This window comes from Brucella thiophenivorans, assembly GCF_002252445.1.
Lineage (GTDB): Bacteria > Pseudomonadota > Alphaproteobacteria > Rhizobiales > Rhizobiaceae > Brucella > Brucella thiophenivorans.
In genome coordinates this window covers 403,526-518,868 of record NZ_NNRJ01000051.1, presented here as the reverse complement: position 1 = coordinate 518,868, position 115,343 = coordinate 403,526, and the positions used below count along the sequence as shown (strand labels likewise).

Below are 115,343 nucleotides of genomic sequence, written 5' to 3'. Positions count from 1 at the left end.
TTCGTTGAGCGACAGGTGATTGATTGAAACGCCTGCTGTCACCCTGGTGCCGAGGTCTTTTGCACGGCGAAGCGCATCGGCTGACATGGCGCAGGAAAGCTGTGCTGCGTGATATTTGCTGCGGGTGAGGGCGGCCAAACGCAGATCACGTTCGAGCGGGATAACTTCCGCTTCGCGGGGGCTTCCCGATAATCCGAGCCAGCTTGCAAACAGGCCTTCATTCATCACGCCATTGGCACCGAGATAAGGGTCACGGGTTTCACAGGCAATTACCGCATCAAAGTCGCGCGCATAAGTCAGCGCACGGCGCATCAATTGCGTATTGGCAATCGTATGGCGACCTTCGGTGAAGGCGACTGCTCCTGCATCACGCAACAGACCAATTTCAGTCATTTCCTCGCCATGCAGGCCCTTGGTAATGGCTGCAGCCGGATGCACGTTGACGATAGCCGTATCACGTGCCGTGCGTTTGACGAACTCGACCAATGCCACGTCATCGATCACCGGATCGGTATCAGGCATCATGATGATAGATGTCACGCCACCTGCCGCTGCGGCCTGACTGGCCGATGCGATGGTTTCGCGGTGTTCCGCACCCGGTTCACCAATAAATACGCGCGAATCGACCAGACCCGGCAGAATAGCCATGCCATTCAGGTTGAGGATTTCAGCGCCTTCCGGCGCACCCTGATTACGGGCATCGGCACCGCTGGCAACGATCTTGTCATCTTTGATCAGCAGGCTTCCGACTTCATCAAGGCCGCGAGACGGATCGATAATGCGGGCATTTTCAAAAAGGATCGCACTCATGCCCGTTCTCCTGCGGCTTCTGCACGACGCGGATCGAGCAAGGCTTCCATAACCGCCATACGCACGGCGACACCCATTTCCACCTGTTGCTGGATCATACTCTGCGGACCGTCCGCGACATCGGATGCAATCTCGACACCGCGATTCATCGGGCCGGGATGCATGACCAGTGCATCAGGTCGGGCAAGCTTCAGCTTTTCCTTGTCGAGACCGTAGAAGCGAAAATATTCACGCACCGATGGCACGAAGGAGCCAGCCATACGCTCACGCTGAAGGCGCAGCATCATCACGACATCGGCGTCTTTCAGACCTTCTTCCATGGTGTTGTAAACTTCAACACTCATATCAGCGATGCCAGAGGGCAGCAGGGTTGAAGGAGCAACAACGCGAACGCGTGCGCCAAGTGCGTTGAGAAGCAGAATGTTGGAGCGCGCAACGCGCGAGTGGAGCACATCGCCGCAAATGGCAACTATCAGGTTGCCGATGTCGCCTTTGGCTCGGCGGATGGTCAGCGCGTCGAGCAGCGCCTGTGTTGGGTGTTCGTGTGCACCATCGCCAGCATTGACGACTGCACAACCGACTTTTTGCGCAAGGAGTGCGGCTGCACCGGCAGACGCATGGCGTATAACCAGAATGTCGGGCTGCATAGCGTTCAGCGTCATCGCGGTGTCGATGAGCGTTTCGCCTTTTTTGACCGACGAATTGCCGACCGACATGTTCATCACGTCCGCGCCGAGCCGTTTTCCGGCGAGTTCGAACGATGATTGCGTTCGCGTCGATGCTTCAAAGAACAGGTTGATCTGGGTGCGACCGCGCAGCACGGACTTTTTCTTCTCGGACTGTCTGGAGACAGCCACTTCCTGATCTGCAAGATCGAGAAGACAATTAATGTCCAGGGGCGATAGCCCCTTGATGCCAAGCAGGTGGCGATGAGGGAAAATCGGAGAGACCGTTTGATTTGTCATGACAAGTCACCCGTATAGAGCCGCAAGAACTGGACCGCAACCGCCCTTATAATGGCTTTGGCCGATTCACAAAGAAAAACCTGCATTCTTTGGGCATAAAGCAGTGGGACGTTGGAAAATGTTAGTAAATTACAATGCAAGAACGCATAGAATAGACATTGAATTGAACCAAACCAAACGGATGAGCCTGTGAAAACGCACGAAGTAACCAACCAGACCCCGTCGATGGCGGGTACCAATGCATATCTGGGCGATCCGCTTCTGATACAGATCGCAGCGCGTTTCCCGAAAGAACTGCATTCCGATCTGGAAAACACCGGGCGTTTCGTCATGTCGGCAGAAGCGCAGGATCTTGCGCGCCTTGCCAATACGGAACTGCCAAAGCTGCGCAGCCATGATCGTCAGGGGCGTCGCGCCGATATGGTGGAATATCATCCAGCCTATCATGCACTGATGCGCCGTTCGATTGCGCAGGGCCTTCATTGCTCGATATGGGAGGCCATTTCCATTGAATCCGGACGCCGCCATCAGGCTCGTGCCGCACGGTTTTATCTGACCGCACAGCTTGAATCGGGGCATCTTTGTCCGCTGACCATGACCAATGCATCGCTTGCGGCCATCATGTCGTCGCCTGAACTTTATAGGGAATGGTCGCCGCAGATTCTATCGCGCAAATATGATTCTTCGCAAAAGCCTGCCTTGCAGAAGCATGGCATAACGCTTGGCATGGGGATGACCGAGAAGCAGGGCGGCACGGATGTTCGCGCCAATACGACCCGCGCTGAACGAAACGAAGATGGCACCTATGCGATCATCGGCCATAAGTGGTTTATGTCGGCTCCAATGTCCGACGCGTTTCTGGTGCTGGCGCAGGCGGAAGAGGGGCTTTCGTGCTTCCTGCTGCCGCGTCTGACCAATGAAGCGGCTGGAAACGGTTTTTTCTTCCAGCGTCTCAAAGATAAGCTCGGCAACAAATCTAACGCTTCGGCGGAAGTCGAATTCGACGGAGCGATTGGTCATCTGGTCGGAAATCCGGGCGACGGTGTAAAGACCATCATGGATATGGTCACACTCACCCGGTTGGATTGCGCGGTCGCCTCAGCCGGTCTGATGCGTTCGGGTCTGGCCGAAGCGGTACATCATGCGCGTCATCGCGAAGTCGGTGGACAAAAGTTAATCGCACAGCCGCTGATGAGCCGTGTGCTTGCCGATATGGCGCTCGATGTTGCCGGTGCAACGGCCCTTTCCATGCGGCTTGCACGCGCATTTGATATGGCTGCAAGTGATCGTGCGGAAGCGGCTTTCGCCCGTTGCATGACACCGGTTGTCAAATATTGGGTCTGCAAAACAGCACCAGCATTGCTTTTTGAAGCCATGGAATGCCTCGGCGGCAATGGTTATATTGAGGACGGCAATCTCGCACGCGCTTATCGCGAAGCGCCGGTTAATGCGATCTGGGAAGGCTCAGGCAATGTCATGGCGCTTGACGTGGCGCGCGTTCTTTCTCGCGCACCATCGCTGTTTGACGAAGTTCTCGACTGGATCAGCGGGCAGCTTGGCGTGCGCGGGCAAGGCACGATTGATGTGTTGCAGGCAGCCTTGCAACTAACAGAAACTGATCAGGGTGTTGCACGTCTTCTGACGGCGCAGCTTGCTTATGCTGCTGCTGCCGCAGAACTGCGCAGTCTCGGCGCGGATGATATCGCAGACGCATTCATTGAAACGCGTCTCGGTGGTCAGTGGCGCTCGACCTATGGCATGCTCGATGCACGCCATAATGCAAACCGGATATTGGACCAGCTTTATCCGGCGTCGTAATCGCTGTCGTCGGAATGTGATGAACGCAAAAGGTGCAAACGATCCAGTGCACCTTGCAAAATGAAGGAAGCTGCAGCCGAATCGATGCGTTCGGCCCGCTTGCCGCGCGATACATCCATGCCGATCAGCGCGCGTTCGGCGGCAACCGTCGAAAGTCGCTCATCCCAGTAAACGAATGGCAGATCGGTCAGCGGCTGCATGGTGCGAACAAAAGCACGCGTTGCCTGAACACGCGGTCCGGCGCTTCCGTCCATATTCATCGGCAGGCCAATGACGATGACGCCAACATTGTCGGTGCTCAATGCTTTGAGCAAAACCTGCGCATCGATTGAGAATTTGACGCGTTTGATAACCGGGCGAGGGTTTGCAAAGGACAGGCCGAGGTCGGAAACTGCAAGACCGATGGTTTTGGTGCCAAGATCAAGTCCGGCAATCGTATGGCCGCGCTGCAAAACATCTGCAACGTCTTCTATTTCAATAACGGCCATAATTCCTCATAAGATTTTGAACAAGCTTCATATTGCCTGATGTAATTGAGCCGTAATATCTGTTTTAAAACTGAAAATCGAGATCGAAGGAGAAACTTCATGAAAATCACCTGGCTGGGCCACGCGGCATTCCGCGTCGAGACTGCGGATGCGGTTATCCTCATTGATCCTTTTCTCAACGGCAATCCTGGTGCTAAGGGCCTTGATTTCAAAGAAGTAACTAACGGCACAACCCATATTGCACTCACCCATGGCCACGGCGATCATGTCGGTGATACGGTGGCAATCGCCAAAGAACATGGTGCAACTGTGATTGCCAATGCCGATCTTGCAAGCTGGCTTGGAAGTCAGGGTGTGGAAAAGCTCGATCCCGGTAATACCGGCGGCACGCTCGCCCATAATGGTTTTACTGTTACTTTTGTGAACGCGCTTCATTCCTCTGCCATGCTGACGGAAAACGGCGTTTCACAGGCTCTCGGAAATCCGAATGGACTGGTCTTTCATTTCAACCATGCGCCGTGCCTTTATCACATGGGCGATACGGATATTTTCTCCGATATGGCGCTGATCAACGAGTTGCATCAGCCGGAAATCGGCATCGTGCCGATTGGTGATCGCTTCACCATGGGCGGTGCTGTGGCAGCGCTTGCCTGCCAGCGTTATTTCAACTTCAAAACGGTTCTTCCATGCCATTATGGTTCGTTCCCGATCATCGATCAGAACGCAGAAAAACTTGTAGCGGGTATGGAAGGTCAGTCGAAAACTAAGGTTTTGGTTGCTCCGGCTGGGACAGTTCATAGCTTCTAACTATGGATGGAAGCGCAAGAAATGTTGCGCTTCCGCACCCACACCGTTATAGCCGGTAAAAGAACCTTTTCAGGGCAGCTTTATGCTGTCCTAAACAAGCATTTGCGGAGAACAGGATGTCCGTCGATATTTCAACCGTCAAGCGCGTCGCGCATCTTGCGCGGATTGCTGTCAGCGAAGATGAAGCTGAACGCATGACCGGTGAACTGAATGCAATTCTGGGCTTTGTCGAGCAGTTGAACGAAGTCAACGTTGACGGCATTGAGCCGATGACTTCGGTGGCGCCTATCAAAATGCGTCTGCGTGAAGATGCGATGACCGATGGTAATATTGCTAGTGCTGTCGTTGCCAATGCGCCTGTGACCGAAGAGAATTTCTTCGTGGTGCCAAAGGTCGTGGAGTAAATCGATGGCTATTCGGGTTTCTGTCGAGACCCCATTGCAGGACGATGTGCGCGATCTGGTCGAAGCCTTGAACGCGCATATGCTGCCGCTTTCGCCGATCGAATTCCAGTTTAAGATGACTGTTGAACAGATGGCGGAACCGGATACGACGGTTTTTGTCGCACGAGATGAAGACGGAAAGGCCGTCGGCTGTGGTGCGCTGAAGATGCACGATAACGGTGTGGGTGAACTCAAGCGCATGTTCACGCGCCCGGAAGTTCGAGGCAAGCGTATCGGCTCACATCTTGTCGATGCGATTGTCGAGTTGGCAAGAGCCAACGGTGCTTCACGCATGGTCCTTGAAACCGGCACAGGTCCCGGCTTTGATGGTGCCTGGCGGCTTTATGAAAATTCGGGTTTTGCGCGTTGCGGAGTGGTTCTGGATTATCCTGACTCCGAATACAGCGCCTTTTTTGAAAAACGTCTTGCTGAGGCGTGACTTTACAGGATTTGATGATGAGCGAACTCACCGCACTGACCATTGCCGAAGCGCGCGACAAGCTGAAGGCCAAGGCAATTACCGCCACTGAACTCACAGATGCCTATATCGCGGCTATCGATTCCGCTAATGAGAAGATCAATGCCTATGTCGCTGTGACGCCTGAAAAGGCGCGCGAAATGGCAAAAGCTTCCGATGCGCGGATTGCCGAAGGCAAAGCTGGTGCATTGGAAGGCATTCCGCTTGGCGTAAAAGACCTGTTTGCGACCAAAGGCGTTCACACGCAGGCTTGCTCACATGTTCTCGATGGCTTTAAGCCGGAATATGAATCGACCGTCACCGCCAATCTCTGGGCTGACGGCGCTGTCATGCTGGGCAAACTCAATATGGACGAATTCGCCATGGGCTCGTCCAACGAATCCTCGCATTATGGTGCGGTAAAAAATCCTTGGCGTGCCAATGGTTCCGATGTTGATCTGGTGCCAGGCGGCTCGTCGGGTGGTTCGGCAGCAGCCGTTGCAGCGCATCTTTGCGCTGGTGCTACGGCAACCGATACGGGCGGCTCGATCCGTCAGCCCGCAGCTTTCACCGGCACTGTCGGCATCAAGCCAACCTATGGCCGCGTTTCGCGCTGGGGTGTCGTAGCCTACGCTTCCTCGCTTGATCAGGCTGGCCCGATTGCCCGCGATGTGCGTGATGCTGCGATCTTGCTGAAGTCGATGGCGTCGCTTGATCTGAAAGATACGACATCGGTCGATCTGCCGGTTCCGGATTATGAAGCAGCCATTGGCAAGTCATTGAAGGGTCTCAAGATCGGTATTCCGAACGAATATCGTATCGATGGTATGCCGGAAGAAATCGAAGCGCTCTGGCAGAAGGGCATCCAGTATCTCAAGGATGCTGGCGCAGAAATCGTCGATGTTTCGCTGCCGCACACTAAATATGCGCTTGCCGCCTACTATATTGTGGCACCCGCGGAAGCTTCTTCCAACCTCGCACGTTATGATGGCGTGCGTTACGGTCTGCGCGTACCGGGCAAGGATATTGCCGATATGTACGAACAGAGCCGCGCTGCAGGCTTCGGTAAGGAAGTGAAGCGCCGTATTCTGACCGGAACCTATGTGCTTTCGGCTGGTTATTACGACGCTTATTATCTGCGCGCACAGAAGGTTCGCACGCTGATCAAGCAGGACTTTGAAAATGTCTTTGCCAGCGGTGTTCATGCGATTCTGACACCTGTCACACCGTCTGCCGCTTTCAGCATAGGTGACAAGGAACTCGCAAACGATCCAGTCAAGATGTATCTCAATGACATCTTCACAATCACGCTCAACATGGCGGGTCTGCCAGGGATTGCTGTTCCTGCGGGACTTAACGATCAGGGCCTGCCGCTCGGGCTTCAGTTGATTGGTCGTCCATTTGAAGAAGAAACTTTGTTCCAGGCAGCCAGTGCAATCGAGCAGGCAGCGGGACGCTTTACCCCAAAGAAATGGTGGTAAAATCTGAATTTCTTATTCGCCGGGCAAAAATGTCCGGCGAATTTGTTTTGATGGCTGAGCTAGCAGTTCGGGCATGGCTAACCGCGGCACATGACATTGTTCTGACAGATAACAGCCGGGATGCGCTCGAAGCCAAATTTCTGCATGATCTCAATGAGGACGCTGATTGTGTTCTTGTCGCGGAGCAAGATGGGCTGATCCGTGGCTGGGCCGCGCGTGTGTCCAAATCCAATTATATCTCCGATCTCTGGGTCGATCCCACCTATCACCGCCAAGGCACTGGTGCTGCATTGCTCGACGCTATAATCGCGCAGATTTTGCTTGATGATTTTGTTCAAGCCGAGATTGGAACCCATGCCGATAATCTTCCGGCAATCAGCCTTTATGAGAAGATGGGTTTTCGGATTTATCACCGTGGTGGCGAATGGTCCGAAAGCTTTGGTCGTAGCGTTGAAAAAGCCCGCATGCGGATTGTATTGTAAAGTTTCATTGTCATTTGCACATATGCGCCTATCCTCTTGTAAGGAATCATTTTTCAGCAGGAGGGGCTTATGTGGATCATGCTTACTGACGTCAGCGGCGAACGGGTTGCTGTCAATTTCAATCACGTTCTGTCTTATAATGCATATGGTACCGGAACGCGTATTGTGACGCTCAGCACTGACCTGACATTCTTTGTTAAGGAATCTCTCGAAGATATTGAAACCAAGCTCGGTATTGATGTTAAGCAGTGAAGGAATAACTGTCGGTTTTTGCCTTCTTAAATTCGATGTTTGGGCGCTTGACCTTCCAACGATGGAAAGCATTAAGTTCCTCCGTATGGGATAAACCAACGGAGGTTCTGATAATGAAGCTTTCCTCAATCGTTTTCGCGGGCGTGCTGTTCACCAGTGCGGGGGCGGGATTTGCGCAGGGGCAGACGGGGGCGAATGATGCCCATATGAACCATGGCGCACACGTCACCAGTGATAATGCGTCTGCCGATAGTCCTGCGGTTGCAGCCTACAAAGCCGCCAATGATCGAATGCATTCAGACATGGGTGTTAAGTTTACAGGCAATGCCGATGTAGACTTCATGCGGGGAATGATCCCTCATCATCAGGGTGCGATCGACATGGCGCGTGTAGCGCTTAAATATGGCTCGGATCCAAAGGTGCGCGCGCTTGCAGAAGAGGTTATTTCTGCACAGGAAGCAGAAATAAAGATGATGCAGCAATGGCTTGCAGAGCATGATAAGTGACACAATAAAGCGTATCCGAAAAGTTTGAAACGCCTTCGCGGGTAAATTAGTCCAATGGACTAATTTCTGATTCCTCTTTGATCGGAAAAGATTAGCGTTAAAATAAAGAGTTAAAGCGCCGATCTGATAAAACCAGATTGAGCCGCTGTCTAAGGGGCGATTGCATTCGCCCCTTTTGTCATCTCGGTTATTTACCGAATCTTATCACAGCGGATCAAATGTCCAGCTCTCCCACAAAGGCTGCGCGATCCTGAATGAAGCGGAAGCGTGCTTCAGGCTTCGTTCCCATCAGATCATCCACGGTACTTTTTGTTTCTTCGATATAATCTTCATCAACATGGACGCGCAGAAGTGTACGTTTCTTAGGGTCCATGGTTGTTTCTTTGAGCTGCTCGGCGCGCATTTCGCCAAGGCCTTTGAAGCGACCAAGCTCAACCTTGCCGCGCCCCGTAAACATGGTGCGCATCAATTCATCTTTGTGCGCATCGTCGCGCGCATAAGCGACTTTCCCGCCCTGACTAATACGATAAAGTGGCGGCACGGCAAGATAGAGATGCCCGTTACGGATCAGGTCCGGCATTTCCTGATAGAAGAACGTGATCAACAGTGATGCAATATGTGCGCCGTCCACATCCGCATCTGTCATGATGATAATGCGATCATAGCGCAAATCTTCTTCGCGATAGTTCTTACGGGTGCCAGCACCTAATGCCTGCACGAGATCGGCAATCTGCTGGTTGGCAGTCAGCTTTTCGCGACCAGCACTCGCAACGTTCAAAATTTTACCGCGCAACGGCAGGATCGCCTGATTGGCACGATTGCGTGCCTGCTTGGCAGAACCGCCTGCGGAATCACCTTCTACGATGAAAAGTTCGGCACCAGCCGCCGCATTCTGCGTGCAATCGGCAAGCTTACCGGGAAGGCGCAGCTTGCGTGTCGCACTTTTGCGGACGGTTTCCTTTTCCTGACGGCGGCGCAGACGTTCTTCCGCACGATCAACAACCCAGTCGAGCAAGCGCGATGCTTCCTGTGGCGAGGCCGTGAGCCAATGGTCAAAAGGATCGCGTATGACGTTTTCAACGATGCGCTGCGCTTCAACTGTGGCGAGCTTGTCTTTGGTCTGGCCGACAAATTCCGGTTCGCGGATGAAAACCGACATCATGGCAGCCGCCGAAATCATCACGTCATCGGTGGTGATGATCGAAGCGCGCTTGTTATTGGTAAGTTCCGCATAGGCTTTAAGGCCACGCGTCAGTGCAATGCGCAGACCCGCTTCATGTGTGCCGCCGTCCGCTGTCGGAATCGTGTTGCAGTAGGAATTGACGAAACCGTCGCCGCCATACCACGATATGGCCCATTCAACAGCACCATGACCGCTTTGCTTTTCAGTGCGGCCTGAGAAAATCTCACGCGTAACCTGATGTTCCTTGCCGAGCGATGCTGAAAGATAGTCTTTCAGGCCGCCGGGGAAATGGAACACGGCCTTTTCAGGCGTTTCTTTTTTGGGATCAAGCAGCGCAGGATCGCAGCTCCAGCGGATTTCGACGCCGCCAAAGAGATAGGCTTTCGAGCGCGCCATGCGATAAAGCCTGTGCGGATCAAAATGTGCGCTCTTACCGAAAATTTCCGGATCGGGATGGAAGCGAACGCGGGTGCCGCGACGGTTATGCACTTCGCCCGCATCTTCGAGACCGCCCTGCGGAATGCCGCGCGAAAAGCGCTGGCGATAGAGGCGGCGATTACGGGCAACTTCCACTTCCAGAACATCCGAAAGCGCATTGACCACCGAAACACCGACACCATGCAGGCCGCCGGAGGTTTCATAGGCCTTGCCGTCGAACTTACCGCCAGCATGCAGCTTTGTCATGATGACTTCGAGTGTGGACTTGCCAGGCACTTGCGGATGCTCGTCGACCGGAATGCCGCGACCATTGTCGCTGACAGTCAGAAAACCTTCAGTATCTAGACTGACTTCAATGAAATTTGCGTGGCCTGCAACAGCCTCGTCCATCGAATTGTCGATAACTTCTGCAAAAAGGTGATGCAGCGCCTTTTCGTCTGTGCCGCCAATATACATGCCCGGACGCAGGCGCACAGGTTCAAGTCCTTCAAGAACGCGGATGGAAGACGCGTTGTAATCATCATTGCCTGACGAAACCGGCGGTGCCTTGGTTGCGACTGGGGCGGGCTTCGGCGCAGATTGTGGTACAGGTGCTGGCACAACGGGAATGGGCGCGGGAGCCTTTTCAGGCTGCGCTTCCATCTGCCGTTCGCGGGCATTGTTGACTACTCTGGAAAAGAGATCGTTATCGTCCATCTTTGTCCGAAAAGCTTTCTGTCTTTAATCTACGAAGGCCGCGCAAGTACGCATAGGCCAAAAATATCCTGTCTGCGAATCACACAGATCATGGCACGGGAAATGCCGCAAAGCGACTAAAGTTCGCCTTACGTTCTGCTTTTGCCAGAAGTTATCAAGTGGTTTTGCGCTTAGCGAGGCCGATTTGCACCACAATCATGGCGAAAGTCAAACCCGTCCGTTTCTTTAAGCTGATTAGGATAGAAACAGATCGACCATTCGCGTAAGCGCTTAAGTTAATCAACCGCGAGTAAAAAAATGCAGAGCAGCACAGAAACGCACGTCAAGGGCATGGCTATCATGGTGCTTTCGGTCTTGCTGCTGCCGCTTATGGATTCCATCGGCAAGTGGCTTGCTATGATGGATAATATGCCCCCGGCAACTGTCACCTTCATGCGGTTTTTTATTCAATCTGGTTTGATGTTTCTCGTTCTGATGGTCATGGGCGGGATCATTGCGTTGCGCACCACGCATCTGGTCGGCAATCTGGTTCGTGGTTTGCTCATGGGCTTTGGCGGCGTTTGTTTTTTCACAGCAGTCAAATATATGCCCCTGGCCGATGCTATGGCGGTGTTTTTCGCCGAACCGCTGATCCTGACGCTGCTCTCAGCAGTTTTTCTGAAAGAGAAGGTCGGCTGGCGTCGTTTTAGTGCGGTGGGTATCGGCCTGATCGGCACAATGATTGTCATCCAGCCAAGCTTTGAGATCTTTGGCGCGGTATCGTTACTACCATTGGCGACTGCCGTGACATTTGCAATTTATCTCATCTTGAACCGAAAATATGGCGCGAAAGAAAGCCCGGTTGTCATGCAATTGTATGCAGGCATTGGCGGGTCGTTGATGGCAGGTCTGGCGATGGTTTTTGGCACGACTTTGGGCGTAGAAGACTTAAGCTTTTCACTGCCGCATAGTCTGCAACCCTGGTTGCTTTTATTTTTGCTCGGTGCAATTGGAACTGTCAGCCATCTGCTCGTTGTGCAGGCATTCAAACTTGCACCGGCATCCATGCTTGCGCCGTTTCAGTATCTTGAAATCGTCAATGCGGTTTTGATCGGCCTGATCGTGTTTGGCGATTTTCCGACGCCGTCCAAATGGTTCGGCATCGCGATCATTGTAGGCTCGGGCTTTTATGTATTCATGCGTGAGCGGAACTTAAAGGCTGCCTGATTATCGCGTCTTACGAGGGCCGAAAACACTTTCAAAGGCTTTGCCCAGCGCCACGTCGACATCGCCCATGGTGATCGGCAAGCCAAGATCGACAAGGCTTGTGACCCCGTATTCAGCAATGCCACACGGTACGATTCCGCCAAAATGTTCCAGTTCCGGCTCAACATTGATGGCGATGCCGTGAAAGCTGACCCAGCGTCGCAGACGAATGCCAATGGCTGCAATCTTGTCTTCGCACATCGTGCCATTGGCAAGTCTTGGCTTTTCAGGCCGAACAACCCAGACGCCCACGCGATCTGCGCGTCGTTCGCCTTTCACGTTGAATTCTGCCAGTGTTTCGACGATCCACTGCTCAAGTGCGGTTACAAAAGCCCGCACATCTTCGCGGCGGCGTTTGAGATCAAGCATGATGTAGGCCACGCGCTGACCGGGGCCATGATAAGTATATTCACCACCGCGTCCCGTGTTGAAAACCGGAAAGCGGTCAGGGGTCAGCAAATCTTCCGTATGGGCGCTGGTGCCCGCCGTATAAAGCGGCGGATGTTCAACAAGCCATACAAGCTCGCTGGCCGTTCCATCACGAATGGCCAGCACCCGCGCTTCCATAAAGGCAAGCGCTTCCTCATAGCCCGTCAGTCGGTCAGCAATCAGCCATTCAACGGGCGGTTCGCTGGAATTTACGGGCAGAAAACGGATCGGACTGTTGAGTTCTTTGGGTTCGTCAAGCATGGGGGAAGCGCAGCTTTCATTCATGATCGCAGCATATGACGCTTTTATTGGTGTACCGCTAGATGTCAAAATGCCTCTGTCATGCTCAGGCTTAGAACCCTTGTCAGATATTTAGGGTGCTATATATTTTTGACTATCATTCAGCACAGGTTCATCTGACCTTTGTGATGATGCGTGCAGTTGAACTGGAGAAGAAGATGATAGATCCTTTGAAAAAAATGATGGTTGGCTTGATCGGAGCGACTTTTCTAATCGGTGCCATGGCACCTGTTTCTGCGGCTCCGGTCATGCCTACTGCTCAGATTGCTGGCAGTGATAATGTTCATCAGGTCCGTGATGATCGCTACCGCCGCCACGGCGACCGCCGTTGGAACGGCCATCGTCCGGGTCCGCGTCCTGGTTGGAATGGTCATCGCCCCGGCCCACGTCCCGGCTGGAACGGCAATCACCGTCCACGTCCGGGCTATTGGAATGGGCATCGCGGCTATAATAATTATCGTCAGGGCTATCGTCGTCACAATGACGGCTGGTGGTATCCGCTGGCTGCTTTCGGCGCCGGTGCAATCGTTGGCGGTGCGATCGCCTCCCAGCCAGCCCCGCAGCCGGTTTATCGTTACAGCAACAACCATGTTCAGTGGTGTTATAATCGCTATCGTTCGTATCGCGCTTCCGACAATACGTTCCAGCCTTATAATGGTCCCCGTCAGCAGTGTTATTCGCCTTATTGAGAATAGCAATTCAGGTTTTAAAAATTCCAGCCGCCTCGCAAGGGCGGCTGTTATTATTTACCCCCCGCGTTGGTCATATCCTTCAACGTCCTCACCCGCCATCTGATGATGTAGATACTGCTTGAGCCGGTTGATTTGATCATCGTTCCAGTTGCTGACATTGGTGACTTTAATCCACGCATCGACATAATCTTCGGGTGCATAGACATGGCCATAGCCAAGCGGCGTCGTAGTAGCGAAAGCCATATCCAGCGCCAGTTGCAGCATCGTGACCACCGGATACCAACGTAGTTCTGGCGAAACGTCAAACCCGCGCGGGGCATTCATCCATTCCGGTTGGCGATAGAATGCGTGGCTGTCGAAAAATGTCACGGCGTCGCTGGCATATTGCAGATAGACAATGCGCATCGGACCCCACCGATCACCATTCCCCGGTGCCTGTCCGTGCTGGTTCATAAAGCGCGTGAAAGAACCATCCCGAAACACTGGCAACCATTCCGGCGTGCCTGCATTTCGCTCTCTCGTAATTTCCTTCCAGTTCTGACTTGGAAAGGGTGGCCCTGCCCACAAGGCGCCATTGATAGGGTCTTCAAGCATTTCAAACAGCGCGACCGACTTTTCAGAATTCATCGATCCGAGGCTTAGACCGTAGAGATATAAGCGCGGACGCTGATCTTTTGGCAAAGTTTTCCAGTAGTTATATACGGTTGTAAACAAAGCGCGGGAGGCTTCTGCCCCGTATTCCGGCTGGAACAGCAGTGATAGCGGGCTGTTCAGATAGGAATATTGCATCGCGATGCTTGCTACATTGCCATCATGAAGAAATTCCAGTCCATTCATGGCGGCAGGATCAACCCAGCCTGTTCCGGTTGGAGTAATGATGACAAGGATCGAGCGATCAAATCCATTTTGTCGCTTGAGTTCCTCAAGTGCGCGCTGTGCACGTTGCCTTGGTTGATCTGCTACATTCAATCCCGCATAAACGCGGACGGGATCAATTGCTGGACGTCCGGTAATAGATGAGATTGCAGAGGCTTCCGGCCCGGAGGCCACAAATTCACGTCCGGCGCGTCCCAGTTGCTCCCAGTTCAACAAAGATGCAGCGCTTCCTGTCTTGTCGGCAGCAACCGGTTGCGGGCGATCAGGCTCAATACGCGCATCAAGTTCACTGAATGAACGATCGGCTAATCTGAATGCAGACTGTATCAGAAGACCGTTGGCGATTGTCCAGATGAGCACAATCGTGACCACTACGCCAGCAACGTTGGCAACTCTGCGCGGCAAAAGGCGATGTATCTTTGCTGAAATGAAGCGCCCCAACCCGATGAGGGCCCGCGCGAGCAGCAATAGAACTAGAAATGTAGCGACTGCTAGTCCACAAACGCTTGCCGGATATGCACTTGGTACCGGTTCCATAGCCATTACGGATCGCACGGAATCTTGCCAACCGGCTGAAAAATAAAGCGCTGCTATCGCGATGGCCAGACAGATCAGTCCGACCGCGAGGTTGACGCTGCTGCGCAAACGTTCAGCAGGTTTTGGCAATTCGAGATAATTCCAGAGCCAGCGCCAGAACACACCAAGACCATATCCGAAGCCGACGGCTGTCCCGCATAATATGCCCTGCATGACATAAGTTCGCGGAACGAGGCTTGGAGTCAGTGCGGCAGCAAACAACAAAGTGCCGAGCGCCAGCCCGATACCGGATAGGGAATGTCTGAACCGAAAAACAGCGCTTGTGACAAAGGACATGAAAAACCGAACTTTTGGAATGAGTTACGGGAGCCGAGCCTACAGTATCATTTCAACAACAGGAATCGATTTCTTCAAGCTCTGATCTCCTGAGATTCTGCAAAGCGCTCTGCGAATCTCTATTGCCGAACGGGCTTGGCGAACAAAATCACGGCAAAAGAACCAGAATTATCGTCATGGTTTTATCCTCAAGCCGATTGAGCGCCATATTTCTTTCGGTGGACACTAATTTTTTGAAATTATGTTGGAGAAACTTGATTTTATGGTGTTGACCAATGCGAAAGCCGCCCGTATGTTCCGCGCACTTCCTGGGACGATTTGTTCAATAAGGGAGCGCGTAGCTCAGCCGGTAGAGCAACTGACTTTTAATCAGTAGGTCCAGGGTTCGAATCCCTGCGCGCTCACCACTTCCAACAATTTTAGCATTATTCAAAAATAGTCGTCTCGCTGGGCAAAATATAGTGCAGCGGCTTTTATCAATTCCGATACCAATCAGGTTGAACAAGCCGGCATAAGAGTTGTGAATTGTAGGGTTGGTATTCGTTAAATCCGGGCTTTTATTAGCATATGTATTTTTATTGTGATTTGCCCTTATTACGATCCATGCGCAGGATAACTCCTTATAAAATTTGCAAATGCGGAGAGAATCCATGGCCAATATGAAGAAGATTTCCTCGTCTGTTGCGGTCGTTCTTCTCAGCTTAGGGCTGGCGGGCTGTATGGGCAGTCCGTACAATGATGGTTATCGGAATTACGAGCCGTCATATGGCGGGTATTACGGCGGTTCCGCCGTGGTATATCGCTCTGGGCCTCGGTATGATTCGAGATATTATCGAAATGATCGATACTATCGCGGACCACCTTCTCGTAGAGGTGATAATTATTACAGGCCATCGCAACGCCCGAATAATAGACCCGACGAACGCCCTGTTGTGAGGCCAACGCCGCCTCAGAATGAAACAAATGCACCACAACGTTCATTGCGCAGAATATTTGGGTCTGATCAATAACTAATTACTGCGCTATGGCGCCGACAAGGCATCCCGCTAAGGCGGGATGCACGTATTTGTCGGGCTATTTTTCCCATCTTTTTTTCAGAATGACGGGCAAATGCAGCTGGATAATATAAACCAGCAAAGCTGCCGCCCAGCTAAACATCAAAATGCCGCTCGCCGCAGCCATAGGGCCGAACAAGCGTGTTTGCACGACCTGATTGAGATCACCAGATCCAAGCGTCGTGTAGTTGAGCATGGCAGTGTAGAAAGCGTCCCCATAGTTATCGACAAGCCCCAGATGGTAATAGGTGATGGCCCAGATTGATACACTACAGCACAAGCTCATGAAGAGTATAATGTATAAACCGATCAAGGATGCGATAAGAAATATCACGCGGTTTTCGTTGATCTTGCTTCCAAGGGTGTGGACGAAATAATACACTGCAAGGGTAGCAGTTAAGTGAACCAGCATTACGATAATGCCAACAGCAGACCCTATAATGAAATCTGAAAGCATTTCTTTCCCCTTGCACGCCGCTTGAAAATCAACTGCACCCGCATTGGTGATGTTGTGTTTTATGGTTTATGTGAGCAAGATTAAAATAAGAAGCCAATTTTCTCGTTAGCATCCGCAGTTTTCCATAAATTAAGAAACATGCCGCTGAAAATTCGCATTTGTCACAGTGACAAGGCGGAACGTCAATGACATGAACAAACCATGAGCCTCAAAGCCAGAGTAATTGGTGACAAGTTTGAAGCAATCCTCTGGGTGGCATCGATTGCGCTTGTTATTTTGTTTCAAGGCATTATCACTTCCTATGCGCAAGCTTCGATGGTTGCGTGGTCCAATGGACCAATCCCGGTCATCTGCTCGATCCACAATGCTGAGGCGACCGATACTGAAGCGCCGCTGAAGGATTTGGCGCGCTCATGCTGCTCGACGCTTTGTCAGGCGGCTTGTGCCGTTGGCACTGGCGTTATTGGGCAAACACTCGCATTTGCCTATAATTTCATATTTGTTACCGCACAATATGCCGGGTATTTTCTTGTTGTGGGTCCGCCCAGCCATCTGGCAACAACTTATTTCCCCACGGGACCGCCTGAAGTTTTCAGCTGACACATGAACCATATCCGGCGATATGCAGCTTTTTCGCATTCTCAGTGATGCGAGATGCATATGGCTCGGCTGTTTTACACAGGCTGGAGATGCCAATGTTTTCTTCTTATTTCTATGCGGATCGCTTGACGAAATCGGTGCCGCAATGACCGACACCTCGTTGCCAAATGCAAAATCTAAGGCTGGTTCGTCGACGGCGACCTCAAATGCGAGTTTAAAAGCGTTTATCACGCGGCTGCACTTTTATGTGGGGCTGTTTGTAAGCCCGTTCATCCTGATTGCGGCGATTACCGGCACGCTTTACGTGCTCACGCCGCAGCTTGAGAACGTAATCTATCGCGATCAGTTGCGCACAATATCTATGGGGACAGTACAGCCTCTGGCTGATCAGGTGCAAGCGGCACGCAATTTCATCGGTGATGATTCACGACTTTTTGCCGTTCGCCCATCGACAGGACCGGGCTGGAACACGCGCGTCATGTTCAGTGAGCCGGGTCTGGGAGAATCTGAAACCCGTGCAATTTTTGTCGATCCTATAACGCTTGCGGTCAAGGGTGATCTGGTCGCCTATGGAACAAGTGGCATTCTGCCTTTGCGTGCTTCCATTGATTATCTGCATCGCAATTTGATGCTTGGAGACTGGGGGCGCTATTATAGCGAGCTTGCAGCATCATGGCTGTGGGTTATAGCGCTTGGAGGCGTTCTGCTCTGGTGGTGGAAGCGTGATGTAAGACGCAACGCGAAGTCCAGACAAAATGCGCATTTGCGCACCCGCCGTCTGCATGGACAAATTGGCATATGGATTGCCGCAGGTCTTCTTTTTGTTTCTGCAACCGGCATGACGTGGTCGCAACTGGCGGGTGGCCGCATTGATGAATTTCGCGCGGCTGTTGGTTGGATAACGCCTTCTGTTTCGGTTGCGCTTGATCAGCCTGTTGTTGCCGCCGATCCACACGCCGAACATCATGATCATGCAGGCCATGCAGAAAGTAATGCTCAATTGCCTGCAGTCGATTATGTCAGCCAGCTTGATGCAGTAAATCTCTTGTCGCGTGAGTCCGGCCTGCAATCGCCAATGCTGGAAATTCGCCCCCCGCGAAAAGATGATCAGGCATGGCTGGTTCGTGAATATGATCGCTCTTGGCCAACACAGGTCGATACCATTGCCATTGATCCGCGCGACATGAAAGTGATCAGCAGGGCAGATTTTGAAACTTTCCCAATTGTTGCGAAACTCATTCGCTGGGGAATTGATTTGCACATGGGTGTCTTGTTTGGCGTGGCAAATCAGATCGTCATGGCCCTGCTTGGCTTTTCGCTCATCGTCGTGATCATCTATGGTTATCGCATCTGGTGGCAGAAGCGCCCGCCTGCAGGATCAATGCCGAAAACGCTGATCCAGAGCTGGCTATATCTCAGCAAGGTACAGAAGCTTGCGACGCTATTCGTAGCTGCCGCAATTGGCTGGGCTTTGCCAATGATCGGACTAAGCCTGATAGTTTTTCTGATCGTTGATCTGTTGCGTTGGAAAATGCGGGGTTCGACGGCTGCATAAATAAGGCACCGGTGAAAACCGGTGCCTTTCATTTTAACTTGCAGGGCGAGGCGGCAAGCCTGCACGCGCACGCATTTTCTCAAGCAGTGCTGCCGCTATCGGCTCATAATTTTCATCGAAATGATGACCGCCTGACAGCTTCATTAAATCCGCGCCCTTAAGCTCCGGCGCAGTACATGCCGTATCGTCTTCCTCTTCACCATAGACGCAGACAACACGATCAAGTGGGATTGACGAGATGGCTGGAACCACATCCTTGTCACCATCCATGCCAAGCCAGCCTTCAATTGAAACCTGAAATGTCGTGGTGGTTTCAACGCCCAGAAGCCCGACCATTTTTGTGCGGTCCTGTATGGATTTATCAAGATATTTCCACGCAAACGGAAATGTATCCGCCCCGAACGAATAGCCAAGAACGGCCACAGGCAATTTGCCGGTCGGATCAGCCTTTTCGATCATGGCTGTCGTATCGCGTGCAATTTCTTCCGGTGTGCGTTCTGACCAGAAATAGCGCAAGGAATCAACGCCAATTACATGAACACCATTGGCTTGCAGCCATTCGCCAATCGATTTGTCGAGATCGCGCCAGCCGCCATCGCCGGAATAGAATACCGCGACCATATCGCCTTTGCCACCCTTTGCTGGGAGGTCAACGATCGGCAGAGCTTCATTCTTGGCATCCTGATCGGCCATGGCAACGACATTGTCGACCGCCATTTTCATGCGGGCTGGAAAATCTGGACCCGATTGGAGCACGGCAACTTTCTTCTGTCGCGCCTCAACTGGATTGTTGACCTGTGAGCCTGTTGGTCCGATCACAAGGGTAGAAACAGGCATGCGCGCATCATAGTCATAGCTGAAGCCGCCATCAGGGGCTTTGGTCGCTTCGGCTTCTTCCGTACAGGAGGGCAGGCGAGTTTTTGCAGGTGTCGGATCAAGAGCGATTGCACCTGCAATGGTCGCATCAGGTGAATCTGCTGCTGCTGCATAGGCGATCGTTGCGCCTTGGCCAATGCCTGTTACGACTGGATGAAAATAGACGTCAAGATCAAGCCCGCGTAGCGCTTCTTTGGCGATGGCCTCAAAGTCGGAGTCGAGGTAGTTACACTCGCCATCCTCCTTATCGAGTGCTGCGCGCCACGGACCAAGTTCGACAGGAAGAACGATGATATTACGCGCAAGCATCGCATCCATATAGGCGCGTTCATTATCTCCGATGCCGTTTTCATCGCTGAGAAGGATCGCAAGACCAACCGGATCATTTTTTGGCATATAGACCGGGATATTCAACAGCCGTTCGGCACTTGCATGGATGACGGGCTCATCTGCATTGAAAAACTGTGCCCATTGACGCGCAATTTTGCCCGGATGCAGCGCAGCATAGGCGCCAGCACCACCGAGCAAGGCCAACCCAAGGACAGTCAAAAGAATGCGTCGCTTCTTCATTTACGGATAAACTCCAGAGGGCTGCCATTGATCAATGTCGTGGCGTCGATAAGCGTGCGCGGTGTTTCAAGACCACCGGGGCAAACCATGTAATGCGGCGTCCAGATCGGATCGAATTTTTCTTTGAAGGCTTTGAGGCCGTCAAAATGATAGAGGTCGGCACCGCGCCGGTAGATGAAGGAACCAAAGCGGTTCCAGCGCGAGGCGAGCCTGCTGCGGTTTAGCCCTGAAAGCGGCGCAGCCCCAAGATTGAACCACTTATAGCCCTGATCCTTGCTATACATAAGCAGTTTTGCAAAAAGTGCATCCATCAGAAGCTTATGGACATTGGGCATGTAACGCATCAGATCAACGGTGATTTCATATTTATCCGCGCCGCGCCAAAGATTGGCAAAAGCAACAATCTCGCCGTCCTTTTTAAGCACTGCCACATCGAAGCGTTCCATGTAATCGTCATCGAAATATCCAAGCGAAAAGCCCTTTTCGCTGCCTGATTTATGGTCGAGCCATGCATCGGATATTTCACGCAGGCGCGGAACCAGCGGTGCAACGTCTTTCACGTCGATGACTTCAAATGTCAGTCCATCCTTATCAATCTTGCGATCTGCATAACGGAATGGCTGGCGACGCGGCCCTTCAAGCGAAAAGTCGGCGAGCTCGACACGCGCCACTTCGCCAAGTTTTAGCGCCACCAGCCCCATGTCGAGGAATAGTGGCAGGCTATTCGGTCCAATGCCATAAAAGACGGTGCGCAGAGCCATTTTGTCGGCCAAGCTGTGGAACGACCACGCCAGTTCCTTCGCAGCCTGTTTGTCGCCAATCGGTTCACCGAGAGCGATCAGGCTGCCGCCGGATTGCGCATACATAATGAAAGCGTTCTTGTCGGGAGAGAGCAGGAACTGTTTGTCGCCAAGAAGAGCAAGCGCTGCATCGGTATGCGGGCATTGCGCAACAAGTTCAGGCACCGCATCGGGTATCGAATAATCACGTTTCCGCTTGCGCTGGCTGTGTCGGTTGATAATCGAATTGAGGCCAACGGCTGCTACAACTGCAAAAACCAGCACCGTTGCACGCAGAAAGCGAGGAGCATTGTCGTTCCATGCAAAATCCCACCATAGATTGTTGGAATATTCGACATGACGATAGACGAAAAAACCCAGCCATGTGGAAACAATGACTGTCGTGCCGACTGACCCTATCCAGCTCCAGCTTAGTTCAAAGGGCCCGGAGATTGGTCGCCTGTAAAAGGAATCGCGAAACCCCCAAAGAGCTAAAGCGAACAGGCAAAGAATGGTTGCTTCTTCCCAATCAAGCCCCTTTGCGAGCGAGAACACCGCACCACAAAGCAGCAATACAAGCGCTGCAATCCAAGCGCGCTCCAGTCGCTTGAACAGACCACGCGCTACGATTAATAGGGCAACCCCAACAAGGCTTGCTGCAAGATGGGAGGTTTCCACGAAAAATTCAGGCACAACGCCGGAGAGAATTTTTACCCGGTAGCGCATGTCGGGTGTCGCACCCGATACCAGCAGAATGATACCGCCAAGAAAGATGATGCTGGCGGAAAGACTAGGTATTAGCGGTTCGACCAGACGTTTTGCAAATTTGGCTTGTCGACCCAGCATTTGTCTGCGGCGCATGGCTTCCCATATGAGAAGTCCTATTGTGGAAACCACAAGCGGCATGACGGTATAGATCACGCGATAAGCAAGCAGACCAGCAATGGCTTGCGGATTGTCGCCGATGCCAAGCCCCGCGATGATTGTTGCCTCAAAGGCTCCAAGCCCACCGGGTGCATGACTGGCAATGCCGAGCACAATTGCAATAACATAAACAAGCGAGAAGACTGCAAAGCTTGGCACTGCGTCCTGTGGCATCAGTACGTAAAGCGTTGCAGCCGCAGCGCCAACATCGACAAGACCTGCAAAAATCTGTGTGATTGCGCCTTTCGAATTGGGCAGGCGCAGGCTAAGCGAACCTAAGCGAAGCGTACGCTGACCATGCGACAGCCAGTAGATCAGCCATGCAATTCCGCCCAAAATGACAATGCCGGCAATAATATCGATGCGGGAATCGATTGCAGAAATCCATGGCACGTCTTGCGGATCAATCAGCAGCGCTGCACCCACCATGATGATAAGCGCAAACCAGATTGCAAACCATGAGGTGCCGACGATTTTGCCAATATCCGACAGGCTGATGCCTTCGGCCGCATAGATACGATAGCGAAGTGCTCCGCCAGTCAGTAGTGAAAAGCCAATGGCATTAGAAATTGCATAGCCCGCCGCGCCGGCAACCGCAGCAATGCGGCGGGGTATCTGGTTGGGCGCAATCGTTTCGACGGCAACCACGTCATAGAGTGCTACCGCAGCGTAACTGAGCATAGTGAAAAATATAGCAAGGCCCATGACCGTCCATGGAATATCATGGAAAGCTTCAAGCGTATCCTTGCGTGATGTATTCTGGAGAAGGTTTTCCAAAACATAGATTGCCAGCAAGGCGATGGCGATGCCCGCTATGGGGAACAGAAAATGCTGATAGCGTTTCAGCCATGCGAACCGTGTGTTCGGTGTGACTGGTGTTGAAGAAGGTTCTTCATCGTCAATTAAGCTCATCGGAGCGTCGTCCAGTTGGAGCAATCTAATTTTGCGCAATGATCCCGATTTGAGGCGAACTTGTGTTCGAACGAGATGCCATATTGAAAATATTCAAAGTAATGTCGAAGTTGCGTTATAAGGCCAGTAATTGGCAGTCGCCGCAAGCGCTTTGGATAAAGTCGGACAAGTTTTTCCGGGTTTGTTCAAAAACAAATGAATAGAGCAATTTATCTGTTTCATATAAGAAAAGCTCTATGTGAAAAATGAGGTTTAGGTGCTTAGTGTTTCTTATCTGACAGCTGCCGGTGCAGGCGCTCTGTCGTTTTTATCACCCTGCGTTCTACCGCTCGTTCCGCCCTACCTGTGCTATATGGCAGGTGTGAGCGTTGAAGATTTTCGTGCTGAAAAAGAATCACGCATTGGGGCGGCTTCCAGTCAGCGTCGTTCGCTCGCTTTTGCGGCCATTTGCTTCGTGCTCGGCTTTACCACTGTTTTTGTTGCCCTTGGCGCTGGCGCGTCATCAATCGGCGCATTTTTGCGCATGTGGCAGCAGGAAATTGCCATGGTTGCGGGCGTTGTCATTATATTGATGGGCCTCAACTTTTTAGGCGTCCTGCGTTTTTCGTTTCTGTCGCGTGAAGCCCGCTTTCAGGCGCGCAGTGCACCTGCAACGCCATTAGGCGCTTACGTGATGGGCCTGGCGTTTGCCTTTGGCTGGACGCCGTGCATCGGTCCGGTTCTGGGTCCGATCCTCACGCTAGCGGGTGGCAGCAGCACGGTGGGTGAGGGTGCAGCCCTTCTGGCGGTCTATTCGTTGGGGCTAGGCATTCCGTTTTTGATCGCGGCGCTTTTTTCGGGCGCATTCATGCGATTTTTGTCGCGTTTCCGCGTTCATCTTGGCAAGATCGAGAAAGCGATGGGCGTGCTTCTTGTGATTGCAGGTGTGCTTTTCCTAACCGGCGGAATGCAGTCTTTCTCGTTCTGGCTGCTTGAAACATTCCCGGCATTGGGCAGACTTGGATAAAGAAGCGTAAGTTTCCATATACGCTTTAATGCTATGAGCAGATAAACTTTCAATATTCTGGACCATATTTATGACAGACCGTACCTGCCTTTCTATCGTGCTTGCCGCTGGCGAAGGCACGCGTATGAAATCGAACTTGCCTAAAGTGTTGCATCCGGTGGCAGGACTTCCGTTGGTCTGTCATGTGGTGAAAGCCGTTCAGGGCACGGGCAAAAGCGACGTGGCGCTGGTTGTCGGGCGCGGCGCAGATGAAGTACGTGGCGCTGTCGAAAAAGTTGCTGACGCCGTTTCGGCTTTTGAGCAGACGGAACGTCTCGGCACGGCGCATGCGGTGCTGGCGGCACGCGAAGCGATAGCTCGTGGCTATGATGATCTGCTCATTGTTTTTGGCGATACGCCACTGATTGAAGCGCAGTCGCTGCAGGCTGCACGCAACAAGCTTGCAGAAGGTGCGGATGTTGTTGTTATCGGCTTCCGTCCCACGAGCCCGCATGGCTATGGGCGCCTGATCGAAGAAGGCGGTAAGCTGATCGCGATCATCGAGGAAAAGGAAGCGACGGATCTCCAGAAGGAAATTGGTTTCTGCAACGGTGGTCTGATGGCTGTGCGTGGTTCGCATGCACTGGGTCTTCTGGATGCGGTCGATAATAAAAATGCCAAGGGCGAATATTATTTGACCGATATTGTTGGTCTGGCGCATGAAAAGGACCTGAATGTCGTTGCGATTGAAGTGCCGGTCGACAACGTGATTGGCATCAACAATCGTGCCGAACTGGCCGAAGCTGAAAGCATCTGGCAGAACCGCAAGCGTCAGGAAATGATGCTGGCCGGTGTGACGCTTTTCGCCCCCGAAACGGTGTTCTTCTCGCATGACACGCTGATTGAAGCTGATGTAATTATTGAACCGAATGTGTTTTTCGGGCCGAAAGTTCATGTCGCGTCGGGTGCACTCATCCATGCGTTTTCACATATTGAAGGTGCAAAAATCGGCTTGAATGCCGAGATTGGACCGTTTGTACGCTTGCGTCCGGGTGCAAATCTTGCCGAAAAATCGAAAGTGGGCAACTTCTGCGAAGTCAAAAATGCGGAAGTCCGCAAGGGTGCGAAGATCAATCACCTGAGCTATATCGGCGATGCGATTGTCGGCGCGTCAAGCAATATCGGGGCAGGTACGATCACCTGCAATTACGATGGCTATAACAAATATAAGACAGTGATTGGTGAAGGTGCTTTCATCGGCTCCAACAGTTCGCTCGTGGCACCTGTTGAAATCGGCGCAAATGCCTATATTGCGTCGGGCAGCACAATCACTGCTGAAGTTCCAGCCGATGCGCTTGCATTTGGGCGTGCACGACAGGAAACCAAAGAAGGTCGGGGAAAGCTCCTGCGAGAGAAATATGCTGCCATCAAAGCAGCTAAAACGGCAGCGAAATAAACGACCAAAGGATGATGAGAACGGCAGTCCACTGGGTTGCCGTTTTGCTTTATACTCTTTAAACCGCAAACAGAGCGCCCGACTATCGGATTTGGAGCAACTATATGTGTGGAATTATTGGCATTATCGGCAATGATGAGGTCGCGCCGCGTCTGGTCGATGCGTTGAAGCGGCTTGAATATCGTGGTTATGATTCTGCCGGTATTGCTACGCTGCTTGATGGAAAATTGGATCGTCGTCGCGCGGAAGGCAAGCTGGTCAATCTGGAAAAGCGTCTCGCCGGTGAACCACTTCCTGGCGTCATCGGTATCGGCCACACCCGCTGGGCTACGCACGGTAAGCCTGTTGAGCGCAATGCGCATCCGCATATCACGCCGCGTCTGGCAGTTGTTCATAACGGTATTATCGAAAACTTTGCTGAACTGCGGGCTATGCTTTCTGCCGAAGGCTATAAGTTTGAGACAGAAACCGACACCGAAGCTGTCGCGCATCTCGTGACGCGAGAACTGAATAAAGGCAAATCGCCGGTCGAAGCAGTGCGCGATAGCCTGCCACTGCTACAGGGTGCTTTTGCCCTCGCTTTCCTGTTTGAAGGCGATGAAGAAACATTGATCGGCGCACGTCAGGGACCACCCCTAGCCGTCGGTTATGGCGAAGGCGAAATGTTCCTTGGCTCCGATGCCATTGCGTTGTCGCCATTCACAGACACGATTGCATATCTCGAAGACGGCGATTGGGCAGTGCTCACCCGCAAGGGCGTGACCGTCTACGACGAGAACAATGTAGAGGTTGAGCGCGAGATTCAGAAGTCGCAGACTGCCAATATGCTGGTCTCGAAGGGCAACCATCGCCACTTCATGCAGAAAGAAATGTTCGAACAGCCGGAAGTGATTTCGCACACGCTCGCTAACTATCTCGACTTCACCACCGGAAAGGTGCGCCCGGAAGCGGTCAGTATTGATTTCAGCAAGATTGATCGTCTGACGATTTCTGCCTGCGGCACAGCTTTCTATGCAGCTTCGGTCGGTAAATACTGGTTTGAGCAGATCGCACGTCTGCCGGTCGATAGCGATATCGCTTCGGAATTCCGTTATCGCGAAATGCCGCTGTCAAAAGACTCGCTTGCGATGTTTGTTTCGCAGTCTGGTGAAACGGCGGATACGCTGGCATCGCTACGTTACTGCAAATCACAAGGACTAAAAATCGCCTCGGTGGTCAATGTCACAGGCTCGACCATCGCGCGTGAGTCCGATGCCATCTTCCCGACGCTTGCCGGTCCCGAAATCGGCGTGGCTTCAACCAAGGCTTTCACCTGCCAGTTGTCGACCATGGCGTCACTCGCGATTGCAGCGGCCAAGGCACGTGGCGCAATTGACGACAAGCGCGAACAGGAATTGGTGCGCGAGCTTTCGGAAGTGCCGCGTTTCCTCAATCAGGTGTTGAAGCTTGAAGACCAGATTGCGGCAGTCTGCCACGAGCTTTCCAAGGTCAATCATGTGCTTTATCTCGGTCGCGGAACATTGTTCCCGCTGGCTATGGAAGGAGCGCTGAAGCTCAAGGAAATTTCCTATATTCATGCTGAAGGCTATGCGGCTGGCGAACTCAAGCACGGCCCGATTGCGCTGATCGATGAAACCATGCCGGTTATTGTCATTGCACCGTCGGATCGTCTTTATGAAAAGACCGTTTCCAACATGCAGGAAGTGGCTGCACGCGGCGGTCGCATCATTTTGATCACCGATAAGAAGGGCGCTGCTTCCGCGAGCATCGACACGATGGCAACAATTGTTTTGCCGGATGTGCCGGAGTTTATCACGCCGCTGGTTTATGCTCTGCCGATACAGATGTTGGCCTATCACACAGCATTGTTGATGGGGACAGATGTGGATCAGCCACGGAATCTGGCGAAGTCTGTGACGGTGGAATAAAATAAAAATGGCCGCAACAATGCGGCCATTTTGTTATCCCGCACGAAGCAACCGGATTGCCTCATCGCGTCCGAAGAGATAGAGCAGCACACGCAAAGCCTGACCGCGTTCGCTTTCAAGATCGGGATCGTTTGCCAGAATATAACGTGCATCTTTTCGTGCGATTTCCAGCAGATCCCCATGCGCTTCAATAGAAGCCAAACGGAAACCCGGCGTGCCGGATTGACGGGTGCCGAGCAACTCGCCTTCGCCGCGCAGCTTCAAATCTTCTTCGGCAATGCGGAAGCCGTCTTCCGTTTCACGCATGACTTTGAGGCGTGCTTGTCCGATCTCGCCAAGTGGGCCTTTGTAAAGCAGCAGACAGGTGGAAGGCTTGTCGCCACGCCCGACGCGTCCGCGTAACTGATGCAGTTGCGAGAGGCCGAAGCGTTCCGCATGTTCAATGACAATAATGGTTGCGTCCGGCACATCGACGCCAACTTCGATAACAGTCGTTGCCACCAGCAGCCGCGTTTCGCCTTGCTTGAACGCACGCATAGCTTCGTCTTTTTCAGTACCGCTCATCCGGCCATGAATGAGGCCAATCTTGTCACCAAAAACAGGTTTCAATGATTCAAAGCGTTCTTCGGCAGAAGTCAGTTCGACAAGTTCGGATTCTTCCACCAATGGACAAATCCAGTAGATTTTTTGGCCTTCATGTATGGCTTTCCGAATACGTTCAACCAGTTCGTTCATTCGCTCCATTGGCAGAATTGCAGTGGTAATCGGCTGGCGTCCGGCGGGTTTTTCGGTGAGTTTGGAAACATCCATATCGCCGAAAGCCGTTAGCACAAGTGTGCGCGGGATCGGCGTTGCCGTCATCACCAGCATATCAGGCGCGGTGCCTTTGGCCGTCAGCATCAGACGCTGATGCACACCAAACCGATGCTGCTCGTCAATGATGACGAAGACCAGATCGTGATATTCGACTTTTTCCTGAAAAAGCGCATGCGTACCGATAATAATATTGATGTCACCGTTTTTCAGGCCTTCAAGTGTCGCAGTGCGTTCTTTGCCCTTATCCCTGCCTGTGAGCAGGGCTGCTTTTAGGCCGACTTTTTCTGCCAGTGGTGCAATGGTTGCAAAATGCTGCCGCGCTAGAACTTCTGTCGGTGCCATCAATGCTGACTGACCACCTGATTCGGCAGCATGTGCCATTGCTAATAGCCCAACCACCGTCTTTCCCGAACCCACATCGCCTTGCAAAAGCCGCAGCATACGCTCTGGCGATTTAAGGTCAGCGGTGATTTCTCGGACTGCCTGATCCTGACCTTTGGTTAGCCGATAGGGCAGGTGGCGCATAATTTCTGCCGCAATGCGCCCGTTGCCTTCCAGCGGACGACCCGAAAGGCGACGTGTTTTGGAGCGCACGAGAGCCAAAGCAAGCTGGCCAGCCAGAAACTCATCATAAGCCAACCTGCGCCGTGTGATGCTCTCGAGCGCGATGTCGCTCGGGTCTTCCGGCAGATGCATCGTGTTGAGTGCATCTTTGAAAGCGGTAAAACGCTCACGTACAATCAGCGGCCCGTCAATCCACTCTGGCAGCACCGGTACGCGGGTGAGTGCTTCTTTCATGGCGCGGCCAAGGGTCTTGGATGAAAGGCCTGCGGTCGATGGATAGACGGGTTCGACCATCGGCAGATTGGCTGCATCTTCAAGGCTTGCGATATAATCCGGATGTACCATCGAGGCACGCCCGTTGAACCATTCTACCTTTCCGGAAACGATGACGGTTTCGCCCTCGGGCAACATCTTTTCCAGCCATGGCAATTGTGCATGAAAGAAGGTGAGAATGATTTCGCCGGTATCATCATGTGCAATGACGCGATGCGGAACATTACCACGTCCACTGGGGGCTGGCTGATGCTGATCGACTTGCACTTCTAGTGTAACAATTGCACCTTCTTGCGCGAAAGCGATGCCGGGGCGGTTGCGTCGATCGATCACGCTGTGCGGCGGCAGAAACAAAAGCTGGCCGACTTTGGGCTCAGCGCCCGGCACGTCTGTGCCCAAAAGTTTACCGAGCAAAGCTGACACCTTCGGGCCAATGCCGGAAAGCGAGCGGACGGAAGCGAAAAACGGATCAAGCACAGACGGACGCATGGCGGGAGCATTAACTGCTTTGCTTTTCTGTGCAAGCCTTTGAAATAGTTTTGTACTATTTTTGTTCTTATTGCTGAAACGGGTTCCCACTTGCACCTTAGATGCTATATACCGGCCACACAATTGTTAATGGAGCGCTCAAACAATGACTGGCAGCACACTTGCGGCAGGAAATCTTGATGTAAGGCGTCGCAAGCTTCTGTTTCGCGCTTGGCATCGCGGTATGCGTGAGATGGATCTCATCCTTGGGCAATATGCCGATCGGTATCTTCCAGCCTTCACTGATGCTGAAGTTGATGAGTTTGAGCAGATTCTTGAAGTGCTTGATCGCGATCTCTTGAAATGGGTAACAGGCGAAAGCCCAACACCTGAAGAACATGATACGCCGCTGTTCCGAGACATTATTGCATTCCGTGACCGCGTAGAATTCTGAGAATAAGCCCCCATGCCCGTATTCAGCAAACTTGGTTTAAAAGCCAGTCCAAGCGTTAAAAATGGCAAAAATATCGTCATCGATGGCGTCGCCGATGGTTTCGAAGCCTTTTGCCTTGCGCGTCTGGTTGAGGAAGTCGGTGAACGGGGGCCAGTTCTCTATATCGTGCGCGACGGTCAGCGCATTGCTGATCTGGAACAGGTGCTGAATTTTGTTTCACCGGATTTGCCGGTGTTGCATCTGCCTGCCTGGGATTGTCTGCCCTATGATCGTGTGTCGCCGGGTGCCGATACGTCGGCGCGCAGGCTTGCGGCTCTGGGTGCTTTGGCATCGTTGAAAAAATCGCCGCATCCAGCGGTTATAATCACAACAGCCAATGCGGTTTTGCAAAAGCTCCCACCACAGGCAGTAATTGCCGAACAAGTGATTTCGGCGCGCCCCGGCAATCAGCTCAATATGAATGATCTGAGTGCACGGCTGGAGCGCAATGGTTTTGAACGTGTTTCGACCGTGCGTGACATTGGCGAATATGCAGTTCGTGGCGGCATTCTCGATCTTTATGCACCGGGATCCGAAGAACCGCTGCGGCTTGATTTCTTTGGCGATACGCTTGAAACTATCCGCGCATTTGATCCGGCGTCGCAGCGCACCACAGGCGCGCGCAAGGAGTTTGTGCTTCAGCCGATGAGCGAAATTTCGCTCTCGCCGGATATGATCAGCCGCTTCCGCAAAAATTATGTGGCGATGTTTGGCGCGCCGCAACGTGATGACGCGCTTTATCAGGCGATCAGCGAAGGCCGTCGCTTTGCCGGCATGGAACATTGGTTGCCGCTGTTCTACGATAATCTCGAAACAGTGTTTGACCATGCGGGCGATATGCCGGTGGTGTTCGATCATTTGGTGCATGAAGCATTGACCGAGCGCCACACGATGGTTGTGGATCATTATGAGTCGCGTCTGCGGCAGTCGGAAGGCAAAGAGCAAGGCAGCGAAGCAGTACCTTATAAGCCGGTCAAGCCGGAAACGCTTTATCTGACACCAAAGGAAGTTGAAGCAGTTGCAGCATCCAACGGTATGCGCATTGATCTGACGCCCTTTGGGGTGCCGGATGTGTCTGGCCGGACAATCATCCATGCTGACGTTCATAAAGGTCGCAGTTTTGCGGAAGAACGCGCTGCAACCGATGTGAACCTGTTTGAAGCGGCAGTGAAATATATCGCTGATTTGCGCGTGGCGGGCAAAAAAGTGCTGCTGGCGGCTTGGTCGGAAGGTTCGCTTGATCGTCTCTTGCAGGTGCTGGACGAGCACGGCCTTGAAAAGATTGAGACGATTGATCGTCTTTCCATGGTCAAAGCGCTGTCGCGTGATAAAATCACGGCGGCGGTTCTGGCGGTTGAAAGCGGATTTGATGCAGGCGATCTGGTCGTTGTTGCCGAACAGGATATTCTGGGTGATCGCCTTGTGCGCCGCTCCAAACGCCGCAAGCGCGATCAGGATTTCATTTCGGAAGCGGCTTCCCTTTCGGCTGGTGATATTGTCGTCCACGTCGATCATGGTATCGGTAGATTTATAGGGCTTAAAACAATCACCGCAGCGGGTGCGCCGCATGATTGTCTTGAGATTCATTATTCCGGCGATGACCGGCTGTTTCTGCCGGTCGAAAATATCGAACTTTTGTCGCGCTATGGCTCGGAAGGCTCGGAAGCTGTTCTCGATAAGCTTGGCGGCGGAGCATGGCAGATGCGCAAGGCCAAGCTCAAAAAACGCTTGCTTGAGATGGCGGGTCATCTGATTCAGATCGCAGCAGAGCGGCAGATGCGTGGCGCACCGGCTATGCTGCCGCCCGAAGGACTTTACGCAGAATTTGCGGCACGCTTCCCTTATGATGAAACGGAAGATCAGCTTCGCGCCATTGATGCGATCACAGATGATCTTGCGGCAGGTAAGCCAATGGATCGTCTCATCTGCGGTGATGTTGGCTTTGGCAAAACGGAAGTGGCGCTGCGCGCAGCTTTTGTTGCGGCCATGAGCGGTTTTCAGGTGGCCGTTGTTGTGCCGACCACGCTTCTGTCACGCCAGCATTTTAAGACATTTTCGACGCGCTTTCATGGTTTGCCGGTCAATGTCGCGCATGCCTCGCGTCTGGTTGGCTCAAAAGAACTTGCCGCCACCAAAAAGGGTCTGGAAGACGGCACGGTCGATATTGTGGTTGGCACACATGCGTTGCTAGGTAATTCGATCAAGATCAAAAATCTCGGCCTGCTTATCATCGATGAAGAGCAGCATTTTGGCGTAAAGCACAAGGAACGGCTTAAGGAGATTAAGTCAGATATTCATGTGCTCACACTTTCCGCAACGCCGATCCCGCGCACATTGCAGCTAGCATTGACAGGCGTGCGTGAACTTTCGCTGATTACGACGCCGCCGGTTGATCGTATGGCGGTGCGTACTTTTGTGTCGCCTTTTGATCCGTTGGTAATCCGCGAAACATTGCTGCGCGAACGCTATCGCGGTGGCCAGAGTTTTTATGTCTGCCCACGTATTGCCGACCTCACCGAGATCGAAGATTTTCTGAAAGAGCATGTACCAGAGCTTAAAATTGGCGTCGCGCATGGCCAGATGGCACCGGGCACTCTCGATGACATCATGAATGCCTTCTATGACGGCCAGTATGACGTGTTACTTTCGACAACCATCGTGGAATCGGGCCTCGACATTCCTACTGCAAATACGATGATCGTGCATCGCGCCGATATGTTCGGCCTGTCGCAGCTCTATCAGCTGCGTGGACGCGTTGGCCGCTCGAAGCAACGCGCTTTCGCGCTGTTTACGCTGCCAGCAGGGCGCACACTGACTGCCACCGCCGAGCGCCGTCTGAAAGTCTTGCAATCGCTCGACACGTTAGGCGCGGGCTTCCAGCTTGCAAGTCACGATATGGATATTCGTGGCGCAGGCAATATGCTTGGCGAAGAGCAATCTGGCCAAATCAAAGAAGTTGGTTTCGAGCTTTATCAGCAGATGCTGGAGGAAGCAGTCGCAACGCTCAAAGGCACGATTGAGGTTCACGACAGTCAGTGGTCGCCACAAATCGCAATTGGTACGGCGGTGATGATCCCTGAAACCTATGTGCCGGATCTGCAATTGCGTCTGGGACTTTATCGTCGTCTGGCCGATCTTGCAGAGCCGCAGGAGATTGATGCTTTTGGTGCAGAGTTGATCGACCGCTTCGGCCCAATGCCGGAAGAAGTGCAGCATCTGCTCAAAATCGTTTACATCAAGGCTCTGTGCCGCCGTGCCAATGTTGAAAAGTTGGATGCTGGTCCGAAGGGCGTCGTTATTCAGTTCCGCAATAAGACGTTCAATAATCCAGTAGGGTTGGTGAAGATGATCGGCGAACACGGATCGATGGCTAAGATCAGGCCAGATCAGAGCATCGTGTTTATTCGTGATTGGGCTACACCTGAAAAGCGGTTGAACGGCTCGGCAGTGATCATGACACAACTGGCAAAGATTGCGGCGGGTTGATCCCGCCGCTTTAATTATTTGTTTTTACACATGTATTTATCTCCAAAAACCGGTTCGCCCTTCTCGGAGACATGCTCTAGCGATCTTCAGAAATGCCCGGCTCAAAGCCTTCTGCTGTTTGCTGAATGGCATCGGCGAGGGCGGAGGCCGATTGTGCGCCCATGACGGCATATTTCTGATCAATGATGAAGCATGGCACGCCGCGCACGCCGATGCGGTTGGCGGTGTCGATTTCTTCCCGGATGGTGGCTTTATCGGCATCGCTTTGCAGAAGTCTGGCAACAACGGGGGCTTCCATGCCAATGCTTGCCGCAGCATCCACCAGTACATCATGGTCGCCAATGTCCTGTCCCTGCTCGAAATAGAGAGAGAAAAGTCTGCCAACCAGCTTGTCTTGGAGGCCGGGGCCAGCCTGCGCCGCCCAATGGATCAAGCGATGCGCATCAAACGTATTTGGCGCGCGCGTGATGGCTTCAAAATCAAAGACGATGTCATTTTCTTTACCAAGCTCGACAAGCTGTTTATGAATGTCATCTATCTTTGAGCCATTGCCGAATTTCTCGCGCATATAGGCCTGACGATCTTTGCCCTGTGCTGGCAATGCTGGATCAAGCTGATAAGGTCGCCAGCGCACATCTGCATCGACTTCCGGCGTCAGTTCGAGCGCCTGTTCAAGCCGCTTGCGGCCAACGAAACACCAGGGGCAGACGACATCTGAAACAACGTCGATGGTGATTTTTCTTGCGCTCATGAAGGTGCTCCATTGGACAAGCAGGAGCGCATCTCCTGCTTGCTTATTCATATAATTCAGAAATGTAGTGTGAATGATGACGCGTTCAACCGGCCTACTTGGTCGTTTGCCACCATGTCGGCAATTGATAGCCGTATAGCGATGTCTTTTCAGGGTGGCCGATGCGATCCCAACGTGCCACCCACTGATAAGGCAAGTAATAGAGCGGAATGTAGTAATCGCCGGAGATAAGAATGCGATCCAGTGCACGCACGGCGCTGACAAAATCGTCTCGCTCGCGTGCCGCCAGCATCGCCTCAATCATCGCATCGACTGCCGGATCGGCGACACCCGGATAGTTGAAGCTACCTTGTGCGTCACGAGATGCCGAACCCCAACGCTGCCACTGCTCGTTGCCTGGCGAAAGCGAGCCGGTCAATGCACCAAGGATCATGTCGTAGTCGAAGGTCTGTAAGCGCTGTTGATATTGCGCATCGTCGGCGCTGCGAATATCCGCCTCAATGCCCAGCCGCGCTAGATTACGCTTAAAGGCCAGCGCTACTTTCTCCTCGTCGGGCGAGCGCGTCATGATTTCGAACTGCAAAGGCTTGCCCGAAGGATCGATAGCCTTGCCATGCTCAAACGAAAAACCGGCGTCAATCAGCAATTCATAGGCATCTTTCGCCGGACCACGATCATGTCCGCTGCCATCTGTGATCGATGGATGCCAGGTGCCATCCATCACATCTTTACGAACGGCATCAGGAAAGGGCGCAAGCAATTCGCGCTCGCGACCATCAGCACGCTTGCCAAGGGAGGAGAGTTCCGAACCCTCCCAGAAACTTTGCAACCGCTTGTACTGGTCAGCAAAAAGATTGCGATTGGCCCATTCAAAATCGAATAGAAGCCCAAGCGCCTGTCTCACACGGCGATCTTCGAAAATAGGGCGGCGCGTGTTGAAGACAAAGCCCAGCATATTTGCGGGCGTGCCTTTCTCAAAATTCTCTTTGACGACCTTTCCTTCTGTCACAGCAGGGAAATTATAGGATTTTTCCCAGCGTGTTGGATTGGCGTCGATGAAAACATCAAGCAGTCCTTTTTTGAAAGACTCAAACAGTGCTGTTTCGTTCCGGTAATACTCGATGCTCAGCGTGTCGAAATTATCAAAGCCACGACGCACAGCTAAGTCTTTGCCCCAATAATCAGGACTACGCTGATAGATAATGCGCTGGCCGGGCTGAACATTCGACACCAGATAGGGACCACTTCCAATCGGCGCTTTCAGTGTCGAATTTCCAAATGTTGCCGGGTCAATCGCGTGTTTTGGAAGAACAGGCATGGTTGCGGCGATCAGCATCGGAAATTCACGATCTGACTTATCATTGAAGACAAACCGCACCGAGCGTTCGCCAGTTTTTTCAATCTTTTCGATACGGCTCATGCGGTTGTTGAAGGGCGGACGGCCTTTTTCGGTAAGAATCTCATAGGTGAAAATGACATCGTCAACCATGACGGGCTGACCGTCCGACCATTTGGCTTTGGGATTGAGCGTAAACTCGACCCATTTTCGTTCGGGATCGACAGAGACTTTCTCAGCCAGCAAGCCATAAAGCGTAAACGGTTCGTCGCGTGAACGCTGCATGAGTGTTTCATAGACCAGATTACCAAAATCCGTATCGCCAAACAGTCCGCGTGCAGTCGTGCGCATGCTCTTGAGCACAAACGGATTGAGACTGTCATAAGTGCCAACTACACCCATACGCAGTGTGCCACCTTTGGGTGCGTCGGGGTTTGCATAAGGAAAATGCGTGAAGTCTGCGGGTAGCGCCACATCGCCATGCATTGATAATGCATAGTCCGGGGCAGAGTTCGGCGCAGGGTTGTTTTCTGTCTGTGCCAGAGCAGCACCTGCATAAAAACCGATCAGGCTAGCCAAAGCTGTGTTGCGGAAAAGAGCGAATAATCCAGTCAACGTTCTCACGTCCCCGTTCAACTTAATTGGTCCATTGTAAATAAGCGTGAAATCTTATCATGCGATTCGTATGGCGAAATTAGCATGAAGCTAGAGTTTGTGCCGATTAAGAGCGTGTCTGCTGCGCGACAGTGTAGATTAAAACAAAAAATAAGACGTATTTTGCTATATGAATGCATTCGACCATCTGGATTCATGCGAGAAGTCGTTGTAACACGGCGCTCGGATTGGGATGATAAATCCCGGAGGTCACGCTGTTGCCGCATTTTCAAATCAGTGACGGTCTATCGCTGACTCAAACCAGAGACCGGAAGATCAAAGCCTTGGAAGGAAACTGTTGATCATGACCAGCACGAAGACAATCGCTGCCGCATCCGCATTTGCTGGCGCGTTCGCCCTGCTTGCTTCTGCAACTCTCCCTGCATCAGCACAGCAGCAACAGCAGCCACCGCAGGGTTGGTTCAAGGTCTGCTCGAAGCAGGAAGACAATGACATCTGCAACACGCAGAACATTGTGACCGCTGACTCCGGCCAGCTACTGACCGCTGTCAACCTTATCGAGATCAAGGGTAAGATCAATCGCAAGATTTTTCAGGTCACTGTTCCAATCGGCCGTCTGATCCCAGCTGGCGTTGGTTTGCAGATCGATAATGCCAAGCCAACCAAGCTTGAATATGGCATCTGTTTCCCAGATCGCTGCATCGCGGAAGCCCCGCTTTCTGACGAGCTGATCAATGCTCTGAAAAAAGGCACCAAGGTCACGCTGACTTCGGTTAACTACCAGAACAAGCAGAACCCAATCCCAGTTGCACTGACCGGTTTCTCGGCAGCGCTTACAGGTCCGGGCCTCAAGCAGTCTGAACTCGAAGAACGCCAGAAAGAACTTCAGGACGCAGTTGCAAAGCGCCAGAAGGAATTCGAAGAGAAAATGAAGGCTGAACAGGCCAAGGCAAAGGGCGCAGCTAACTAAGCTGAGTTAATAGTTGAAATTAAAACAAAGGGCGCTTCAAGCGCCCTTTTTACATTAACTTATGAAGAAAATACAATAAGCATCAGTTCGCGTGTAACTTTACACGATAAGTCCCGTTACCCAGACGATCAAACATGTCATTGAGCTGTGGATGCCGAAGGGGTTCATCGCTCAAATCAGGCACAAGGTTTTGCTCTGAGACATAGGCTACATATTCGGATTCTGAATTCTCAGCCAGTAGATGATAAAATGGCTGATCCCGGCGCGGCCGTGTTTCTTCAGGAATGGATTGATACCATTCTTCCGTATTGGCGAATTCCGGATCGACATCGAATATAATCCCCCGAAACGGAAACAGCCGATGTTTGACCACCTGTCCGATCTGAAACTTCGCGTGTTTTATCTGTGCCATGCTCATAAAGACATATGTAGTTCACCGCGCGCCGAATTAAAGCTGCGGGAGGTTTCAGGTCGATTTTTAAATTTGACTATTGCTTGGCTGACTTAGAAAGCTTCGGCAAAAACTGCGAAAAACCGCTGCCGGGACGCAAACCCTCGCGCATGAAAAAGGCCCGCAAAGGTGCAAAGCTGCGCAGCATTTCCAAACCAACACCACGCGCGATCTGTGCTGGCAGCATAGGTGAAAGCAGCGAACGGTTGAGTGCATCCACAGAACCGGTACGCGCCAAAATATCCGGGCGGCGACCACGATCATAAGCGCGGATCACCGGATCTGAACCCGGGTCCGATGGATCGTTTGCAATGGCTTTGATCAGTGTTTCGACGTCCCTCGTTCCGAGATTGAGCCCCTGCGCGCCAATTGGCGGAAACACATGCGCTGCTTCGCCGATTAGAATGGTGCGCTTGGATGCAAATGAAAGAGGCACCATGCCCGATAGCGGCCATGCCTGCGGACGAATATCCAGCGTTACCTTGCCGAGCATCGATTGCATCATGTCTTCGATACGCTGACTGAGTGTTCCATCGTCAAGCGTCAGCAGTGTTTCTGCGCGACCCGGATTGACCACCCAGACAAGGCTGGACCGCTTGCCTTTAAGCGGAACCTGCGTGAACGGGCCTTCTTCGGTATGAAACTCAGTCGAGATATTCCCGTGCTCAAGGTCGTGTGCAAACGAAAGAACCACTGCCGTTTGTGGATAGCTCCAGCGGCGGGTGCGAATGCCCGCTGCTTCGCGCGCAGCCGAATTGCGACCGTCGGCTGCAATAACGAGACGCGTATGCAGTGTTTCGCCACCTGCAAGCGTGATTGTTACATGATCATCATTGTTGCGATATTCGATGGCTGGAAGCGTGATGCGCTCAATTGCGCAGTTGGCTTCGACTGCCTCTGCCAGTCTTTGATTTAGCGCTGCATTGGGAATATTATAACCAAAGGCAATCTCATCAATTTCGCCGGCGCGGAATGTGACGGCGGGGCTGCGGATCAGGCGGCTTGTTGCATCGACAATGCGCATGGAGGCAAGGGGCGCGGCTTCGGGGGCAATGCGAGACCACACACCTAAATTTTCCAGAAAGCGGATAGCAGGCATCATGAGGGCAGTTGTGCGGCGGTCGTTCTTGTCGGTTTCCGGTCCGAGCAATACAGTGCGGTAGCCTTTAGCGCTGAGCGCCAAAGCTGCCATCATACCGGCAGGGCCACCGCCGCTGATCGTAATTTCGGTAATACGCTTTTCTGCAACAACGTCATTCATAATGATCTATCCTCGGCCAGAAGCTCCGGCCCAAAGCGATTCTTATCGCATTGTGTCTTATGCCATTTAACCGCAAATGCCTGCCCATGGCCATTCTCGCAAAGACTAAAACCCAATCTTTGGTGGAATGAGGGCGGTTTTGTCTCATGACTTACTTGCGCTTTTAGGCTTATTCGGGGAAAGCTTTTATAACACAAGTATGGCTCCTTGCGGTCTTTTACGCAGGCGGCTTATCTGTCGCCTCATGCCGTGTTGGGCGCATGAGAGTGGCGATCAAAAGAAGTGGCGAACGGCGTGAAAAGCAAACTGACTGGAAAATTCAAAGCCAAGAAGGTGACGGCGCCACAAGCCAAGGCATTTTCTGTGCATCTGCTCACGGCCTCTGGATCATTTCTGGCATTTTTGTCGATTGTTGCGGCAAGTGATGGTCGTTATACTGCGATGTGGTGGTGGTTGGGCCTCGCACTGTTCGTCGATGGCATCGATGGCCCCATCGCGCGCAAGTTAGAAGTCAAATATGTGCTTCCTAATTGGTCAGGTGAGCTACTCGATAATATCATCGACTACGTAACCTATGTGCTGATACCGGCCTTCGCACTATACCAAAGTGGCTTTATGGGGACAAACCTGTCCTTCATATCGGGTGCAATAATCGTTATAACCAGCGCCATTTATTATGCCGATACGGGCATGAAGACGAAGGAAAATTTCTTCAAAGGCTTCCCTGTTGTCTGGAATATGGTGGTTTTCACGCTGTTTATTGTCCGACCTGGTGAATGGGAAGCTTTTGCCATAGTCGTTTTGTCAGCAATTCTCTCGTTCCTGCCGATCAGCTTCTTGCATCCTGTACGGGTTGTGCGTCTGCGGCCGCTTAACCTCACAGTGTTTTTGCTGTGGTGCGCATTCGGTGCTGCAGGGCTTTATTATATGCTCGATGCCCCGCTCTGGGTGCGTATCGGGATCACGGTGACGGGGCTTTATATTTATTTCATTGGCGCCATCATGCAGTTCTTTCCCAATCTGGGGCGGACTGCCACCGTCATTGCAGCTGAACGCGCCGCAAATGCAAAGAAAACCGAAGCCGGAGAAGCATCATGATCAATGCAATTCGCGTCCACCAGACTGGTGGACCTGAGGTTCTTACTTACGAGCAGATCGAAATCGGTGAACCGGGGCCAGGCGAAGCGAAGGTGCGTCATGAAGCGATTGGCCTGAATTTCATTGACGTCTATTTCCGTACCTGGCTTTATAAAACGGCGCAGATGCCGTTTATACCCGGCAATGAAGGTGCGGGCATCGTGGTCGCGGTGGGTTCAGGTGTTAATACCGTCAAGGTTGGTGATCGTGTTGCCTATGCTGCGACACCGGGTTCCTATGCAGATGAGCGCATCCTGCCCGCGGATCGCCTGTTGAAAGTGCCGGATTCGATCGAATTGAAATCTGCTGCTGCCATGATGCTCAAGGGCATGACCGCGCAATATCTGCTGCGCCAGACATTCGTTGTTAAACCCGGTCACACGATCCTGTTTCATGCAGCGGCTGGCGGCGTTGGGCTAATCGCTGGACAATGGGCCAAGCATCTGGGTGCAACTGTGATCGGAACCGCAGGTTCTGACGAGAAGATCGCGCTCGCGAAATCCCATGGCTATGATCATGTCATTAATTATCGCACGGAAAACTTCGTCGAGCGGGTTAGGGAACTCACCGGCGACGAGGGTGTGGACGTTGTCTATGACTCGGTTGGCCGCGATACCTATATGGGCTCGCTCGATGTGTTGAAGCCGCTTGGCATGTTTGCCTGTTTCGGCCAGTCTTCTGGTGTTATTCCGCCCTTTGATCTTGGACTTCTGGCGCAGAAAGGTTCGCTTTTTGCGACCCGTCCGACCCTGTTCAACTATGTTTCAAAGCGTGCCGATCTTGAAAAGACGGCAAACGATCTTTTTGATGTTGTGGCAAGCGGTGCTGTAAAGATCGAAATCAATCAGTCCTATGCGCTAAAAGATGTGCGTAAAGCGCATGAAGACCTCGAAGCCCGTAAGACAACGGGTGCGAGCATCTTGCTCCCGTAGTATTGGGATGCGCATAAATCCATCGGGGGTGTGCATATGTACTCCGCCGATTTCTTTTTGGCTTTTCAATTGATGCTTGGCTGGATAAGGTCACTCAAAAATAAGCTCGGGGAACCCCAAAAAGACAATGTCAGCGACTTTATCCGACCGGCCTCTCTTAGATGTCCGCCGGCTCACAAAAGTATTTGGTCAACTTAGGGCCTGCGATGCGGTCGATCTCGTGATCGCGGAAGGGGAAATTCACGCGCTTCTGGGTGAGAATGGCGCGGGAAAATCGACCTTTGTAAAAATGCTGTTTGGTGCGCTACAGCCACTTGAAGGCGAAATCGTCTGGAAGGGTGAGCGCGTTACGATTACTGAACCCGCAATGGCAAGGCAGCTTGGCATTGGCATGGTTTTCCAGCATTTTTCGCTTTTTGACTCTTTGACTGCCGCTGAGAATATTGCGCTTTCACTTGATGGTTCCCTGTCGCTTTCCGAAGTCGCCAAACGTGCGCGCGATGTCGGCAAAGCCTATGGCCTGCCGATTGATCCGCAAGCACATGTGGGTGATCTTTCCGTGGGCGAGCGTCAGCGTATCGAGATTGTGCGTTGTCTCTTGCAGGAACCCGATCTGATTATTCTGGATGAACCGACCTCGGTGCTCACACCGCAGGAAGCCGATCGTATGTTTGAAACGCTGGAGCGTTTGAAGGCGGAAGGCAAGTCGATCCTTTACATCAGCCATCGACTTGAAGAAGTGAAGCGGCTTTGTGACCGCGCTACGGTGCTGCGTCATGGCAAGGTGGTCGCGCATTGTGATCCGCGCGAAGAGACAGCCGCATCGCTTGCGCGTATGATGGTTGGCAATGACATCAAGGTTGTGGCGCGCAGCCCGATCGACGCCGTTGAAACTGCAGCAACACCGCTTCTTGAGATTAAAGCGCTGTCGCAGGCTCCGCGTGGGCCGTTTTCAACCGTTCTCGATAATATTTCGCTTTCGGTCAAAGCCGGTGAAGTTGTTGGTGTCGCAGGCGTTGCGGGCAATGGTCAGGGCGAGTTTTTTGAAGCTGTTTCCGGCGAGTTTTTACAGTCATCGCCTTCGGCTGTGCGTATTCGCGGCAAGGATGCGGGTAGGCTTGGTATCAGCGAGCGTCGCTTGATGGGGGCTGCTTTTGTGCCGGAAGAACGGCTGGGACATGGTGCCGTACCATCGCTGCCACTGACAGATAACCTGTTTTTGTCGCGCTATAAGACGGATGCGAAGGCATTTTTGCGCGGTGGCAAGCTAAAGCTGATTGCCGAAGGTGCATTACGCTCTGCCGCAAGGCGCATCATCGAAACGATGGATGTGCGCAAGAGCGCTGAAAACCCACCGGCCTCTGCATTGTCTGGCGGCAATCTCCAAAAATTCATCATTGGCCGTGAACTGGATCGTTCGCCGTCGGTTATGATTGTCAATCAGCCGACATGGGGCGTGGATGCGGGTGCCGCAGCGCATATCCGTCAGGCTTTGCTTGATCTGGCGCGTTCCGGCTCTGCCGTTCTTGTCATCAGTCAGGATCTCGATGAACTGCTTGAAATCAGCGACCGTATTGCGGTGATGAACCACGGTGCGCTTTCCGATCCCATGCCAATTGCTGACGTCACGCTTGAAAAAATTGGCCTGCTTATGGGCGGCATCTCCGGCACGGATCAGGCGGGAGCAGCATGATGCGGATTGAACTTGTCAAACGTCCGCAGCCTTCAAAGCTTTTCAGCGCTTTTTCGCCGTTGCTTGCACTTGCGCTAACCATGGTTTTTGGTGGTCTGGCCTTCGCGCTTATGGGCAAAGACCCGTTTCAGGCACTTTATGTGTTCTTTGTCGAGCCGCTGTTCGACATATGGTCGTGGCATGAATTGTTGGTCAAGGCGACGCCGCTTATTCTGATTGCGGTTGGTCTTTGTGTCTGTTTTCTATCCAATAACTGGAATATCGGTGCCGAAGGCCAGTTTATTATTGGTGCGATTACCGGCTCTATCCTACCGGTGATGTTTCCCGAATTGCAGCTTTGGGTCGTTTTGCCGTTGATGATGCTGATGGGTATGGCTGGCGGCGCGGCCTATGCTTCCATTCCGGCGCTGCTGAAAGTACGCTTCAATACCAATGAAATTCTGACCAGTCTGATGCTGGTTTATGTCGCGCAATTGTTCCTCGACTGGCTGGTGCGCGGACCATGGCGCAACCCGGAAGGCTATAATTTCCCGGAAACACGCCAGTTCAATCCAAGTGCCGTGCTGCCGGAAATCTGGAGCGCATCGGGGCGCGCGCATTGGGGTTTTATCTTTGCAATTGTTGCCGCAATCATCGTCTGGTTTATCCTTGCCAAAACGCTCAAAGGCTTTGAGGTGAAGGTCATCGGTCAAAGCCCAAGGGCAGGCCGCTTTGCAGGTTTCAGCTCCGGTAAGCTGGTGTTCTTCGTCTTTGCAGTTTCTGGCGCACTTGCTGGTCTTGCAGGCATTGCCGAGACTTCTGGCGCAATTGGTCAGTTGCGTCCGGTCATTTCGCCCGGTTATGGCTTCACGGCAATCATTGTTGCCTTCCTTGGCAGGCTAAATCCACTTGGCGCGATTGCTGCCGGTTTTGTGCTGGCATTGTCTTATCTGGGCGGTGAGGCTGCACAGGTGACCATCGGCATATCTGAGAAATCGGCTCGCGTATTTCAGGGCATGATCCTGTTCTTCGTGCTGGCCTGCGACACGCTTATTCATTATCGCATCCGCTTTGTGGCGGGCAGCACAGCAGGAAAGGTCTGATCAGTGGATTTGACACAGGCTATCCTTCTCACCATTGCAACTGCCGCAACGCCTTTGTTGATCGCAGCCATTGGTGAACTGGTTGTCGAGCGATCTGGAGTGCTCAATCTCGGTGTCGAAGGCATGATGCTGATTGGGGCCGTCTCCGGTTTCGCGGCGGCACAGTTTACTGGTTCTGCATGGCTTGGCATGATCGCCGCAATTTTTGTCGGCAGTCTTTTTTCCGGCATTTTTGCCTTTTTGACCCTGACGCTTGTCACCAATCAGGTTGCAACGGGGCTGGCACTGACTATTCTTGGTATTGGCGCTTCGGCTATGCTTGGTGAGCGTTTTGTCGGGATGCCGGGCGTGCGTCTTGATGCAATCACTATTCCTTATCTGACCGATATTCCTTATCTCGGGCGCTTTTTGTTTGGTCAGGACCCGATCTTCTACATCTCTATTCTGCTGGTGATCGGCGTCACTTGGTTTTTGTTCCGCACGCGGGCAGGGCTGCAATTGCGCGCTATCGGTGACAATCACGGCTCCGCACATGCGCTGGGTGTGCATGTGGTTCGCACGCGCTATCTTGCGGTGTTGTTTGGCGGCGCTTGTGCCGGTCTTGCCGGTGCCCAGCTATCGCTGGTCTATGTGCCTCAGTGGGTTGAAAATATGTCCGCAGGGCGCGGCTGGATTGCACTTGCGCTCGTCGTGTTTGCTTCATGGCGTCCGTGGCGCGTGCTGATCGGTGCATATCTATTTGGTGCCGTAACCATTGGCCAGCTTCATGCGCAGGCGCTTGGTTTCGGTCTTCCGTCGCAGTTCCTGTCGGCCTTGCCCTATATTGCGACGATTGTGGTTCTGGTTATCATCTCGCGCAACAGGCGTTTGACGATGATGAACACGCCTGCGTCGCTCGGCAAACCATTTGTGCCGGACAGGTAAATACGAGTTCTGAACGGCGGTCCGGCTCCCACGGCCTGCCGTTTTGTTTTGAGGGTGATAACAAGGAGTGCAGGGAACATGAAAAAGACGCTGTTGGCGATTGCCACCGCAGCCAGCTTTATGCTCGGCGGAGCGGCACATGCAGAAGACAAGCTGAAAGTTGGCTTCATCTATATCGGACCTCCGGGCGACTTCGGCTGGACTTATCAGCACGACGTTGCGCGTAAGGAAATGATCGAAGCTCTTGGCGACAAGGTCGAAACGACATTTCTCGAAAACGTACCGGAAGGTGCGGATGCCGAGCGTTCGATTGAGCGTCTGGCACGTGCCGGCAACAAACTGATCTTCACGACTTCTTTCGGTTATATGGACCCAACCATAAAGGTTGCAGCCAAATACCCGGATGTGAAGTTTGAACATGCCACCGGTTACAAGACCGCTGACAATGTTGCGGCGTACAATGCACGCTTCTATGAAGGCCGCTATATTCAGGGCCAGATCGCAGCCAAATTGTCGGAAAAGGGCGTTGCAGGCTATATCGCCTCTGTGCCAGTGCCAGAAGTGGTGCAGGGCATCAATTCCTTCATCCTCGGCGCACAGTCGGTCAATCCTGAATTCAAGGTCAAGGTTATCTGGGTGAATTCGTGGTTCGATCCGGGCAAGGAAGCCGATGCTGCCAAGGCGCTGGTTGATCAGGGCGTTGATATTCTGACCCAGCACACCGATTCCACCGCACCTATCCAGGTTGCGCATGAGCGTGGCATCAAGGCATTTGGCCAGGCTTCGGATATGATCAAGTTTGGTCCTGAAACTCAGTTGACCGCTATCGTAGACGATTGGGGTCCATATTACATCGACCGCGCCAAGGCTGCTCTCGATGGCAAGTGGGAAAGCCAGAACATCTGGTGGGGCATGAAGGAAGGCCTCGTTAAGATGGCGCCTTACACCAACATGCCAGATGACGTGAAAAAAATGGCTGAAGAAACCGAAGCCAAGATCAAGTCAGGCGAATTCAAGCCTTTCACCGGTCCTATTAAGAAGCAGGACGGCTCCGTTTGGCTCAAGGAAGGCGAACAGGCTGACGACAAGACATTGCTTGGCCTGAACTTCTACGTTGAAGGCGTTGACGATAAGCTGCCGCAATAATGAAATAAAAAAGGGCGCTTCAAGCGCCCTTTTTTTGCACTAATGAAATAGTTGCCTTTATTAAAGCGTCAACTTCATGCCTTCGTGACTGTCAACAAAGTCGAGAGATTGATAAAAGCGCAGAGCATCAGCGCGTGCCTTATCGGTCGTCAATTGCACCAAGCCGCAGCCTCGTTCGCAGCATTTTTGAATTGCCCATTCAGCCATCTGTTTGCCGATGCTGCCACTGCGTGCTTTGCTCGCGATACGAACGCTTTCAATCTGGCCCCGCCACATGCCTTTGCGTGATAGGCCGGGAATGAAGCTGAGTTGCAGGCAACCAATGATTTCTCCGCCCTGTTCCACGACCGCCAACAACTGGTTTTTGTCGTCTTCTATGGCGTTGAATGCATCGGTGTAACAACGGTTTAGCGGCGTGCTGTTGTCTTCGCGGGTAGACCCGAGCGTATCATCTGCGAGCATGGCAACAATTGCTACAAGGTCATGTTTGATGGCTTTGCGAATGGATATGGCGTTGTCGGGCATTGCAGCTTTCATTTGATTGCTTTTTTAAGTGTAATAATTTGCAGAACACTGAATAACAAAAAGCCGGAGCAAAGCCCCGGCTTAAAGCAATTTGTTCAAACTAATTATTCGGCTGCGTCAGCTGGCGCTGCATTGAGCAGGCCATAGCGTTCTTCACCAATCTTACCGAGCAGATCAAGCTGGGTTTCGAGGAAGTCGATGTGACCTTCTTCGTCGGCGAGAAGCTGATCAAAAAGCTGCTTGGAAACGTAGTCGCCCAGTTCGTCGCAGATTTCGCGGGACTTTTTGTACGATGCACGCGCATCATATTCACCAGCAAGATCGGCTTCCAGAACTTCCTTGACGTTCTGGCCAATGCGCAGAGGCGCAAGAGTTTGAAGGTTTGGGTGACCTTCAAGGAAAATGATGCGGTCGATGATCTTGTCCGCATGATGCATTTCTTCGATGGATTCTTCACGCTCTTTCTTCGCAAGGCGCATGAAACCCCAGTCGTTAAGCAGACGATAGTGCAACCAGTACTGGTTTACAGCGCCAAGTTCGAGAAACAGTGCCTCGTTAAGCCGCTCGATGACCTTTGGTTCGCCTTTCATTCCAAGAACTCCCGAATTTGTCTCGTAGAGAACGCACACGATCCATGAACTGGATCACGTTTTCGTCCATTTGATTGTGACGAAGATGATATTCTTCAGTCACCCTTATGATCGTTTCTACGACATTTGGGAAGCAGCCACAGCAGCGACCACTCTTGGATATTGCATTAAAGACAGTTCCAGGGACGATGAGACGCCAGCAATCTTCATCGAGAAGTTGCGTCACAACAGCTTCAATATCTTTATCGGTAATAACGTTGCAGCTGCAGACTAGCATGAAAAGTAAACTCCAGCATCTGCAATGCGATGTGATTGTATAGAACTCACAATGCGGGAAAGTGCGCTTTGTCCGTTGCTTGAATTTACGCAGAAACTACCGCTATTAGCGGGTGTTTCTACTTCAATATTGGCATGTCGCCGTTCTGAACCGAACAAAGGTTCCTCCAATCGCAGGGGGTAAAGGCCCGAACATCAAAGGTAGACTTGAGCAGGTCTTGTAAAACCCACCCATTTAAGTCAGGTTATGCCGGTTTTGGGGGCTTAGTGTCAAATTTTATGTTTTGGAAATGTTCTAAAAATCAATAACTTAGAATTATTCTAAATATGAGTTAAGTACCCATCTTTAAACATTAATTGGTCTTTTACATGGGTAGAAACGGCACAAGTTTTGCGCCTTTTTAAATCTATGCGCCATTTCGCCGCACGATGTGGAAAACAGGGTATTACAGCATGATCCAACTGGAGTGCCGATCTGGTTTAATCAGATCGGCACTCTAAACGGGTTAAATACCTTCGACAGCTTCGAATCCCTCAAACTGCGGTGGTCCAGCATAAAGAGGCTTGCGGTCACCGGCATTGCGGTGCGCATTGCGGAACTGCTCGGACTTGGTCCAGAAGGTGAAGTCCTCACGCGTCCGCCAGACTGTGTGAGAAGAATAAAGCGTATAGCCTTCTTCTTCGTTGGTCGCGCCGCGCAGAAGATTGAAGCTCTCAAAGCCCGGAAGCTCGGCAAGCTGGGAATCGCGATTTTTCCAGACGGTTTCAAATTCGGCTTCGTTGCCGATGAGAACCTTGAAACGGTTCATTGCTATAAACATTGCTGATCCTTTCTAACAGGGACTGGCTACATATAAGTTTCCGGCGAGTGCGGTGGTAGGTTCCGCACTCGCCGCATCGCATCTCGGGATTGAAATCCACTACAGCGGTCAGAGATGGGTGGATTTCATAGACGCGATGATCTCATAACAGGAGGCGGGAGCCTCCTGAAAATTAGAACTTCTGCGTCAGAGAAACTTTGAAGTAACGTCCTGCTTCTGCATAAAATTCTGTTGGATTGGCGATGTCGTTGACCGACATCGAGTCATAATATGTCTTGTCGAAGAGATTATAGACGCCTGCCTGCAAGCGTGTACCATTGAGCTGGGTTGGTTCCCACCAGCCAGTCAGGTTAACGATGCCATAGCCAGGCAATCTACGGGTTATGGTTCCTGCTTGTGTGGAGACAGTCTGGTTCAGATAAGCCGCTGCAACAACGCTGGTGTCGACGCCCCAGGTCTCAGTGTTATAGCCAACACCGAACACGCCCTTGAAAGGAACGGCTGACGACAAAGGAATATCTTCATCAAGGTTCATTGCCTTTGAATAGGCAAGAGCGCCGTGAAGATTGATACCATTTGCAAAGTTGTGATGCGCTTTAACTTCGATACCGGCGATGCGTGCTTTATCGAGGTTGCGGTACTCGGTAAGCCCAAATGGATACGCTGTTGTGCGGGTAGTGATTGTGTCGATGAAGTTGCTGTAACGATTTGCGAAGACGGTGATCTTACCGCCCGAGTCGTTGTCGCCGAACTTGGCACCGACGTCGATTCCATAGCCGGTTTCAGGCTTAAGGTCGGGATTACCTATCGTGCCGTAACCTGCGGAAAGATAAGTTACGTAAAGCTGATCGACTTCAGGTGCCTTATAGGTAGATGAAATCTGGGCAAAAAGCTCAAGATCAGGTGTTGCCTGCCACGAGAAGCGGATCTTTGGAGAGATACGGTTGTCGGAATTGTTGGCATAGCCAGATGCTGAATCCGGCTCATACTTGAACCAGTCAAAGCGCAAGCCGGGTGTGATGGCAAAAGGCGTGTCGCCAATTTCGATGCGGTCTTCCGCAAATAGGCCTAAACGGTACGAGTCTACATCAGGTGTATCCTGCTGGTTGATATGCAGGAATGGGCAAGTGCTTCGCTGAGCGGCAGGGGTTGCCGTGCCACGGATACACGCGTCGTCACCAGTCAGAGACTGTGTGTTCTTCCCGATGCTGAAGTCACCACCGACAGTCAAAGCATGAGACAGCGCGCCTGTTTCAAAACCAAGATTGGCATAGCCGCTTGCACCATAGCGTTCGTCTTCAAGTACGTATTTGCGGCTGAAAGGGCCTGCTACTGAACCAAAACGGATTGTGTCGGTCGAGAAGTCCCGCTTCATCTTCTGCCAATAAATGGTCGCCGCCGCATTGTTTACGAGGCCGTCGTCCTGGTTTTCAAAGCGGTAGTCGAGCGAAACGCGATCACGTTCGTTCTTGCGGTTCTGATTATAGTTTCTGTTATCGTAGGTCGTTCCAGCATCCGAACTCAGATTCGTATCGGAATCAAAGCGGTTACGTTCAGCTGTAATCCCGATGGTGTGACCACCTTCAAGCTCCTGACGCAGCTTGAACATCAGATTGCTGTTATCATAATCTTCAGGGTTAGCCTTGGTGCGGTTTACGCCATAACCACCAACGTCGCCGGGGTTCTGAATTTCGTGGCCGCGCTTATATGAACCCTGAAACAGGACAGAGGTGTTCTGGATTCTCTGTGCAGCAGCAGCGGAGCCAATGAAAGACTTATCCGAACCATCATAAGTGAGTTTTGCAATGCCGCCGAAAGCCTTGCCGGGAGCGAGCAGATCTTCTGGCTCAAGGGTTTTAAGCGCGATTGCTCCGCCCAAGGCACCAGAACCGAGACGACTAGCATCCGCGCCATAAAGTACATCAAATGTTGAGAGTGCAGAGAGGTCGTAGGCATTGCTGCCACCACCGCTTACTTGTGTACGGATGGCTGCATCGAGATATGGAATTGGAATGCCGTCGATTGTGGTCAGGACGCGATCATCCTGAAGACCGCGAATGTTCACGCTGCCTGTAGTGGGATTAACGGCGAGGCCGGGCTCGAGCGTATTCGTTAGATCCTGCACAGAAGTAATGTTATTTCTGCGAATTTCTTCGGCAGTTACAGTGTTTGCCAGTGGGGTATCGGCAACCGATCCCTTCGTGACGCGTGAGCCTTTAATGACAATGGGCTTGAGCGCAACACCATCATTTTCCGTCGCTGCAGTTTGTTGCTGCGCGAAAGCACTTTGAGCCATTGCCATGATAATGACAGCAAGACTTGTGCTTGCTAGAAATGACCGCTTCTGTTCCCCGTTAATAGCCCGCATTGCCTAGTTTCTCCTGAAGGACAAAGCAAAATCCCCACATCCTTACGGAAGTGAGAAAGTTAAGTTTCTCAATAGGTTATAAACTCCCCATCCCAAGAGGAGCATCGGCGCTGGCTGGAAGGAGAACCTTCGGGCTTGCTCTGGAAAAAATGAGATTTAAACTTGACTCGTTTAATCCAGTAAGGCAGTGATTATTAAACATGACTCAACATGTCAACTAATGATTTGCGGACATTAAGTCGGTTTTATAAAATGGCCATAACTGGCGCAGAGGCAGTAAAATGAACAGGCGAATCCATATCGACATGCAGGTGCGGTTGCCGCGTGAACGCGTCTCCAGCCGTATGCCGGAAATTCAGTCGCATGTTGATGCGGCCGGATCAGCTCAATCGCGTGCTTCTGAACAGTCTTATGAACCGCAGCTTAAAACTTACGGCAGCCGTGAACTCTTCAACGGTTCTCGCGAAGTGGCGATAGAGCACGGCGGCTCTCTCTATCGTTTGAAAATCACCCGTCAAGGCAAGCTCATCCTGAACAAATAGGCAAACAAAAGATGACGACCCAGACCAAGCCCTCCCCAGAGCAAATTCTCAAGGCACGGGCAGATAACCCGAAAATGCGTGAACGCGATTTCGCGCAAAGCCTCGGGATATCAGAAGCCGATTTTATTGCGGCTTACACCGGTGCCCAAGAAGACACTTCGATTTCAGCTCGCCGCATTCGCGCAGATGTCGAGACCTTGCTCAAACATGCACCTTCGCTTGGCGAAGTCATGGTGCTGACGCGCAATGAGAGCGCTGTGCACGAAAAAATCGGCCCGTTTGAAAAGACGATTTGGGGTCCGCATGCGTCGCTGACGCTCGGCAAGGAAATCGACCTCCGTATTTTCCCAAAGCATTGGGTGCACGGTTTTGCCGTTGCAAAGCTGGATGGCGAACATGTTCGCCGTAGCCTTCAGTTTTTTGATGCATCGGGTGAAGCTGTTCACAAGATTCACCTCCGTCCGGCTTCAAATCTTGAAGCTTACGAGCAGATCGTATCCGAGTTGTTGCTGGAAGACCAAGCACCTTCGATTGAAACGAAGCCTGTTCCCGCAAAGGCAGAAAAAGCAGACGTTGCTACAATCGACAGCGACGCATTCCGTGAACGTTGGGGTGCTCTGACAGATGTGCATCAATTTGTCGGTCTTCTGAAGGATTTCGGCGTTGACCGCCATCAGGCTGTGCATCTTGCAGGTCATGATTTTGCCTGGCGCGTTGATCTGTCGGCTGTTGAAGCAATGATGAACCATGTGGTTCAGCAACAGCTTCCAATCATGTGCTTTGTCGGTAGCCGCGGTTGTATCCAGATTCACACTGGCACGATTGCAGAAATCAAGACTATGGGTCCTTGGCTCAACGTGCTTGATCCGACATTCCATCTGCATCTTCGCGCTGATCACATTTCGGATGCGTGGGTTGTTCGTAAGCCAACCAAGGACGGCCATGTCACATCGCTTGAAGCTTATGATGCTAATGGCGAACTGATTATCCAGTTCTTCGGCGAACGCCATGAAGGTGAGGTCGAGCTTGCTGACTGGCGCATGATTGCGGAAAATCTGCCGCGCCTGCCACAGTCGAGCGCCGCTTAGTTTTAAGCGCTACCTCAGTTGTTGTTTTGATGTGAATTCCGGAAATGGCTCCCATTTCCGGAATACGCATGAAGGATACAGAACATGTCAATCATTTCATCAAATATACGGCGCTGTGCGTCGTTTGCTTTCATGGCTGCTTCGATTGCGTTCAGTAGCGTTGCCAATGCAGATACGGTTGAAAAAATCGCCGACACATCGCGGCTCGTTTCCGTTGGTGGTGCCATCACCGAAATCGTCTATGCGCTTGGTGCAGGCGATAAGCTTGTTGCACGTGATCAGACCAGCACCTATCCGGAACAGGCGCGCGAACTGATTGATGTGGGCTATATGCGCCGTCTGTCACCAGAGGGCGTTCTTTCGGTTAATCCATCCGGTATTCTATTGTCGGAAGGAAGTGGACCGCCGGAGACGCTCGAAGTGTTGAAAAAGGCATCCGTGCCGATTGTGCTTATTCCAGAAGAGCATACGGGCGAGGGCGTAATCGCCAAGATTGAAGCTGTTGGCAAAGCGCTTGGACTTGAAGATAAGGCCAAAGTGCTTGCAGACAACGTCTCGCGTGATCTGGATGCTGCTGAGAAACTAGCGTCCAATCAGAACCCGCGAAAGCGCGTGCTGTTTATCATTTCTTCCCAGAATGGGCGTATTACTGCTTCGGGCACTGGCACAGGCGCAAACGGCATCATTACGCTTTCCGGTGGCCAGAACGCCATTGATGCCTATCAGGGCTATAAGCAGCTGACCGATGAAGCCATCGAAAAGGCTGCACCCGACATGATCCTCACTATGGGCATTGGCAAAGACAGTGTTCAGAAGGAAGATCTCCTGAAGAACCCGGCTCTGGCTAATTCTCCGGCTGGACGCAGCGGCAATATTGTTCAGATGGATTCGCTTTATTTGCTGGGCTTTGGTCCGCGTACAGGTGCTGCCAGCCGTGAGCTTTCTGAAAAGCTTTATGGCAAGTCGCAATAAGGACATATCGCAATGACTAGCCAAGAACGCGCGGCAGGACCGGCAAGCTTTGCCATGCGTGAAACCATAAATCGTCATGCCGGAGATCGTTCCACAAGAGCCCGTCTGGCGATTGTTGTTCTTTCAGTCGCACTCTGTCTAACTGCAGTTTTCAGTCTGACAGCCGGTGCGTCCGATGCTTCCGTGACGGCGGTTTTTCGTGAACTTGTGTTCGGAACTACCGAAAGCGTTGAAGCATTTCGGCGCGATCATCTGATCATCATGGAAATACGTCTGCCGCGCATTATCATGGGAATGTTGGTGGGGGCAGGGCTTGCCGTTTCGGGCGCTGTGATGCAGGGCCTGTTCCGCAATCCGCTTGCTGATCCGGGCCTTGTCGGTGTTTCTGCCGGTGCGAGCCTAGGAGCTGTATCGATGATCGTGCTTGGTGGAACCACGCTTGCGCCGCTCTATCTCTTTCTTGGCCTTTATGCGCTGCCGATAGCTGCATTTGCGGGCGGTCTTGTCACAACGCTTCTTCTTTATCGGGTAGCTACCCGACGAGGACGCACCTCTGTCGCGACTATGCTGCTTGCCGGTATCGCACTTGGGGCGCTCACAGGAGCTGCCACAGGCGCACTGATTTACATTTCCGACGATCGGCAGTTACGCGATCTCACATTCTGGGGGCTTGGTTCGCTTGCCGGGGCAACCTGGGGTAAAATTGGCACTGCCGGGCCAACTATCGCTGTTGTGCTTGTCGCAACGCCGTTTCTTGCGCGCGGTCTCAACGCTTTGGCACTGGGCGAGGCGGCGGCTGGTCATCTCGGCATTCCCGTTCAGCGCATCAAGAACGTGGCGATTGTCACAGTTGCAGCCGCAACCGGTGCAACTGTCGCTATATCGGGCGGCATTGGTTTTGTCGGTATCGTGGTGCCGCATATGCTGCGTTTGAGCATCGGGCCGGATCATCGCTTTCTATTGCCGGCATCTGCACTTTTAGGCGCGATCCTGCTGCTGCTGGCCGATGCTGTGAGCCGTACAATTGTAGCCCCTGCTGAATTGCCGATTGGCATTATTACAGCGGTTTGCGGTGCACCATTCTTCCTCTGGATATTGCTGCGCCAGCGCGGCGTTCTTGATCTGTGAGGCTCAGATATGATTGAAACAAAAAACTTAAGCGTTGCCATCGGCAATAAGAAAATCATCGAGAATATTGATTTTGTTGCCCGTCCGGGTGCGGTAACCGCCATTGTCGGCCCGAATGGTTCCGGCAAAACTACCTTGCTGCGCGCACTTTCTGGCGATCTTCCCTATACGGGCTCTGCCTTTCTTGACGGTGAGGACTTCGCAAAAATCAAACCATGGCGCATGGCTGCACGTCGCGCTGTGCTCCCGCAGGCAAGCGCATTGTCGTTTCCGTTTACTGTGCGCGAAATCGTGCATATTGGATTGACAGGTGGTTTTAGTGGCCTAACGGGTGCTGAGCAGGAAAAACTGCCAGATCTCGCCTTACAGAGAGTCGATCTTTCAGGCTTTAGCGGCAGGCTTTATCAGGAGCTTTCCGGCGGTGAACAACAGCGCGTGCAGCTTGCGCGCGTGTTGTGTCAGGTCTGGAAGCCGGTTGTTGATGGAAAGTCGCGTTATTTGTTTCTGGATGAGCCGATTTCGAGCCTCGATATAAAACACCAGATTACCGTGATGGAGATTGCACGTGATTTTGCAGCTTCTGGCGGCGGCGTGATTGCCATTCTTCATGACCTCAATCTCACCGCCATGTTCGCCGACAGCATTGCTGTCATGCATAAGGGCAAGCTTGATACGATCGGCACACCGCAACATGCTTTAACCGATGATCGATTAGAGCGGGTTTATGAGTGCTCACTGCGCGTCGGCGTTCCGCCTGTGCAGGGCGTTCCGTTTGTGCTGCCTCAATCGGCCTATTCGGCCACGATCTAGAGCATGTTTCCCAAAAGTGGGAACCGGTTTTGGGACAAAGACATGCGTAAAAACAAAGAATTAGAGCGAGCGCAGTGGATACGATTAAGCGTGACACGCTCTACAAAAACCATACCAAAAAGGCTGAAAACCGTAATGGTTTCAGCCTTTTCGTTTCGATAATTGCTTAAATCAGCTTGCGATACGTTCTGCGGTTTCAAGGTCTTCATCAAGACCAAGCAGCACGCGGACATTTGGGCGAGACTTCACCAGATCGGCGATGCTGTATTTCATGAGCACGCCGAAGAAAGCGTTAAGTGCTTCGCGCAATGCCGAATTAAGGCCGCAGCTATCCACGAGCGGGCATTCGGCGGCGTCGTTTTCAAAGCATTCCGCCATAGCGAAATTTTCTTCGGTGACGCGCACGACATCGAACAGTGAGATGTCTTTCGCTGCGCGCCCAAGGCGCACACCACCATTACGGCCCCGAACAGTCTCAACCAGCTTGTGTTCGACGAGCGGCTGCAAAATCTTGAACAGAAACAACTCCGAAACGCCGTAAGCACGGGCGATTTCCGGAACGCGGCTCAGTTTGCCGTCATTGGCGGCACAATACATAAGCATGCGAACGGCATAATTTGTCTGACGTGTAAGACGCATCGACTATTCCTTTCAATACATCCTCGAATCTTCCAGATCGACCTTCCAATCGGAAAACTCTGCTTTTGGTTAGGCCGCACTCCCACCCGGATTTCCGGATTTTAGAGAATGTGTGCCAAGCGAATGCATTTGCCTCGAATCTACTTTAGAACTATTCTTAAAATATATGAAGTGTTTTATCAGCTTTAAAGGGCAAAAAAACAATTCATTACGTGATCGTGATCGGGCATTTCAGATGATGAGTTTCCATCATTGGCAGACATCGACCCATTCTGCCGATACAAGCTCAGCTATTTTGAGAGGGGTTATCCTGACGGCGCTGTTTGTCGCTCCGGCAGCGGGTACAATTTCATCAAAACTCTTAAGCGACAAGTCGCAATAGACCGGCAAATCCCGAGGCAATCCAAAAGGGCAGACGCCACCGACCGGATGGCTGGTTTCAATGAGTACGGTTTCAGCATCCAGCATCCGTGGCTTCGCTCCGAAACGGTCTTTGAATTTGCGATTATCGATACGTGCATCGCCACGTGTAACGATAAGAATGGTCTGGTCTTTGGCCGAAAACGAAAGCGTTTTTGCGATCTGTCCAGGCTCCACCCCATGGGCCTCGGCAGCCAGCGCAACCGTCGCGGTACTGGTTGGCAATTCAATCACTTCGATTTCCGGTGCCTTTTCCGCGAAAAATGCTTTGACCGATTCGAGGCTCATTCGTTCCCTTTTCTTTATGACTTATGTACTCAAGTTTAGGCTTCATTAATAATAAGAGCAAGTGATTGAGTGATTTTCTTATGAATGACAGCAAGTGGCAGATTGACGCTGTTGATTGTTGACGATAAAGAGGCGTTCAAATCTGCCAAATCTGCTTCGTGTAGATGGGCAGACGCGGAGGGGTGGCCGAGCGGTTTAAGGCACCGGTCTTGAAAACCGGCGTGCGGGAGACCGTACCGTGGGTTCGAATCCCACCCCCTCCGCCAACTAGTGCTAAATCGCTAGTTTGATACTCAGCTAGGCGTGACGCAGCCAAGCTGGCATTCTCATCAACAATCCGCATCCCGAAAATGTATTCGCCTACGTCGACCCCAAAACGTCGATGCAAATACAAACTGTATCAACTACTCCCTCCAGATCGCATTTGATATTAACGGCATGCTTCATCGCTGAAAGGGATTAGAGCGTTGATAATAATGTCATCTCGTCTTTTCCAAGAACGGGCGGCTTTCCGCCCCGCAATTTTCAACACCGAGAAGTGCATTCTTCGGGGGGTAGACAAAAATTGGTCCAATGATTTTCTGAAGCCTTTCCCAATTGCGGATCTGGAGTTAGCGAGCAATCAGGCATTAGGTTGGGAACGTTATTCAATCATGCTCGTTTTGGACTCAAGACTACTGCGAGCAGGTCCTCATGGAACAGTTTCAATCAGCACTTTATGAAGTTCTTAGTTCCGACAATTTCAATGTTTGGCCACATGTCATAACGCTTGCAGCAGCGTATATACTGGCTTTGCCTATTGGCTGGCATCGTGAGCGAGAAGAGCGAAGCGCCGGACTGCGAACATTTCCGCTTGTGGCGGTCGCGAGCTGTGGCTTCGTTCAAGCAACGGAAGGCTTAACCGCTGATAATCCTGAAGCAATGGCGCGCATTATTGAAGGCGTTATTACCGGCATGGGCTTCATCGGCGGCGGCGCTATTTTACGTTTAAGCTCATCGGTGAAGGGCACTGCGACCGCTGCGAGTTTGTGGTCAACGGGGGCAATTGGCATCGCCTGTGCGGTTAACGCCTTCGATGTGGCGATCATTATAATGGTATTTGCTTTGCTAACACTCGCATTATTCTCGAACGGTAAAGATCATATCGTAAGCGAAACCTCTCGCGACGCTAAGGTCATTCCAGACGAATAAATTTGTAAGAATGACGGATTATACGTTTGGTTTTCCTAGAGGGGGGATTGGTTGGAGTATTAGATTGGAAACCTCTCGTGAAAACCTTGGCATTATGAATCAAAAGTTTCGACGAGTAAGAACTGGCCGAACTGATTGAAATATCCTCTGCAGAAGCCGAAAATTTGGAACAAAATAAGCGCGAAAGCATTTCTCTCAAGACAGATATGTCATTGAACTAATTTGGAGAATATAAATGCGTCGTTTATTGCTTGCTGCTGTCGCTACCATTGCACTCACTTCTTTTGCCAGTGCGCAAACGGCCACTGTTGCTGAAAAAGAAGTGTTTGTGACAGCTGAGCCTACAGCGGTCCTCAGCTATAATCTGATTGGCTTGAAGATTGTTAACGGCGACGATACTTCGATCGGCGAAATCAAAGATTTGATCATCGCTAATGGCCAGTTGGCCGGTTATATCGTTTCTGTGGGCGGATTTCTTGGTGTTGGTGAACGATACGTAATTGTTGCGCCGGATGCGGTCGATATTACATATTTTGAAGACGACAAGAAATGGTCAGCCGTTATGAATTCGACCAAAGAAGAAATCGAAAAAGCCCCAGAGTTTAAGTATGATGGCCGCTGGGCTAAGTAATTTTTAGCCATTATGAACCGCCCCTGAGGCGGTTCATTTGTTTTGGATGAAGCTTGTCGGGCCGTGCTGCATTTTATCAGAAACAGCTTTGATAGCATCAGCTGCCTCTTCTGCAGACCATCCGGCAGAAGTTGCTTCTTCTATAAGATCTCTAACGCCGGGAACGCTCGTTCCCTGTATAACGGCTTGAGCTTCTTTCTCTGATCGCCCGTCCAATGTGGCTTGTTTTATAAGGTCGGCTATGCCTTGCGATACGGCTTCCTCGCAATCGGCTTTCCTCCCGGGATAGTTTTCGCTCGATCTGGGTCCCAACATAGAGATAACTCACTTTCATTGCGGTGTCAGACAAGGATACTCTGTTTCGGCGACACTTTGTAAATGTAAAACCCCGCCGAAGCGGGGTCCAACTGATTATGCAGCTTTTAAGTTGATCTTTGTTTCAGCAAGTTTAGTCAAATCCTTATCTGTTTGACCTTCTTCCTGAAGAGTGGCGTCAAGCAGTTTCGCTATGTCTTTATGGCCAAGTTCAGTAGCCCATCGTTTAAGAGTGCCATAACGTGTAATTTCGTAATGTTCGACTGCCTGCGCAGAGGATATTAGACCAGCATCAAGAGCTTGTGTTCCCTTGAACTCATCAATGATCTCTTCACCTTCCGCAATAATTCCCTCAATCGCATCGCAGGTTTTACCTTGAGCGCGCTTTCCCAAAATCTCAAAAACCTGCTGGAGCCTTCCAACATGTTCTTCGGTTTGGTCCTTATGTTTTTCAAACGCGGTCTTCAGCTCTGGTGACGAGGCGGCGCGAGCCATTTTAGGCAATGTTTTCAGTATTTTTTTCTCTGCGTAATAAATGTCTTTGAGCGTGTCATAGAATAAATCGTCCAAAGTTCTCTGCTTAGAAGTAGGCATTGTTCTCTCCCTGAAAATTTAAAGCCTCCCACTTTGATAACGGCCTGAGACTGGGGTTAGTTCCAGCGCAAATGAAATGGTTTGCTCAATGTTTATTGGGGGCATAAAACTCCAAATTATTGAGTAACGACGCTGCGGTTCATTTTAAACTCTCTGATAAAGATAGGGGTTGCTAAATAACGAAAATCAATAATTGCAGGGAACCAAAATCCCCGTTCTCCGTTTTATGTAAGACACCAAGCAAGAGTAGTTTTTATGGAGATCAATCAGATGGGTAGCACTTCAGACAAGGTTTCAGGTAAGGCTAATGAACTTGCTGGCAAGGCCAAGCAGGGTATAGGCAAGGCGATTGATAATAAGGAAATGCAGGCTAAAGGATTGGCTCAAGAAGCCAAAGGTGACGCACAGCAGGCCAAAGGCAAGGCAAAAGATGCTGTTAAAAAAGTCGTCGACAAAGCTTGATTACTGACGAAAGTCGCAAAGGCCCACTGTATAAATGCGGTGGGCTTTTTTGTTTAGTTGATTACGGCATATGAAGTATTCGAAATAACCGAACTTTCTCATTGACCCTGCAATCGAGCGACTAACTGAATATATTTCTCAATTACTTTGCTATTTTTTACGCGAGCTCTACCTAAATAATTTGATGTACTGAAAATCCGAAAAAGAAGAGTTGTCATGCAGCGTGGAACAGGAACTGATAGCGCTTCTTTAACTGCCGTACATGAGCAATCACGTTTGCCGGCAATTGCTGCCATAGCAGCGGTTGTTGCAATTCTTTATTTTGCTCAGGACGTATTTTTACCGCTCGCGATCGCCGTGCTTCTTACATTCATGTTGGCACCGATCGTTTCTTTTTTAAGGCGCACTGGCCTCCCACGTTTGTTTGCCATTATCGTGAGCGTGACAGGTGGTTTTCTGATTATCGCTTTGTTCAGCGCAATCCTAGCCTTTCAAGTTAATGAGGTCGGCCAGAATATAGCGACATATCAATATAATATTATCGAAAAAGTCCGCTCGTTGAAGGAGGCTGGCGCCGAGAATAGTCTTATTAATCGCTTAAACAGTTTGGTTGAACGTGTTGGCGCTGAAATCAGTCAGGATCAGGAAACGACAACCAATACGACCGCGTCAGGACAACCCGAGCGCAAACCTGTGCTTGTTGAAATATTTTCACAACGTAATCCCATTGAAACCCTAGAGACGATCGTTGGCCCATTGATCCGCCCACTGGCCACCTTGGGGCTTGTCGTTGTTGTCGTGGTTTTTATGCTTCTCGAAAGAGAAGAATTGCGCGATCGTTTTATCCGATTGGTCGGTCATGGTGATTTGCATCGGACGACTGCTGCAATACAAGAAGCGGGAAGCCGTGTGGGCCGCTATCTCCTCACGCAATTGCTGGTCAATATCACCTACGGTGTGCCGCTTGGCATAGGCCTGTGGGTTCTTGGCATTCCCAATGCGCTTTTGTGGGGTATGTTGGCCATTGTATTGAGATTTGCGCCCTATATCGGCCCCGTGATTGCATCGATAATGCCCCTCTTTCTGGCTTTCGCGATCGCGCCTGGCTGGACCTTGCTTTTATGGACAATTGCACTTTTCATTCTTGTTGAACTTATCAGCAACAACATCATCGAGCCCTGGCTATATGGATCGCGTACGGGTCTATCGCCACTTGCTATCATCGTTTCCGCAATTTTCTGGACATGGTTGTGGGGGCCAATTGGTCTGGTCCTATCGACGCCACTCACCGTATGTCTGGTGGTGCTGGGTCGCTATGTCCCACAATTCCGTTTTCTTGAGATTTTGTTTGGTTCTGAACCCGTGCTCAATCCGGAAGAGCGGCTTTATCAGCGCTTACTGGCTGGGGATCCCCACGAGGCGACTGACAACGCTTTGGAATTATTATCGGAACAGTTTTTGGTCGAATATTATGGAAGCGTGGCTATTCCTGCGCTGCTCATTGCAGAGCAGGATCGCGTACGTGGGGTTCTCCGCGATACACAGATAAATCAAATTTCACAAAGCGCTCGTCTTCTGGTGGCCAATCTTAAACAGATTGCCGATGAAGAAGATAATGAAGAAAACATCTCCATTGAAGCGACCTCCGGTGACGACGAAAGCGAAACTCTGCAACTGCCTTCGGGAGAGAATAAATCGATAATTTGTTTGGGCGGTCGTGGTCCTCTGGACGATGTCACTGCTGCGATGCTGGCACAAGTCTTATGGGTTCAAGGCGCTACAACAAAAATCGTTGACCATGAGCAATCACAGCCTAGCCAACTTCGTAAGGCAGATCTTGCCGGAGCTACGGCAATCATACTGTGTGTACTGGATATGGATTCCGCCCGTCATGCCAAGTTTTCTCTACGCCGTTTGAAACGCCTTAACCCGGCGGCAAGGGTTGGTTTGGCGATATGGCAACCAGCTATCAGCGGCACAACCTTGGATCGGCAAAAGCTTCAACTCGGCACTCAAGCTGATTTCGTATCCCTAAATCTTCTTGAGGCGACAGTTGAATGTCTCTCTGATGCTAAACCAGAAATCTGTGAAAATATTGCGCCGGTTTTGAAGCGGTTACCAGTCAGGCCTGCATGAATCTTGAGTATTTCTTGTAAAGCCGCTCTGCACCTTTCAGGATAAGCTCTGATTATCTAATTGCTGATGTCAGCTTTACGCTGAGCGATGCAATATCGATTGGTTTGCGTACAACTCCGATATGTCGAAAGCGTTCCGGAATAGAAGTCTGATCACTGTATCCCGTCATGAATATGAACGGAATTCCGCGTTCTGAAAGATGCTCCGCCACGGTCTCAGATGTTACAGATCCAAGGTTGAAATCCAGAATAGCGATTTGAGGATGAAACGTTGTGAGAGCGGTCATAGCCTCTTCTGCATCGCTTACAAGCCTTATGTCCTGTGCGCCCATTCCACGCAGCGTGTCTTCAACATCCATTGCAATAAGGCTTTGATCTTCTACGACAAGAATGGACGTGCCATTTAACTGTGGTGGTATGGATGCAAATGTCGTGTGGTTTTCGATCGATATAAGTTCCTCTGAACTCACACATGCTGCCGGGATCTGAAATGTTGCGTATAAACCATTGGATTGATGCTCGATATGCACTTTACCGCGAAGGTCATATTCAAAAGAGCTCTTAATCAACTTTGTTCCAAAGCCGGTGCTGGTTGGCTGCACGACGATCGGACCGCCACTTTCTTTCCAGCTGATCTTGCATTCTCCATTCGCTTCCAGTCCCCAGCTGATATTTAATCGACCTTCGCTTGTCGAAAGCGCGCCATATTTCGCTGCATTGGTCATCATTTCATGCATGACCAACGACAGAACACTATAGGCGCGTTGATTGAGGCTGAGATGCGAACCTTCCAGTGTAACCCGGTCTGAACCGGTATTGTCGCGATATAGGTTCGCTTCACTCTCTATGAGTGTTTTAACCAGACCGCTCTTTGTGGCGTCAAGAGACTGATCATGTGCGCTCGCAAGTGCGCGAAGACGTCCCTCCAGCGTTACGGCATAATCCTCGACATTTTTAGCGCCCATGCCTGTTTGTTTGGCGATGGATTTTACCAGCGAAAGAATATTCTTAACACGATGATTAAGTTCCGCATTCAAAATACGGCGGCGTTGTTCTGTACGGATGCGCTCTTTTTCTGAAATCTCACTTTGTCGAAGAATAACGTCACGCAAATAAGTTGCTATCGCACGGCCGACAGAGAGATCAATCGTGGTCCATGGAGTCGAAAGGCCTTTTACCTCTTCACGCCACGTTTCGAAACTGCCGCGCGGCGTAAGGCGTTCGCCGAATGGTGTGTTCACAACGATCTTTGTTGGTTCGCCAGCCCACTCGATCTGATGTGCCTCTTCATTACGATATAAAATGAGATATTCACCAAAAGTAACCGACAGGGGAATTGCCAGAATTCCGGCAACATTGCTGGGCTGTTCGGGAAGAAAATTTCTTATTTCAGAGGTTGACCATATGTTGCCTGCTGCTTGCTGTCTGGCTGTCTTTAAAAGACGCAGTGTTGATGCCTGATCCAAAGTGTCGCCGGTTTGAAACCACCGCTCATTCATCCATATAGCTGCGCCATGGCTGGAAACCAGTTGTGCAAATTCAGGCAATTGTCCGATGAGATCTTCGCGCATGGAACTATTCACGCCCAGCCGCGATACGATTGCGTCCAGTTTTGTTCTGGCATCTGCTGCGGCTTGAAGCGTTGCACGGCGTTCACAAGCGGCAATATGCAGTGAAAAATACTGCCCAAATAATTCAGCGCCGATACGAAGTGGCAGAGGAGTTACTTTTGGCGTGTCGTGATGACATGCAATCAAACCCCAAAGTTCGCCATCGACAATTACGGAAATAGAAAGGGAAGCCGCTACACCCATATTGCTGAGATACTGACAATGAATCGGCGAAACGCTTCGCAGTTGCGCGAATGACATATCAACCGGCTTTTCGCCCAACCCCAAGGGCGGGGTCAGTGCAATCGGGCTCGATGTCGTGTCCGAAATCATTCGAATTGTATTATTGACGTAAAGCCTGCGTGCTTGAATAGGAATATCGCTCGCAGGGAAATGTTGCCCCATGAAACTCGTTAAAGCTGATGATTTTGCCTCGGCGATAACATGGCCAGCGCCGTTATGTAGAAAGCGATAAACCATGACCCGATCATAGCCGAGCATTGCACGCATAAGACGCGCCGCAGCTGTCGCGGCGCGATCAACACTTTCTTCTCGTCCAAGTCTGTGGATGACGGAGCGGGTAAGATCAAGCGATTGTCTTGCAGTCTGACCACGATCAGGACTGGGTTCGAATTCCACAAAGGTTTTGCCTTCGTATGAATGTACGATAGCATCGAACAGCGTTGATCGGCCCGGAAAACGTAGTCCGATTAGAATGGACGACAGTCCAGGATCGCGTGCTTTAGCGGCAGCATTGCGAAAATCATGCGCATTTTTTTCGCCGGTTATCAAAGAAATTTCAGTGCCAGGGATCAAATCGCCCTTGTATCCCGTTAGTAACGAAACATTCGCAGACGCATAAAGCAACCGTTGGCTAATTGGATCAATCACAAGCATGGCACCATGCGACTGTATTGAGCCTGGAATATGAATAGGTTCGCGGTCGCAATTTGTCAGGTTAACCGGGTCTGATATGGACATTATAAATGGCGTACTTTCTCACAAAGGCAGATCAGTTGAGTGTTTGTCATGACGACAAACGCAGAAAGGGTGATAATTAACCCTTTGCAAATTACCGATAAGTTTAATGGTCGGCGTCACATGAAGTGTCAGGGATCAGCAAACCCGAATTCCAATCTGCTATATTCGCTATGTCTAAAAGTAACATAGCGGACATAAATCGTCTGTCCACTTTTGGACAATTCCTGAATGAAAAAAGGAAACGTTTTCAATGAGTATTCAATCTATACAAGATTTCTCAGATAACCTGCTTCTGATGATGCTCACTGAGGATGACAGAAAGAAGTTGGTTCCACATACCATTTCATTTGATCTCGATGCCCTTACCATTTTGCACAAGGCTGGGGATGATGTGATCCATACGTGGTTTCCTTGCGGACCCGCTATGGCAAGTTTTCAACGGTGGGTAGATGACGACAACAGTGCCGTTGAAATTGCCTTAATAGGTAGGGAAGGGGCTGTTGGTGGCATCGTTTCGAATGGTAGTCTTCCAGCCTATGCGACAGCAATTGTACGCAACCCTGGTCGCTTTTATAGAATTAAAACGGCAGCGCTTGAGCAGATCAAAATGGAGTCTATTGCGTTGCGTCATTGGTTTGCGCGTTACTCGGACTGTCTGATGGCGCAGGTCTTTCAGACGGCCGCGTGTAATGCTACGCACACCATTACCCAGCGCACGGCCAAATGGTTGCTCGCTGCGTCAGCGCGAACCAATTCTGATCATTTCGAGCTTACACATGACCAATTGTCGCAAATGCTTGGTGTGGGCAGAACCTTTGTTACACGGACGATCGGACAGCTTCGGGCTGAAGGTGTAATTACCACTCGTCGCGGTGTTGTCACCATTCAGGATGATGCTGCATTGCGTAAAAAATCATGTAGTTGCACGTTGGCAATAGAAGATCATTACGACGCCGTGATGCACGGAATTTATTGATTTTGAGTTGGCGGTTTTCGTGATCGTTTTTATGAGAGCCGTTATCAATCATAACCTGTTTGAGATGTGAACTTCATAAGAAATACTTCATATAAATGCTTCGAATTTGGAACTGATACGACATTCGTGCGTTCTTTTAATATCCGAACGTTAAGTTCGCTAAAACGGAGAAATGTCATGAAAATCAGTACGATAGCGCTTATCAGCGCATGTTTCCTTGCGCCTTCTGTTGCCTTCGCTCAGACTGCTGCGCCAGATACTGGATCAACATCTCCAGAAACACCAGCGGTAAGCACGCCGAGCAATAATAATCCTGACGCACCTGTTAAAGGTGAAAATAGCTTTACCGAAGATCAGGCAAAATCTCGAATTGAAGAAGCAGGCTTTAGCGGCGTTGCCGACCTCAAGCTTGGTGAAGACGGCATCTGGAATGCGTCCGCGATGAAGGGATCTGACAAGGTTCAGGTGCAGCTCGATTATCAGGGCAATGTAACCACCAAGGCGATGTAATCTCAATTTAGAGACGCATTATTCTTTCAAACAATTTTTTATTGGAGCGCGAAATGAAAACTGTTACCGGACTTTTCGATAATTATGACGCAGCGAAAGATGCCGTGAATCGACTGGAAGCAGCTGGCTTTCCATCTGATGATATTTCCATTGTCTCTCATCATCGCGAAGACGAAAGCAATGCCGGAACGGGCGCTGGCGTAGGCGCCGGAGTGGGTGCTGCCATCGGGGGTGCTGGTGGCTTGTTAACTGGCCTTGGGATTATGGCAATTCCGGGTGTAGGGCCTGTTGTTGCTGCAGGTTGGCTGGCTGCTACATTGGCTGGCGCTGTAGGTGGCGCAGTGGTTGGCGGTGTAGCCGGTGGACTGATTGGCGCACTCACCGAGTCGGGTGTTTCCGAAGAAGATGCTCACGTGTATGCAGAGAGCGTCCGTCGCGGTGGCTCATTGGTTACCGCTCGTGTTCCCGAAGAACGCGCTGCTGAAGCGGATGCCATTCTGGCCGGGACTTCGCGTGTTGATCTTGCTGCAAGGCGCGAAGTGTACACACAGGAAGGATGGCAACGATTTGATCCCAAAGCAGAGCCTTATACGCCAGAGGAAATTGAGCGCGAAAGAAGCCGATACCTCTAATATTCTAAGGCGAGCCTCAGGGCTCGCCTTTTTATCTTAGAGCTTATCAGGTTTATGGGAATAATTTTCATTAAGTAATTTTGGTAAACAATATTAAATGTTCGATTAAATTTATTGGAAATTCATCTCTATCGTTAGCGCATATTTTTTAATTTTCGAAATATAATCTTTATATCTATGATATATTACTAGATAATTTCAATATAGTTGAAATTTTACACTGCGATCGGCAGGTTGTTGTTAACGGCCACTATAGTTCGGACGGTAGAGCCAAAGCCAGCCGCCACCACATGCAGTGCCTACCAGCAAGCAATGAATGCGGTGCTCCTGAACCACCCCTTCCAGACAAGCCGTGGATCGCGTTGTGTGACTCCAGTCGTTGAGCACGGGACTATTGTTGAAAATCTTGCTATTCGGCTCATTGCCGTCCCGCAGGCTTTTCAAGTATTCGAGTAAGTTCTAAAGAAGATCGATCATTTCATTGAGATAATTCAAGCTATTCACGAATAAGTCTCCTCGTTATCGTGCGTAAAAACGCCGATTTGAAAGATTCAAAATGTATCGTGAACTTAGGTTCTCGAAACCCTAGGCTGTGTCGACAAAGTTTGGCAGCCATATTTTGACGGCGGCGATGGCCAGGAATGCCTCGAAAGATTTTCTGGTTTTGTCATACCGAGTGGCAATGCGACAAAATTGCTTTAATCTATTGAACATACGCTCGATCCTGTTGCGACCCTTGTAGGCCTGGAAGTCGCAAGCTGGAGGGTTTTTCCGGTTCGCTTTGGGCGAAATAACGGGCTTGATCCCACTGCACAGAAGAGCGTTCCGAACGTTATCGCCATCATAACCTTCATCGGCGAGCAACAGTCTGGGCTTTTTTACAGAAATGGCCATCAAGTCTTCAACAGCATTGTAATCCGAAGCCTCTCCGCCTGTGAGGATGAAGCCAAGAGGGCGTCCCTGACCGTCTGTTCGGGCGTGGACCTTTGTCGTAAAGCCGCCGCGTGATCGACCAAAAGCCTCCTTATAAGTCCCCCTTTCGGGCCTGCCGCCTCAGAATGTCCGCGAATAGTCGTGCTGTCGATCATATGTTGCCAGTCATCAGTACAGCCCAATTCGATGAGTGTTTCCAAAAGAGCATCCCATACGCCCTGTTCCGCCCAGCGTCGAAATCGGACATAAACCGAATATCATTTGCTTACAGGTGGTCGTGACGACACGCGGTCGCTTTTGAACCGAGGTATGTGAACTCGTTCCCGCATTTTGTGGCATTTTAACTTATGGCGATCCCATGCTTCTTAGGATGTTGAAACGGCGCACGGCCTGGATTAGAACGAAGAAACCCTTGAGGCTATTCCGCGTACGAGGTAAGCTAATCTCGATAGAGCCGTGAATTATCACAGCGCAACATTTAACAAGAGCTTTTTGGTGTTTTACAGCTAGGGCTCTATCCTTGATTATTTGTTCTTCAAACCTTTCCTCTTGAAAGGAAAATCACTCCACTATTGATTTCAGCATGTAATGAGGGGCCTCCATGCAGCTTTGCTCGCGTATATCGTCTGTTGTACTTTTTCTTTCCAGTACTGCGCTGATTTCGATGGGCGCTGCAATATTGCGGCCAGATACAGCAGTTGCAGCCTGTTCATTCTCTCCCACCATTGGAAATGACACCTATATATGCGACAGCGGGATATCTATTGGTGGTCTGACGGACACAAATGGCAATAATACATTGCTTCTGCCTCCCGGTGGCAGCGGAACAGTCAACGGTAATGTGACATTCGGTGCGGGGACGGATCGTATTGAGGTTCATTCAGGCGCGATAGCAGGCAATGTCATACAGGGCGATGGCGCAGATGTCTTTTTGATTTCTGGTGGTACGGTTACCGGGAATATTCAGCAAGGTGCTGGCATCGACGATTTTATTATGACGGGTGGTGAGATAGGATCACTTAATCAGGGTGATGCGCTCGACACATTCTTTATGTCTGGCGGCAGGATTGTCGATGCTTTTGATGATGGTGATTATGCAGTGATGACCGGCGGCCGCATCGGCCGCGTCAACATGAAACTCGACAACAATTACTTTAATATGTCTGGCGGCACTATTGATCGTAATCTTGTTGCAGGTTTCGGCAATGACACAATCATTGTTTCAAATGGCATGATAGGTGGCAATATCAGTGTCAGCGGTGGAACCGATATCGTGACGATCACTGGTGGCACGGTGGCTGGTGATATTCTTTTAAGTTTTGGCGAAGACCAGTTCAACTGGAACAGTGGTGGTATTGTCTATGGTAATATCGATATGGGCCCTGACAATGACAGGGCAGTGCTTACCAATCTGACAGATGCCAATATGGGAGCGACGAAACGCCTGACAGGCGGCGAAGGCTTCGATGTTTTGACATTTGACAATGTCAAAACGGGAAAGGTTGACCGGTTCGATAGTTGGGAAACGATCAATCTTACCAATGACACGCGCCTTACATTCGATACCAGCCTGACTTTAGGAGATGTTGGCACCGGAACGGGCACGCTCAATATCGATGCTGCAAGCACCATTTATGGTGGATCTGCACAAAGCGTAATTAATGCGTTTTCGCCAAGCCAGCTTGCCACGGTTTTTAATGCTGGCCGTATTGATCTGACCAATGGTGGGCAGAATACCAGCGATACATTCACAATCAGGGGCAATTATACCGGTCAGAACGGCCTGTTGTTTGTCGATACCGTGTTGGGTGCCGATGCATCCCCATCTGATAAGCTGATTATAGACACAGGCAGCGCTTTCGGCTCCACCGTCATCGTTGTTAACAATGTAAGCGGCACAGGTGCCTTTACTGCATCTGATGGTATCATGGTTGTGCAGGCGCTTAATGGAGCGACGACGACGAACACTGCGTTCTCGCTTAACGGAAGAGTGGCTGCCGGAGCCTATGAATATTACCTTTTTAAAGGTGGCATTTCCGCAAATAGCAATGAAAACTGGTATCTGCGTTCGGCGCTGCTAAGCGGTACTCAACCAGCACCTACACTCCCTGAGGAAAACCTGACGCCTGAAGCGCCCGACACTTCTGCACCGCCACCAGAATTGGAACAACCGCCAGCTATTTTGCCAGTTGATCCAAATGACCCTGATCCGGAGGATACCTCCGACCCGGTCACCGAAAACTCGCAGCAACCTGAAGCGCCACCCGCCCCGCCGCCTGCTGAGGCTGCCAACCCGCCTGGGACTTCGACAGGACAAACAGAAACGCCACAAGTCGGCTTTGAAGGTGCGGTTCCCCCATCACCGGGTGCCACCCGCGTGGAGGGTGATGTTGTCCCGCTCTATCGCACAGAGGTTCCAGTCTATTCTGCCTTGCCGCCTGTAGCACATCATCTGGCGCTAACTTCCCTTGGAACATTTCATGAGCGCCGTGGCGAGCAGGATCTGCTTAGGAGCGGTGGTTATCTGCCTTCCACCTGGGCGCGGCTTATCGGGCAGGATATTGATGTGACGTGGAGAGGCACCGTTACACCAGGTATTGACGGCAAGCTGTTCGGAATTCAGGCTGGTCAGGACCTTTGGGGTCGTGAAACGGATAGTGGCCATTCTGATCGCTTTGGACTGTTCTTCGGATATGCCCGTATGACAGGGAATCTGACAGGTCAGGCTCTGGGCTGGAATAATCTGGCTGTCGGTGATTTGGAAGTCACCGGGACGAGCTTTGGTGGCTATTGGACGCATATCGGTCCGCAAGGCTGGTATCTCGATGCTGTTCTTATGGGCACATGGTATGGTGGAGGTGCGAGCTCTGACGCAGGACAGAGCATTGATGTCGATGGCCACAGCGTAACGGCTTCACTGGAAGGTGGCTATCCGATTGCACTGAGCGAAACCTGGACGCTGGAACCACAGGCGCAGCTTATCTGGCAGAGCTTCTCACTTGATGATAAGGCCGATCAATATTCCTCAGTATCGTTTGATTCAGACAATGCCTGGACTGGACGCATTGGCATGCGGCTACAGGGAACCGAAGATACCTCAATAGGCAAGCTGCGCCCTTATCTGAAAGCCAACCTCTGGCAGAACTTCTCGTCAGAGCAGGCAGTTTTATTTGGTGGCGATGCGATTGTAACAAACCTTAAAGGTACTTCACTGGAAGTTGGTGGTGGCTTGACACTCGACTTGACCGAGAAGATAAACATCTATGCGACAGCCGATTATACCACCAACCTTGGAGGTGAGCGCAATCGCATTTGGGAAGGCAATATAGGTCTCAATGTGAAGTGGTGATTCATGGCCTGAGGTAAGCGCGTTCAGCAAATTAGATTGAAGCCACAAGCATTCCCAACGCGAAGCCAAAAAAACGCATAATCTCAGACCGGTGCTTTCGCCGAAATCTGGAGAAAAGCATGCTGTTGATTGGTATTTTGATCTAACCAGCAAACACCTGACACCGCTGTCCAGAGCTATTCAACTAAACCCGACATTCCGCTTTTGGCCCCTCGCTGCCGTTTATCGTTAAGAGTGACTTTCCCTGAAGCGGCGGCTAAAACGGCTGAAGATGTCGCAGATACTGGAGAATGGAGCGTCAAGAAAGATGGCAAGACAAACGAATAAAACGATTTTTTGTGGCGTTCTGGCACGGGCGGAAATATAAATGATGCAGAAGATGAAGTTTATACTTAGTGCGCTTATCTTGACGTATTCGATCCCCGCGACGGCTAATCAACTCGTTTGTTCGGAAACAGAACATCTGCGCTACATGAAAATGGTCAGTGAGGTTGGCGAGATGGGGATCAACCTCGACCCCGTGGGGGAGGATCGCGCGACTTTCGAGAGATTGATAGCTGCATATGAATCCCTCAATCCGCAGGGGCCGAACACTTCGCTTTTTGTCGCACATGTTCCTACGGGTCAGGTTTATAGTCAGATATGTGCGGAAGAGCGCTGCACGATGGAAGAAATGTCAACTCCGGAGCAAGCCTGTTTGATCGATCATATGAACCAATGTAGCTATGTTGCCCTTCGCTTTCGGGGCGAGGAGTTCTGTCTACTCCGTTCGCCGCAAAATTAGATTGTTGATTTTCACCGCGAAATGAACCGGAATTGCGGGTGATTTTCATTGAGAATTGAGCCATGTGACAATCTCTCAACTGTTTTGCGCAGCACAGGACAACGCAGAGATCCCCATGGGAGTTTTTAACATCATTCGCCGAATGTTTCGCGGGATGAGCTATCGATTCGCGCTTGCATGGTGAACTGGTCTTTCACGCAATAATTTTAAAGAAAATGTCGCCTCGGTATGCAGACAAGCTTGCATCATGGCTAAAAATCGAAGCAGGCAATTCGCGTAAACAACGCTGCGTGCAGATCGCCAACATGAGCAGCACACAAGCGGGCGCGGAACTTTCATTCCGCGGATTTTCCGCGCGGGTGAAGCTTTTCAATTTGATTGGAGCGAGAACTCTGTTGCGCAGGCGGGAGAACGAGCGAACACGCGGGTCAAGGCACCAGGACTAGGTACGCTATTTGGCTTCTCTCCAAATCAGCTGAAATTGGCGGATTCTCCCAAGAAGACAAACCAAACGCAACGAAATGCCCACACCAAGGCGCAGGAGGACAAACCAATGCGTCTTTTACAATTTATGTAGATTCCGCATAGGTTTGTCTTTTTCGACTATATTATCGTTGATTTTATTGGCTTTTTTAGCGTGCCTTCACAAAGGTATGGTCATTTCGCTGCATTTGATTTGTCCTTTTTGTGATAAGGGCATGAAAAAAGCCCGATAAACGGGCTTTGGATCATTCATTTTTTTATTGTTAAAGTGCAGTCAGACTAAAAGCGCCTCGATTTTTCAGTTCAGATAATTCGTAATAACTAGCCACAAATTTATTATCATCGAAGAGAGGAATAACGCCGAGGTTCGCCAATCGTTTTTTCATCCCAGCGCGGTTTTGATCAACTTGCTGACAAAAATCCAAGAGTGAAATATGCTTCTCTTTGAATTCCTGAATGGATCTCTGAATGATTAAACGAGGTTGTCTGGCGGACCTGTTATAATTCTTCTCCTTCACGAAACCTTTTTTGAGAAGCTGCGTCAGCGTGACTTCGGAGCTACCCAGTAGCTTAATCGCCTCATTAAATGTTACGAAATCTTCTTCTGAATTTGCCTTACGTTGTAAGCGCACTCTCCTAACTTCGGATTTGTTAACACGTAATCTAGCCAATAGTCCGGCTTGTACCGGGAGAACACGAACGCTTACGACGCCTTCAATGATCAGCGGGAGAATTTTTTCGAGAGCCATTTGGTTGGTTTGGGCAAACTCCATAAGCGGCATCCATTCTTCGTCTTCTTGATCCACTGACGTTGCATTTTGAAGCAACCTCGCCTGAAATTCATCTAAATCAAGTTGCTGGACGCGGAGATATCCCCGTTCCTGCTCGCGTTCTTCACCTAGCGCCACAATCCCCGATTTAACTAGAACACGAAATTTTCCTTCTTCCACGCCGAGAATTTCTGCCGCAATATTTGATGTCACATTCTCAAGTGCATTCTCAATGATTGGTCGGGCTTTAGCTGCATCAAAATAAATAGAGGAATCGTGGAGATGTTGCCTGTCGATTAGGCCATTTGAGAGCAGCAGAAATTTCAGTCTCTTTTTGTGAATTTTAAACTCTAAGTGGGCCGAGTTAACACAATACATGTGACGTTCTTCGATTGGATTGATGAATGTCATGCCCGGACCAAATGGCATGCGCCTTTCACCAATTGCTTGGAAAAGCGAAACCACATCGCGGTAGGCAGCTTTTGACCGATTACGACGAAGCCAATCGATAAGCGGACCAAAGAACTTTTCGATGTTTCGCACCATCGGCCTTGTTTTATCGATGGTTTCGGTCAGAACACGTTCAAGTTCTGACTTTCCTCTGCTTAGGAGAACAAAACCCCACTCGCGTGGATGGGTGGCTTCGTCCTGCCACTCTGTCAATTTATTGATTTGGATAAATTTTCCCAGATAAGTTGAGAGTTCTGAAACGATATGTGCATCAATGGAATAAATTAAACCGACAGCGCGATTAGGATTGTAAATGCTATCCAACAAGAACTGGTCGAGGAGAGGGGAAGAACTCGGTTCACCAACTTTTACATCAGCGCGAATTTGACCAATATTCGATGCCACATAAGTGGCGAAATCGTCGCGTTCTAGGAGTGTGTCGAGTGCAATTTCGATCAATCTGCAACCATGTTCCCGACAACCTTCGATGCCACGGCAAGACCACCAAGAGCGTGCATATGATCGCGAAACTGGACGCCCTACGCCCGTCGCCATATCATTGAGAACACAGTGCGGACAGTATCGCAAAGTGGTCCCAGGGCGCATCTCCTTGTTAAAGATGGCATAGCCAAGCTTCCAGTTTGATCCAGGCTTTTGATTAACAATACTGGCAGAGGCTAAGCGTGCAACCGGAATTCCGGAAAGCTCGGAAATTTCCTGCAATGCATCGAGATCTCCACGCATGATGGCTTCGCGGTTTGTTGGTGTGAAATCGAGCAATGATTGCATTGTGTCATAGCTGTTCGCGCGCGCCAAACGAGATACTAGACTGATAGGGCTCTCATCGTCGTGGAAGGAAAGGGTTACTGGCAGTGTCATTTTTTAATCCTTTCCCGTTTCTTAGGTTCGATGGCAGCCGGAAGATCGGCAAGAACGTGTTCTGGTGAAATGTCAGACCAGCGATTGGCTGAGAAAATATTGTGTTCTGGCAGACACCCGCTCGATTCCTGATAGAGGAATGCGAATGCGCGCGTTTCTAGGATGGGCTTGTCGTTCTTCACGCTTAGGATACAGGCTGCTTGAATTGTCTCAAGGATCTTGCCGAGGCCGCCCTGTGATGAGTGACAGAGCCGCCCAAGAAAATCCGGTTCGCGCAGTTCCTCTGAAATTTTAAGACCACAAATTTCCTCCCCGACTGTCGTCATAGCTTTATTGATAAATTCGCGGTCATCATCGGCCGACTGTTCGATGTAACGGATAATCTTGCTGCGATTGGCGAGCTGAAGGTCGTTTGCCAAAAGCTTTGCTAAATCTGGAACGCCAGAGAAAATTGTATGTAATGGCCAATCGGCGATCTGCATCAGACTCTTCAGACCGTCCTGAACTTCAGTGATAGCCTTTTGACTGTCATGACGAATGAGATGTTGGGCCTCATCCACATGCAGATAAAGAATTCCTCGCGCTTTGAGCTGTGATTTCACCGCCGAAAACAGCTGCGTTTCCGTTTGTTTGGGATTAGCAGGTAGTCCCATTGCTGAAAGAAGCGTGATAGCGAACCCCTTCATGGTTGATGAGCTTGGAGCCTCAATTCTGAGAAGGGGAGTAATGATCTCGCCATATTGATTTTCTCGCGGCTGAAACTCCGCGATGCGACCACAATGGTGTTTCAAAGAATGGGTTTTGCCACTACCTGATTTGCCGATTACGAATAACGCCGTTTGTCTTGAACCTGCGCCTCCGTTCAGATGATCATCGACATTGTCAACCAAGGAGCGGAGCATCCCGTGTAATCTCTTGTCACGAGGGCTTTCGAGGTACGTACCATAGATCTGCTTTTTGATTTCCTTCAGTTTTTCGTCTGCCATTTGCTTTGTTCCCCGAGTTAAAATTCATCATAATAGTCTTTGCTGGATACTTTAGCTCCAGCATGGAATTCGCCATCGTCCTTACGAGACCACACTTCGGCCATGCGCGTCGTTGGACTTTCCTTTGCACCGACCTCCCATTTGCGTGGATTAGAGTGATAGTCCGCAATCGATTCAGCTGCCGAGGTCACCAAAATGTCGCTCGGCACTGAGACTGGATGGCCTAGCGTTTTGGTGTTTTCTTTGAATTGCGCGACCCAACTACCGCACAGTTCACTCTCAAGTGTGTCGATTTGTTTAGGTTCAAGTGCTCGTGGATTAAGTCTTGCACGCAGTCTGGCCGTTTCACCTGACTCACGCATAAATCTCAGTGCTACATACATGGCGTCCAGACCAGACTCTGACTCTTTGGCATTTGCGATCCGCAATTTCTGGCGTGCTGAGATCCATTCTTCTAATGACACGCACTCATCTAATTTGATCGTGTTCTCAACGCGAAACCAACCTTTCTTCGGATTCCTAACGGCAATTGCACGGAGATCTGCGGGATCATATTTTACTTCGAATTCCACCTGGCCTTCTTTGGAGTAAAGACGTGCCAGCTCTTCGTTCCGATATGGGATTCCCATAAAAGTGACGCCGTTGGTCGAAATGCGTCGAACAATTTTCTCACCGAAAATATGAAGCATCTCTTCATCGTTCGGAGGGAAATTGATTGGATATGTTTGGGTTTTCTGAACCCAAACATCGTGAGGAGAACGCCCCCCAAGTCCTGAGTGTGGCGCACGGTGATAGATGTCACAAACAGCAATCGTTAAAAGTTTAATGAGTTCGTCGGTTTGGAGACTAAGATGGGCTTCAGGATTGTAATCACCCTTCTCAGCAATTGAACCAAATGTACGGCCATCGAACTCCTGCGCAACCATTGGTCCAATGGATCGGAACAGTCGTTCAATGAACGGACGCGATTGCGGACGGCCAGCTGGTGGTTGAACAAAAGCAATCTTAGCATTACGAAGTACTTCCTGAGTACGAGAACTAACGAACTCACTTCCGTTATCACTATAGACGCATCGAGGGCGAAGACGACCGATCCATGGCGTAGCACAACCGAGCTGATCCGAGATAAATGTCTTGTCCATCATTATCATCCTGATGGCTTCAATCGCATTCATTGAATTAGCCGATGTGCTAGGTTTAAGTGCCAAGACGTAGCGGGTAGCCACATCAATTGCGGCCACAAACCAAACACGAATGCTGCCCAATTGTGCGCGATACGCTTCTGGCAAAAGTTTCCACATACCCGTCTGACTCAGCAGCGATACCAGATCGACATTCCAGAAATCGATTTCAATGCGGTCTCCAGGCGCTTGAACATCAAATGATTGCTTAATTGAAGAAAACTTCTTCCTAGCTTGGGCTTCGCCATGACGACCTGCAACCTTCGCAAATTCGTCAAATTTGTCGATGATTTTTGAAAATTTCCAGCGCGAAACTTTTACCAACGGTCGTTCTTCCGACGCGTTCCTCACAGCAAGGGCTGCGAGATACTGACGGTATAAATGGGATATGGTCGGTCGAGTACGCTCCATGTATCGCTCAGCTTCCTTATGAGCAAACGCCATGGAATCTGGATCGATTGAGCGAAGATGTACTCCTGGGCCATGATGGCGTTGAACAAGCGCCAGCACGTCGCAGCCACCATCGTAATACTTATTGTAGTCGCGCCAAAAGGTTTTAACTGATGGCGTGGAATAGTAAGCTACGCTCGTTGCTTGATCCGCCCGTTTTCCTTTTGGAGCAAGATCGTCCTGAATCTCAAAGTACCAGCCCCTAAGTTTCTTCGAAAGTTCATCGTGGTTCCAACGTCTCCGCTTTTGTTCTGGATAAGCTTCATCATATTTCTTGATGAGTTTTTCACGAAGAAGCGCAAGCAACTGCGCGTCGTTTGAAAAGTCTGAAAATTGTTTGTCACCAAAGACAGCTCGGAACTTCTGTTGCTCAATCTCATGATAACCGTACTTTACGGCACCACGCTTTGCTGAAAGATCATTGTGGATCTCCTCGTGACTGACGAAGAGTTCCCGACCAGTTGCGTCTTCGCTTCTCAGATGCCAGCCGTCGGCATTCATAGTGACCGGAATCCAGTCTCTACCATTTAGCTGCAAGCGGTCCTTCGAGCACAACTTGACCATTGGTCGTTTGAAGACAGCTGGCTGTGAATTCAAGGCGTACATGACAATTCCTCTCTAAGTTTTCAGCGTGCAGAAGACCTAGCGAGCCACTGTCATCCAAGTGACCTCGCTGATCCTGCCAGGCTCAACAGGCCTGATGTTTCCATGTTCAATGAGAGCCCACGCGGCTGTCCACCGGCGAGCGTGGTTCGAGTAATTTCGGAACAATTCCCCAAATCGAAACCGTCCAGGAAAATCTCGGATCATGATCTGTAACTCGGTGTGATCCGCTTGGTTATAGAAGTCGCGTGCCCTCAAAATGTCAGTCGCATTAAGGTACGCGTCCATGTTGGCATCAACGTCGGTAATGAGTATTACGTCGTCAACCAAACTTGGCTTAAACTCATCATTATCGCATCGGGCCAGTAATCCGGACTCCCTAATCTGGTCCAGTAAGACCGACATTTCTCGTTTCTTCTTGAACTCTTTGACTGCGATTGCCACACGCCTTCCGGAGTTTAAGACGGCAAAATAGTCAAAGGTGTGCGTCCGCGCGACGTTGTTTGCGTCGACGTATGACATCACAGGGTACTGAGAGTGCAGTTCAACTAAATCAGTCCTCGCCTGAAGCAAAGTGGAGACACGATGCTCCAATTCGCTCTCGTGATAGACTACGATGCCTCTGAAAGACGTGAAGCCACGAGCTGTTTTGTTGTTTTTTAGAGCAGGCCGACGAGTGGCGTTACCAGTCGTGGGTTCTTGCCAATACGGATTAGCAGACGATTTGAGATCACATACTGGAGCTTCATATAACCCACCTCGCAGCAATAACCCTGCCGTCACTGTCCGTGTCTAGCACAGAGCCGATGCGTGCTTCCTGAGCGTCGGCGATGAAGCCTAGACCAGCACGTTTAAGACTGATGTTTCGAGATACTTGACGAGAAAAATTCATGGCTGTCCCCTGAAAGATTAATCGGCCACGATGGCCAAATTTCTTACGGTTGGGGAACACAAGGATAAGCCGATGCTTTCGAGCATCGGGTACTAAACCGACGCCACGCTAGGCTTTGTTTGTGCTCCACTGGTTGGTCGGTTTACGTATCACGTTGATATTATCCTGTTGCTTGAGCGTTTGGCTCAGGGGGCTGCATATGGCAGCATTTTAATTTTTATGCAATATCTAAATTCGAATTAACTATAGATTTTATTGCAATACCTTTGTTACTCATTTCTCTTCACACACCAACACATTACGACTGAAATACCACGTCGCTCTTCCAATAGTAAGTACCCGCATATACACGACTTAAAACAATCGTTATCGATTTCCGAATAAATGCGTTCGCAGAGGAGAAAATTCATGCGTGTTGAAATCGAAACAATAGCTGACGCCACTAATGAAATCATTCTGGTTAAGGTATTTAAGGACGAGCAGCTCGATCTGACGTTGGAATTGCCACTGACAGGAGAATTCTTACTATTTGAGGAAAAATTCGAATTAAAGGAAGATGTGGAAGAATGCCTAGGATGGATACCAGGTCTCATACTTCCCACGGGATATGTGGCAGTGGGGGTGTTTCGAGGTGGGCGACTTCACCGGATCCTTCTGGCAGGGCGAGGATTGTCGCGTATTTTAATGAATACCATGTCGGTTGAGGACGCTATCACAGCCAATGAGGCTGAAATTGCGGCAGAGCAAGAAAATTTATTGCGTTAAGCGCTTATAAAAGCCCATTTTTTTTAGTTCGATGGTCACTGGATGATCTAATTTTAACAGTGACCATCTGCCATGTATTTCTTCGAAATCGAACCCATTCTTTGCTCGTTGGCAAATCGTTTCGAACCTTTTAATTAATGTAAGGTCTGAGCTTTTGTATACCAGAGGTCCGTAAAATTCGATTTGAAATTTTAACTCTGGATAAGCCTGTCTCAAAAGACTGTTGTTCATAGATTTCAGTTTAGTGTTGAGATCATCACGATCCATAGAAACCTCAGAAAGTTATCAATATGAATTCAGAGTCAGGTCAATGGATCGCCGGCGCAATGCTAAAAAACGTCTTTCTCTGAAAAGATTTCACTGCATAATCCCAGAAACGAATGCCGCACAGGTGTTAGAGGTGTTCAGTTGGTAGAACGCTGCAAGCTCGTGAGGTTTGTGGCCGTGATTATTGGCTCTTAATACTTGCTGATTGCAAGAAGATAACGGTTTGTCTCAAAGTTATTTTTTAGTCGGCATAGAAGTAAAAAATGCGTGTAGTATCTGCGATGAGGTTGATGTATCAATTACCAAAATTTTTTGTCACTAGAGATCGCAGGTTGCTTGCAAGCTGTCTGTTTACGTGTTCAAAAGGCATAGTCCACAGCGCGGACAACCCTGCAACCGTGGCTTGAATATGATCCATCGGATAAAGGTTAGATTTAGGAGAAGTGAATGGGGCATCCGTCTCAGTTAGCACGCGATTCACAGGCATTTGGCTAACAAGTTCCTTCCCTTTGTTCGACTGTAACATTGGTCTACCAACAGAAAACCAGCAGTCCATCGCAATTGCCCGTTGCAATTGAGCGTGACTACCAGAAAACCAGTGTAGGACCGGAATGCCAAAACCTGGGTTATCTTCCAGCGTGTCTAGAACGGGTTTAGCAGCATTCCGACTGTGTATTGAAAGAATTCGGCCGCCTGCTTTTTTGCACGAGTTCAAAATATGACGGAATACATGCATTTGGGTGTCAAAGTGCATTTTGAAGTCGCTGCTACCATCTAATCCGATCTCACCTACGTACCTTGTCTCGGAAACAAGACGATCAAAAAGTGAGAGTTCCGTCTGTCTAAGGTGGGCGAGCTCGGGGTGTAAGCCGAGAGCCGTCTTTATCCTTTTGTAGTCTTTCGCTAAGGCCGCTGTCTTCAGGAATGCTTTAGGTGTCGTTGTTACAGACAGCATATAAACACCTGCCTCATCGATTGCACTGGCTGCTCGATGAGGCTCTTTCAAAAGGTCTAAGTGGCAATGAAAATCAATCAACTTATTATTTTTTCCGACCGCAGATAGTTTGCGACCTCATATAATCCCTTTTTATGTACGTCAAACCAGCCGTCTCTTTCTCCCAGATCCAAAGGCAGTGGCCCGCTCGACATCGCCAAAATTTTAAGCTCTGCATCCGATTTCTGCTGAACGGCGTACGCCATCGACATCAGGTCGTCTTTTAGATGAATGTTATCACTGTTCATGACTTGGTGCAGTGAGTAGCTGTATTCCGTCTTATCATCAATACCAGCGGCGAAGAATGCCGCACGTCGAATAACACAAGGGACGCAGTGGCCACATTGCTTATTCTTTCTTTTCCATTTTCCGCACGACACAGTGCCCATCGCGGTGGCCGCATCTTGAGTATTTAAACCGTAATCCTTCAACATTCGACCTTTGGTGGAATGCCTGTAGGGATTGCGAATTTCAGCACGAATATCGACCAAGTCGAAAACATCCTGCATCTGCTGAAGGTAATGTGGATGCGTTGTTCGTGTGCTCAATGAACCAACTCTTCGTGATGTGAGCGGTGCATTCAATGCAATAAATCCATTCTCTGGCACATAAATTGGTACGCGGTTATTAGCAGAATTGAGTTGAGCAATGGCTTCTGCCGCGACCGCTGCGAATGCGACGAAGTTAAAGCTTCGAGTTCGCATCGTAGTATCATTGCCTTTAAAGCGCCTCATGGGGCTGGCATTAACGGCAAAACGTTCGGCTCGCTTGGAGAAAGTTTTAAAGAGCCGATTTTGGTAGCCTTTGTCTCCTGTGTAGGCATGACTGATTAGAATAGGGACTTCGCCGTCGCGGAGTAGCTCATTAACACCAATCCAGCTATCGAGTCCGCCTGAGAATAAGCTAACGCTAGTTACTCCTGCGAGATTCGCCTTTCTTTTCTTATTTGTTTGAACAGCAGCTGGGCAGTTTCTTCCTCCGCCCCGAAGAGTGAGGGACCAGTTATCTCCGCTAAGGAAATTCAGCAATTTTTCAAGCTTGGGCCGCACAGGTTGCCAGACGACAGGCTTCGCTAGTGGAATATTCAATTCGAATGTTCGCGCCCAGCCATTTTGCCCGTTTATCTCTCTCGGCGTGAAGGAATCTGCAGCGGTTACAGCAAGCGCTATAGCGAGAAGGTCAAAGGCAACGGTTGACGTATTCGCACTAAGCCGCTGAACCTGATCTGCTACAGTATTTCCTATATGAGCAGTGCCATCGATCTTCGTCGTTCCGAAAAGTTGGATATCGTAGGTTCCATCTTTGCTGAGTACGGAGTTTGGAAGGTCATCAGTGTGAAAATTAAATCTGTTCGCGGTCATTGATAGCTCTCCCACTCGGTCCAGACTGATTTTACCGTCTCGCGCATAAATTTTTTAATGCTGTCCTGGCTGTAGGGATGAGAACCCGCCTTGAATTTATTATGTAGCGTTGTATCCACGATAGCCCTGATCAGATCGAGCAGATTACTCTCGCAGTCAGCCGTTTTTTTTACGTCATCGGATCGATCCCACGCACCGCCGACTTCTTCGACTATTGATTGAAAAACAGATAATGCCAGGAATTCCGAAAGGATGGCGTTGATGGCATCACCCGTTAATTGAGCAGGATCGAAATCATTCTCAATATCCAACACATTGGCAACAGCCTCCTGTACGGCAACATTGATCCTGTCAGCATCAGGCGTGTCACCTGAAAGCAATTCGCCCAATGCCTGCGATAACTGATCGAGCGGTTTGCCAACGAAGTTATTCGAGCTAAAATCGGGTAAAGACCCGCTACCAGCGAGGCTCTGCAATGCAGAGTATAAGCTACCGCCAGCTGTATAAATATTCCCGAAACGTCGCGGACCTACAGAATTCCCGCCAGTTGCGGTCCGGGCATAGTGGCCGAGCGCTTTCTTAATATCACTTTTATCACCACCGTTTGCTACTGCCTTGCCAAAGGTAGTCCTAAATGCCCGAAAACGTTGATGTTCTGGAATTGGAAGTTTAACGTTGGGCTGATCGTCTGCCCACGATGGCACTAGTGGTTGTGCGCCATTTGTGCCGCGCGATGATGCTGATGTCCCCATGATCCCCTCAACTTTTGATGCCCTTTAGTACTTGTGCCAGCCATGGAGCTGGATTAGCTATTTGACTTGTGAAACTCAGAAGAACAGCAGCGCACTCGGGCTTTGCGGTCGCCAATAGAATTGAGCCGTTTATATCGTTTCTTTTTTTTGACCAGTCGCTGTTCTGACGCAACGAAACAACGAGTTCCTGCATAACCTCCGAGACTTCCTCGGACGGTATCTTTGCGATTTCCGTCTGTGCCGCTTTGGACGTCAAGCTAGGTATTTTGAGCAGTTCTTTGACTACATTGACCGAAGTTGCTGATAACGCTTTGGACTGTATTTGTAATGGGAGTGTCTCTCTTGCCAAGTAAATGGCTGGTCTGAGATCAATTCCATTCAAAGATGGGCTCAGGTCGATCCATTCATCAAAGAATATCCTGTATTTCTCTATTGCTTCTGGCAGCGTAGTTCGCTCATCGCTGTCCTTTGCAAACAGCGAGGGCTTACCGTTTCCAGCATCGTTGATTATCGTCAGCAACTCTTTGAATGCCGCTTCGTCGGTGCATCTTTCAAATAGAGCTAGCTTCGTAATAATTACTTCATCAAGTTCCATTTGACGGCGCTTGGCTGTCGCGTGACGCATCCTGACGATATTCATCATTCGTTTTATGAGTCGTGGGTTTCCGCTCACTGCAGTTGAATGTGCCAAAATTGGTGCTATCCGGAACGCAGTGTCAATTTGCGCAGAAAGAGCAGCGTCGTTTGCTCCCAAGATAGCCAACACGTCTTTTTGTTCGATTTTGTGCGTATCTTGCCAAGAATCCTGAATGTTTTTAATAAGGTAACATCTAAGTTCTTCGATGGCCGCAGTTTCAGCACCTGAGCGGCTCGCGATCAGCATACACAAAAATGCTAGTACTTCTCGCATTCCAAGCTTCGGCACAGCTACAGGGAATTGTATCAACTTGTCCAGGTAATCAACGACGTGTCTGGGCGATGCGCCCTTGAAGTGAGTGGAGACCGCATGCCTGATGATATCCACATCCGCAGCCACGATGAAAGCTGTATTGTGCATTGAAAGGAAAAGCCTCATGGCTTCAAGGCTTTTGATCGCATTTTCGGGTAGGCAGCGATCAAGATTGTCAACAAAGACCACTAAGCGCTTTTCCATCGAATGAAGAAGGTCGCTAAATTCTTCTTTAAAAGCGGCTATTTCCTCCGGAGCAGATTTGACTTCTTTTGCAGCTATCAGTCCGTCTGCTCTGTGCTTAACGTCGGTTAGCGCAGCCTTAATATTGGCACTGTCTTCTATGTTGGCATCGCCATTGAATACATTACCCAATGATTCCAGCCCCTTTGTCGCTAGACCGAAGCTCGGTACTCCGGCGGCCATAAGTCCGGCGTCGAGTCCCAGTCCTAATAATCGCAGTTTATTCGTTCGCTTTACTAGACCGATAGCCTTGTCTTTCAGGCTTTGAGGCGCGGTCGTCAGTAACTTGGATGCGATAACTGTCATCAAAGCTGACTTCGCTTCGTCATAACCTTGGTAAAGCCAGGCATCGAATTCGACGACGATAGTGTCATCCCGCGTGGATAATGTCTCTTCAACGAGCCTTAATACGCTGGATTTCCCCGCACCCCACCCACCGTAAACGCCGACAGAAAGAGGGAATAACGTATCGTCGGTTACAATGTCGCAGATTAATTCTGCGAGTTCTGTGTAATTGAGGTAATCTATGTTTGTTTCATTATCTGACCACATGGAAACAAAATGTGTTAAATTGAAATATTCCGTCAACTGCTATTTTGCGTTTTACCAAAGATCAACCAGGTTGTGCACGTGAAAATTGTGCGATACATCCGCTCTATTGATTTTAAATTATATTTTTAGGTAGTTTTTTAGGCTTGGACTGCGTGGTGGAATTATCTGACGAGCTACTTATGCCGCTTTAAAGACAAACAGAATGTGCGAAATCCCTCTCGAGCTCGTTTGTTCTCAGTTCTGGTTGTTCACATGCTCCCCCCCCCAATATCCAGCCGGACGGAACTGAGAATTGGATCGCATTTCATCAATCTATGCGCCGTCATTAGAAATTTTGATTGCGGTGAAGTATTGCAGGAGTTGAAACACAGTGTTGACTTCGGTGAGGATAAAACGGGGTCTCAAGCAAATCAGTCGTTTCCTCTGCACGATGAAATCGTGCAGGGCCTCGATTGCTGAAGTATACCGCGAATGATCAAAGCATTTGGTTGAAGTATTCGATGGATATGCAAAAAAATTGGCACCTGAAGCGAATAGATTTTTTGAGTTTCTCAATTGATGGCACCAAACAGAGTTCATTCCTTTCGCACTCAGTGGCATCACCGAAAATCTGAGGTGTAATCATCCATCATTTCATGGCTCGCGAAGTGCGCAGTTGCGCCTACTGAGCTCCCGGTACCGAGCCAAGGCACTGAGCTTGCTCATAGAATACCAACGTTTCGAGGTCTGGCAGTATTAGACTTTCGTTAGGCAGGAAATTGACTTGCAGTTTAACGGTGCAGACTTTTCGCTCAGCGGTCCTATTTGTATTGTCTTAATCATCATGCCGCATAATCATGGCCAACGGGGCGGAAAAAGTCGCCAGCAAGCCCGTCGGCTTATAGAGTAGTTCAACGTTACCGGTTCCATTCAACCCCATCTTGATTAGTCTAGAACCAAAGCCCCTGCTTTGGGGCTCCGAGACGATTGGGCCGAATTTTTCTTCCCAGCGAAGTTGAAGCTCAGGTTGTTCTTTATCTTTATCGATGATCATCCATGAAATGTGAACCTGTCCGGATTCATTCGACAGTGCTCCATATTTGAGCGCATTAGTGCCCAGCTCATGCAAAAGCAGTGCTATAGAAAGACCCGCTTTGGGACCAAGTTCAGTTGTTGGACCATGCAGAAAAATACGGTCGCCATCCGAGTGAAGTTTCATTGCTTGTTCTATCACTTGATGCAACTGCGCTGACGACCATGACTGTTGCAACAGCAGCTCGTGTGCGCTCCCCAATGCCTGTATTCGTCCGGTTAGTGCGTTGACTGCATCCCTCTCAGAAACATTTCTAAGTGTTTGGCCAATCAATGCATGAACGATAGACAATGTATTTTTAAGCCGATGGCTTAGTTCAGTATTTAGGACGCGCTGTTCAGCTTCCGCATTAAGTTTTGCGACTGCAGCATATGTGCGGTCAGTAACGCCAGCTACAAAATCAAGCTCAGCTTTGCTCCAAAAACGAGGCTTCTCCTCATGTGTAAACAGAACGCCAACCAGTGCGCCGTTTTTTAGTAAAGGCGCTTTGATGAAAGACCGTATGCCGGAATCAATGTAGCTGGCAGATTCGCCGTTCAGAAATGGATCAGTACTAACGTCGGAAACGGTGATTAATTTTCCTTCTGAAAGACGAGCAATTGTTCTTGCGAAATCGGCGGTCGAATGAGTTCCAGCAAGAGACCTCTTCATCGGCAGGGAGTGTTCATACTCGATTTTAAAGCTCTGCTCGCTCTGACTGATTGTTGCGTAACCAGAACGGTCAACACCCAAGCCCTCATGCAAAACCTCGGAGGCAATCTGACAGATATCTTGCATGGTATCAGCAACGCTCAGGCGATCTCCGAGCGCCAGCAATGCGGCAACCCGTGCATCCTTGCGCTTCGCATCAGTTATGTCGATTGCAACGCCAACCATTTTTGATGATTTGCCTTCATCATCTGGCAGAAACTGAGCTCGGCGCGCTATCCACCTAATTCTCTGATCTGAGGGCCTTCGAATACGATATTCGACAGCAAGATGTGCTGTTGCATCGTTCCTACTTTGAACACTTGATGCCTGATCGCGATCTTCGTCTAATACTAAATTCTCGAAGAACGTGGCTTCATAGGTCTGATTGGTGCCCACGCCAAAAATTCGACAAAACTCGTCCGACACGGTGATGGTATTTGTTCGCGTATCCACCTCAAATATGCCAATCCCACCTGCAGCCTGCGCTGTTGCATTTCGAACTTCGTTTTCTTTCAACTGTTCGTTCTTTGCGTCGATACTAGCGACGCGTGCCTTCCTTTTTGAGGAAAGACGACGCTCAACAGAAAGGTCATATGAAAGATCTTGAATGCGTTTACGCAGTTCGAGTTGCGCGATGGCTTGGTTGGCTAAGACATTTAGAGCAAATTGTTGCTCACTGGTCAGCATCTTCGGTTCGTGGCCCAATACGCAAAGCGTTCCAATCGGATAGCCGTTGTCAGACTTAAGAAGAGCCCCGGCATAAAACCGGATGAAGGGTTCGCCAACTACAAGAGGGTTACAATTAAATCTGTGATCCAAGGTTGCATCTGGAACCAGCAGAAAATCTTGCTCGAGTATCGCTTTCGCACAAAATGAACTTGCAAGGGGCGTCTCGCGAACTCCTAAGCCCACTTCGGCTTTGAAGAATTGCCTATCTCTCGCAATAAGATTCACAACGCCAATTGGTGTTTGACAGATTTGTGCTGCCAATGCTGCGATGTCGTCAAAATCTTTTTCTCTGGGTGTATCGAGAACATTGTAGCTCTCGAGCGCCTCAATCCGTCGTGTTTCTCTATCAGCAGCGTGGCGCTTCATATTGGTCCATCATAGTTCGTATTAAGGCATCGACATTTTGTAGCTAAAGTAACGCACGTTCTATTGAAATAGAACTCACAATAAAAATAAAAGTATTTCTACACCAATTTGTCCACTAGTGGACAAATTGGTGTAGAAAAATTCTTCTTTAGAAATATTTAAAGAGTGTCGTTTTGTTGAGGCTCTCGAATGAAGGCAATAAGATCAGTATTTAACCTGTCCGCGGCAGTTGCGAACAAGCCATGTGGCTCGCCATCATATTCAATCAATCGAGCTGAAGGTATACTTTTAGCTGCAGTTCTAGCTGATGGTTCGATTGGAACTGTGTTGTCGTTCGTACCATGGATGATCAGTGTTGGTACCGTGAATGATGAGAGATCCCCTCGGAAGTCGGTCTTGCCGAAAGCGTCTATGCAATCGTAAGTCGCTTTTGGGCTTGCCATGATGGCCAACGCAAAGCTCCAGTCGAGAATGCCTTGACTAACTGGGCTTGTAACAAATCCCACACCGTAGAACGTCTTCGCAAAAGATTGCAGGAAGTGAAAGCGATCTTTTTTAATCTGGTCCTTCATGTCTTCAAGGACTTCGCTGTTCACGCCATCGGGATTGCTGTCGTCTTTAAGAAGGTAAGGCACAACCGATGCGACGAGTACGACTTTAGCTACACGTTTCGATCCGTGTCGAGATAGGTATCTGGCAATTTCGCCTCCGCCCATGGAAAAGCCGACTAAGACGACATCCTTCAATTCCAGATGCTCAATGACCTTGGATAAATCATCCGCGAAGTTATCATAACTATAACCATCGGCGGGGTGTGAAGACTGACCAAAACCGCGACGATCATACGTGATTACACGGTATCCCGCTTCCAGTAGGGCCATTGTTTGGAATTCGAACATATCACCCGTGAGGGGCCAACCGTGGATTAGCACAACCGGAGTTCCGTGCCCCATATCCTTAACGTGTAAGCTAATTCCGTCCGCAGCTTCAATAAAAGGCATTTTGGGTTCCTTTTTGATAACACAATAGTAATTTAAAATGCCAATCAAAGTTCCCACGTTGAATGAATTTTACTAGCGAGAATTTTTTTAGCATATTTATTTAATTCTAATTCTAATTCTAATTCTAATTCTAATTCTAATTCTAATTCTAATTCTAATTCTAATTCTAATTCTAATTCTAATTCTAATTCTAATTCTAATTCTAATTCTAATTCTAGTTCTAGTTCTAGTTCTAATTGTAAATTTAAAATTGATCTATTATATTCTAAAAATACTTATTAAGTATCTTGCAATAAAATCAAATAAATTGAAATAGAATTATTAAATATTGCTACCCATAATCCATGCTTTCTGCGTGCAAAATGATGCGAGCAATTTGTAAAGGGTCGGTAACACCGCTGTCGTAGACGTGGTATATTTGTTTGGCTAATCCCTGAGCTTTGCTTGGACTTTGAGTTGTGCGGCCGAGTTGATGGCAAGTTTCACGATATGCTTCCTGCATAGCTCTCAACTGTTGCGGATTATATGTTCCTACAAACAGTCCTGATCGAAACGGCATATTAGGTTTTTCCATTTGAACGATGAGTGTCGCTGACTAAATTAATGCTGCTCGCGTTTTCAGCAACCCTACCGTCAAACGTCACTACTCATCAGCTTTGATTTGTGCATGCGAAATGAGAGCAAAAATAAACGTCCCGCCAAATATATTGCCAAACAGAGTGGGAATGCCGAAACGCAAGACTGCGTCTGTGAAGGAAACTTCGCCGATCAGCAAAAGAAATATCACCTCAATGGAACCGACTATTATATGTGTAAAATCACCGATGGCTATCAAGTAGGTGATGAGAAATATTATTGCGAAGTGTGAAGCTTTTGTGCTGTGCAACATCCATACAAGCGTAGCGATCAGCCAGCCAGATATTATACTCTTGCCAAACATTTCTCCTGCAGTGTTTTCCATCAAATGATGACCCATTGCTACAAATGAGCGGAACGTGTCATCTGAAAAAATGGGTAGCATGGCGAACGCTGCGGCTGCTATTCCTCCTCCAATCAGATTTCCAGTGAGTACAACTCCCCATAGCCTGCTTACCCTCCATAAATTATAGGCGCTAGGTTGATCCATAAATGGCAACACAGGTGTTATGGTGTTTTCTGTGAAAAGCTGCTGGTTGGCTATAATTACGATTATAAAGCCTACGGTGTACCCTGCTGAGCTAATTAGAAATGACATTTCAGAAGCTGGAAGGTTTGCTTCGAGGATACCTCTTGCCATCATAGAAAAGCTCATGGATATACCCGCAGCAATAGCGGACCAAAGTAGAGCAAGAACATCACGTCCAAGTTCTTTTTCGCCGTGTCTGCGTATCAATTCATGTATTGCAGCGGATTTGGAGGGGAGGGTTTCCTTCAGCGTCTCCGCTGTTTGCTCAGCGCTAGTGTCTTCAGCCATATTATACTCCATAGAGTTGCTGAATGTTGCTGCTTAGTCAAAGTGTTCTCAATGAAATAAGAAAATCAACATTGGAAAAATTCAAAATTTGATAATATAATATTGTCATTTTATTGTATATAAGACACGTTTCGATTTTTCTAATACATTATCTTTTCACAGATAATTAATTATAGATCAAATATATTTACGTTTTCAAACGTAAATCCTTCGTCTTATTCAAATATTACATTATAGTTATTTAAATTGTAGTTTCCAAGGCGCGATTATTTTCATCTATGGCTCCCATTGCAAAATCTTTAAATTTCTCATCATTAGAAACCTTAAGTTGTTCCTCATAAATTTTTGTTTCTTTTAATAGTATAGAGATTATTTCGCTTTTTTCAGCTGGAACAATTTTATTGCTGATAGTTCGTAATGCATTACGCAAACTATAAATCTGACCCATTAAATAGGCGCAACCATCTTCGGCCAACCGGTATTCCATTCGTTTTTAACAAGCGCCCCGTGCACTGGCAGATAATGCTTATCACCATCAATCGTTCCCAGCTTTCGGCGATATACTTTGATATTTTTTACCTATGTCGGCACGGAGTTGGTGCAGGGGAGCTGTCATTACAGCCTCAAGTCCAGAACGCTCAAAGCGCAGATCGACATCGCCAGTTCCAAGAAGGCCCGTTCGAATGAGTTTTGTTCCAAAACCTTTGCGATTAGGCGCTGAGACTTCGGGACCGCCGATCTCTTTCCAATTTAGCGTCAGTAAACTGGGGCCGTTTTCATTTGAAATTCTCAGATCGACAACTACACGTCCACCTTGTTTCGAAAGTGATCCATATTTGATCGCGTTTGTAGTCAGTTCATGAAGCAAAAGTGAAATCGACGCGACGCCTTTCGAGCCCACATGAATGTCGGGGCCGCTTACGTCCATATTATCACTCACTCCGAGTGCGGAGCCGATGCTTTCAATTATATCGGACAAATAGCTTTGCGGTGTATCCTGTAAACGCAATATCTCGTGCGCGTAGCTCAAAGCGTTCAATCGCTCAGAAAACTTGTGGCGCTGATCGGAATTGGCGTCGACAAAAGTTTGATTGGCAATCGAGCTAACGATGCTGAACGTGTTTTTTATCCTGTGAGCAAGTTCGGCATTAAAGATGAGTGCGCGTTGCTCCGATTCGACTTTTCCCGTCGTCTCTACCACAGTATCAATCATGCCACCGATCTGACCGTTTTCTAAACGTATCGGGCTGTAGCAGAACGTAAAATAGCACTGCTCAAGATACCCATGCCTGTTAATGGCAAGAGGAAAATCTTCAATAAATGTTGCCTCACCCAAGTATGCCTTGTCGACGATTGGCGATATCTCATCCCAAGCTTCTGCCCATATGTCTTTGAATGATTTCCCCATGCAGTTGTCCTTGCCACCAAGGATAGGTCGGAAAGCATCGTTGAAAAATGTTATGTGTTGGGGTCCCCAGACTATAGCTTTAGGAAACCGCGAAGCCAACATCATCTGCAGCGCGGTTTTAAGGGGTGCAGGCCACTCTGAAGTCGTTCCGAGAGCGCTACTTGCCCAATCGTACTTCTGAATTTCTTCGGCAGATCGTCCGTCTGCGTGGAGAAACGCAAAACTGTTTAACATCATCATCTCTTTCATGTCTGGCTAGCAAGAGAATTGATGAGCATCAGTTGCTGCGTAAAATTATTATTTTCGTTTTCCACATCGCTTTGAAGCAAATGGCTTTGATATCATTCAGTACAGAACCGACCTTGTCGGCGCGCCTGAATGGGGTACGATGCCTTCCAGCTAGTTTTACTGAAGGTAATCGGTGACCATGAAACTGTTTATGTTCCAAATTGGTGGAAACTACGGCGGTGCGAACGTTGAGCTGCATGACGTACGTTTTTCTATAGGTAATACTATTCAAGATTGTTACGATGACTTGCGTGAACAGTGGTGGGGAGATCCCAAAAGTCTTCATCTTGATTGTTGGGGCGAAGTAGCTCAAGTCGATGGTTACGATATAAGAATACTGCCCAGATCGAAGAGTGTGAGCGAAAACAAGTTATTTTTTCTCAATCTTGGTGGCTACGATCCTGCCGAGTTCGGTGAACTACACAAAAACATATTGCTGGTTATGCCAGATATTGCTTCAGCGAAGAAAAGGGCACTCCTAGAGGTTAAACATTGGTCACAGCCGCATAAAGATAAGAATTTTGAGGTGGAGAAAACGCTTAACTTAAGTACAGATATACGAAAAAAAGGTTACTCTATCGATATGAGTAGATCTTCCATCTTTATTCCCTTCTCGTTTTCCTGTAAATATTTGAGAATTGGTAGATAATTTTCACGCTAGGGTACTTTTTGTTAAAAATTTAGATGACAAGATCTTCCAGAGTGGTTGCTGGCCACAGCGGTGAAGAGGTATCGTAACTTTGAACTATGAGCATGAAGATACCTCCTCTACGCCTCGAGCGAAAATAAAAGCCGTGCTAGGATGCCATCGTTTTGAGTGGTTCAGGTTTCTTGCCATCTGGTAGGATCACTTGGAGGTGATCATAAACTACCTTTGCGCTAAACGGCTTTCTGACAAATACAGCGCCATCGGGCAGGTCATTTTCACCGGGGAGCATCATACCCGAGGCGATGAGTATGCTAATATGGGGCCAGTTTTTCGAACACTTGTGCGCAAGATCAAAACCAGTCAGTTCACTTGGCGGCATCTGTACGTCAGTAAATAGTAACTGAAACCTGTCTGCATCGCTTTCTAAGAGTTCCAGCGCTTCTTCGACATTGCTCGCTTCTTTTACACGAAAACCAGCCGTCTCAAGGATATCAACTGCATCCATACGAATGATCACATCGTCATCAGCTACGAGCGCATAAGGCGTATAATTATCGGACATTGAAATTCCTTGATTAGGTTTGCATGCTATCAACTAACTAAGGGTTGAAACGATCCTTGATTAATTTGTTTTTTTGTAAGTGCAGAGGAACTGATGATCTAAGCGGAAGTGTCATTATTCCACCAGGTGCATCATCAATTGAATATAATCACCGTGTCGGTGTGGATATCAATTTAACATGGCTCACGGCGACACAATCAGCCCGGAATAGGCTAACTCTCCTCGCTAGTGGGAAAGAACGCCAGCGTCATTCCTCGCTTTCGAACCTCGCAAGCCAAACGTTCTAAGACTGGACGTGTTTAAAAACATTCAGGCTGAGCTCAGCTAAGTGCCCAATTTAGGAACATTTCATTTAAACTGTTGATTTATATCAAAATAAAAACCCCGCCGAAGCGGGGTAATAAGTGCTCTATAAGTTATTCCTTCGGCGGGCCGACACGGTCGAGGAGTTTATAAACAATCTCTGCGCACTCGACAGTTGACTGGTCTTCAGCGCATTTCACATCGACCTTGTATCCTTTATCTTCAACACGAATGTGTGCAGATTTATCAGGGGCTGGGCGAGGACCACCGCGCGGTGGGGGTGGGGGTGGAGTACCAGGAGCAGCGGCTTCTGGAGGGGCAGGTGGCTTTGGTGCCTCCTGAGCAAAAGCGGAACCGGAAATCATAGCGAATGCAGCGGCAGCAATAAGTACACTCTTCATTGCATTACTCCTAAGGGTGTGTGCGCTGTGAAAACATTCTATTGCTTGTTAGGTTCCATTGTGTGCTGGCGAATTCCCTGCAAAACTTGTGAGCAAGAAAAAGCCCCGTGTCGCCGATATGTGCACGGGGCTATCTCGTTAATTCGGCATATTAGCCGCAGCTTGTTTAAGTGCGCTCGCCATCGTTTCGCAGAGCTTCGCTTCTTCGATGCCCTGTGCTTTTGCGGCTGTCTGGAGTTCTTGTTCCATACCCATAGCAGAAATTTTACCCTCTCTACCGATGGCCTCAGCTGCGTCGCCCTTCGAAGCGTCTGCGGGAGCTGGAATAAGAGTCATCATCTTTGTTTGTATTTCAGATGCACTCCCGTCAATAAAGCCTTTCTCTTGACAGTATGCGAGCACGCCGAGTTGGTTTCGTGCTGCATTGTAAGCCATTTCCATTTGTTCCGGCGTTGGCTGTTGTGCAAACGCAGAAGTCATTGTGGTCCCGGCTATTGCCGCTGCGAGGATTAGACGGTGCATATATCTCTCCATGTCTTAAAATAATTACCAATATTTTTTAGTGAAATTAGACAAAGCCCGCAACCATACTGCTCTTTCAACAAAACAAGTTTGATTAATTGGATTAATCCTACGTTTTTTTAGAATTATTGTAATAAGCAGTTGTTTTTATGCAAATAAGTTTTTCCCCTATAAAGGGATATGTTCATGGCTTTCTCTTTGAATCGGATGATGCGTTCACCAGAGACTTGCCTGTTCTTCCTCGTTGTGAATGATAGGCGTCAGATCAATTAGGTCATTATTCGGCAACGGCCTCTGCATCTCCTTGGCTTCATCCCACGGCGCACGTAACCAGGTATCGATTTCCTCTGTCGTGCGCAGGATTACTGGCATAGCCTTCGGATGAACTGGTTTTACCACGGCGTTGGGCTCGGTGGTCAGGAAGCCAAATATATCGACCTCAACCGGGCCTTCCTTCTTCTTCCGCACACCTTTCCATGTTGTCCAAATGCCAGCGAAGGCAAAGAGCGGCTTTCCCTTATTGAGTGCGAACCAATGTAGCGGTTTGCGTTTCGTCTTTGGGTCGGGTTCTTGCCCGTATTCTGAGAATGAAGTGGCAGGCACAACACAGCGGCTTTCAACGCCCTGCCAGCGCCGCCAATGAGGAGAGGTGAGGTTGCGTATGTTTGTCACGCCGCTGTCTGCTTCGCCCTTAACGTAAATAGGCGGCGTAGGCATTCCCCAGCGAAGATGTGCAAGCTCATGCTCACCATCTATCAAGTTACGCAGCACTGGAGCAGGATAGTCCGGGTAAATGTCCAATCTTGGATCAACTCGGTTCGTGACATCGCCAAATTTCGGAAACAAACGGCGCATTGCCTCATGTGTGGTCGTGATATTGTAAAGATTGCACATGCTCTCCTCCAGAACGAAAGAGAATAGGGCGCTGTGTATGACTGTCCATCACACATCACGACGAACAATAAAAAGCCTCACGATTTTTAGTCGTGAGGCTTTTGACGGCTAATTTTAGCTGTAAGGGGAGTTGCAGATCGCACGACGACCTGCACTCGGAACATACGTATTATCTGATGCTCTATATGTGCGGTAGCGCGATGAACACCACTGATAATGTCGATTGCTATAGCCACGGGCTGCCGGGCGCTGATTATTTAAAGCGCCACCAACGACGGCACCAGCACCGAATGCTGGTCTGCCCCCTGAAAAGTGATCCTTTTTGAAGTATGGCTTATGAGCCGAAGAAGGATATTGAAATGGCAGCGAAAAGACACAAGGCGGAAGAGATCGTCACGAAGCTTCGTCAGGTTGACGTGCTGAATGCTCAGGGAAAATCGATGGCAGGGGCGATCCGATCGATAGGCGTAACGGAAGTTACATATTACCGCTGGCGCGCAGAATACGGTGGCCTGAAGGGCGACCAGGTGAAGCGCCTGAAGGAGCTTGAGACGGAGAATGCCCGTCTTCGGCGGGCAGTTTCCGATCTGACGCTGGACAAAATGATTTTGGCGGAGGCCGCCCGGGGAAACTTCTGAGCCCCGCTCGCCGCCGTGCTTGTGTGGAACACGTCACTTCAGAGTTGGGCGTGTCTGAACGACGGGCATGCCAAGTTCTCGGCCAGCATCGCTCCACACAGCGAAAAATCGCAAAGACCCCATATGATGAAGCGGCATTGACTGACGACATCACAGCGCTCGCTATCCAGTATGGCCGATATGGCTATCGTCGCATCACCGCGATGCTGCACCAAGCAGGTTGGATCGTGAACGTCAAACGGGTCGAGCGGATATGGCGACGAGAGGGGCTGAAGGTTCCGCAAAAGCAACCTAAGCGCGGTCGGCTTTGGCTGAACGACAGTTCATGTACCCGGCTTCGACCCGAATACCCCAACCATGTCTGGTCCTATGATTTTGTTGAGGATAGGACGCACAATGGCAGGAAAATCCGCTTGCTAAACGTGATCGACGAGTTCACGCGAGAATGTATCGCTATCAGGGTCGAGAGAAAGTTAAAGGCTGTTGATGTCATCGACGTCCTGACCGACCTGTTCATCTTGCGGGGCATTCCTGGGCATATTCGTTCCGACAATGGCCCGGAATTCATCGCCAAGGCTTTGAGGGAGTGGATTGCGCTTGTTGGTGCAAAGACGGCTTACATCATGCCGGGTAGCCCATGGGAAAACGGGTATTGCGAAAGCTTCAACTCTAAGCTCAGGGATGAACTGCTTAACGGAGAAATCTTTTACACGCTCAAGGAGGCGAAGATCATCATCGAGAGCTGGCGGAAACACTACAACACCGTGTGACCGCACTCATCCTTGGGCTACAAGCCACCGGCGCCAGAGGCCTCGGTCTGGCCGCCTCAAAACGGACCTGCATCAACTCCGGCTCTAGCGATTAGGCCCAGCATGCACTAACATTAAACTCGGATCACTCGATGGGGGCAGACCACACAATCATATTTTGTTTGCGTTTCGCTTATTATCCGATTGTGCCGATGATTGAAAACTGAACTTTGGCGGGGGGATTACCCGAACAGTCTCGCGGCTGATAAGAGCTGAAGGTTTTTGGTGCAAAGTTGTTAGCGATATTCGGCCTGCAGTTCATTTGAAGAAGGGGGATAATAATCCAGTCCTTGTGACATGCGATGACGGAGCTCGGTTCGAACAATATTTGTTAGTCTTCGACGCAAATGACAAATTGGTTAGTATAACAAAAAAATAAGAATCTTTTATTTTTATCAATCCAATTCAAGGCACACGACCGATAGGCACGCTATGTCAATCACAACTTGGTTTAGCCGTTCGAGCAGGTTTTTCGCAAGCGCTGTCACCAATGTGGTGGAACGAGTGGTCAAATTTTTGGATGATCAAGAAGTTTTCTATAACCACATGTATTTAGAAGGGCGCATATATTTATAACGGATTGAGTGCTGGCAACGCTGATCGCCGCGATGTCTTTGTTTGGTGGACTTGCTCACCGACCAATGCGGCAAGAGACTTTCTGTTTACCTCTATGTCCTTTGTTCGAAATAGCCGCCTTTCTAACGCGTTCACTTCAATCCTTAACGCCTGTGATTTTTGGGCATCAAGCCATGCCGCGAGTGAGCGATGACCCAGATTTTTGCTCCATTCTTCAAGAGCCACGTAGATTGATTGATCGTCTGCGTTCAGAATGGTCGACCTCAAGCGATGTAGTGGTCTGTGCCGGGTGGTTTTGAATTGTCCCAACCAATTATGCACGCGTGTGGATGTCAGCACAATTTTGCGTTTGAAGAGCCATGCACCCAATGCAAACAGGCAAATACTGAGAGCGGAGAGCGCTAATGTTCTTTTCCAAGCAGTCGTTTCAGCCACGGGTTCTTGAAGTTCAGGGGCGATACGGTCTGAGGCGGGTTGTGTAGGAGCAACCGTGACGTTAATAGCTGGAAGCGTGGCGGTCTGCGCAGAACCAGTGTCCAGATCGAACCAGCCATATGAAATCGCTGGTATGACAAATGCTCCATCCTTCCCGGCAGTGTAGACGATGGTCTCCGTCCGGCTGCTGCCATGAGTTCGCTCGATCTGAACATCGTCCAAAATTTTTGGAGATTTAGGATACTGAGTGAGACCCTCTGCGGCACCTATTGTCAGCGCGGGGATCAACATAGCCTGCGTGTCCTCGGCAAATATTGTGATAGTTCGAACAAAGGCATCGCCCGTTTTCAAAGAAGCTGGGTTCTGGTCAAACGATTGCGTTAGTGTCAGTCCTTTTGCGGCAAAGGCAATATCTTGTGCATTTTTGGCACCTTCACTCACGTTAAAGCTTACACCCTCAGTTATGGCTACTCCCTTTATCGACTTGCCATCGACCGAATATCCGAGAGCTATCGATATCGGTGGCAAATTATATGTACCCGGCTTTTCTGGAACAATCGCGTAACTACGCCGGATACCTGCATACTCTACGCCATCAATCGTCTGAACCATGTTTTGGGCACGTTCGTCGGGGATTGTCACCAAAGCGTCTGGCAAATCAAACAGTGGGAACTGGGGCGGTGATGTGAAGAAATCGGGCGCGAATACCTCCACAAGAATATAGATCTGCTGGCCCGGTACGGTATTGCCCTGTGTTTCAACCGTCGCGCGCGCGAACGGCTCTGCTCCCAAAGCTATTTGGGAAATAAGCATTGAGAGTGTGATTATGAACCATCTCATTTTTCGCTTCCTCCCGCCTCGATAGCGAATTTGCGCGCCATGAGGTCCGTAGGGCTGACCTGAATATTATTCATCCACATCTCTGATGTCTGCTCCGCGACATCGATCTGACCTTCCTTGCCTTTCTTCCCTTTGTCGTCGAATTGAACCTGATCAGGACGCTCGTTCGGTTCTTGCGGCGGATCGTCATCATCTTTCTTATTTGCGGCGAGCAGTCTTTCTGCGGTAGCGAGGTTGGATTGCGCATAGGTCCAGCCCTTGCGCGTTTCCAAAGCTTTGTTATAGGCAGCAACAGCCTCATCGTATTTGCCAAGATGTATCAGAGCGTTGCCTTGATTGTACCAACTCTCGGGCGTATCGACGGTCGCAAAGGCATCAATTGCTTCGGCATATTTTTTCGCGCGATAGAACGCCGTGCCACGCCACATCGGATCGCGGAAGTGCGCGGACGCATCAGAAAAATCTCCCCGTTCATAAGCGAGCCGTCCCTGCTGATCCTCCGTGAGCCACATATCAGTCAGATCCGAGGCGGATGCGGTTGAGGGAACGAGAAACAGTCTGGCGGACAGCAAAAAGACGCCTACTCGAACCATCCAACCTCTGCGGAAAGTAAGGGCAAAAAGCAACGCAGTTGGAAAGAGAAGTAACCAACCTGAGTCTTTCCATTGATCGCCATCGCCGGTCTTTTTCGCTGCAAAATGCGTGGCGACATGCTCAAGCACCCAACGCACATCACTATCGTCGTCCGTGCTTGTCGCCACGCCGATGCTATCATTCGTGCCAAGTTTTTTTATCGCTTCAACATCGAGTTTTGCCGAAGTTCGATCGCCACCTTCGTCCGTGAGGAAACCGCCATCAGCCATCTTGATCAGCCCACCTTGGGATGTTCCAATACCCAGTATCAGAATGCCGAAACTGGCCTTCTTTGCGAAAGCATCGGATGCGGCCGCTTCCACTCCATCCGTTATAAACAGAACTGTGCCTTCAGCACCTGCATCCGCCAGCGCCCCCTCCGCCATCTTCAGAGCGGCGGTCGTGTTTTTTCCCGCTACAGGCACTATTCGGGTCGCAAGCGCTTCCGCATAGGTTCCGAGCAATGTCGCATCGTCTGTTAGCGGCAACACTTGGTGGGCACTTCCGGCATAGGCAATGATAGCTGTCTTTCCACCTTGTCTGCGAGCCACAATATCCTTGATTTTGAGCTTGGCCCTTTCAAGCCTTGATGGGGTCACGTCAATGGCATTCATGGTCTGAGACAAATCCACAGCAATGACGAGTGGTGCCGCATCCTCAACAAATGGTGGAACCTCTCGTTGCCAAGTGGGACCAGCAGTGGCAAACACTGCCAAAGTAAGGATGACGGCCAAGACCCACGATGGACGGACGCGTGTGCCGGGGGTGGGGAGAACGAGCAGGCTATCAAGCAGATGGGGCGCTATCATATTCTCCCACCGTGCGCGGATATCTTTCGCACGCGATGAGAGCCAGATGACAGCCATGGGAATGACTAGCGCCATCAGCCACCATGGGCGTAAAAAGTGAAAACTTTCAATCATTGCCTTTGCCTCCTCTGACGTGCAGAGAGGCCTGCGATACCATAGAAAATACCTAGCAAAATGATTGAAGCGCCAAGTGGCCAATGAAACAGTTCGGCGCGTGGTCGCCAAGACTGGCTTTTCTGCTCTTCAGGGGTTATCTGGTCGAGGACCGCATATGCTGCTGCGAGCTGAGCCTGGTCTTGGCCAAAGAAATAACGTCCCCCCGTCTTTTGAGCCACAGCGCTCAATGTATCAACATCGAGCTTATCTTCGCCCGTTGAGCTTGGGTCTCCAATGCCCACAGCGTGCACGATGATGCCTTTTCGCTTGGCAATGTCTGCGGCTTTTGCCGGGGGCATCTTGCTGGCAGTGTCGTTGCCATCGGTCAATACGATCAGCACTTTTTGAGGGACGGTCGTTCTGTCGAACATTTTAATTGCCAGGCCGATCGCGTCGCCCAGTGATGTGCGAGGCCCTGCCATGCCGGGAACGATTTCCCCGATCATAGTCTGAACGGTTGCGTGATCCATCGTGAAAGGAACGAGCGGATAGGGAGCGTCGCCGAATGCGATCAGACCAATCCGGTCAACGGGTCTTTTGGTAACGAAATCGGCAACAACTGTGCGAACAGCATTCAGACGTGAATTAATGGATCCATCTGGAGCTTTGAAGTCCTTGGTATCCATCGATTGGGAGAGATCAAGCGCGAGCATGATATCACGCTGTGGCTCCACCTTCACGATAGGTGGCTCAATAAACTGCGGTCGTGCTAAGGCCAGAACGATCAGGCACCAAGCCACACTCTCTGTGATCAGTTGCGGCCAACTACGGCGAGCGATGACCGATCCATCGGTTGGATGAACGCCCGCAGCCTGTGCAACCTGCTGGAAAAAGGGAAGGCGTATCGAGGGGGAGGTCTCATGATGTGGAGGCACAAGCCACCAAATAAATAAGGGTAGGGGCAAAAGAGCCAGAAGCCAAGGAAGATCAAGCTGATACATTGTGCTGCTCGATCCAGTTCCGGGTCGCTTTGATCAGCTCACTGTTCAGCTTCGATGGCAGTCTGCTCACAAATTCTTCATTGCGGTATTCGATGTCATTCACAAGTTTCTCAAGCAAATGTCCGCTGTTAGTGGGCGAGTGAGCTGCCAGAAATTCAGCCCATGTCTTTCCTGTGAGATCGGCTACGTCGTGTCGCGGCCAGGCAACCATCGCCGTGCGTTTCACAAGCGCGCTAATCTCTGCGAGCGCTGCCATTCGGGTACGCGGATCATCAAGCCTATTGCCGATCTCTGAGAGTATTGAAAGAGCTTCGCGGCGATAGGCATTCGCACGATAGTGCTGCGCGGCTTTTAGGAGAACAATCAAAATTCCTGCGAGAAGTATGAGCCCCAGCACCGCCCATCCCCAAGTCTGCGGCATCCACGATATCGGTGGTGGTACGACGATATCTTTTAATGAACGTAAGGCAGTTTCTGCCATCGGATCGAGAATGGGAGCGGGAGGTTCCATTATCGCCTCCTTTGCCGCCAGGCTGACTGCTCAAGCAGTTGCCGAAGCTGTGGGGCTGTCTCGTTAGCGGCAGATACGGGAAGCATGGGGAGACCAAGATCGCGCTGCCAGGCCCGGAGTTCGCGACCCCGTTCACGCGCAAAGTTGCCGATTGATTGCCGCAGAGTATTTTGTCGCAAAGCAAGCTCCACCTGCATGCCACCGCCGCTGACTATGATTTCTCCTGACTTCGGAAGCTCCAACAAAAACGGATCATACACCAACAGACAGATGACGTCGTTGCGTGCCGACAATTGCAGCAGCATGTCTCGTGTTTGATCAGAGTGACCATCAAAGTCGGATATGACAATGACGAGGTGATCGTGATGAGCGATATCACAGACCGTACGAAGCACCTCGTCGAGCTGGCTGGCTTTGGTCGGTGTGGTTGAGGCAGCGCTCAGTGCCTCATTTTGTCGGGCTACTTTATCGGCAAAGGCGATGACAGCGTTACGACTTCTCTGTGGCTTCACGTCATCGGTCTGGACATCGTTAAAGACAAAGCCTCCTACCCGATCCCCAGATCCAAGAATGCGCCACGCACAAAGCAAGGCTGCCTCGGCGGCGGTGACTGATTTCATCGACAATCGACTGCCAAAAAACATGTTGAGGCGTTGATCGACAATGATGAGGGCAGGGCGCTCCTTCTCCTCACTATAGACGCGGACAACTGGCTTATTGGAACGTGCGGTCACGCGCCAGTCAATGGAGCGGATGTCGTCGCCGGGCAGGTAATTTCGGAGTTCTTCAAATGTCAGACCGCGGCCACGCATTGATGACTGCATCCGGCCTTCGAGTTGTCGGTGGCTTTTTGCTTTCTGAACAAATCGCAGGTCCCGAGCATGCCCCTCAAGTGCGACGAGCCCCTGTGTGGAAACATAGACCCCGCTTCTGCTCTTTGCTTCAGGCATGGCTTCCCCTCAAGCAATCGCTACAAGGTCGACAATGCGATCTATCACCTGGTCGGGTGTGGTATTGGTCGTATGGGCTTCATATGAGAGAATAAGCCGGTGACGCAGAACATCGTTTGCGACCTCCTTCACGTCATCGGGGGTTACGTAATCCCTCCCGTTGAGCCATGCATAGGAGCGAGAGACTTTGTCGAGACCAATGACGCCGCGTGGACTGACACCCACCTGCAGTAGCTTTGCGAGCTCTGTATCGTATTTTTCAGGATAGCGCGTGGCGAGTACGAGTGAGACGATATAGGACTCTACTGGATCAGAGACCGTCACGACACCGATCTCCCTGCGCGCGTCGAATATGGCTTGCGGTTTGAGTTTTACCGGTTGGTTCGCGCGCTTACGCGCATCATGGGCAGCATTTTCTTCGTCGCGGTTGAGCCGCATGATTGCAGCCTCGGATTTAGCGTCGGGATAGCCGACCTCGATATGCATCAGAAACCGGTCAAGCTGTGCTTCGGGAAGGGGATAAGTGCCTTCCTGCTCTATCGGGTTCTGCGTTGCCATCACCATGAAGAGCTCGGGCAAGGGATAGCTCTTACCTCCCACGGTGACCTGGCGCTCTTCCATCGCCTCAAGCAGTGCTGATTGCACTTTGGCGGGGGCACGGTTTATTTCATCAGCGAGGATCAGATTGGCGAAGATCGGCCCTTGTTCGAACTTGAACTGCCCTTTCCCACCTTCACTGAAATAGATTTCCGAACCGGTAATATCGGCGGGCAACAGATCTGGAGTGAACTGAACGCGCGACAGCTCTGAATCAAGGTTTCGAGCCAGACTCTTGATTGCTCGGGTCTTTGCAAGCCCCGGCAGCCCTTCCACCAATAAATGCCCGTTGGCGAGAAGGCCAAGCAGCAGCCGTTCAACCATCGTATCCTGACCGATGATCGACTCTCCAATACGCTGACCAAGAGCAATGATGTCGTCGCGAACCGCCATGATGTCCTCAATTAAAAAGAGAGGGTAAAAAGAGAGGGAGGCGCACTAAATGCTACGCCTCCTAGCAGTAGCTATTTCTCAATGCCCCGGTCTTTGAAAGACTGGTCGATCGCCTTGTCCACTTCAGCGCGCACACCTTCGATGTTGAAGCTGGCTACGCGTTGGCTTGGTGGGAACTTAACGAATGTTTCCAGAAAGGCTGCCCCTTGCAGCTGGCCTTTGACCAAAAGGTAGTCGTTACGGACTACCCAATCATTATACTGATCGGAAACTGTATCAGCCCGTTCGTAGGGATCCATGCGAAGATTGAACAACTTTGGAATACGCCACGTCACGAAGGGGGTTTGCCACACAGCAAAGCCTCCAGCTGCTGGCTGCTCCTTGAACACCACTTTCCAGTCGTCAAAACGTGTGGCGACAAGACCGCCGTCATCGTCAAAGTAATAGAAATCGTTTCTTGCGCTCTTGTCCGACTTTCCCGTCAGATAGTCGAGCTGGTTATAGCCATCAAGGTGGTTTTTGAAGGTTGTGCTGCTGCCGGACGGTTGCCAGCCATTCAAGAGGCGGCCTTTTACATCCGGATCTCCTGCTGCTGCCAGCAATGTTGGAAACCAGTCCAGCCCGGAAACCACACCGTTGACAACCTGTCCAGGCGCTACATGGCCGGGCCATCTTACCATGGCCGGTACGCGGAACGCACCTTCCCAATTGGTATCTTTCTCGCTCCGAAACGGAGTGGTTGCTGCGTCAGGCCAGGAGAATTGGTTCGGACCGTTATCGGTGGTGTAGACGACAATTGTATTCTCGGTAATTCCGAGGTCATCAAGAGCTTTCAGCAGCTTGCCAACGTGCCCGTCATGCTCGATCATGCCATCCGCATAATCATTGCCTTGCATCCCGCTCTGACCGCGCATTGACTCGCGAACATGAGTGAAAAGATGCATTCGCGTTGCGTTCATCCAGGTGAAGAACGGCTTCTTTTGCTGAACCTGGCGACCCATGAAGTCGATAGCCGCAGCCGTCGTTTCATCGTCGATTGTCTCCATCCGCTTTTTGTTCAGCGGACCGGTGTCCTCAATCTTGCCGTCGGCAGAGGCCTTTATAACACCACGCGGATTATAGGCTTTCAGGAATTCTTTGTCGCCTTTGGGCCAATAAGGAGCCTCTGGTTCTTCTTCTGCATTGAGATGGTAAAGATTACCAAAAAATTCATCGAACCCATGATTTGTTGGCAGGTATTCGTCGCGGTCACCAAGATGGTTCTTGCCGAACTGGCCAGTCGCGTAGCCGAGTGGCTTTAGCGCCTGTGCAATGGTCATGTCTCCGGGCTGAAGCCCAACCGGAGCGCCCGGAGCGCCTACTTTGCAAAGTCCTGTTCGCAAACAAGTCTGCCCGGTGATGAACGTTGATCGACCGGCAGTGCAGCTGTTCTCTGCATAGTAGTCCGTAAACATCATTCCGGCTTTGGCGATGCTGTCAATATTCGGTGTTTTGTAACCAACAAGGCCCATTGAATAGGCGCTAATGTTGGTTTGCCCGATATCGTCACCAAAGATAACAAGAATATTAGGCTTTGAGCTGTTCGAATTATCGGACGCTGGGGCGGCAGCTGGGGCCGTCTGTGCCTGTGCACGAATTGGGACGAGTGATGTTGTCGTTAAAGCTACAGCTAGCGCAGCTCCCACGCTCAAAATACGCCTTGAAAGGCTGCTCATGAACGCCTCCCGATTTTCCTGCTGTCAATAAACATGGCGCTCTCCTCGATGCGCGACCTTTGAGGTCGCCTTGAAAGGGCAATAGGAATTCACGCTGAGAATGTCAGTCTGAAAAGAAGGATTAGTAAGTACGCAACAGTAACAAGCAGGGTAACAGGGAGCGCGACGGCAACCGGAAATGTTCGTGCTATGACGAACGCGATACCGTTGTCCGGATTGCTGAACGCTCCATAAATATTCACGAGTGATAGGGTTATGACATCCTAGGGTAGGCGGACCTGCGGCGTGAGAACAACGCCTGTCAGCCTCGCATGCGAAGCCTGTAAGGAACCAATCTACTCAGCCTGAAATCAGGCGACCGATTTTGTTTGTGCAACGAGTTTGAGGGAATGTCATCAATGACTTTTTCAGATCATTAACAGTAACGTACTTGAAGGCGACTTCGCTTTTTTCAATATTCATCTGACGATGCTCGGAGGCTTCCATGACGTCTGCCATTAATACGGATTTCAAGTCTGTTACACCTGACGGCATGGCGTGGATTTCGGGCGGTACATTCATGATGGGGTCTGACAACCATTATCCAGAGGAAGCGCCTGTACACCCTGTTACGGTGGATGGCTTTTGGATGAGCACCACGCCTGTTACGAACCGACAATTTGCGCAGTTCGTGAAGGATACCGGTTATATTACCATGGCCGAAATTGCACCCAAAGCGGAGGATTATCCCGGCGCGATACCAGAAATGTTGAGGCCCGGATCGCTTGTTTTTACGCCGCCAAAACAAATAGAAAACAACGATTTGGCACAATGGTGGAAGTTTAAGTTCGGCGCTTACTGGAAACGACCGCTGGGCGGATTAAGCGATATTCGCGGAAAGCTGGACCATCCTGTCGTCCACGTAGCTTACAAAGACGCGAAAGCTTATGCTGATTGGGCAGGGTTAGAGCTCCCCACCGAGGCCGATTTTGAATTTGCTGCAAAGGGTGGTTTGGAGAACGTCGAGTATGCATGGGGCGTTGAATTCATGCCTGAAGGTGCACCTATGGCCAATACTTGGCAGGGTGCATTCCCTACAAAAAGTTTAAAGCCCAACGGAAAAGAGCGCACGTCACCTGTCGGGTCATATCCGGCAAATGGGTATGGTCTGTATGATATGATTGGAAATGTGTGGGAATGGACAGTTGACTTTTGGTCCACGCGACACAACGAGCCTGCGGCAAAAGCTTGCTGTATTCCAACGAACCCGAGACGAATTGACCCGTCCAATAGTTATGATCCTAGGCAGCCCCAAATATTAGTACCACGCCGTGTCCTTAAAGGTGGCTCCCATCTATGTGCGCCCAATTATTGCCGACGCTACAGACCAGCAGCCAGACACGCAGAACCCGAAGATACATCAACGAGCCATGTTGGTTTTCGCTGTATTAAACGCTTTTCATAGACTGTTTCCCGAAAACCTCTTCACCTGTTTTTAGGATGCGCTTTACTCAAGGAGGATACGATGAAGCGTTATTTCCTTATGTTGGCTTTGGTGACTTTTATTCATCCAATCACCAGTTGGGCGGACAATCTACCATCGTGGAACGATGGAGCCAGCAAAGATGCAATCATTGCGTTTGTGGAGAAGGTTGTAGATCCTTCAGGGTCTCAATTTGTTCCACCAGAAGAGCGCATCGCCGTTTTCGATAATGACGGCACACTCTGGACTGAGCAGCCCTTTTACTTTCAGTTGGGTTTTATGCTTGATCGGGTTAAAGCTCTCGCGCCGCAACATCCCGAATGGAATGAGAAAGAACCATTCAAATCGATTCTTGCGGGTGACTTGAAGGGCATCGCCAAATCGGGTGAAAAGGGCGTTGTGGAACTGGGTATGACAACGCATGCTGGCATGACAACAGATGAATTTGGCGAGATCGTAAAAGACTGGTACGCATCTGCAAAACATCCCAAGACAAAACAGCCCTTCAATAAGATGACGTTTCTTCCGATGAGGGAGCTACTCGATTATCTGCGCTCAAATGACTTTAAAACTTATATTGTTTCGGGCGGTGGTGTGGAGTTTATGCGACCAATGACGCAAGAGGCATATGGCATTCCTCCGGAGCAAGTCATCGGAAGTAGCATCAAAACACAATATGCACTGAATGGCGATGAGCCTGTATTGAAGCGTCTCCCTGAAATCGACTTCATTGATGATGGTGCAGGCAAGCCTGTTGGCATTAATAGATTGATTGGAAAACGACCGATTTTCGTCGCCGGTAATTCTGATGGCGATTATGAGATGCTGCGTTGGGTTACTTCGGGGAAACAGCGGCCCTCACTGGGAATTATCGTGCATCACACCGATGCTGAGCGCGAATATGCGTATGATCGTCAGTCGGAGTTTGGTAAATTGGACAAAGCGCTAAACGAGGCGAACAATCGCAATTGGCTCGTTATCGATATGAAGAATGACTGGAAAAAAATATATGCCTTTGAAAAATAAAATAACATTCCGCCTCCTAGTCGGAGGCGGCGTTTGTCTTCTTGAAGTTTAACGGCATGGATAGCGTTAAATAGAAAGCGTCCCCCTCAGCGCGGTTTTCCGCTGCAAACTCATGGAAATACTTTACACGCGCCGCCATGGGTGTTTCGGCTAGCATAAAATTATACCCAATGGTTGCGCCGATCGCAGCAACTCGTCCCTTGAAGGGACGATTGGCACCTTCGCCACTATCACCAGAAACCTGCTGATAGTAATAGCCGACAAGACCCGCATCAATTTTCTCGTTGAAGTGTTTGACGGCAGCCCATTCAAAATGGAGCTCATTTCCAGTCTTGTAGTCTGTTGCCGGATTTTCGGCATTGAATGTCATTCCGACCACGCCAGAAATATCCCAGCCGATCGTTGGGTCCATCCATGTTGCTGCGGCAAAGATATCCGCACCCCAATGGTTGAAAGAGATATTTGAGATCTCACCATCCTGGTAATCACCGATTGGAATATTCACAAGCGTACCAACTTGATAATGGAAATTGCCTGCATGCCATCCAACAAAGGCTCCCACCAATGGATCGCCGATTGTGAAGGCCGTGTCGCTGACCGCACCTGTTATGTTACGTCCTGATGGTCTGGCAAGAGTAGCGTCAGCTTCTGTTCTTTTCCATCCGATGGGTACAGTTGTACTCAGACCAAGATTTCCACCCAACACCATTTCTGGGGCGATCCATATCAAGGTTGGGATCTCGATGACAGCACTGCCTTCAACGCCAACGGCTAAGCGTCCCCCTGTTGGCAACTGTTTGTTGCCGCCGAGGTCGCCCCGATAGAAGTAGAGATCGTTCTGAAAGTACAATCCAGGCGGCGGAGTGATAGCTGCCGCTGCCCCTTTCGAGCCCAGCAAATAAAAACCAGCTCCACCCTCAGCCGCGTGAAGCTGACCTGGAAGCGCTGTTGTTAAAATTGCGATTAGCGAGCCGTACCTGAGTTTGCTCATCATAATCATGCATATCCCCTTAAGCCAGTCGCTACGCAATAGTTCTAAAGTGACGTAATTGACTGTAACAAGAGCAGGGATTTTACGAAGTACGTAACGGTAAATTCATTGGCTCAAACTTCATATTGCTCCACTAACGACTATTCTTGAGCCATCCGCACTGGCCTTGTTCAAACCTTGAAGTAGCTGCTGTCGTAGTGGTACGACCATGCGCTCATACGCTAAAAGCATATTGATTTGGCTAATAAAATCCGGATTGTCAGATTGCACGTCGTTCAATTGAATTAAGGCGTCAGGCGACCCCAATTGTCCAAGTGCAGCAATATGCAACGCCGTAATTAATTTTTCTTCGCCGTTCGTTTGTTGTGCGAGGCTTGCCACCCGTGACCAGTCACCTTGTCGGTAGGCGTCAAATGCGAGGACCAGTTGAACGCTTGGCGGTGTCACAGACGTTACACGCTCAGCTGATTTTGTAAGTTCGATCGCTTTTTCCCAGTTGCCAGTCGTAAACAAAATCCACGCAAACAATCCCAAGGTCGTGGGGTTATTGGGATTATTCGACAATGCCTTACGCCCGATATCAATCGCAGCGTCAACTTTTCCTGAATAAAACTGAGAGAGCATCATGGCTGTAAGTGCGCGATCAGACTGTGGGGAGATCCTGACGGCACGACGAGCCAATTCCCGGCTGCGTTCCATGGCAACTGTATCGATTTTGCCATCTGCGGAAAATAAAAGGGCCTGCGCGAGTGCAGCGTTTGCATCGCTGTCATCGGGATTGCTTTGCAACGTACGCTCCAGGCAATTAAGGACGTCGCGCATGCTTGAAGGAATTATGGTTCGGGGTATCTGTTCGGCACGCAGTAAACAAGCATTGCCAACATCATGAGGATCGGATTTTTTGAGTTCTGACAAATTGATTGCGCTGCGTGAAGTGGCGAAATGTGCGGCCAAAACTGGGACAATTGCCTCACGAATGCTTGATGCAGACTGGCTTTGCTCTGGCACTGAATCTATTCCCGATTGTAGAATTTCGGACAAGTCCACGTCCCGTACCGCCCACCAAACACTCTTCTTCCCATCGTCCTGATAATACTTCATTTCTATCTCGTAATTGAGCGCTCTGGTATTATCGTTCTCAAAATTCGAGGACTGGATTGTTAACGTATTATACTGGGTCAACGCCGTTATTAACGCGTCTCGGATCTGGTTTGCCTCATCACGCAGGTTTTGGTCGTTGGCATGCATGTTGATGTTGATCAGCGGCTTTGTTGTGCCTAAAGGAGTGCTCCGTAGATTAATCACAACCAACACTAAGGCAAGTACCGCCGCGAGCGACAATATGAGATTGGAATTGAATTTTAATCTATAATGCTCTGTTTGGACGGAGTGTGTTGGCAAACCCTGAACCTCCGCGTCAGAATTAATTCCTGTCCGTTCTAAATGCTTCTCTCGGTTGGTGAAGGTTATCGTATATTTGCCTCTGGGGATATCGACCGCCATATGCAGTTCATGGCCATAGGCCTCGTAGTACTGAAATAGCGCCGTACGCAAGCGGCTGAGCTCTATTCGAACTATTGGATCATTGGATGGATCGAAACTGGCGGGACGCCCCAAAACATCAATAGCTATATTATAGCCCTTGATCCCGTCGAGGCTTCCAGAGAAATAATGAGAAGCGATGTATTTTATTATCGACTTCCCGCGTTCCGTCACGCGAAAACGCGTGTCGGCCAACAAATCATCTAATGTCGATTGTGCGACAGCGTCACTAATGGGCGCGTCAGATCCCTCGGCAAGATCAGCTTTCATAGCTCATCCCCAGCAAAAACATAAGAACTTACCAGGATTCCGAGAATAACGAGTTACTTAAATGAGTCAATACTACTATTGCGAATTCTACTTTAAGGCTATCACCAATAAATAACCTGTAATTCCATGGGGACGTCCCTAATTGTGATTTTGTCAATCTTTCAGAGTTGTACAGTAATTTACGATATCATTTTCAATTTCATTGCAGGTGTTTACATATTCGTTGAGTAGATTTTGATCAATTTTTTGGCTCAATCTGATCGAAATAAGCATTTCGGTGGCTTCCTCGTAGGCTTCACAAAGGTCGTGCAGCGTTTCATGCTGGTTAGCAAGTATTTGAATTTCGCCACGCAGTGCAGGCAATCTCATCATGAGTTTCCAGAGTCCCCGCTTTGCTTTTGACGACATGATTGGGACACTCTCTTTTTCTGTTCCCATTTTGCTCCATTGCCCCAGTATCATTCAGTCATCTACAATAGACGCATCGGTTGAAGGTCGGATATACGATCTAGTAGAAAGAAAAATTAGTTTATATAATTACGCTGCCAGATTAAATTCTAATCAAAATTAAAAGGTGATTGAATGAATAAGACGTTCTGATACTTTAACGCGTAAATAACATGATTAAATATTATATCGATACAATCTAGCGTTGGGATGTTGCCTGAGAAAATGCTATCGCGTTAATTTTTCCACCCTGCAAACGATATACGAGCGACTGAACTATAGTCTCGTCGTTTTCGTTTCTTCTTTCATTAGAGTAACGAACCATTCCGTTTTCAGGAACGGCACCAAAGCGCTCACCGAGCATTTGGCTGTCATCTTTTAACGCGGGAACGGGAAGTACGATGGCCGCCAAATCAATATTGGGCGCGTCACACCCCTTAATATGATCATCAACCAATTCGGTAGAAACAAAGTTCACAGGCGTCGGGCAACCGCCGCTCGGATTGACACCTTCGGCAATGAACCAGATTCTTCTCTTCAGATTGTTGTCAATCAACTCATAACAAAGCCAACTGGCCGAGGCATCGGGCAGAGTATGAGATTGCAGCGATCCTCCAAAAGTATCGCGAATATCGGCCATAGCAGTTTTTTCGAGCACAATTTTGAATGAGCCTGCGTCTATGAGGTTGTCAAAAGGCGACTGAAACTGTTGGTTTTGGGCTGTCGTTGTTTGCCCCCCTAATACGAGAGAAGGAAAGCCAGCCAATCTGTCCTCTCCCATGGCGGTTTCAATTGTTCCCGCTACCGCAATGGAAATTGCAGCAATAAACATAACAAGGGAGGGGCTTCCTGAGCGTCCAAAATCGCTATTCATTTTATCGCTACTCTTTCTTTTCCTCGCAGCGTGCCTTCTTCGAAGATCATCAGAAAGGCATATTATTATGCATGATATGCACGCTCCTCCTGTTTTGGAAAAGTACGTAACGGTAAAATGAATAGCTATTTTGATCCCCAAGAGAGATGCTAGGTGTTCAGTCCCGATTTGATGGATCGGATTTAACCTGAAACGTTCGGGTTCTTTTGTCCAGCATTTGCAGATGAATTCGTATGGAGTAAGGCCTGTGAGTGTCTTTAGGCGGCGACCGAAATTGTAAGCGGTGACAAAATCGTTGAGGTGCGTTCGCAATTGGGCGTGGTCATCGTAATGGAAGCGCTTTACGGTAGCCTCTTTGATGGTTCTGTTCATCCGCTCAACTTGACCCATTCGTCCAGGGATGTTTCACCTTGGTCAACCGATGCTCGATGCCGTTTTCGTCGCAGACCCAATTGAAGATGTGGTCAAAATCGTAGATGTCTCGGGTCCGTTTGGTGAACTGAATTCCGAACATTGATCGAATCTGATTTTCCAGATCGCGCCTGATCTCGACAAGACGAGAGCGCGTGACGAGCAGAGATCGAACTTGCTGACTTTCGGTACTCTTGACCTTTACCTCCTTGTACCAACCGATGCGCACCAACTCTGCCAAGCCACGAGCGTCGTTCTAACTCGCGGCAACATTGGGATGGGTTGTCACTTCGCCTGGTCCAGAGGTTGCCATTCGTGGTCATAGACCGCTCGGCTCGTTTTTTTTTAGCCTAGGTCTTCACAATCTCTAATTTCATAACAACTAGCGAGCGACCTGAGAAAGGGTGAATCTGATCCAGATCAACGCGTCCAACAATCTTGTCCCATAATGCGGACTTGAAATTAATTTGCATTAGTGTATCATATGATACAAATAAGTACATCAGGAGAAACAAGTGTGACCTACGTATCTGCAGCACATTCGGATAACACACTGAAGTCAGGCAAAGATGAGGATGCCGTCATCGTCAAAGCCATAGTACGTACTTTTTCCCATTGGGAGTTAACAAACCAAGAGGCGGCGGACCTTTTCGGCGTGCCTATCGCGACATGGAATCGTATGAAGTCTGGAATCTTCAGAGGCAAGCTAGATCAAGACAAGAAGACTAGAGCCAGCCTCATTGTTGGGATTTTTAAGGGGTTGCGGTTGTTCTTCAACGGCCCTCTAACCTATGGATGGCCAAAACGACCAAATACAGATTCCATCTTTGGTGGAAAAATGCCCACCCAATTTATGATTGAAGGGGGAATTCCTGCAATGATCCAAACACGGCGATACATTGACGGACTTCGTGGTGGTTTATGATCCCTAATACTGACTTTACAGATCCAGCAACAATTCGTCTAATATCAACAGCTTATATAAAAGAAGAAGCCGTCGCACCTCTGGCGGATGACGATGAAGAAATCGAGATACTGACCAAGCTTGAAGGAGCAACTTCGGCACGCATGAGCACAGTTGCGTTGCCTGCAGAAGTCGATCCAAGTGAAATTCTGAACGCATCATTTGGATATGGATACACGTTGATAAACGCCGCCTTCTGTCACGCCCGGCCATCTGGAAACAGATTCAACAATCAAGATAGGGGGGCGTGGTATTGCGCATTCGGCATCGACGCAAAACTAACATCGCAAGCAGAGATTATCTTCCACCGTACACGCGCATTAGCAGCGGCAGGGTGCTTTGATGACATTGGCCACTATCGAGAATTATTAGCGGGTTTCACGTCGAACTTTCATGACCTCCGCAGTATGCCAGATCACGAAAGCCTTCAGCCTGACACTGCGATTGCTTACCCAGTGGGGCAGACATTGGCTAAATCGATATTCGCGAGCGGTGGTAACGGCTTGATTTATCCATCCGTGAGACGTCCCGGTGGTGAGTGTATTGCGGTTTTCCGACCTTCCGTCATACAGAATGTGCGTCAGGGAGATCATATAACATTTAAGTGGGACGGAAGTGCAATTCCTTCGATCCTGCAAACGCCGTAACAAAAAGCATACCGAACCAATATCAGGTTGTCTTCGTGAAATACAGAACGGGCCAACTTGTGGCCCGTTTAAAGATCGATACGCATGCAGTATCTAGGCTACCTTCTTCTGAAAGATTCTTTTCAACTGCCTTTCGTTGAGTGCCGAATAACGTTCAAGCTTCGCGGCAATTGAGGAAAGGGCTTTCGCTTTTTTCTCGATTATGCCGACCGCTCTGTCAAACTGGGTTTGAAGAATTTCATTCACACGCTGTTCGAGGTGGGAATTTTGACGCAACAGGGTTTCGTCGCAAAAATTCGTGGTAGCTAAGAATGCCAGACCGTTACCCAAGCCGAATGAGGCTTCGATACGAATTGCAATTTTTGTTGCCTCGGCTAGATCAGAATGTTTGCCGCCTCCACCGCCGTCTGATGCGGCTCCTAACATCGCTTTCTCGGCGGCAAGACCAGCCAGTAGCGTGCAAATCCGAGCTAAATATTCAGCTTTTGTCGTCAGAACCCTGTCTGCTCGAATATGCATCTTTGTGCCTCCGAGGTTGCTATCGCCATCCTGAACATTTCGCTTAATCTGAACCGCGACGGCTTTGATGCCTGTAATGTCGTATAATTCGTCGGCAACAATCGCGTGGCCAGCTTCGTGGATTGCTGTTCTGCGAATATCATCAATACGGACAGGGCGAGGCTTGGGAATAGCGATTGAAAGGTCTGAAATAACCAGAGGCTCTTTTCGTGATCTTGCTCGGCTGCGGGCTTCTCTGATGAAACGAGCGATGTCTGCACCTGATAGTCCATCAAGCCCAGTGGCAATGTCGGAAATATCACAGTCCTTTAGATCATCTCGCAGATGATACCTTAGAATTTTTTCCCTACCACTGGCATTTGGCAGGCTGATGTTAATATGCCGCTCAATTCTGCCTGAACGTAGGATGGCTGGATCAATCTTGTCGAAATTGTTGGTCGCTGCGACGACAATAACTCCTTCTCTTCCGTCCAGCCCGTCTAAGCATTGAAGAAATGCATTGATTACCTGTCGTGAGTAGTTCGCATTTGGTCCCGAAAGCTGTGATCGATCTCCGAAGCTATCCAATTCATCAACAAACAAGATGCAAGGAGCCTCGCTTTTAGCTTTATCAAACGCGTTGAGCATTGCTTTGAGTAGGTCATCCAAACTGCCTTGAGCTTGCCATTCGGTCAACGAGTGAGCGAATAATGGCACATTGCAGGTTCCTGCAAGCGCACGAGCAAACAGTGTTTTGCCAACCCCTGGGGGGCCGCACAGCAGTACGCCGCGATCAATGTCCTCCCAGCCAAGATCTCCTTTGATGTAAGTTGCCAAATCTTCTGCGAGCGTTTTTCCCCATTCAGCTGCCTGCCCATAACCAGGAATGGTATAAAGATTGAGATCGCTTTTCATGTTTTTAGCTTTATGAATTGCGCCACGCATGATCTTATCAAGCTTGTGCTGAACATCTTGATCATTCCAGGACTGAACGATCATGGATGCCAAAACGCGCAGTGGAAATGGTGAAGGTTTGGGAAGCGTCGAGAAACGCGGAGGAGATTTTAAAGTTTCCCTGGCGATGGCTTCACAAAGGGTGCCGTCAAGTTTCATATCGATGATGTGATCGGCTTCCATGATCACCTGTTTCGACAATGCGTTGGCACTGTGTGAGAAATGAAGCGTTTGTTTGTAGATAAGGTGTTGGTCATCTAAATCTTCGGACTGCTTTGTCTTTCCGCTTCTTTGGATGATGCTACGTTGTGAGGGCTTAGCCGAACACAGATAGCTTAGTCGCCCAATGGCTTTTTCATATAGTTCCAGGTCATCAGCGTTTTCCGCTGTCACAATCAGATTAAACACGCGGCCTGCTAAAAAATCATGCAAACCTTGTTTACGCAATTGTCGTGTTAGATGCGCAACGGCTAGTCGCAGTGCCAAGCTTTCAGACGTTTGTTGGAAATATCGCATTCTGTTTGCTCGCTAGAGTTAATTGCACTGAGGAGTGAAAAGCGGCAGAGACGGACGGGTATTCGGAAAGATTTCATAAAATTGACCTCCTCAAATTTTAACGTAGGCCTTTGAACTTGGCTGGTTTCCCTAGGCGGTAATATCTCGACAATGTGCGAGCAAAGCGCATTTCAGGATCTAGGTAATATAGATCGCTGGTAAGAATGACTTTGCTTTTGCCTAGGCGAGGGTGCTCCTGAACCACCCCTTCCAGACAAGCCGTCGATCGCGTTGTCTGGCTCCATCCGTTGAGCACGGGGCTCTTGCTGAGAACCTCGCTATTCAGCTCATTGCCATCCCGCAGGCTTTTCAAGTCTTCGAGTAAGTTTTGAAGAAGTTCGATCATTTCATTGAGATAATTCAAGTTATTCATAGATAAGTTTCCTCGTTATCGTACGTGAAAACGTCGATTTGAATGATTCAAAATGTTTCGTAAGCTCAGGTTCGCGAAACCCTTGTCTCAGGGCTTATTCTCTCT

Annotated in this window: 98 protein-coding genes, 2 tRNA genes and 4 pseudogenes (2 of these 104 running past the window's edge); 48 read left to right on the top strand and 56 right to left on the bottom strand. The window is 50.0% G+C overall.

All coding sequences use genetic code 11. The features are described 5' to 3' along the window. Together CEV31_RS16400 and CEV31_RS16395 are read right to left on the bottom strand one after the other, a co-directional pair. On the bottom strand, nucleotides 1–810 hold the 5' portion of the coding sequence (locus CEV31_RS16400; RefSeq protein WP_094508408.1) for a dihydroorotase. The gene continues 477 nt to the left of window position 1, outside the view; only the first 810 of its 1,287 coding nucleotides appear in the window; it begins with the start codon at nucleotides 808–810; the stop codon falls past the left edge of the window. After that, entirely contained in the window at nucleotides 807–1,775 is a 969-nt protein-coding gene (locus CEV31_RS16395; protein ID WP_007878655.1) for an aspartate carbamoyltransferase catalytic subunit, read from the bottom strand. The genes CEV31_RS16400 and CEV31_RS16395 overlap by 4 nt, the downstream gene beginning before the upstream one ends. 189 nt (nucleotides 1,776–1,964) lie before the next feature. Between CEV31_RS16395 and CEV31_RS16390 the strand changes: the two genes are divergently transcribed. After that, the gene (locus tag CEV31_RS16390; RefSeq protein WP_094508405.1) at nucleotides 1,965–3,593 is read left to right on the top strand and encodes an acyl-CoA dehydrogenase family protein; all 1,629 of its coding nucleotides are present in this window, start codon (nucleotides 1,965–1,967) and stop codon (nucleotides 3,591–3,593) included. On the opposite strand, the gene ruvX is transcribed toward CEV31_RS16390, so the two are convergent. Beyond that, nucleotides 3,578–4,081 (bottom strand): Holliday junction resolvase RuvX, encoded by a 504-nt coding sequence (gene ruvX / locus CEV31_RS16385; protein ID WP_094508403.1) that lies wholly within the window; start codon nucleotides 4,079–4,081, stop codon nucleotides 3,578–3,580. The two genes, CEV31_RS16390 and ruvX, sit on opposite strands and share 16 nt — an antisense overlap. A 99-nt stretch (nucleotides 4,082–4,180) precedes the next feature. Between ruvX and CEV31_RS16380 the strand changes: the two genes are divergently transcribed. The 7 genes from CEV31_RS16380 to copM all read left to right on the top strand — a co-directional run bounded on the left by CEV31_RS16380 (nucleotide 4,181) and on the right by copM (nucleotide 8,509). Next, nucleotides 4,181–4,888: a metal-dependent hydrolase gene (locus CEV31_RS16380; protein ID WP_094508401.1), complete on the top strand. Its 708-nt coding sequence runs from the start codon at nucleotides 4,181–4,183 to the stop codon at nucleotides 4,886–4,888. 116 nt (nucleotides 4,889–5,004) lie between these two features. Continuing rightward, the gene (gatC, locus tag CEV31_RS16375; RefSeq protein WP_094508399.1) at nucleotides 5,005–5,292 is read left to right on the top strand and encodes an Asp-tRNA(Asn)/Glu-tRNA(Gln) amidotransferase subunit GatC; all 288 of its coding nucleotides are present in this window, start codon (nucleotides 5,005–5,007) and stop codon (nucleotides 5,290–5,292) included. 4 nt (nucleotides 5,293–5,296) lie between these two features. Next, nucleotides 5,297–5,770: a GNAT family N-acetyltransferase gene (locus tag CEV31_RS16370; protein WP_094508397.1), complete on the top strand. Its 474-nt coding sequence runs from the start codon at nucleotides 5,297–5,299 to the stop codon at nucleotides 5,768–5,770. A 17-nt stretch (nucleotides 5,771–5,787) separates the two neighbouring features. Then, the gene (gatA, locus tag CEV31_RS16365) at nucleotides 5,788–7,269 is read left to right on the top strand and encodes an Asp-tRNA(Asn)/Glu-tRNA(Gln) amidotransferase subunit GatA (protein WP_094508638.1); all 1,482 of its coding nucleotides are present in this window, start codon (nucleotides 5,788–5,790) and stop codon (nucleotides 7,267–7,269) included. Between the two features lie 50 nt (nucleotides 7,270–7,319). Next, a complete protein-coding gene (locus CEV31_RS16360; RefSeq protein WP_235818127.1) occupies nucleotides 7,320–7,751 on the top strand; it encodes a GNAT family N-acetyltransferase in 432 nt (143 codons plus the stop codon). 69 nt (nucleotides 7,752–7,820) lie between these two features. Then, complete coding sequence (locus CEV31_RS16355) at nucleotides 7,821–8,003, top strand: hypothetical protein (protein WP_094508393.1); 183 nt, start codon at nucleotides 7,821–7,823, stop codon at nucleotides 8,001–8,003. A 113-nt stretch (nucleotides 8,004–8,116) separates the two neighbouring features. Then, nucleotides 8,117–8,509 (top strand): CopM family metallochaperone, encoded by a 393-nt coding sequence (gene copM, locus CEV31_RS16350; protein WP_094508391.1) that lies wholly within the window; start codon nucleotides 8,117–8,119, stop codon nucleotides 8,507–8,509. 214 nt (nucleotides 8,510–8,723) lie between these two features. Here copM and parE read toward each other — a convergent pair whose 3' ends face one another. Next, a complete protein-coding gene (parE, locus tag CEV31_RS16345) occupies nucleotides 8,724–10,826 on the bottom strand; it encodes a DNA topoisomerase IV subunit B (protein WP_094508389.1) in 2,103 nt (700 codons plus the stop codon). Nucleotides 10,827–11,123: 297 nt separating this feature from the next. Here parE and CEV31_RS16340 point away from each other — a divergent pair, with 297 nt between their 5' ends. Then, nucleotides 11,124–12,032 carry a DMT family transporter gene (locus CEV31_RS16340; RefSeq protein ID WP_094508387.1) on the top strand — a complete coding sequence of 303 codons (909 nt, stop codon included), beginning with the start codon at nucleotides 11,124–11,126 and terminating at the stop codon, nucleotides 12,030–12,032. Here the strand turns inward: CEV31_RS16340 and lipB are convergent, their stop codons facing one another. Further along, nucleotides 12,033–12,785: a lipoyl(octanoyl) transferase LipB gene (gene lipB / locus CEV31_RS16335; protein WP_094508385.1), complete on the bottom strand. Its 753-nt coding sequence runs from the start codon at nucleotides 12,783–12,785 to the stop codon at nucleotides 12,033–12,035. Nucleotides 12,786–12,958: 173 nt separating this feature from the next. Between lipB and CEV31_RS16330 the strand changes: the two genes are divergently transcribed. Next, a complete protein-coding gene (locus CEV31_RS16330; RefSeq protein ID WP_094508636.1) occupies nucleotides 12,959–13,489 on the top strand; it encodes a BA14K family protein in 531 nt (176 codons plus the stop codon). 57 nt (nucleotides 13,490–13,546) lie between these two features. Here the strand turns inward: CEV31_RS16330 and CEV31_RS16325 are convergent, their stop codons facing one another. Continuing rightward, nucleotides 13,547–15,241 carry an alpha/beta hydrolase gene (locus CEV31_RS16325; protein ID WP_094508383.1) on the bottom strand — a complete coding sequence of 565 codons (1,695 nt, stop codon included), beginning with the start codon at nucleotides 15,239–15,241 and terminating at the stop codon, nucleotides 13,547–13,549. Between the two features lie 331 nt (nucleotides 15,242–15,572). Here CEV31_RS16325 and CEV31_RS16320 point away from each other — a divergent pair. After that, nucleotides 15,573–15,648 (top strand) — tRNA-Lys (locus tag CEV31_RS16320). Between the two features lie 667 nt (nucleotides 15,649–16,315). On the opposite strand, the gene CEV31_RS16315 is transcribed toward CEV31_RS16320, so the two are convergent. Then, nucleotides 16,316–16,753: an ion channel gene (locus CEV31_RS16315; protein WP_094508381.1), complete on the bottom strand. Its 438-nt coding sequence runs from the start codon at nucleotides 16,751–16,753 to the stop codon at nucleotides 16,316–16,318. A gap of 201 nt (nucleotides 16,754–16,954) precedes the next feature. Between CEV31_RS16315 and CEV31_RS16310 the strand changes: the two genes are divergently transcribed. After that, the gene (locus CEV31_RS16310) at nucleotides 16,955–17,353 is read left to right on the top strand and encodes a hypothetical protein (RefSeq protein ID WP_094508379.1); all 399 of its coding nucleotides are present in this window, start codon (nucleotides 16,955–16,957) and stop codon (nucleotides 17,351–17,353) included. Between the two features lie 145 nt (nucleotides 17,354–17,498). Next, a complete protein-coding gene (locus CEV31_RS16305; protein WP_094508634.1) occupies nucleotides 17,499–18,908 on the top strand; it encodes a PepSY-associated TM helix domain-containing protein in 1,410 nt (469 codons plus the stop codon). Nucleotides 18,909–18,941: 33 nt separating this feature from the next. On the opposite strand, the gene CEV31_RS16300 is transcribed toward CEV31_RS16305, so the two are convergent. Beyond that, nucleotides 18,942–20,354, bottom strand: a complete 1,413-nt coding sequence (locus CEV31_RS16300; RefSeq protein WP_210190935.1) for a virulence factor family protein — start codon at nucleotides 20,352–20,354, stop codon at nucleotides 18,942–18,944. Then, the gene (gene mprF / locus CEV31_RS16295; protein WP_094508377.1) at nucleotides 20,351–22,969 is read right to left on the bottom strand and encodes a bifunctional lysylphosphatidylglycerol flippase/synthetase MprF; all 2,619 of its coding nucleotides are present in this window, start codon (nucleotides 22,967–22,969) and stop codon (nucleotides 20,351–20,353) included. The genes CEV31_RS16300 and mprF overlap by 4 nt, the downstream gene beginning before the upstream one ends. Before the next feature lie 256 nt (nucleotides 22,970–23,225). Between mprF and CEV31_RS16290 the strand changes: the two genes are divergently transcribed. From CEV31_RS16290 to glmS, 3 genes are all read left to right on the top strand, one after another. Beyond that, nucleotides 23,226–23,975 carry a cytochrome c biogenesis CcdA family protein gene (locus CEV31_RS16290; protein ID WP_094508375.1) on the top strand — a complete coding sequence of 250 codons (750 nt, stop codon included), beginning with the start codon at nucleotides 23,226–23,228 and terminating at the stop codon, nucleotides 23,973–23,975. Nucleotides 23,976–24,045: 70 nt separating this feature from the next. Further along, nucleotides 24,046–25,410, top strand: a complete 1,365-nt coding sequence (gene glmU / locus CEV31_RS16285; protein WP_094508373.1) for a bifunctional UDP-N-acetylglucosamine diphosphorylase/glucosamine-1-phosphate N-acetyltransferase GlmU — start codon at nucleotides 24,046–24,048, stop codon at nucleotides 25,408–25,410. Between the two features lie 104 nt (nucleotides 25,411–25,514). Continuing rightward, on the top strand, nucleotides 25,515–27,338 hold the full coding sequence (glmS, locus tag CEV31_RS16280; protein ID WP_094508371.1) for a glutamine--fructose-6-phosphate transaminase (isomerizing): 1,824 nt from the start codon (nucleotides 25,515–25,517) through the stop codon (nucleotides 27,336–27,338). A 33-nt stretch (nucleotides 27,339–27,371) separates the two neighbouring features. Here the strand turns inward: glmS and recG are convergent, their stop codons facing one another. Then, nucleotides 27,372–29,480 (bottom strand): ATP-dependent DNA helicase RecG, encoded by a 2,109-nt coding sequence (gene recG, locus CEV31_RS16275; RefSeq protein WP_094508630.1) that lies wholly within the window; start codon nucleotides 29,478–29,480, stop codon nucleotides 27,372–27,374. A 145-nt stretch (nucleotides 29,481–29,625) separates the two neighbouring features. Between recG and CEV31_RS16270 the strand changes: the two genes are divergently transcribed. After that, nucleotides 29,626–29,913: an FAD assembly factor SdhE gene (locus CEV31_RS16270; RefSeq protein ID WP_094508369.1), complete on the top strand. Its 288-nt coding sequence runs from the start codon at nucleotides 29,626–29,628 to the stop codon at nucleotides 29,911–29,913. A 12-nt stretch (nucleotides 29,914–29,925) separates the two neighbouring features. Next, a complete protein-coding gene (gene mfd, locus CEV31_RS16265; protein ID WP_094508367.1) occupies nucleotides 29,926–33,438 on the top strand; it encodes a transcription-repair coupling factor in 3,513 nt (1,170 codons plus the stop codon). A gap of 76 nt (nucleotides 33,439–33,514) precedes the next feature. On the opposite strand, the gene CEV31_RS16260 is transcribed toward mfd, so the two are convergent. Further along, nucleotides 33,515–34,189 carry a DsbA family oxidoreductase gene (locus CEV31_RS16260; RefSeq protein ID WP_094508627.1) on the bottom strand — a complete coding sequence of 225 codons (675 nt, stop codon included), beginning with the start codon at nucleotides 34,187–34,189 and terminating at the stop codon, nucleotides 33,515–33,517. Between the two features lie 94 nt (nucleotides 34,190–34,283). Beyond that, nucleotides 34,284–36,011 (bottom strand): extracellular solute-binding protein, encoded by a 1,728-nt coding sequence (locus tag CEV31_RS16255; protein ID WP_094508625.1) that lies wholly within the window; start codon nucleotides 36,009–36,011, stop codon nucleotides 34,284–34,286. Nucleotides 36,012–36,483: 472 nt separating this feature from the next. On the opposite strand from CEV31_RS16255, the gene CEV31_RS16250 reads away from it, so the two are divergent. Then, entirely contained in the window at nucleotides 36,484–37,110 is a 627-nt protein-coding gene (locus tag CEV31_RS16250) for an invasion associated locus B family protein (protein WP_094508365.1), read from the top strand. An 82-nt stretch (nucleotides 37,111–37,192) separates the two neighbouring features. Here the strand turns inward: CEV31_RS16250 and hspQ are convergent, their stop codons facing one another. Both hspQ and CEV31_RS16240 read right to left on the bottom strand, forming a co-directional pair. Beyond that, the gene (hspQ, locus tag CEV31_RS16245; protein ID WP_094508363.1) at nucleotides 37,193–37,528 is read right to left on the bottom strand and encodes a heat shock protein HspQ; all 336 of its coding nucleotides are present in this window, start codon (nucleotides 37,526–37,528) and stop codon (nucleotides 37,193–37,195) included. Between the two features lie 70 nt (nucleotides 37,529–37,598). Next, nucleotides 37,599–38,822, bottom strand: coding sequence for a UbiH/UbiF family hydroxylase (locus tag CEV31_RS16240; RefSeq protein ID WP_094508361.1), 1,224 nt, complete (start codon nucleotides 38,820–38,822; stop codon nucleotides 37,599–37,601). A gap of 282 nt (nucleotides 38,823–39,104) precedes the next feature. On the opposite strand from CEV31_RS16240, the gene pcsA reads away from it, so the two are divergent. The 6 genes from pcsA to CEV31_RS16210 all read left to right on the top strand — a co-directional run bounded on the left by pcsA (nucleotide 39,105) and on the right by CEV31_RS16210 (nucleotide 45,736). Further along, a complete protein-coding gene (gene pcsA, locus CEV31_RS16235; protein WP_094508359.1) occupies nucleotides 39,105–39,920 on the top strand; it encodes a phosphatidylcholine synthase in 816 nt (271 codons plus the stop codon). Then, complete coding sequence (locus tag CEV31_RS16230) at nucleotides 39,917–40,891, top strand: quinone oxidoreductase family protein (protein WP_094508357.1); 975 nt, start codon at nucleotides 39,917–39,919, stop codon at nucleotides 40,889–40,891. The genes pcsA and CEV31_RS16230 overlap by 4 nt, the downstream gene beginning before the upstream one ends. A gap of 127 nt (nucleotides 40,892–41,018) precedes the next feature. Further along, nucleotides 41,019–42,584, top strand: coding sequence for an ABC transporter ATP-binding protein (locus tag CEV31_RS16225; RefSeq protein WP_094508355.1), 1,566 nt, complete (start codon nucleotides 41,019–41,021; stop codon nucleotides 42,582–42,584). Further along, complete coding sequence (locus CEV31_RS16220) at nucleotides 42,584–43,666, top strand: ABC transporter permease (protein WP_094508623.1); 1,083 nt, start codon at nucleotides 42,584–42,586, stop codon at nucleotides 43,664–43,666. Before CEV31_RS16225 ends, CEV31_RS16220 begins: the two co-directional genes overlap by 1 nt. Nucleotides 43,667–43,669: 3 nt before the next feature. Next, nucleotides 43,670–44,590 (top strand): ABC transporter permease, encoded by a 921-nt coding sequence (locus tag CEV31_RS16215; protein WP_094508353.1) that lies wholly within the window; start codon nucleotides 43,670–43,672, stop codon nucleotides 44,588–44,590. Nucleotides 44,591–44,668: 78 nt separating this feature from the next. Further along, a complete protein-coding gene (locus CEV31_RS16210; RefSeq protein ID WP_094508351.1) occupies nucleotides 44,669–45,736 on the top strand; it encodes a BMP family ABC transporter substrate-binding protein in 1,068 nt (355 codons plus the stop codon). Between the two features lie 60 nt (nucleotides 45,737–45,796). Here the strand turns inward: CEV31_RS16210 and CEV31_RS16205 are convergent, their stop codons facing one another. The 5 genes from CEV31_RS16205 to CEV31_RS16185 form a co-directional block, all read right to left on the bottom strand. Then, nucleotides 45,797–46,261 carry a GNAT family N-acetyltransferase gene (locus tag CEV31_RS16205; protein WP_094508621.1) on the bottom strand — a complete coding sequence of 155 codons (465 nt, stop codon included), beginning with the start codon at nucleotides 46,259–46,261 and terminating at the stop codon, nucleotides 45,797–45,799. Between the two features lie 104 nt (nucleotides 46,262–46,365). Next, nucleotides 46,366–46,851 carry a bacterioferritin gene (bfr, locus tag CEV31_RS16200; protein ID WP_094508349.1) on the bottom strand — a complete coding sequence of 162 codons (486 nt, stop codon included), beginning with the start codon at nucleotides 46,849–46,851 and terminating at the stop codon, nucleotides 46,366–46,368. Then, on the bottom strand, nucleotides 46,817–47,128 hold the full coding sequence (locus tag CEV31_RS16195; protein ID WP_094508347.1) for a (2Fe-2S)-binding protein: 312 nt from the start codon (nucleotides 47,126–47,128) through the stop codon (nucleotides 46,817–46,819). Before CEV31_RS16195 ends, bfr begins: the two co-directional genes overlap by 35 nt. 505 nt (nucleotides 47,129–47,633) lie before the next feature. Then, the gene (locus CEV31_RS16190) at nucleotides 47,634–47,948 is read right to left on the bottom strand and encodes an antibiotic biosynthesis monooxygenase family protein (RefSeq protein WP_094508345.1); all 315 of its coding nucleotides are present in this window, start codon (nucleotides 47,946–47,948) and stop codon (nucleotides 47,634–47,636) included. A gap of 172 nt (nucleotides 47,949–48,120) precedes the next feature. After that, on the bottom strand, nucleotides 48,121–50,316 hold the full coding sequence (locus CEV31_RS16185) for a TonB-dependent hemoglobin/transferrin/lactoferrin family receptor (RefSeq protein WP_094508343.1): 2,196 nt from the start codon (nucleotides 50,314–50,316) through the stop codon (nucleotides 48,121–48,123). Between the two features lie 281 nt (nucleotides 50,317–50,597). On the opposite strand from CEV31_RS16185, the gene hemP reads away from it, so the two are divergent. From hemP to CEV31_RS16160, 5 genes are all read left to right on the top strand, one after another. Beyond that, complete coding sequence (hemP, locus tag CEV31_RS16180) at nucleotides 50,598–50,858, top strand: hemin uptake protein HemP (protein WP_094508341.1); 261 nt, start codon at nucleotides 50,598–50,600, stop codon at nucleotides 50,856–50,858. A gap of 11 nt (nucleotides 50,859–50,869) precedes the next feature. After that, nucleotides 50,870–51,946: a hemin-degrading factor gene (locus CEV31_RS16175; protein ID WP_094508339.1), complete on the top strand. Its 1,077-nt coding sequence runs from the start codon at nucleotides 50,870–50,872 to the stop codon at nucleotides 51,944–51,946. 84 nt (nucleotides 51,947–52,030) lie between these two features. Then, nucleotides 52,031–52,918: a heme/hemin ABC transporter substrate-binding protein gene (locus CEV31_RS16170; RefSeq protein WP_094508337.1), complete on the top strand. Its 888-nt coding sequence runs from the start codon at nucleotides 52,031–52,033 to the stop codon at nucleotides 52,916–52,918. A 12-nt stretch (nucleotides 52,919–52,930) separates the two neighbouring features. Then, entirely contained in the window at nucleotides 52,931–54,046 is a 1,116-nt protein-coding gene (locus CEV31_RS16165; protein ID WP_094508334.1) for a FecCD family ABC transporter permease, read from the top strand. A gap of 9 nt (nucleotides 54,047–54,055) precedes the next feature. Next, nucleotides 54,056–54,856, top strand: a complete 801-nt coding sequence (locus CEV31_RS16160; RefSeq protein ID WP_094508332.1) for a heme ABC transporter ATP-binding protein — start codon at nucleotides 54,056–54,058, stop codon at nucleotides 54,854–54,856. A gap of 171 nt (nucleotides 54,857–55,027) precedes the next feature. Here the strand turns inward: CEV31_RS16160 and rirA are convergent, their stop codons facing one another. Together rirA and CEV31_RS16150 are read right to left on the bottom strand one after the other, a co-directional pair. Next, a complete protein-coding gene (gene rirA, locus CEV31_RS16155) occupies nucleotides 55,028–55,495 on the bottom strand; it encodes an iron-responsive transcriptional regulator RirA (protein ID WP_094508330.1) in 468 nt (155 codons plus the stop codon). Nucleotides 55,496–55,744: 249 nt separating this feature from the next. Then, entirely contained in the window at nucleotides 55,745–56,203 is a 459-nt protein-coding gene (locus CEV31_RS16150) for a YbaK/EbsC family protein (RefSeq protein ID WP_094508328.1), read from the bottom strand. A gap of 176 nt (nucleotides 56,204–56,379) precedes the next feature. On the opposite strand from CEV31_RS16150, the gene CEV31_RS16145 reads away from it, so the two are divergent. The 3 genes from CEV31_RS16145 (at nucleotide 56,380) to CEV31_RS16135 (ending at nucleotide 58,025) form a co-directional block, all read left to right on the top strand. Beyond that, nucleotides 56,380–56,469 (top strand) — tRNA-Ser (locus CEV31_RS16145). A 427-nt stretch (nucleotides 56,470–56,896) separates the two neighbouring features. Then, nucleotides 56,897–57,394 carry an MgtC/SapB family protein gene (locus CEV31_RS16140; RefSeq protein ID WP_094508326.1) on the top strand — a complete coding sequence of 166 codons (498 nt, stop codon included), beginning with the start codon at nucleotides 56,897–56,899 and terminating at the stop codon, nucleotides 57,392–57,394. A 235-nt stretch (nucleotides 57,395–57,629) separates the two neighbouring features. Beyond that, nucleotides 57,630–58,025 (top strand): PRC-barrel domain-containing protein, encoded by a 396-nt coding sequence (locus CEV31_RS16135; protein ID WP_094508324.1) that lies wholly within the window; start codon nucleotides 57,630–57,632, stop codon nucleotides 58,023–58,025. 411 nt (nucleotides 58,026–58,436) lie between these two features. Here CEV31_RS16135 and CEV31_RS16125 read toward each other — a convergent pair whose 3' ends face one another. Beyond that, nucleotides 58,437–58,934, bottom strand: coding sequence for a YciE/YciF ferroxidase family protein (locus CEV31_RS16125; RefSeq protein WP_094508319.1), 498 nt, complete (start codon nucleotides 58,932–58,934; stop codon nucleotides 58,437–58,439). A 270-nt stretch (nucleotides 58,935–59,204) separates the two neighbouring features. On the opposite strand from CEV31_RS16125, the gene CEV31_RS16120 reads away from it, so the two are divergent. Together CEV31_RS16120 and CEV31_RS16115 are read left to right on the top strand one after the other, a co-directional pair. Continuing rightward, nucleotides 59,205–59,396, top strand: a complete 192-nt coding sequence (locus tag CEV31_RS16120; RefSeq protein WP_094508618.1) for a CsbD family protein — start codon at nucleotides 59,205–59,207, stop codon at nucleotides 59,394–59,396. Between the two features lie 216 nt (nucleotides 59,397–59,612). Beyond that, entirely contained in the window at nucleotides 59,613–61,532 is a 1,920-nt protein-coding gene (locus tag CEV31_RS16115; protein WP_094508317.1) for an AI-2E family transporter, read from the top strand. Between the two features lie 52 nt (nucleotides 61,533–61,584). Here CEV31_RS16115 and CEV31_RS16110 read toward each other — a convergent pair whose 3' ends face one another. Continuing rightward, on the bottom strand, nucleotides 61,585–64,122 hold the full coding sequence (locus tag CEV31_RS16110) for an HWE histidine kinase domain-containing protein (RefSeq protein WP_094508315.1): 2,538 nt from the start codon (nucleotides 64,120–64,122) through the stop codon (nucleotides 61,585–61,587). Between the two features lie 250 nt (nucleotides 64,123–64,372). Here CEV31_RS16110 and CEV31_RS16105 point away from each other — a divergent pair, with 250 nt between their 5' ends. The 3 genes from CEV31_RS16105 (at nucleotide 64,373) to CEV31_RS16095 (ending at nucleotide 66,240) form a co-directional block, all read left to right on the top strand. Further along, nucleotides 64,373–65,098, top strand: a complete 726-nt coding sequence (locus CEV31_RS16105; protein ID WP_094508313.1) for a Crp/Fnr family transcriptional regulator — start codon at nucleotides 64,373–64,375, stop codon at nucleotides 65,096–65,098. A gap of 177 nt (nucleotides 65,099–65,275) precedes the next feature. After that, nucleotides 65,276–65,608, top strand: coding sequence for a hypothetical protein (locus tag CEV31_RS16100; protein ID WP_094508311.1), 333 nt, complete (start codon nucleotides 65,276–65,278; stop codon nucleotides 65,606–65,608). 53 nt (nucleotides 65,609–65,661) lie between these two features. Beyond that, the gene (locus tag CEV31_RS16095) at nucleotides 65,662–66,240 is read left to right on the top strand and encodes a general stress protein (RefSeq protein WP_094508309.1); all 579 of its coding nucleotides are present in this window, start codon (nucleotides 65,662–65,664) and stop codon (nucleotides 66,238–66,240) included. Between the two features lie 585 nt (nucleotides 66,241–66,825). Here the strand turns inward: CEV31_RS16095 and CEV31_RS21650 are convergent. Further along, nucleotides 66,826–67,427 (bottom strand): annotated as a pseudogene (locus tag CEV31_RS21650) (IS5 family transposase); the annotation flags it as partial. 347 nt (nucleotides 67,428–67,774) lie between these two features. Between CEV31_RS21650 and CEV31_RS16085 the strand changes: the two are divergent. The 3 genes and pseudogenes from CEV31_RS16085 to CEV31_RS21330 form a co-directional block, all read left to right on the top strand. Further along, complete coding sequence (locus tag CEV31_RS16085) at nucleotides 67,775–70,522, top strand: autotransporter family protein (protein WP_094508307.1); 2,748 nt, start codon at nucleotides 67,775–67,777, stop codon at nucleotides 70,520–70,522. Nucleotides 70,523–70,889: 367 nt separating this feature from the next. Beyond that, nucleotides 70,890–71,306 (top strand): hypothetical protein, encoded by a 417-nt coding sequence (locus CEV31_RS16080; RefSeq protein ID WP_094508305.1) that lies wholly within the window; start codon nucleotides 70,890–70,892, stop codon nucleotides 71,304–71,306. 227 nt (nucleotides 71,307–71,533) lie between these two features. Continuing rightward, nucleotides 71,534–71,736 (top strand): annotated as a pseudogene (locus tag CEV31_RS21330) (IS21 family transposase); the annotation flags it as partial. A 316-nt stretch (nucleotides 71,737–72,052) separates the two neighbouring features. Here the strand turns inward: CEV31_RS21330 and CEV31_RS16075 are convergent. Genes CEV31_RS16075 through CEV31_RS16065 form a run of 3 tightly spaced genes read right to left on the bottom strand, consistent with a single transcriptional unit; the run spans nucleotide 72,053 to nucleotide 77,111 of the window. Further along, the gene (locus CEV31_RS16075; protein ID WP_094508303.1) at nucleotides 72,053–73,888 is read right to left on the bottom strand and encodes a TniQ family protein; all 1,836 of its coding nucleotides are present in this window, start codon (nucleotides 73,886–73,888) and stop codon (nucleotides 72,053–72,055) included. Then, nucleotides 73,885–74,874, bottom strand: a complete 990-nt coding sequence (locus CEV31_RS16070; RefSeq protein ID WP_094508301.1) for an ATP-binding protein — start codon at nucleotides 74,872–74,874, stop codon at nucleotides 73,885–73,887. Before CEV31_RS16070 ends, CEV31_RS16075 begins: the two co-directional genes overlap by 4 nt. 17 nt (nucleotides 74,875–74,891) lie before the next feature. After that, nucleotides 74,892–77,111: a Mu transposase C-terminal domain-containing protein gene (locus CEV31_RS16065; protein WP_094508299.1), complete on the bottom strand. Its 2,220-nt coding sequence runs from the start codon at nucleotides 77,109–77,111 to the stop codon at nucleotides 74,892–74,894. 1,297 nt (nucleotides 77,112–78,408) lie between these two features. On the opposite strand from CEV31_RS16065, the gene CEV31_RS16055 reads away from it, so the two are divergent. Continuing rightward, the gene (locus tag CEV31_RS16055; protein WP_094508295.1) at nucleotides 78,409–78,765 is read left to right on the top strand and encodes a hypothetical protein; all 357 of its coding nucleotides are present in this window, start codon (nucleotides 78,409–78,411) and stop codon (nucleotides 78,763–78,765) included. Nucleotides 78,766–79,327: 562 nt separating this feature from the next. Here CEV31_RS16055 and qatD read toward each other — a convergent pair. The 9 genes from qatD to CEV31_RS16000 all read right to left on the bottom strand — a co-directional run bounded on the left by qatD (nucleotide 79,328) and on the right by CEV31_RS16000 (nucleotide 90,851). Next, nucleotides 79,328–80,068 (bottom strand): Qat anti-phage system TatD family nuclease QatD, encoded by a 741-nt coding sequence (qatD, locus tag CEV31_RS16045; RefSeq protein ID WP_094508291.1) that lies wholly within the window; start codon nucleotides 80,066–80,068, stop codon nucleotides 79,328–79,330. Continuing rightward, nucleotides 80,065–81,387 (bottom strand): Qat anti-phage system QueC-like protein QatC, encoded by a 1,323-nt coding sequence (qatC, locus tag CEV31_RS16040; RefSeq protein WP_094508289.1) that lies wholly within the window; start codon nucleotides 81,385–81,387, stop codon nucleotides 80,065–80,067. Before qatC ends, qatD begins: the two co-directional genes overlap by 4 nt. After that, nucleotides 81,384–82,139 (bottom strand): hypothetical protein, encoded by a 756-nt coding sequence (locus tag CEV31_RS16035; RefSeq protein ID WP_143850971.1) that lies wholly within the window; start codon nucleotides 82,137–82,139, stop codon nucleotides 81,384–81,386. The genes qatC and CEV31_RS16035 overlap by 4 nt, the downstream gene beginning before the upstream one ends. Nucleotides 82,140–82,146: 7 nt before the next feature. Continuing rightward, nucleotides 82,147–83,919: a KAP family P-loop NTPase fold protein gene (locus tag CEV31_RS16030; RefSeq protein WP_143850970.1), complete on the bottom strand. Its 1,773-nt coding sequence runs from the start codon at nucleotides 83,917–83,919 to the stop codon at nucleotides 82,147–82,149. Between the two features lie 778 nt (nucleotides 83,920–84,697). Then, nucleotides 84,698–86,740, bottom strand: a complete 2,043-nt coding sequence (locus CEV31_RS16025; protein ID WP_094508283.1) for an HWE histidine kinase domain-containing protein — start codon at nucleotides 86,738–86,740, stop codon at nucleotides 84,698–84,700. A 158-nt stretch (nucleotides 86,741–86,898) separates the two neighbouring features. Next, a complete protein-coding gene (locus CEV31_RS16020) occupies nucleotides 86,899–87,741 on the bottom strand; it encodes an alpha/beta fold hydrolase (protein WP_094508281.1) in 843 nt (280 codons plus the stop codon). A gap of 643 nt (nucleotides 87,742–88,384) precedes the next feature. Further along, nucleotides 88,385–89,194 carry a formate/nitrite transporter family protein gene (locus CEV31_RS16010; RefSeq protein WP_094508616.1) on the bottom strand — a complete coding sequence of 270 codons (810 nt, stop codon included), beginning with the start codon at nucleotides 89,192–89,194 and terminating at the stop codon, nucleotides 88,385–88,387. A gap of 241 nt (nucleotides 89,195–89,435) precedes the next feature. After that, the gene (locus tag CEV31_RS16005; RefSeq protein WP_143850969.1) at nucleotides 89,436–89,669 is read right to left on the bottom strand and encodes a hypothetical protein; all 234 of its coding nucleotides are present in this window, start codon (nucleotides 89,667–89,669) and stop codon (nucleotides 89,436–89,438) included. 60 nt (nucleotides 89,670–89,729) lie between these two features. Beyond that, nucleotides 89,730–90,851, bottom strand: coding sequence for a sensor histidine kinase (locus CEV31_RS16000; protein ID WP_235818126.1), 1,122 nt, complete (start codon nucleotides 90,849–90,851; stop codon nucleotides 89,730–89,732). A 178-nt stretch (nucleotides 90,852–91,029) separates the two neighbouring features. Here CEV31_RS16000 and CEV31_RS15995 point away from each other — a divergent pair, with 178 nt between their 5' ends. After that, the gene (locus tag CEV31_RS15995; protein ID WP_094508276.1) at nucleotides 91,030–91,539 is read left to right on the top strand and encodes a DUF1543 domain-containing protein; all 510 of its coding nucleotides are present in this window, start codon (nucleotides 91,030–91,032) and stop codon (nucleotides 91,537–91,539) included. 148 nt (nucleotides 91,540–91,687) lie between these two features. Here CEV31_RS15995 and CEV31_RS15990 read toward each other — a convergent pair whose 3' ends face one another. The 5 genes from CEV31_RS15990 to CEV31_RS15970 all read right to left on the bottom strand — a co-directional run bounded on the left by CEV31_RS15990 (nucleotide 91,688) and on the right by CEV31_RS15970 (nucleotide 94,587). Beyond that, nucleotides 91,688–92,101 carry a response regulator gene (locus CEV31_RS15990; RefSeq protein ID WP_094508274.1) on the bottom strand — a complete coding sequence of 138 codons (414 nt, stop codon included), beginning with the start codon at nucleotides 92,099–92,101 and terminating at the stop codon, nucleotides 91,688–91,690. Between the two features lie 416 nt (nucleotides 92,102–92,517). Then, nucleotides 92,518–92,805, bottom strand: coding sequence for a hypothetical protein (locus CEV31_RS15985; protein ID WP_094508272.1), 288 nt, complete (start codon nucleotides 92,803–92,805; stop codon nucleotides 92,518–92,520). A gap of 138 nt (nucleotides 92,806–92,943) precedes the next feature. Then, entirely contained in the window at nucleotides 92,944–93,327 is a 384-nt protein-coding gene (locus tag CEV31_RS15980) for a pore-forming ESAT-6 family protein (RefSeq protein ID WP_094508612.1), read from the bottom strand. Nucleotides 93,328–93,543: 216 nt separating this feature from the next. After that, entirely contained in the window at nucleotides 93,544–94,221 is a 678-nt protein-coding gene (locus CEV31_RS15975) for an SOS response-associated peptidase (protein ID WP_094508270.1), read from the bottom strand. 114 nt (nucleotides 94,222–94,335) lie between these two features. Next, on the bottom strand, nucleotides 94,336–94,587 hold the full coding sequence (locus tag CEV31_RS15970; RefSeq protein WP_235818133.1) for a BA14K family protein: 252 nt from the start codon (nucleotides 94,585–94,587) through the stop codon (nucleotides 94,336–94,338). Between CEV31_RS15970 and CEV31_RS15965 the strand changes: the two are divergent. Next, nucleotides 94,581–95,740, top strand: a pseudogene (locus CEV31_RS15965) (IS3 family transposase). The gene CEV31_RS15970 and the pseudogene CEV31_RS15965 sit on opposite strands and share 7 nt — an antisense overlap. Nucleotides 95,741–96,238: 498 nt before the next feature. On the opposite strand, the gene CEV31_RS15960 reads toward CEV31_RS15965, so the two are convergent. From CEV31_RS15960 to CEV31_RS15930, 7 genes are all read right to left on the bottom strand, one after another. Continuing rightward, a complete protein-coding gene (locus CEV31_RS15960) occupies nucleotides 96,239–97,519 on the bottom strand; it encodes a BatD family protein (protein WP_094508268.1) in 1,281 nt (426 codons plus the stop codon). Further along, complete coding sequence (locus CEV31_RS15955; protein ID WP_094508266.1) at nucleotides 97,516–99,075, bottom strand: VWA domain-containing protein; 1,560 nt, start codon at nucleotides 99,073–99,075, stop codon at nucleotides 97,516–97,518. The genes CEV31_RS15960 and CEV31_RS15955 overlap by 4 nt, the downstream gene beginning before the upstream one ends. Then, nucleotides 99,072–100,058 (bottom strand): vWA domain-containing protein, encoded by a 987-nt coding sequence (locus CEV31_RS15950; protein ID WP_094508264.1) that lies wholly within the window; start codon nucleotides 100,056–100,058, stop codon nucleotides 99,072–99,074. The genes CEV31_RS15955 and CEV31_RS15950 overlap by 4 nt, the downstream gene beginning before the upstream one ends. Then, a complete protein-coding gene (locus CEV31_RS15945) occupies nucleotides 100,045–100,569 on the bottom strand; it encodes a DUF4381 domain-containing protein (RefSeq protein ID WP_094508262.1) in 525 nt (174 codons plus the stop codon). Before CEV31_RS15945 ends, CEV31_RS15950 begins: the two co-directional genes overlap by 14 nt. Beyond that, nucleotides 100,569–101,519 carry a DUF58 domain-containing protein gene (locus tag CEV31_RS15940; RefSeq protein WP_094508260.1) on the bottom strand — a complete coding sequence of 317 codons (951 nt, stop codon included), beginning with the start codon at nucleotides 101,517–101,519 and terminating at the stop codon, nucleotides 100,569–100,571. Before CEV31_RS15940 ends, CEV31_RS15945 begins: the two co-directional genes overlap by 1 nt. 9 nt (nucleotides 101,520–101,528) lie before the next feature. Then, nucleotides 101,529–102,509: an AAA family ATPase gene (locus CEV31_RS15935; protein ID WP_094508258.1), complete on the bottom strand. Its 981-nt coding sequence runs from the start codon at nucleotides 102,507–102,509 to the stop codon at nucleotides 101,529–101,531. Between the two features lie 71 nt (nucleotides 102,510–102,580). Next, nucleotides 102,581–104,224, bottom strand: a complete 1,644-nt coding sequence (locus CEV31_RS15930) for an arylsulfatase (protein WP_094508256.1) — start codon at nucleotides 104,222–104,224, stop codon at nucleotides 102,581–102,583. 484 nt (nucleotides 104,225–104,708) lie between these two features. On the opposite strand from CEV31_RS15930, the gene CEV31_RS15925 reads away from it, so the two are divergent. Both CEV31_RS15925 and CEV31_RS15920 read left to right on the top strand, forming a co-directional pair. Further along, nucleotides 104,709–105,668 (top strand): formylglycine-generating enzyme family protein, encoded by a 960-nt coding sequence (locus CEV31_RS15925; RefSeq protein WP_094508254.1) that lies wholly within the window; start codon nucleotides 104,709–104,711, stop codon nucleotides 105,666–105,668. A 78-nt stretch (nucleotides 105,669–105,746) separates the two neighbouring features. Continuing rightward, the gene (locus CEV31_RS15920; protein WP_235818132.1) at nucleotides 105,747–106,712 is read left to right on the top strand and encodes an HAD family hydrolase; all 966 of its coding nucleotides are present in this window, start codon (nucleotides 105,747–105,749) and stop codon (nucleotides 106,710–106,712) included. A 16-nt stretch (nucleotides 106,713–106,728) separates the two neighbouring features. Here CEV31_RS15920 and CEV31_RS15915 read toward each other — a convergent pair whose 3' ends face one another. The 5 genes and pseudogenes from CEV31_RS15915 to CEV31_RS21325 form a co-directional block, all read right to left on the bottom strand. Further along, on the bottom strand, nucleotides 106,729–107,706 hold the full coding sequence (locus tag CEV31_RS15915) for a SphA family protein (RefSeq protein WP_094508610.1): 978 nt from the start codon (nucleotides 107,704–107,706) through the stop codon (nucleotides 106,729–106,731). Between the two features lie 117 nt (nucleotides 107,707–107,823). Beyond that, nucleotides 107,824–109,515, bottom strand: coding sequence for a tetratricopeptide repeat protein (locus tag CEV31_RS15910; RefSeq protein WP_094508249.1), 1,692 nt, complete (start codon nucleotides 109,513–109,515; stop codon nucleotides 107,824–107,826). Nucleotides 109,516–109,668: 153 nt separating this feature from the next. Then, the gene (locus CEV31_RS15905; RefSeq protein WP_143850968.1) at nucleotides 109,669–109,953 is read right to left on the bottom strand and encodes a hypothetical protein; all 285 of its coding nucleotides are present in this window, start codon (nucleotides 109,951–109,953) and stop codon (nucleotides 109,669–109,671) included. Nucleotides 109,954–110,161: 208 nt separating this feature from the next. Continuing rightward, nucleotides 110,162–110,836 carry a hypothetical protein gene (locus tag CEV31_RS21145; RefSeq protein WP_169717364.1) on the bottom strand — a complete coding sequence of 225 codons (675 nt, stop codon included), beginning with the start codon at nucleotides 110,834–110,836 and terminating at the stop codon, nucleotides 110,162–110,164. A gap of 149 nt (nucleotides 110,837–110,985) precedes the next feature. After that, nucleotides 110,986–111,503 (bottom strand): annotated as a pseudogene (locus tag CEV31_RS21325) (integrase core domain-containing protein); the annotation flags it as partial. 261 nt (nucleotides 111,504–111,764) lie between these two features. On the opposite strand from CEV31_RS21325, the gene CEV31_RS21320 reads away from it, so the two are divergent. Together CEV31_RS21320 and CEV31_RS15885 are read left to right on the top strand one after the other, a co-directional pair. Further along, nucleotides 111,765–112,172 (top strand): antitoxin Xre-like helix-turn-helix domain-containing protein, encoded by a 408-nt coding sequence (locus CEV31_RS21320; protein ID WP_143850967.1) that lies wholly within the window; start codon nucleotides 111,765–111,767, stop codon nucleotides 112,170–112,172. Beyond that, nucleotides 112,169–112,858, top strand: a complete 690-nt coding sequence (locus CEV31_RS15885) for an RES family NAD+ phosphorylase (RefSeq protein WP_094508243.1) — start codon at nucleotides 112,169–112,171, stop codon at nucleotides 112,856–112,858. The genes CEV31_RS21320 and CEV31_RS15885 overlap by 4 nt, the downstream gene beginning before the upstream one ends. Nucleotides 112,859–112,951: 93 nt before the next feature. Here the strand turns inward: CEV31_RS15885 and CEV31_RS15880 are convergent, their stop codons facing one another. The 3 genes from CEV31_RS15880 to CEV31_RS15870 form a co-directional block, all read right to left on the bottom strand. Next, on the bottom strand, nucleotides 112,952–114,826 hold the full coding sequence (locus CEV31_RS15880; RefSeq protein ID WP_094508241.1) for an AAA family ATPase: 1,875 nt from the start codon (nucleotides 114,824–114,826) through the stop codon (nucleotides 112,952–112,954). A gap of 97 nt (nucleotides 114,827–114,923) precedes the next feature. Continuing rightward, nucleotides 114,924–115,238 carry a DUF6634 family protein gene (locus CEV31_RS15875; RefSeq protein ID WP_094508239.1) on the bottom strand — a complete coding sequence of 105 codons (315 nt, stop codon included), beginning with the start codon at nucleotides 115,236–115,238 and terminating at the stop codon, nucleotides 114,924–114,926. Nucleotides 115,239–115,303: 65 nt separating this feature from the next. Beyond that, nucleotides 115,304–115,343 carry the final stretch of a hypothetical protein gene (locus tag CEV31_RS15870; RefSeq protein ID WP_143850966.1) on the bottom strand. Its footprint extends 548 nt past the window's final position, so 40 of the gene's 588 nt are visible here — the last part of the coding sequence; its start codon lies off the right edge, out of view — the gene reads right to left on this strand; the stop codon is at nucleotides 115,304–115,306.

Bases quoted from the DNA above. Each gene is read 5' to 3' on its own strand.
- CEV31_RS16360 (WP_235818127.1), top strand. From the start codon at position 7,320: ATGGCTGAGCTAGCAGTTCGGGCATGGCTAACCGCGGCACATGACATT.
- CEV31_RS15885 (WP_094508243.1), top strand. From the start codon at position 112,169: ATGATCCCTAATACTGACTTTACAGATCCAGCAACAATTCGTCTAATA.
- CEV31_RS16240 (WP_094508361.1), bottom strand. From the start codon at position 38,822: ATGAATGACGTTGTTGCAGAAAAGCGTATTACCGAAATTACGATCAGC.
- gatA (WP_094508638.1), top strand. From the start codon at position 5,788: ATGAGCGAACTCACCGCACTGACCATTGCCGAAGCGCGCGACAAGCTG.
- CEV31_RS16185 (WP_094508343.1), bottom strand. From the start codon at position 50,316: ATGCGGGCTATTAACGGGGAACAGAAGCGGTCATTTCTAGCAAGCACA.
- CEV31_RS16340 (WP_094508387.1), top strand. From the start codon at position 11,124: ATGCAGAGCAGCACAGAAACGCACGTCAAGGGCATGGCTATCATGGTG.
- CEV31_RS16205 (WP_094508621.1), bottom strand. From the start codon at position 46,261: ATGCCCGACAACGCCATATCCATTCGCAAAGCCATCAAACATGACCTT.
- bfr (WP_094508349.1), bottom strand. From the start codon at position 46,851: ATGAAAGGCGAACCAAAGGTCATCGAGCGGCTTAACGAGGCACTGTTT.
- glmU (WP_094508373.1), top strand. From the start codon at position 24,046: ATGACAGACCGTACCTGCCTTTCTATCGTGCTTGCCGCTGGCGAAGGC.
- CEV31_RS16160 (WP_094508332.1), top strand. From the start codon at position 54,056: ATGATTGAAACAAAAAACTTAAGCGTTGCCATCGGCAATAAGAAAATC.
- CEV31_RS16075 (WP_094508303.1), bottom strand. From the start codon at position 73,888: ATGACACTGCCAGTAACCCTTTCCTTCCACGACGATGAGAGCCCTATC.
- gatC (WP_094508399.1), top strand. From the start codon at position 5,005: ATGTCCGTCGATATTTCAACCGTCAAGCGCGTCGCGCATCTTGCGCGG.
- CEV31_RS16270 (WP_094508369.1), top strand. From the start codon at position 29,626: ATGACTGGCAGCACACTTGCGGCAGGAAATCTTGATGTAAGGCGTCGC.
- CEV31_RS16150 (WP_094508328.1), bottom strand. From the start codon at position 56,203: ATGAGCCTCGAATCGGTCAAAGCATTTTTCGCGGAAAAGGCACCGGAA.
- CEV31_RS15950 (WP_094508264.1), bottom strand. From the start codon at position 100,058: ATGTATCAGCTTGATCTTCCTTGGCTTCTGGCTCTTTTGCCCCTACCC.
- parE (WP_094508389.1), bottom strand. From the start codon at position 10,826: ATGGACGATAACGATCTCTTTTCCAGAGTAGTCAACAATGCCCGCGAA.
- CEV31_RS16255 (WP_094508625.1), bottom strand. From the start codon at position 36,011: ATGCATGGCGATGTGGCGCTACCCGCAGACTTCACGCATTTTCCTTAT.
- CEV31_RS16300 (WP_210190935.1), bottom strand. From the start codon at position 20,354: ATGAAGAAGCGACGCATTCTTTTGACTGTCCTTGGGTTGGCCTTGCTC.
- CEV31_RS15960 (WP_094508268.1), bottom strand. From the start codon at position 97,519: ATGAGATGGTTCATAATCACACTCTCAATGCTTATTTCCCAAATAGCT.
- CEV31_RS16165 (WP_094508334.1), top strand. From the start codon at position 52,931: ATGACTAGCCAAGAACGCGCGGCAGGACCGGCAAGCTTTGCCATGCGT.
- CEV31_RS16380 (WP_094508401.1), top strand. From the start codon at position 4,181: ATGAAAATCACCTGGCTGGGCCACGCGGCATTCCGCGTCGAGACTGCG.
- CEV31_RS16250 (WP_094508365.1), top strand. From the start codon at position 36,484: ATGACCAGCACGAAGACAATCGCTGCCGCATCCGCATTTGCTGGCGCG.
- CEV31_RS15930 (WP_094508256.1), bottom strand. From the start codon at position 104,224: ATGAGCAGCCTTTCAAGGCGTATTTTGAGCGTGGGAGCTGCGCTAGCT.
- CEV31_RS16355 (WP_094508393.1), top strand. From the start codon at position 7,821: ATGTGGATCATGCTTACTGACGTCAGCGGCGAACGGGTTGCTGTCAAT.
- lipB (WP_094508385.1), bottom strand. From the start codon at position 12,785: ATGAATGAAAGCTGCGCTTCCCCCATGCTTGACGAACCCAAAGAACTC.
- CEV31_RS16170 (WP_094508337.1), top strand. From the start codon at position 52,031: ATGTCAATCATTTCATCAAATATACGGCGCTGTGCGTCGTTTGCTTTC.
- CEV31_RS16105 (WP_094508313.1), top strand. From the start codon at position 64,373: ATGAGTATTCAATCTATACAAGATTTCTCAGATAACCTGCTTCTGATG.
- glmS (WP_094508371.1), top strand. From the start codon at position 25,515: ATGTGTGGAATTATTGGCATTATCGGCAATGATGAGGTCGCGCCGCGT.
- CEV31_RS16140 (WP_094508326.1), top strand. From the start codon at position 56,897: ATGGAACAGTTTCAATCAGCACTTTATGAAGTTCTTAGTTCCGACAAT.
- hspQ (WP_094508363.1), bottom strand. From the start codon at position 37,528: ATGAGCATGGCACAGATAAAACACGCGAAGTTTCAGATCGGACAGGTG.
- CEV31_RS16370 (WP_094508397.1), top strand. From the start codon at position 5,297: ATGGCTATTCGGGTTTCTGTCGAGACCCCATTGCAGGACGATGTGCGC.
- CEV31_RS16315 (WP_094508381.1), bottom strand. From the start codon at position 16,753: ATGCTTTCAGATTTCATTATAGGGTCTGCTGTTGGCATTATCGTAATG.
- CEV31_RS16055 (WP_094508295.1), top strand. From the start codon at position 78,409: ATGCGTGTTGAAATCGAAACAATAGCTGACGCCACTAATGAAATCATT.
- CEV31_RS16190 (WP_094508345.1), bottom strand. From the start codon at position 47,948: ATGTTTATAGCAATGAACCGTTTCAAGGTTCTCATCGGCAACGAAGCC.
- CEV31_RS16115 (WP_094508317.1), top strand. From the start codon at position 59,613: ATGCAGCGTGGAACAGGAACTGATAGCGCTTCTTTAACTGCCGTACAT.
- CEV31_RS21145 (WP_169717364.1), bottom strand. From the start codon at position 110,836: ATGAATAGCGATTTTGGACGCTCAGGAAGCCCCTCCCTTGTTATGTTT.
- CEV31_RS16010 (WP_094508616.1), bottom strand. From the start codon at position 89,194: ATGGCTGAAGACACTAGCGCTGAGCAAACAGCGGAGACGCTGAAGGAA.
- CEV31_RS16395 (WP_007878655.1), bottom strand. From the start codon at position 1,775: ATGACAAATCAAACGGTCTCTCCGATTTTCCCTCATCGCCACCTGCTT.
- CEV31_RS15995 (WP_094508276.1), top strand. From the start codon at position 91,030: ATGAAACTGTTTATGTTCCAAATTGGTGGAAACTACGGCGGTGCGAAC.
- CEV31_RS16020 (WP_094508281.1), bottom strand. From the start codon at position 87,741: ATGCCTTTTATTGAAGCTGCGGACGGAATTAGCTTACACGTTAAGGAT.
- CEV31_RS16305 (WP_094508634.1), top strand. From the start codon at position 17,499: ATGACCGACACCTCGTTGCCAAATGCAAAATCTAAGGCTGGTTCGTCG.
- CEV31_RS16325 (WP_094508383.1), bottom strand. From the start codon at position 15,241: ATGTCCTTTGTCACAAGCGCTGTTTTTCGGTTCAGACATTCCCTATCC.
- CEV31_RS15920 (WP_235818132.1), top strand. From the start codon at position 105,747: ATGTTGGCTTTGGTGACTTTTATTCATCCAATCACCAGTTGGGCGGAC.
- CEV31_RS16230 (WP_094508357.1), top strand. From the start codon at position 39,917: ATGATCAATGCAATTCGCGTCCACCAGACTGGTGGACCTGAGGTTCTT.
- CEV31_RS16135 (WP_094508324.1), top strand. From the start codon at position 57,630: ATGCGTCGTTTATTGCTTGCTGCTGTCGCTACCATTGCACTCACTTCT.
- CEV31_RS16095 (WP_094508309.1), top strand. From the start codon at position 65,662: ATGAAAACTGTTACCGGACTTTTCGATAATTATGACGCAGCGAAAGAT.
- CEV31_RS15945 (WP_094508262.1), bottom strand. From the start codon at position 100,569: ATGGAACCTCCCGCTCCCATTCTCGATCCGATGGCAGAAACTGCCTTA.
- CEV31_RS16220 (WP_094508623.1), top strand. From the start codon at position 42,584: ATGCGGATTGAACTTGTCAAACGTCCGCAGCCTTCAAAGCTTTTCAGC.
- CEV31_RS16120 (WP_094508618.1), top strand. From the start codon at position 59,205: ATGGGTAGCACTTCAGACAAGGTTTCAGGTAAGGCTAATGAACTTGCT.
- rirA (WP_094508330.1), bottom strand. From the start codon at position 55,495: ATGCGTCTTACACGTCAGACAAATTATGCCGTTCGCATGCTTATGTAT.
- copM (WP_094508391.1), top strand. From the start codon at position 8,117: ATGAAGCTTTCCTCAATCGTTTTCGCGGGCGTGCTGTTCACCAGTGCG.
- CEV31_RS15975 (WP_094508270.1), bottom strand. From the start codon at position 94,221: ATGTGCAATCTTTACAATATCACGACCACACATGAGGCAATGCGCCGT.
- CEV31_RS16110 (WP_094508315.1), bottom strand. From the start codon at position 64,122: ATGTCCATATCAGACCCGGTTAACCTGACAAATTGCGACCGCGAACCT.
- CEV31_RS15940 (WP_094508260.1), bottom strand. From the start codon at position 101,519: ATGCCTGAAGCAAAGAGCAGAAGCGGGGTCTATGTTTCCACACAGGGG.
- CEV31_RS16100 (WP_094508311.1), top strand. From the start codon at position 65,276: ATGAAAATCAGTACGATAGCGCTTATCAGCGCATGTTTCCTTGCGCCT.
- qatC (WP_094508289.1), bottom strand. From the start codon at position 81,387: ATGACCGCGAACAGATTTAATTTTCACACTGATGACCTTCCAAACTCC.
- CEV31_RS16025 (WP_094508283.1), bottom strand. From the start codon at position 86,740: ATGAAGCGCCACGCTGCTGATAGAGAAACACGACGGATTGAGGCGCTC.
- CEV31_RS16035 (WP_143850971.1), bottom strand. From the start codon at position 82,139: ATGGGGACATCAGCATCATCGCGCGGCACAAATGGCGCACAACCACTA.
- CEV31_RS16085 (WP_094508307.1), top strand. From the start codon at position 67,775: ATGCAGCTTTGCTCGCGTATATCGTCTGTTGTACTTTTTCTTTCCAGT.
- hemP (WP_094508341.1), top strand. From the start codon at position 50,598: ATGAACAGGCGAATCCATATCGACATGCAGGTGCGGTTGCCGCGTGAA.
- CEV31_RS16330 (WP_094508636.1), top strand. From the start codon at position 12,959: ATGATAGATCCTTTGAAAAAAATGATGGTTGGCTTGATCGGAGCGACT.
- CEV31_RS16000 (WP_235818126.1), bottom strand. From the start codon at position 90,851: ATGAAAGAGATGATGATGTTAAACAGTTTTGCGTTTCTCCACGCAGAC.
- CEV31_RS15990 (WP_094508274.1), bottom strand. From the start codon at position 92,101: ATGTCCGATAATTATACGCCTTATGCGCTCGTAGCTGATGACGATGTG.
- CEV31_RS15980 (WP_094508612.1), bottom strand. From the start codon at position 93,327: ATGCACCGTCTAATCCTCGCAGCGGCAATAGCCGGGACCACAATGACT.
- CEV31_RS15880 (WP_094508241.1), bottom strand. From the start codon at position 114,826: ATGCGATATTTCCAACAAACGTCTGAAAGCTTGGCACTGCGACTAGCC.
- CEV31_RS16195 (WP_094508347.1), bottom strand. From the start codon at position 47,128: ATGCTAGTCTGCAGCTGCAACGTTATTACCGATAAAGATATTGAAGCT.
- CEV31_RS15915 (WP_094508610.1), bottom strand. From the start codon at position 107,706: ATGATGAGCAAACTCAGGTACGGCTCGCTAATCGCAATTTTAACAACA.
- ruvX (WP_094508403.1), bottom strand. From the start codon at position 4,081: ATGGCCGTTATTGAAATAGAAGACGTTGCAGATGTTTTGCAGCGCGGC.
- CEV31_RS16070 (WP_094508301.1), bottom strand. From the start codon at position 74,874: ATGGCAGACGAAAAACTGAAGGAAATCAAAAAGCAGATCTATGGTACG.
- CEV31_RS16260 (WP_094508627.1), bottom strand. From the start codon at position 34,189: ATGAGCGCAAGAAAAATCACCATCGACGTTGTTTCAGATGTCGTCTGC.
- CEV31_RS16175 (WP_094508339.1), top strand. From the start codon at position 50,870: ATGACGACCCAGACCAAGCCCTCCCCAGAGCAAATTCTCAAGGCACGG.
- CEV31_RS15905 (WP_143850968.1), bottom strand. From the start codon at position 109,953: ATGGGAACAGAAAAAGAGAGTGTCCCAATCATGTCGTCAAAAGCAAAG.
- CEV31_RS15875 (WP_094508239.1), bottom strand. From the start codon at position 115,238: ATGAATAACTTGAATTATCTCAATGAAATGATCGAACTTCTTCAAAAC.
- CEV31_RS15985 (WP_094508272.1), bottom strand. From the start codon at position 92,805: ATGAAGAGTGTACTTATTGCTGCCGCTGCATTCGCTATGATTTCCGGT.
- CEV31_RS15955 (WP_094508266.1), bottom strand. From the start codon at position 99,075: ATGATTGAAAGTTTTCACTTTTTACGCCCATGGTGGCTGATGGCGCTA.
- CEV31_RS15925 (WP_094508254.1), top strand. From the start codon at position 104,709: ATGACGTCTGCCATTAATACGGATTTCAAGTCTGTTACACCTGACGGC.
- mfd (WP_094508367.1), top strand. From the start codon at position 29,926: ATGCCCGTATTCAGCAAACTTGGTTTAAAAGCCAGTCCAAGCGTTAAA.
- recG (WP_094508630.1), bottom strand. From the start codon at position 29,480: ATGCGTCCGTCTGTGCTTGATCCGTTTTTCGCTTCCGTCCGCTCGCTT.
- CEV31_RS15910 (WP_094508249.1), bottom strand. From the start codon at position 109,515: ATGAAAGCTGATCTTGCCGAGGGATCTGACGCGCCCATTAGTGACGCT.
- CEV31_RS16210 (WP_094508351.1), top strand. From the start codon at position 44,669: ATGAAAAAGACGCTGTTGGCGATTGCCACCGCAGCCAGCTTTATGCTC.
- CEV31_RS16080 (WP_094508305.1), top strand. From the start codon at position 70,890: ATGATGCAGAAGATGAAGTTTATACTTAGTGCGCTTATCTTGACGTAT.
- CEV31_RS16125 (WP_094508319.1), bottom strand. From the start codon at position 58,934: ATGCCTACTTCTAAGCAGAGAACTTTGGACGATTTATTCTATGACACG.
- CEV31_RS16065 (WP_094508299.1), bottom strand. From the start codon at position 77,111: ATGTACGCCTTGAATTCACAGCCAGCTGTCTTCAAACGACCAATGGTC.
- CEV31_RS16310 (WP_094508379.1), top strand. From the start codon at position 16,955: ATGAGCCTCAAAGCCAGAGTAATTGGTGACAAGTTTGAAGCAATCCTC.
- CEV31_RS16225 (WP_094508355.1), top strand. From the start codon at position 41,019: ATGTCAGCGACTTTATCCGACCGGCCTCTCTTAGATGTCCGCCGGCTC.
- CEV31_RS15935 (WP_094508258.1), bottom strand. From the start codon at position 102,509: ATGGCGGTTCGCGACGACATCATTGCTCTTGGTCAGCGTATTGGAGAG.
- mprF (WP_094508377.1), bottom strand. From the start codon at position 22,969: ATGAGCTTAATTGACGATGAAGAACCTTCTTCAACACCAGTCACACCG.